Annotated in this window: 109 protein-coding genes (1 of these 109 cut by a window edge); 48 read left to right on the top strand and 61 right to left on the bottom strand. The window is 66.1% G+C overall.

Features of this window, described 5'->3' with window-relative positions; genetic code table 11:
• From LPC04_RS27375 to LPC04_RS27365, 3 genes are all read right to left on the bottom strand, one after another.
• Nucleotides 1–102, bottom strand: the 5' portion of a protein-coding gene (locus LPC04_RS27375) for a response regulator transcription factor (protein WP_275685504.1). 585 nt of this gene lie to the left of the window's left edge; 102 of the gene's 687 nt are visible here — the first part of the coding sequence; its start codon is at nt 100–102; its stop codon lies off the left edge, out of view.
• A 185-nt stretch (nt 103–287) separates the two neighbouring features.
• A complete protein-coding gene (locus LPC04_RS27370; RefSeq protein ID WP_275685503.1) occupies nt 288–977 on the bottom strand; it encodes a nuclear transport factor 2 family protein in 690 nt (229 codons plus the stop codon).
• A 127-nt stretch (nt 978–1104) separates the two neighbouring features.
• Nucleotides 1105–4260, bottom strand: coding sequence for an ATP-binding protein (locus tag LPC04_RS27365; protein WP_275685502.1), 3156 nt, complete (start codon nt 4258–4260; stop codon nt 1105–1107).
• Nucleotides 4261–4482: 222 nt separating this feature from the next.
• On the opposite strand from LPC04_RS27365, the gene LPC04_RS27360 reads away from it, so the two are divergent.
• On the top strand, nt 4483–5262 hold the full coding sequence (locus tag LPC04_RS27360; protein WP_420854778.1) for an alpha/beta fold hydrolase: 780 nt from the start codon (nt 4483–4485) through the stop codon (nt 5260–5262).
• Nucleotides 5263–5411: 149 nt separating this feature from the next.
• Here LPC04_RS27360 and LPC04_RS27355 read toward each other — a convergent pair whose 3' ends face one another.
• Complete coding sequence (locus tag LPC04_RS27355) at nt 5412–6449, bottom strand: enoyl-CoA hydratase/isomerase family protein (RefSeq protein WP_275685501.1); 1038 nt, start codon at nt 6447–6449, stop codon at nt 5412–5414.
• 246 nt (nt 6450–6695) lie between these two features.
• Here LPC04_RS27355 and LPC04_RS27350 point away from each other — a divergent pair, with 246 nt between their 5' ends.
• From LPC04_RS27350 to LPC04_RS27320, 7 genes are all read left to right on the top strand, one after another.
• Complete coding sequence (locus LPC04_RS27350) at nt 6696–7388, top strand: response regulator transcription factor (protein WP_275685500.1); 693 nt, start codon at nt 6696–6698, stop codon at nt 7386–7388.
• A 26-nt stretch (nt 7389–7414) separates the two neighbouring features.
• Nucleotides 7415–7906 (top strand): RidA family protein, encoded by a 492-nt coding sequence (locus LPC04_RS27345; protein WP_275685499.1) that lies wholly within the window; start codon nt 7415–7417, stop codon nt 7904–7906.
• A gap of 293 nt (nt 7907–8199) precedes the next feature.
• The gene (locus tag LPC04_RS27340) at nt 8200–9042 is read left to right on the top strand and encodes an oxidoreductase (protein ID WP_275685498.1); all 843 of its coding nucleotides are present in this window, start codon (nt 8200–8202) and stop codon (nt 9040–9042) included.
• Nucleotides 9043–9163: 121 nt separating this feature from the next.
• Nucleotides 9164–10663: a CoA-acylating methylmalonate-semialdehyde dehydrogenase gene (locus LPC04_RS27335; protein WP_275685497.1), complete on the top strand. Its 1500-nt coding sequence runs from the start codon at nt 9164–9166 to the stop codon at nt 10661–10663.
• The gene (locus LPC04_RS27330) at nt 10660–12330 is read left to right on the top strand and encodes a GMC family oxidoreductase (RefSeq protein ID WP_275685496.1); all 1671 of its coding nucleotides are present in this window, start codon (nt 10660–10662) and stop codon (nt 12328–12330) included. The genes LPC04_RS27335 and LPC04_RS27330 overlap by 4 nt, the downstream gene beginning before the upstream one ends.
• Nucleotides 12331–12352: 22 nt before the next feature.
• The gene (locus LPC04_RS27325; protein ID WP_275685495.1) at nt 12353–13630 is read left to right on the top strand and encodes a CaiB/BaiF CoA transferase family protein; all 1278 of its coding nucleotides are present in this window, start codon (nt 12353–12355) and stop codon (nt 13628–13630) included.
• A gap of 33 nt (nt 13631–13663) precedes the next feature.
• The gene (locus LPC04_RS27320; RefSeq protein WP_275685494.1) at nt 13664–14533 is read left to right on the top strand and encodes an enoyl-CoA hydratase-related protein; all 870 of its coding nucleotides are present in this window, start codon (nt 13664–13666) and stop codon (nt 14531–14533) included.
• A gap of 72 nt (nt 14534–14605) precedes the next feature.
• On the opposite strand, the gene mdeB is transcribed toward LPC04_RS27320, so the two are convergent.
• The 8 genes from mdeB to LPC04_RS27280 all read right to left on the bottom strand — a co-directional run bounded on the left by mdeB (nt 14606) and on the right by LPC04_RS27280 (nt 21640).
• Entirely contained in the window at nt 14606–17305 is a 2700-nt protein-coding gene (mdeB, locus tag LPC04_RS27315; RefSeq protein WP_275685493.1) for an alpha-ketoglutarate dehydrogenase, read from the bottom strand.
• Between the two features lie 193 nt (nt 17306–17498).
• The gene (locus LPC04_RS27310; RefSeq protein WP_275685492.1) at nt 17499–18290 is read right to left on the bottom strand and encodes a molybdopterin-dependent oxidoreductase; all 792 of its coding nucleotides are present in this window, start codon (nt 18288–18290) and stop codon (nt 17499–17501) included.
• Between the two features lie 2 nt (nt 18291–18292).
• Complete coding sequence (locus LPC04_RS27305) at nt 18293–18886, bottom strand: cytochrome b/b6 domain-containing protein (protein WP_275685491.1); 594 nt, start codon at nt 18884–18886, stop codon at nt 18293–18295.
• On the bottom strand, nt 18874–19062 hold the full coding sequence (locus LPC04_RS27300; protein WP_275685490.1) for a hypothetical protein: 189 nt from the start codon (nt 19060–19062) through the stop codon (nt 18874–18876). Before LPC04_RS27300 ends, LPC04_RS27305 begins: the two co-directional genes overlap by 13 nt.
• Nucleotides 19063–19091: 29 nt before the next feature.
• Entirely contained in the window at nt 19092–19706 is a 615-nt protein-coding gene (locus LPC04_RS27295; RefSeq protein ID WP_275685489.1) for a hypothetical protein, read from the bottom strand.
• Nucleotides 19707–19888: 182 nt separating this feature from the next.
• Nucleotides 19889–20704: an N-acyl homoserine lactonase family protein gene (locus LPC04_RS27290; RefSeq protein WP_275685488.1), complete on the bottom strand. Its 816-nt coding sequence runs from the start codon at nt 20702–20704 to the stop codon at nt 19889–19891.
• 115 nt (nt 20705–20819) lie between these two features.
• Entirely contained in the window at nt 20820–21284 is a 465-nt protein-coding gene (locus LPC04_RS27285) for a VOC family protein (protein WP_275685487.1), read from the bottom strand.
• Between the two features lie 53 nt (nt 21285–21337).
• Nucleotides 21338–21640, bottom strand: a complete 303-nt coding sequence (locus tag LPC04_RS27280) for a putative quinol monooxygenase (RefSeq protein ID WP_275685486.1) — start codon at nt 21638–21640, stop codon at nt 21338–21340.
• 98 nt (nt 21641–21738) lie between these two features.
• Between LPC04_RS27280 and LPC04_RS27275 the strand changes: the two genes are divergently transcribed.
• Both LPC04_RS27275 and LPC04_RS27270 read left to right on the top strand, forming a co-directional pair.
• Complete coding sequence (locus tag LPC04_RS27275) at nt 21739–22701, top strand: GlxA family transcriptional regulator (RefSeq protein WP_275685485.1); 963 nt, start codon at nt 21739–21741, stop codon at nt 22699–22701.
• A gap of 355 nt (nt 22702–23056) precedes the next feature.
• Complete coding sequence (locus LPC04_RS27270) at nt 23057–23764, top strand: response regulator transcription factor (RefSeq protein WP_275685484.1); 708 nt, start codon at nt 23057–23059, stop codon at nt 23762–23764.
• A gap of 10 nt (nt 23765–23774) precedes the next feature.
• Here LPC04_RS27270 and LPC04_RS27265 read toward each other — a convergent pair whose 3' ends face one another.
• The gene (locus LPC04_RS27265) at nt 23775–24821 is read right to left on the bottom strand and encodes a D-cysteine desulfhydrase family protein (RefSeq protein WP_275685483.1); all 1047 of its coding nucleotides are present in this window, start codon (nt 24819–24821) and stop codon (nt 23775–23777) included.
• A 12-nt stretch (nt 24822–24833) separates the two neighbouring features.
• Complete coding sequence (locus LPC04_RS27260; RefSeq protein WP_275685482.1) at nt 24834–25496, bottom strand: ferritin-like domain-containing protein; 663 nt, start codon at nt 25494–25496, stop codon at nt 24834–24836.
• A gap of 175 nt (nt 25497–25671) precedes the next feature.
• On the opposite strand from LPC04_RS27260, the gene LPC04_RS27255 reads away from it, so the two are divergent.
• Together LPC04_RS27255 and LPC04_RS27250 are read left to right on the top strand one after the other, a co-directional pair.
• Nucleotides 25672–26595 (top strand): LysR family transcriptional regulator, encoded by a 924-nt coding sequence (locus LPC04_RS27255; RefSeq protein ID WP_275685481.1) that lies wholly within the window; start codon nt 25672–25674, stop codon nt 26593–26595.
• Between the two features lie 152 nt (nt 26596–26747).
• Nucleotides 26748–27458, top strand: coding sequence for an SDR family NAD(P)-dependent oxidoreductase (locus tag LPC04_RS27250; RefSeq protein WP_275685480.1), 711 nt, complete (start codon nt 26748–26750; stop codon nt 27456–27458).
• Between the two features lie 170 nt (nt 27459–27628).
• On the opposite strand, the gene LPC04_RS27245 is transcribed toward LPC04_RS27250, so the two are convergent.
• Nucleotides 27629–28642 carry a D-cysteine desulfhydrase family protein gene (locus LPC04_RS27245; protein WP_275685479.1) on the bottom strand — a complete coding sequence of 338 codons (1014 nt, stop codon included), beginning with the start codon at nt 28640–28642 and terminating at the stop codon, nt 27629–27631.
• A 158-nt stretch (nt 28643–28800) separates the two neighbouring features.
• Complete coding sequence (locus LPC04_RS27240; RefSeq protein ID WP_275685524.1) at nt 28801–29016, bottom strand: tautomerase family protein; 216 nt, start codon at nt 29014–29016, stop codon at nt 28801–28803.
• A 624-nt stretch (nt 29017–29640) separates the two neighbouring features.
• Here LPC04_RS27240 and LPC04_RS27235 point away from each other — a divergent pair.
• The gene (locus tag LPC04_RS27235; RefSeq protein WP_275685478.1) at nt 29641–30318 is read left to right on the top strand and encodes a type 1 glutamine amidotransferase domain-containing protein; all 678 of its coding nucleotides are present in this window, start codon (nt 29641–29643) and stop codon (nt 30316–30318) included.
• A gap of 122 nt (nt 30319–30440) precedes the next feature.
• Complete coding sequence (locus LPC04_RS27230; RefSeq protein WP_275685477.1) at nt 30441–31349, top strand: LysR family transcriptional regulator; 909 nt, start codon at nt 30441–30443, stop codon at nt 31347–31349.
• Nucleotides 31350–31434: 85 nt separating this feature from the next.
• On the opposite strand, the gene LPC04_RS27225 is transcribed toward LPC04_RS27230, so the two are convergent.
• Both LPC04_RS27225 and LPC04_RS27220 read right to left on the bottom strand, forming a co-directional pair.
• A complete protein-coding gene (locus LPC04_RS27225) occupies nt 31435–32472 on the bottom strand; it encodes an NAD(P)H-dependent flavin oxidoreductase (RefSeq protein ID WP_275685476.1) in 1038 nt (345 codons plus the stop codon).
• Nucleotides 32473–32475: 3 nt separating this feature from the next.
• Nucleotides 32476–33030: a cytochrome b gene (locus LPC04_RS27220; protein WP_275685475.1), complete on the bottom strand. Its 555-nt coding sequence runs from the start codon at nt 33028–33030 to the stop codon at nt 32476–32478.
• 277 nt (nt 33031–33307) lie between these two features.
• Here LPC04_RS27220 and LPC04_RS27215 point away from each other — a divergent pair, with 277 nt between their 5' ends.
• On the top strand, nt 33308–34195 hold the full coding sequence (locus tag LPC04_RS27215) for a LysR family transcriptional regulator (RefSeq protein WP_275685474.1): 888 nt from the start codon (nt 33308–33310) through the stop codon (nt 34193–34195).
• On the opposite strand, the gene LPC04_RS27210 is transcribed toward LPC04_RS27215, so the two are convergent.
• From LPC04_RS27210 to LPC04_RS27185, 6 genes are all read right to left on the bottom strand, one after another.
• A complete protein-coding gene (locus tag LPC04_RS27210; protein WP_275685473.1) occupies nt 34196–34957 on the bottom strand; it encodes a carboxymuconolactone decarboxylase family protein in 762 nt (253 codons plus the stop codon).
• Between the two features lie 27 nt (nt 34958–34984).
• The gene (locus LPC04_RS27205; protein ID WP_275685472.1) at nt 34985–36526 is read right to left on the bottom strand and encodes a sodium:solute symporter family transporter; all 1542 of its coding nucleotides are present in this window, start codon (nt 36524–36526) and stop codon (nt 34985–34987) included.
• Between the two features lie 140 nt (nt 36527–36666).
• Nucleotides 36667–36924, bottom strand: coding sequence for a DUF485 domain-containing protein (locus tag LPC04_RS27200; protein ID WP_275685471.1), 258 nt, complete (start codon nt 36922–36924; stop codon nt 36667–36669).
• Between the two features lie 58 nt (nt 36925–36982).
• On the bottom strand, nt 36983–37189 hold the full coding sequence (locus LPC04_RS27195; protein WP_275685470.1) for a tautomerase family protein: 207 nt from the start codon (nt 37187–37189) through the stop codon (nt 36983–36985).
• Nucleotides 37190–37202: 13 nt separating this feature from the next.
• Nucleotides 37203–37433 (bottom strand): tautomerase family protein, encoded by a 231-nt coding sequence (locus LPC04_RS27190; RefSeq protein WP_275685469.1) that lies wholly within the window; start codon nt 37431–37433, stop codon nt 37203–37205.
• 24 nt (nt 37434–37457) lie between these two features.
• Entirely contained in the window at nt 37458–38867 is a 1410-nt protein-coding gene (locus LPC04_RS27185; RefSeq protein ID WP_275685468.1) for an MmgE/PrpD family protein, read from the bottom strand.
• A 257-nt stretch (nt 38868–39124) separates the two neighbouring features.
• On the opposite strand from LPC04_RS27185, the gene LPC04_RS27180 reads away from it, so the two are divergent.
• The 3 genes from LPC04_RS27180 to LPC04_RS27170 all read left to right on the top strand — a co-directional run bounded on the left by LPC04_RS27180 (nt 39125) and on the right by LPC04_RS27170 (nt 41514).
• Nucleotides 39125–40075 carry an enoyl-CoA hydratase/isomerase family protein gene (locus LPC04_RS27180; protein WP_275685467.1) on the top strand — a complete coding sequence of 317 codons (951 nt, stop codon included), beginning with the start codon at nt 39125–39127 and terminating at the stop codon, nt 40073–40075.
• A 288-nt stretch (nt 40076–40363) separates the two neighbouring features.
• On the top strand, nt 40364–40684 hold the full coding sequence (locus tag LPC04_RS27175; protein ID WP_275685466.1) for a hypothetical protein: 321 nt from the start codon (nt 40364–40366) through the stop codon (nt 40682–40684).
• A 113-nt stretch (nt 40685–40797) separates the two neighbouring features.
• Complete coding sequence (locus LPC04_RS27170; protein WP_275685465.1) at nt 40798–41514, top strand: winged helix-turn-helix domain-containing protein; 717 nt, start codon at nt 40798–40800, stop codon at nt 41512–41514.
• Here the strand turns inward: LPC04_RS27170 and LPC04_RS27165 are convergent.
• Nucleotides 41479–44136 (bottom strand): hypothetical protein, encoded by a 2658-nt coding sequence (locus LPC04_RS27165; protein WP_275685464.1) that lies wholly within the window; start codon nt 44134–44136, stop codon nt 41479–41481. The two genes, LPC04_RS27170 and LPC04_RS27165, sit on opposite strands and share 36 nt — an antisense overlap.
• Nucleotides 44137–44528: 392 nt before the next feature.
• Here LPC04_RS27165 and LPC04_RS27160 point away from each other — a divergent pair, with 392 nt between their 5' ends.
• The 5 genes from LPC04_RS27160 to LPC04_RS27140 all read left to right on the top strand — a co-directional run bounded on the left by LPC04_RS27160 (nt 44529) and on the right by LPC04_RS27140 (nt 49308).
• A complete protein-coding gene (locus tag LPC04_RS27160; protein WP_275685463.1) occupies nt 44529–45068 on the top strand; it encodes a TetR/AcrR family transcriptional regulator in 540 nt (179 codons plus the stop codon).
• A gap of 378 nt (nt 45069–45446) precedes the next feature.
• Nucleotides 45447–46229 (top strand): alpha/beta fold hydrolase, encoded by a 783-nt coding sequence (locus LPC04_RS27155; protein WP_275685462.1) that lies wholly within the window; start codon nt 45447–45449, stop codon nt 46227–46229.
• 4 nt (nt 46230–46233) lie between these two features.
• Nucleotides 46234–46866 carry an FMN-dependent NADH-azoreductase gene (locus LPC04_RS27150; protein ID WP_275685461.1) on the top strand — a complete coding sequence of 211 codons (633 nt, stop codon included), beginning with the start codon at nt 46234–46236 and terminating at the stop codon, nt 46864–46866.
• A 14-nt stretch (nt 46867–46880) separates the two neighbouring features.
• Complete coding sequence (locus LPC04_RS27145; RefSeq protein ID WP_275685460.1) at nt 46881–47885, top strand: SLAC1 anion channel family protein; 1005 nt, start codon at nt 46881–46883, stop codon at nt 47883–47885.
• Nucleotides 47886–48018: 133 nt separating this feature from the next.
• The gene (locus tag LPC04_RS27140; protein ID WP_275685459.1) at nt 48019–49308 is read left to right on the top strand and encodes an acetyl-CoA C-acyltransferase; all 1290 of its coding nucleotides are present in this window, start codon (nt 48019–48021) and stop codon (nt 49306–49308) included.
• A gap of 71 nt (nt 49309–49379) precedes the next feature.
• Here LPC04_RS27140 and LPC04_RS27135 read toward each other — a convergent pair whose 3' ends face one another.
• Together LPC04_RS27135 and LPC04_RS27130 are read right to left on the bottom strand one after the other, a co-directional pair.
• The gene (locus tag LPC04_RS27135; protein ID WP_275685458.1) at nt 49380–50039 is read right to left on the bottom strand and encodes a DsbA family oxidoreductase; all 660 of its coding nucleotides are present in this window, start codon (nt 50037–50039) and stop codon (nt 49380–49382) included.
• A 71-nt stretch (nt 50040–50110) separates the two neighbouring features.
• Entirely contained in the window at nt 50111–50821 is a 711-nt protein-coding gene (locus LPC04_RS27130) for an SDR family NAD(P)-dependent oxidoreductase (RefSeq protein WP_275685457.1), read from the bottom strand.
• A 109-nt stretch (nt 50822–50930) separates the two neighbouring features.
• On the opposite strand from LPC04_RS27130, the gene LPC04_RS27125 reads away from it, so the two are divergent.
• Complete coding sequence (locus LPC04_RS27125) at nt 50931–51824, top strand: LysR family transcriptional regulator (protein WP_275685456.1); 894 nt, start codon at nt 50931–50933, stop codon at nt 51822–51824.
• A gap of 33 nt (nt 51825–51857) precedes the next feature.
• Here the strand turns inward: LPC04_RS27125 and LPC04_RS27120 are convergent, their stop codons facing one another.
• The 8 genes from LPC04_RS27120 to LPC04_RS27085 all read right to left on the bottom strand — a co-directional run bounded on the left by LPC04_RS27120 (nt 51858) and on the right by LPC04_RS27085 (nt 57914).
• Nucleotides 51858–52328 carry a VOC family protein gene (locus tag LPC04_RS27120; protein ID WP_275685455.1) on the bottom strand — a complete coding sequence of 157 codons (471 nt, stop codon included), beginning with the start codon at nt 52326–52328 and terminating at the stop codon, nt 51858–51860.
• Nucleotides 52325–53161, bottom strand: a complete 837-nt coding sequence (locus LPC04_RS27115; protein WP_275685454.1) for an oxidoreductase — start codon at nt 53159–53161, stop codon at nt 52325–52327. The genes LPC04_RS27120 and LPC04_RS27115 overlap by 4 nt, the downstream gene beginning before the upstream one ends.
• A gap of 37 nt (nt 53162–53198) precedes the next feature.
• Nucleotides 53199–53684, bottom strand: coding sequence for a DUF3237 domain-containing protein (locus LPC04_RS27110; RefSeq protein WP_275685453.1), 486 nt, complete (start codon nt 53682–53684; stop codon nt 53199–53201).
• A gap of 70 nt (nt 53685–53754) precedes the next feature.
• The gene (locus LPC04_RS27105; protein WP_275685452.1) at nt 53755–54969 is read right to left on the bottom strand and encodes an MFS transporter; all 1215 of its coding nucleotides are present in this window, start codon (nt 54967–54969) and stop codon (nt 53755–53757) included.
• Between the two features lie 161 nt (nt 54970–55130).
• On the bottom strand, nt 55131–56105 hold the full coding sequence (locus LPC04_RS27100) for an alpha/beta fold hydrolase (protein WP_275685451.1): 975 nt from the start codon (nt 56103–56105) through the stop codon (nt 55131–55133).
• Between the two features lie 162 nt (nt 56106–56267).
• The gene (locus LPC04_RS27095; RefSeq protein ID WP_275685450.1) at nt 56268–56771 is read right to left on the bottom strand and encodes a GlcG/HbpS family heme-binding protein; all 504 of its coding nucleotides are present in this window, start codon (nt 56769–56771) and stop codon (nt 56268–56270) included.
• A complete protein-coding gene (locus tag LPC04_RS27090; protein WP_275685449.1) occupies nt 56768–57715 on the bottom strand; it encodes a pyridoxamine 5'-phosphate oxidase family protein in 948 nt (315 codons plus the stop codon). Before LPC04_RS27090 ends, LPC04_RS27095 begins: the two co-directional genes overlap by 4 nt.
• 1 nt (nt 57716) lies before the next feature.
• Nucleotides 57717–57914 (bottom strand): hypothetical protein, encoded by a 198-nt coding sequence (locus LPC04_RS27085; RefSeq protein WP_275685448.1) that lies wholly within the window; start codon nt 57912–57914, stop codon nt 57717–57719.
• Nucleotides 57915–58012: 98 nt separating this feature from the next.
• Here LPC04_RS27085 and gcvA point away from each other — a divergent pair, with 98 nt between their 5' ends.
• Complete coding sequence (gene gcvA, locus LPC04_RS27080; protein ID WP_275685447.1) at nt 58013–58888, top strand: transcriptional regulator GcvA; 876 nt, start codon at nt 58013–58015, stop codon at nt 58886–58888.
• 371 nt (nt 58889–59259) lie between these two features.
• Here the strand turns inward: gcvA and LPC04_RS27075 are convergent, their stop codons facing one another.
• The gene (locus LPC04_RS27075; protein WP_275685446.1) at nt 59260–60183 is read right to left on the bottom strand and encodes a LysR family transcriptional regulator; all 924 of its coding nucleotides are present in this window, start codon (nt 60181–60183) and stop codon (nt 59260–59262) included.
• Between the two features lie 170 nt (nt 60184–60353).
• Here LPC04_RS27075 and wrbA point away from each other — a divergent pair, with 170 nt between their 5' ends.
• Nucleotides 60354–60962, top strand: a complete 609-nt coding sequence (wrbA, locus tag LPC04_RS27070) for an NAD(P)H:quinone oxidoreductase (protein WP_275685445.1) — start codon at nt 60354–60356, stop codon at nt 60960–60962.
• 93 nt (nt 60963–61055) lie between these two features.
• Here the strand turns inward: wrbA and LPC04_RS27065 are convergent, their stop codons facing one another.
• Nucleotides 61056–62807 carry an FAD-dependent oxidoreductase gene (locus tag LPC04_RS27065; RefSeq protein ID WP_275685444.1) on the bottom strand — a complete coding sequence of 584 codons (1752 nt, stop codon included), beginning with the start codon at nt 62805–62807 and terminating at the stop codon, nt 61056–61058.
• Nucleotides 62808–63169: 362 nt separating this feature from the next.
• Between LPC04_RS27065 and LPC04_RS27060 the strand changes: the two genes are divergently transcribed.
• Complete coding sequence (locus LPC04_RS27060; protein WP_275685443.1) at nt 63170–64024, top strand: zinc-binding dehydrogenase; 855 nt, start codon at nt 63170–63172, stop codon at nt 64022–64024.
• 566 nt (nt 64025–64590) lie between these two features.
• Here the strand turns inward: LPC04_RS27060 and LPC04_RS27055 are convergent.
• A complete protein-coding gene (locus tag LPC04_RS27055) occupies nt 64591–64896 on the bottom strand; it encodes a hypothetical protein (RefSeq protein ID WP_275685442.1) in 306 nt (101 codons plus the stop codon).
• A gap of 538 nt (nt 64897–65434) precedes the next feature.
• On the opposite strand from LPC04_RS27055, the gene LPC04_RS27050 reads away from it, so the two are divergent.
• Nucleotides 65435–65596, top strand: a complete 162-nt coding sequence (locus tag LPC04_RS27050; protein ID WP_275685441.1) for a hypothetical protein — start codon at nt 65435–65437, stop codon at nt 65594–65596.
• Between the two features lie 681 nt (nt 65597–66277).
• Here the strand turns inward: LPC04_RS27050 and LPC04_RS27045 are convergent.
• Nucleotides 66278–66964, bottom strand: a complete 687-nt coding sequence (locus LPC04_RS27045; RefSeq protein WP_275685440.1) for a helix-turn-helix transcriptional regulator — start codon at nt 66962–66964, stop codon at nt 66278–66280.
• A 199-nt stretch (nt 66965–67163) separates the two neighbouring features.
• Between LPC04_RS27045 and LPC04_RS27040 the strand changes: the two genes are divergently transcribed.
• Nucleotides 67164–69713 carry an ATP-binding protein gene (locus tag LPC04_RS27040; protein ID WP_275685439.1) on the top strand — a complete coding sequence of 850 codons (2550 nt, stop codon included), beginning with the start codon at nt 67164–67166 and terminating at the stop codon, nt 69711–69713.
• A gap of 1 nt (nt 69714) precedes the next feature.
• Here the strand turns inward: LPC04_RS27040 and LPC04_RS27035 are convergent, their stop codons facing one another.
• Both LPC04_RS27035 and LPC04_RS27030 read right to left on the bottom strand, forming a co-directional pair.
• Complete coding sequence (locus tag LPC04_RS27035) at nt 69715–71946, bottom strand: c-type cytochrome (protein ID WP_275685438.1); 2232 nt, start codon at nt 71944–71946, stop codon at nt 69715–69717.
• Nucleotides 71947–72015: 69 nt separating this feature from the next.
• Complete coding sequence (locus LPC04_RS27030; RefSeq protein WP_275685437.1) at nt 72016–72687, bottom strand: hypothetical protein; 672 nt, start codon at nt 72685–72687, stop codon at nt 72016–72018.
• Between the two features lie 181 nt (nt 72688–72868).
• Here LPC04_RS27030 and LPC04_RS27025 point away from each other — a divergent pair, with 181 nt between their 5' ends.
• The 3 genes from LPC04_RS27025 (at nt 72869) to LPC04_RS27015 (ending at nt 75966) form a co-directional block, all read left to right on the top strand.
• A complete protein-coding gene (locus LPC04_RS27025; protein ID WP_275685436.1) occupies nt 72869–74497 on the top strand; it encodes a S53 family peptidase in 1629 nt (542 codons plus the stop codon).
• Nucleotides 74498–74558: 61 nt separating this feature from the next.
• Nucleotides 74559–75488, top strand: a complete 930-nt coding sequence (locus LPC04_RS27020; protein ID WP_275685435.1) for a hypothetical protein — start codon at nt 74559–74561, stop codon at nt 75486–75488.
• A 184-nt stretch (nt 75489–75672) separates the two neighbouring features.
• Nucleotides 75673–75966: a lipid A-modifier LpxR family protein gene (locus tag LPC04_RS27015; RefSeq protein WP_338055488.1), complete on the top strand. Its 294-nt coding sequence runs from the start codon at nt 75673–75675 to the stop codon at nt 75964–75966.
• A gap of 362 nt (nt 75967–76328) precedes the next feature.
• Here LPC04_RS27015 and LPC04_RS27005 read toward each other — a convergent pair whose 3' ends face one another.
• On the bottom strand, nt 76329–77828 hold the full coding sequence (locus LPC04_RS27005) for an ATP-binding protein (protein WP_275685433.1): 1500 nt from the start codon (nt 77826–77828) through the stop codon (nt 76329–76331).
• A gap of 57 nt (nt 77829–77885) precedes the next feature.
• Nucleotides 77886–78785: a PDC sensor domain-containing protein gene (locus LPC04_RS27000; protein ID WP_275685432.1), complete on the bottom strand. Its 900-nt coding sequence runs from the start codon at nt 78783–78785 to the stop codon at nt 77886–77888.
• Between the two features lie 366 nt (nt 78786–79151).
• Here LPC04_RS27000 and LPC04_RS26995 point away from each other — a divergent pair, with 366 nt between their 5' ends.
• The 5 genes from LPC04_RS26995 (at nt 79152) to LPC04_RS26975 (ending at nt 82876) form a co-directional block, all read left to right on the top strand.
• Nucleotides 79152–79709 (top strand): sigma-70 family RNA polymerase sigma factor, encoded by a 558-nt coding sequence (locus tag LPC04_RS26995; protein ID WP_275685431.1) that lies wholly within the window; start codon nt 79152–79154, stop codon nt 79707–79709.
• Nucleotides 79706–80356: a ChrR family anti-sigma-E factor gene (locus LPC04_RS26990; RefSeq protein WP_275685430.1), complete on the top strand. Its 651-nt coding sequence runs from the start codon at nt 79706–79708 to the stop codon at nt 80354–80356. Before LPC04_RS26995 ends, LPC04_RS26990 begins: the two co-directional genes overlap by 4 nt.
• Nucleotides 80357–80371: 15 nt before the next feature.
• Entirely contained in the window at nt 80372–81898 is a 1527-nt protein-coding gene (locus LPC04_RS26985) for a S41 family peptidase (RefSeq protein ID WP_275685523.1), read from the top strand.
• A 65-nt stretch (nt 81899–81963) separates the two neighbouring features.
• Entirely contained in the window at nt 81964–82233 is a 270-nt protein-coding gene (locus tag LPC04_RS26980; protein WP_275685429.1) for a hypothetical protein, read from the top strand.
• A 7-nt stretch (nt 82234–82240) separates the two neighbouring features.
• On the top strand, nt 82241–82876 hold the full coding sequence (locus LPC04_RS26975; protein WP_275685428.1) for a lipocalin family protein: 636 nt from the start codon (nt 82241–82243) through the stop codon (nt 82874–82876).
• 7 nt (nt 82877–82883) lie between these two features.
• Here LPC04_RS26975 and LPC04_RS26970 read toward each other — a convergent pair whose 3' ends face one another.
• Together LPC04_RS26970 and LPC04_RS26965 are read right to left on the bottom strand one after the other, a co-directional pair.
• On the bottom strand, nt 82884–83174 hold the full coding sequence (locus tag LPC04_RS26970) for a hypothetical protein (RefSeq protein WP_275685427.1): 291 nt from the start codon (nt 83172–83174) through the stop codon (nt 82884–82886).
• 319 nt (nt 83175–83493) lie between these two features.
• Nucleotides 83494–84390 (bottom strand): LysR family transcriptional regulator, encoded by an 897-nt coding sequence (locus LPC04_RS26965; RefSeq protein ID WP_275685522.1) that lies wholly within the window; start codon nt 84388–84390, stop codon nt 83494–83496.
• Nucleotides 84391–84500: 110 nt separating this feature from the next.
• On the opposite strand from LPC04_RS26965, the gene LPC04_RS26960 reads away from it, so the two are divergent.
• Nucleotides 84501–85919: an aldehyde dehydrogenase family protein gene (locus tag LPC04_RS26960; RefSeq protein ID WP_275685426.1), complete on the top strand. Its 1419-nt coding sequence runs from the start codon at nt 84501–84503 to the stop codon at nt 85917–85919.
• A 49-nt stretch (nt 85920–85968) separates the two neighbouring features.
• Nucleotides 85969–86364, top strand: coding sequence for a hypothetical protein (locus LPC04_RS26955; RefSeq protein ID WP_275685425.1), 396 nt, complete (start codon nt 85969–85971; stop codon nt 86362–86364).
• Nucleotides 86365–86377: 13 nt separating this feature from the next.
• Here LPC04_RS26955 and LPC04_RS26950 read toward each other — a convergent pair whose 3' ends face one another.
• Nucleotides 86378–87748 (bottom strand): DUF3999 family protein, encoded by a 1371-nt coding sequence (locus tag LPC04_RS26950; RefSeq protein WP_275685424.1) that lies wholly within the window; start codon nt 87746–87748, stop codon nt 86378–86380.
• A 204-nt stretch (nt 87749–87952) separates the two neighbouring features.
• Here LPC04_RS26950 and LPC04_RS26945 point away from each other — a divergent pair, with 204 nt between their 5' ends.
• Nucleotides 87953–88372, top strand: coding sequence for a cupin domain-containing protein (locus tag LPC04_RS26945; protein ID WP_275685423.1), 420 nt, complete (start codon nt 87953–87955; stop codon nt 88370–88372).
• A gap of 3 nt (nt 88373–88375) precedes the next feature.
• Here the strand turns inward: LPC04_RS26945 and LPC04_RS26940 are convergent, their stop codons facing one another.
• The gene (locus LPC04_RS26940; RefSeq protein ID WP_275685422.1) at nt 88376–89089 is read right to left on the bottom strand and encodes a glutathione S-transferase family protein; all 714 of its coding nucleotides are present in this window, start codon (nt 89087–89089) and stop codon (nt 88376–88378) included.
• A gap of 101 nt (nt 89090–89190) precedes the next feature.
• Here LPC04_RS26940 and LPC04_RS26935 point away from each other — a divergent pair, with 101 nt between their 5' ends.
• Nucleotides 89191–90408, top strand: a complete 1218-nt coding sequence (locus LPC04_RS26935) for a polyhydroxyalkanoate depolymerase (RefSeq protein WP_275685421.1) — start codon at nt 89191–89193, stop codon at nt 90406–90408.
• 1 nt (nt 90409) lies between these two features.
• Here LPC04_RS26935 and rbsD read toward each other — a convergent pair whose 3' ends face one another.
• The 6 genes from rbsD to LPC04_RS26905 all read right to left on the bottom strand — a co-directional run bounded on the left by rbsD (nt 90410) and on the right by LPC04_RS26905 (nt 96412).
• Complete coding sequence (gene rbsD, locus LPC04_RS26930) at nt 90410–90805, bottom strand: D-ribose pyranase (protein ID WP_275685420.1); 396 nt, start codon at nt 90803–90805, stop codon at nt 90410–90412.
• On the bottom strand, nt 90802–91734 hold the full coding sequence (rbsK, locus tag LPC04_RS26925) for a ribokinase (RefSeq protein ID WP_275685419.1): 933 nt from the start codon (nt 91732–91734) through the stop codon (nt 90802–90804). The genes rbsD and rbsK overlap by 4 nt, the downstream gene beginning before the upstream one ends.
• A gap of 44 nt (nt 91735–91778) precedes the next feature.
• On the bottom strand, nt 91779–92828 hold the full coding sequence (locus LPC04_RS26920; protein ID WP_275685418.1) for a LacI family DNA-binding transcriptional regulator: 1050 nt from the start codon (nt 92826–92828) through the stop codon (nt 91779–91781).
• 85 nt (nt 92829–92913) lie between these two features.
• Complete coding sequence (locus LPC04_RS26915) at nt 92914–93891, bottom strand: ABC transporter permease (protein ID WP_275685417.1); 978 nt, start codon at nt 93889–93891, stop codon at nt 92914–92916.
• Entirely contained in the window at nt 93888–95453 is a 1566-nt protein-coding gene (locus tag LPC04_RS26910) for a sugar ABC transporter ATP-binding protein (protein ID WP_275685521.1), read from the bottom strand. The genes LPC04_RS26915 and LPC04_RS26910 overlap by 4 nt, the downstream gene beginning before the upstream one ends.
• A gap of 8 nt (nt 95454–95461) precedes the next feature.
• A complete protein-coding gene (locus LPC04_RS26905) occupies nt 95462–96412 on the bottom strand; it encodes a sugar ABC transporter substrate-binding protein (protein ID WP_275685416.1) in 951 nt (316 codons plus the stop codon).
• Between the two features lie 492 nt (nt 96413–96904).
• Here LPC04_RS26905 and LPC04_RS26900 point away from each other — a divergent pair, with 492 nt between their 5' ends.
• Complete coding sequence (locus tag LPC04_RS26900; RefSeq protein WP_275685415.1) at nt 96905–98029, top strand: porin; 1125 nt, start codon at nt 96905–96907, stop codon at nt 98027–98029.
• Nucleotides 98030–98108: 79 nt separating this feature from the next.
• On the opposite strand, the gene LPC04_RS26895 is transcribed toward LPC04_RS26900, so the two are convergent.
• The 4 genes from LPC04_RS26895 to LPC04_RS26880 form a co-directional block, all read right to left on the bottom strand.
• The gene (locus LPC04_RS26895) at nt 98109–98963 is read right to left on the bottom strand and encodes a PEP-CTERM sorting domain-containing protein (protein ID WP_275685414.1); all 855 of its coding nucleotides are present in this window, start codon (nt 98961–98963) and stop codon (nt 98109–98111) included.
• Nucleotides 98964–99101: 138 nt separating this feature from the next.
• Entirely contained in the window at nt 99102–99905 is an 804-nt protein-coding gene (locus LPC04_RS26890) for a P-loop NTPase family protein (protein WP_275685413.1), read from the bottom strand.
• An 87-nt stretch (nt 99906–99992) separates the two neighbouring features.
• Nucleotides 99993–100820 carry a transglutaminase family protein gene (locus LPC04_RS26885; RefSeq protein ID WP_275685412.1) on the bottom strand — a complete coding sequence of 276 codons (828 nt, stop codon included), beginning with the start codon at nt 100818–100820 and terminating at the stop codon, nt 99993–99995.
• A gap of 150 nt (nt 100821–100970) precedes the next feature.
• Nucleotides 100971–101429 (bottom strand): heme-binding protein, encoded by a 459-nt coding sequence (locus LPC04_RS26880; RefSeq protein WP_275685411.1) that lies wholly within the window; start codon nt 101427–101429, stop codon nt 100971–100973.
• A gap of 142 nt (nt 101430–101571) precedes the next feature.
• Here LPC04_RS26880 and LPC04_RS26875 point away from each other — a divergent pair, with 142 nt between their 5' ends.
• Nucleotides 101572–102465, top strand: coding sequence for a UDP-2,3-diacylglucosamine diphosphatase (locus tag LPC04_RS26875; protein ID WP_338055487.1), 894 nt, complete (start codon nt 101572–101574; stop codon nt 102463–102465).
• A 20-nt stretch (nt 102466–102485) separates the two neighbouring features.
• Here LPC04_RS26875 and LPC04_RS26870 read toward each other — a convergent pair whose 3' ends face one another.
• Nucleotides 102486–103523, bottom strand: a complete 1038-nt coding sequence (locus LPC04_RS26870; RefSeq protein ID WP_275685410.1) for a glycosyltransferase family 4 protein — start codon at nt 103521–103523, stop codon at nt 102486–102488.
• Between the two features lie 136 nt (nt 103524–103659).
• Between LPC04_RS26870 and LPC04_RS26865 the strand changes: the two genes are divergently transcribed.
• Nucleotides 103660–103965, top strand: coding sequence for a UBP-type zinc finger domain-containing protein (locus LPC04_RS26865; RefSeq protein WP_275685409.1), 306 nt, complete (start codon nt 103660–103662; stop codon nt 103963–103965).
• On the opposite strand, the gene LPC04_RS26860 is transcribed toward LPC04_RS26865, so the two are convergent.
• Nucleotides 103962–104729 carry a DeoR/GlpR family DNA-binding transcription regulator gene (locus tag LPC04_RS26860; protein ID WP_275685408.1) on the bottom strand — a complete coding sequence of 256 codons (768 nt, stop codon included), beginning with the start codon at nt 104727–104729 and terminating at the stop codon, nt 103962–103964. The genes LPC04_RS26865 and LPC04_RS26860 overlap by 4 nt on opposite strands.
• Before the next feature lie 90 nt (nt 104730–104819).
• Here LPC04_RS26860 and LPC04_RS26855 point away from each other — a divergent pair, with 90 nt between their 5' ends.
• Complete coding sequence (locus tag LPC04_RS26855; protein WP_275685407.1) at nt 104820–106091, top strand: MFS transporter; 1272 nt, start codon at nt 104820–104822, stop codon at nt 106089–106091.
• Between the two features lie 3 nt (nt 106092–106094).
• Here LPC04_RS26855 and LPC04_RS26850 read toward each other — a convergent pair whose 3' ends face one another.
• On the bottom strand, nt 106095–107924 hold the full coding sequence (locus LPC04_RS26850; protein ID WP_275685406.1) for an AsmA family protein: 1830 nt from the start codon (nt 107922–107924) through the stop codon (nt 106095–106097).
• A 124-nt stretch (nt 107925–108048) separates the two neighbouring features.
• Here LPC04_RS26850 and hemP point away from each other — a divergent pair, with 124 nt between their 5' ends.
• The 3 genes from hemP (at nt 108049) to LPC04_RS26835 (ending at nt 111242) form a co-directional block, all read left to right on the top strand.
• On the top strand, nt 108049–108261 hold the full coding sequence (hemP, locus tag LPC04_RS26845; protein WP_275685405.1) for a hemin uptake protein HemP: 213 nt from the start codon (nt 108049–108051) through the stop codon (nt 108259–108261).
• 370 nt (nt 108262–108631) lie between these two features.
• Complete coding sequence (locus tag LPC04_RS26840) at nt 108632–109936, top strand: carbohydrate porin (protein WP_275685404.1); 1305 nt, start codon at nt 108632–108634, stop codon at nt 109934–109936.
• A gap of 1 nt (nt 109937) precedes the next feature.
• Nucleotides 109938–111242, top strand: a complete 1305-nt coding sequence (locus LPC04_RS26835) for an NRAMP family divalent metal transporter (RefSeq protein WP_275685403.1) — start codon at nt 109938–109940, stop codon at nt 111240–111242.
• Between the two features lie 3 nt (nt 111243–111245).
• Here the strand turns inward: LPC04_RS26835 and LPC04_RS26830 are convergent, their stop codons facing one another.
• Nucleotides 111246–112340, bottom strand: coding sequence for a GGDEF domain-containing protein (locus LPC04_RS26830; protein ID WP_275685402.1), 1095 nt, complete (start codon nt 112338–112340; stop codon nt 111246–111248).
• Nucleotides 112341–112618: the final 278 nt, after the last annotated feature.

The raw sequence follows: 112618 nt of genomic DNA, 5'->3' as shown, positions 1-112618 counted from the left end.
CAGATCGGGTTGTTGGCGCAACGCAGCTGCCATGCCGAGAGCAAGCAGAGGCTCGCCATGCTTGACGAGCACGTTGGAGCCGCGCAAAGGTACCTGATCCATGGTTGTCTCCTGTGAGAAGTGCGCCTCGAGGTCCGGGCGGGTGTCCATCAAATATGCGACGACACCTCGTCATCGAGCCAGTGAACAGTCGTGAAACGTTGTTCGGTGCGCCGATGCTCCGCAACCCGGCTTCAGCCGGTTGTTGCGGACCAGGCGGCGACACAAGTTCTCGCTATCGCTCGTGTTTACGTCCCGGATTGGTTTCGCAGGATGATCAGCTGAACGATCTTGTCGCCACGGGCCGCGAAATAGAACGCCATCGCTAGAGGATCGGGAAGGCCTCGCTTGTCGAACGTTCCATCGATGTGCGCCGTGACTATCACGTGATCGTAGTGATACACGCAGTCGACGACATGCATCGTCAGTTGCTCGCCGATGATGTCGCGTGCCGCCCAGGACTCGATCTCGCGCCTGCCCCAGTAGTCCCGCAACTGATCGTTGACCAACGCGTCGTTGGCGAACGCGGAGACCAGGGACACCAGGTCTCCACGGTTTGTCGCCCGGATGTAGTCATCGACGGGCGGCGGCATTCGAGGGCGAGGTGTGGGGCCGACGCTGATCTGCGCGAGCCTGCCGGAATCCATCCTGAAATGGAAGTCCAGCAGGGTATCGGCTTGCCGGCGCTCCTCCTCGAGCTCGAGCCACAGCGTGACCACGATGTCTCCGTGTTGCTGCCGCGCCCCGATCGGGCGTAGCGCGATTGATCCGCTGCCGAGCCTTTCACCCCATGCATGGATGTCCGCTCCGCGATGCTCGCACTGGCCTTCGGTGACGACGTCGACAGCGTGCAGCGCGGAGAGAAGCGATCCGCCCTCCCCGGCGCGTGCAGCACTTACGAAGGCCGCGATCGGTGACGGAAGATCGGAGAGGAACATCGGGGCTCCCGGCGACAAGGGGCAGCCAATCGCTGCCCCGCCATCGTGGCCGCGACCGCCGTCGATGTCGTGTAGATTGTTGTGAATCGCCGCGAATCGGCATCGCCGGAGAGCGCGGTGACCCGCGTCAGGCAAGCGATCCCGCATGCTGATCCAGCAGGGCGCGGGCGGCCCTCAAGTCTCCGGTTGCGTATCCCTCAGAGAAGCGCTCGACGAGGGCAGCGAGCATCTCGATGGCTTCGTCGCCTCGTCCGCTGCGTTGCCACACCGGCACGAGCGACAGCATCGCACGCAGTTCGAAGCCGAGTGCTCCGCTTCGACGCGCCTCGGCGATGCACTCGAGCAGCACTTCTGCCGCCCCGGCACCTGGCGGTGACGCCGCCAGCAGCGCGTCGGCCCGCACGCGCAAGAGATCACACAGGTACAGCGTCTCTCCCCGCAGTCGCACGTGCGCGATGGCGTCGTCGATCGTGCTGGTCGCGAGGCCGATGTCGCCGCACAGGAGCAGGCCTTCGGCCAACGCCCGGGAGAACGACGTGGTGAGGACATGATGCTGCTCGGTCTTCAGTGCCGCCAGCGCTCGTCGCAGCAGTGCGACGCCGCTTGCATGCTCGCCGCGCAAGATGGATAGCTCGCCTTTCAGTGCGACGCCCACTGCGTGGTAGGGCCCGAGCGAATGGCGGTCGGCATGGGCGAGCAGGTGCTCGATGTCCAGTGCGGCCTCCTGGATATCACGGTTCCAAAGCTGGATCGTGATGGCGTAGACCATGGCGATGCAGAGGTTGACAGGGTGCTCACGCTCCTGCGCTTCTTCCACCGCCTTGCACGCCAGGCTCGTGGCCCGATCGGGGAAGCCGCGTATCCACAAGGCCCGGGCCAGCGCGACGAGCGCGCGCACGCGATGGTCGTAGCCGAAGAAGTCGATGTGTGCAGGGCCCGAGGCCTGCGCACGCTTGAAGCCCCGCTCGCAATGGTGGAGCGCAGCCTCCTGATCGCCGGCGAGGTGATGGGCGACACCCAGCATCCAGTCGGTCATTGCCTCCACGCCAGCGTCCTTGGCGTCCTTCGTGAGGGCAGCGGCCTCTTCTGCGATGCGAACGGCCGCCTTGAAGTCGCCGACCCGCGTCAGGAAGATGTGAAGTCCGGCCAGGAGATGCAACCGGTGCTGACGCTCGCCCAAGGTCTCCGCAAGGCGCAGGCCTCGTTCGATCGCCGTATGCACCTCGCTGCCATTGCCGCGCGTGAACATCGCGGAGATGGCCAAGGCGCTCTGCAGGGCAAGCTCCGTCCTCGTGCCGCGAGCGCTCTCCGGCATGGCGACAAGTGCGAGCTCGCACCATCGATGACACTCCCGCAGGAGCGACGCGCCGAGAAAGATCGCCGAGGTGCGTGCAGCAATCTCCACGCCGACCGCCGGATCGCCAGCGTCCGCCAACGTCCACGCGAGCGCCGCACGAATGTCGCCGAGATGCCCCAATGAGAGCGACAGGGCACGGGCGTCGGCGATCGGCGCATGGATTTCACGGCGCCTCAGATGGTCGCGCCAATGGAGTGCGTGGCGGTCCGCGACGACCTTGTTGTCCTCGGACTCGGTGAGCTTTGCAAGGGCGTAGGCGCGCGTCGTATAGAGCAGCCGATGGCACACCGCACCTTCCACGACCGAAGCCGAGAGCAGGGAGCGGTCGCTCAGGCTTGCCATCGCGTCAGCGACATCCTGGTCGGAGCACGTCTCGTCTCGCGCGACCGCCAGCGCCGCCTCGTGAGTGAACGGTCCCATGAAGACCGAGAGTCGGCGCAGCACGCGGCGGTCGCGCTCGGGCAGCAGATTGAAGCTCCAATCGAGCATGGCCTGCAGCGTCTGGTGGCGGGGCAAGGCGCTGCGCCGTCCTTGCCACAGCAGGCGGAATCGGTACTCGAGAACACCAGCCGTTCCGCGAATGCCATAGGAGCCGACCCGGCTGGCGGCAAGTTCGATGGCCAGGGCAATGCCGTCCATCCGGCGGCAGATGTCCACCACGATGGCTGCATCGGCATCGTCGAGTTCCTCGACATGGCCGCTCGCCGCGGCGCGCTCGACGAACAACTGGACGGCCGGTGACGCCATGGCGCTTGCAGCGGTGAGCTCCAGGCCTTCCGGCGGAACCTCCAAGGGACGCAACAGATGGACATGCTCGCCTTCGACGCGTAGCGACTCCCGGCTGGTGGTGAGCATGTGCACCTGAGGCGCATCGCGATGGACCTGTTCGGCGAGGGACGCCACGGTAGCGACGACATGTTCGCAGTTGTCGAGCAGGAGCAACAAACGACGAGCGGCGAGGAAGGCGAGTAGTCCCGACAGCGCATCCCGCCCCGGGCTGCGAAAGCGCAACGTCGCTGCAACCGCGTCGGGAACGAGCGCCGGATCAGTCAACGACGCCAGGTCGACGAAGAACACCGCGCCGTGGAAGTCGTCGAGCAGCGCATGCGCGGCAGCGACGGCGACCGTCGTCTTGCCCATGCCGCCCGGTCCGACGATGCTGACGAAGCGGTGCTCATGGACCAGTCTTGACAGGGTTTCGATGGTTTCCCGCCGGCCCACGATGCGTGCGAGCCGTGGCGGCAACTCATGCGCCGGGTCGGCATTGGCGGCCAGCTCGCCGCCGACGGGGGACGTTGGCGACCCTGTCGAGCGCAGCACCGGTGCAACAAAGGAATAGCCCTGGCCCGGCACGTTGATGACATAGCGCGCACCCGATTGACCGTCCTCGATCACCTTGCGTAGACGCATGAGGTGTACGCGGAGATTCGATTCGTCGACGACCAATTCGCGCCAGACAATCGCCATCAACTCGCGCTGCGACACGACACTGCCGGCACGCCTCACCAGGGCGATGAGGATGTCCAGGGCGCGACTCCCTATCTCGACCGGCTCGCCGGCACGAGCTAGCCTTCGTGCGGCAGGGTCAAGGCGGTAGGAGCCGAACATGTAGGCCTCGGCGGCTTCGTCGCTGTACGGCATGCAGTTCACGCTCCAGATGTCGACACCGCGGATCGGTCGCGCTTGCGCGATCGCGGGGTGCCCAGACACGGGTCGTGCCTGGGCAGCGCCGTGAACACCAGCATGGCACCGACTGCTTGCCGGCGGCAATGCGACATGAGCGATCTCCTCTCGAATGGCGAACGCCGACAGCGGAGCGCGCCATACGCCGATGCGGTGCTTGATCTCACCACGGACGTCTCGTCGAATCCATTGGACGAAGGTATCGGCAGGCGGCGGTGCGCCGGGAAACTCTCGAAGGTTCAAGTCCCGTCCGGGCCATTCGAGATACCTGCGCCCGGCCACTGTGAGCGGTGCGACCCGGCGTCGATTCGGGCATCGTTCATACCTCTGAGGACAGGCCGCTTCGAGCAAACAGCCGATGTGCCGTCCGACATTCCATCCGAGGCGACTTGTGCTTCAGCGCCACGCCTGCGACAGCCTGGCTCATGAGCCGGGCGCAGCCTTCATTCTCTGAGAGGAAACCTCGTGAAGTCGTTCATCAAGACCACCGTCCTTGCAGCAGCCTTCTGCTTCGGGATTTCCGTCGCCAACGCGGCGTCGACAGCCGCGGAGGAGGTCCAGAAAACCACGGTCGTACTCGTGCACGGTGCGTTCGCCGACGGGTCTGCGTGGGACAAGGTCATTCCCCTTCTCCAGGCGAAGGGACTGCATGTCGTGTCCGTCCAGAATCCGCTGACATCGTTGGCCGACGACGTGGCCGCCACGCGCCGCGTGCTCGACATGCAGACGGGGCCCATCGTGCTCGTGGGGCATTCCTGGGGCGGCATGGTCATCACCGAGGCCGGCCAGGACGAGCACGTCAAGGCGCTGGTCTATGTCGCGGCATTTGCGCCCTCCGAAGGCGAATCCGCGACGGACCTGACCAAGGACTACCCGACGCCCGAGGGCCTCCAATCGCTCATTGCCGACAAGGAAGGCTTCGTGAGCATGAGCCCCGAGAGAATGGCGAAGTATTTCGCTCAGGACGTTCCCGCTGCCCAGACCAAGGTCATGGCGGTGACTCAAGGCTCCATCCGCGGGCAGAACTTCGGTGAAAAGGTCACCGTCGCCGCCTGGAAGACCAAGCCGTCATGGTATGTGCTGGGCGAGCAGGATCACATGATCCAGCCCGCTCTGCAGAAGGCAATGGCAGCGAAGATCTCCGCGCACGTCGTCAGCTTGCCGACCAGCCACGTGCCGCAGCTGTCGCGGCCGACACAGGTTGCAGACGCCATCCTCGCCGCCGCGGCAGAGCAGTCCAAGTAACTGCATCGGCATCGAGAATGTTCCCGGATCGCAGATTCAACGACTTCGCCGCGGCCAGGCGCGCGGCCCTGCGGTGCGCGCCGTTGCAAGGCGATCCGGGCACGTGGATCCCCCGAGCAGGTCGCGCGGCCGCGCGCAGGACCGCAACATCAGTTCGGGTACTCCGCTGCGTGCCTGCCCAGATGCACTTCGATGTCACCCGGCTTCTGGAGTCCCTTGCCCACCAGGACTTTCAGCCTCGCCTGCGGACCGGGTCGTTGGACCGAGATGAGGAAGGCGTCCCAGCTCGCCTTGATATCGGCCTCGGGCGGCAGGCTCTCGACGTCCACGAGCTTCTTGGTATCGATGATGGCCTGGCGATCGAACGACGCGATACGCAGCGCCAGGTTGTCGACGAATCGATCCAGCTGCGCGTCCGGCAGCGACCGGTTCACGTAGCCGTAGCGCTCGGCGATGTCGCCGTCGATGTCGTCGGAGCCGACCATGATCTCCATCGCTCGACCGCGTCCGACGAGCCGGGCCAGGTTGACCATCGGACCGCCTCCGGCCACGAATCCCGCGCTGACCTCGAATTGGGACAGCACCGCCTTCTCGCGGCTGGCATATCGCATGTCGCAGGCCAGGATGAGCTCGCTGCCGATGCCGGTCGCGCGTCCGCGGATCGATGCGATTGTGACAATCGGCAGCCGACTCAGCCTCACCATCAGGTCCGTGACCGCTGGCAGCCCGGTGGGCCCCGGTGCCATGCCAGTGGTGTCGGTCAGGGGCGAGAGCAGGTCGTAGTGGGCCGAGAAGTAGCCGGGCACGGCGCTGTCGAAGACGACTACCTGGACTTGCGGATCCGCTTCGATCTGGTCGACGACCGCGGCGAGTTCCTTCACCTCGCCCGCGCCGATGATGTTCAGTGGCGGGTTGTCCAGAGTCACACGCCAGTAGGTCGGGCTGCGCTTCGTGATGCGAACCTTCGCTCCGGAAGTCGCCTTGGTGGTGGCCAATGCAGCCAGCTTCTCGCCGGGCAGTACCTCGGTCGTCTGCGCGCTGGACACGCTGCAGGCGACGATGGGCCCGGCGAGTGCCAGCGCCTTCATCGTCCAGGCCGCGGTGCGCAGGTTATGCATCCAGCGATTGCTGCTTGGCGGTGCCGAATCCGCGTGTGCCTGCGCGGCTGTCCTGTCAGGTCGGGTCATGAGTCGTTCCTCGTTCGGGTGAATGGAGGAGCCGACTGTGGCAACTGGAGCGTGAGACAGCATCTCACATTTGTCAGAGGTGCTCCTGGGTCTTATTGGATGCGGCCTCGCGATGGCCGGGCTTCGGGCGATACCAATGTGCAATGGATCGGCTCGCTGGATTGGAGTCATATCGAGTCCCACTGCAGACGCTCACCGAGAGTGCCGGCAGGCTCGTCCCACCCCAGCCCGAATGTAGAGAACCCGATGAACCATGTCTTGCCAGATCGCTCGACCATTCTGGTCATGCACCATGACCAGCTGTTGTGCGCCGGCCTCGTGGCGGCCCTGCGTCAGCACGCTGCCTTCGAGATCGTCGAGTGCGCAGTCGACGAAGTGCGCATGGACGATGTTCGCATCGATGTCGTCATCGCCGACTACGGTCAAGCGATGCGTCTCGCCGATCCGGCCTTTCGTACGTTGCACAGGCCGCTCGCGACGGCACGGATCCTGGCCCTGACCTCCACCGATCGCGAAGTGGACATCCGACGAGCCATCGAAGCGGGTATCCATGGCTACGTATTGCGAGGTTGCTCCCTGAGCGAGCTCATCGAGGGCGTGAGGACGGTGGCCAGCGGCGTTCGATACCTGTGCCAGCCGGTCGCGCAACGCATGGCCGACAGCCTGGCCGGCGCGTCGCTGACCTCGCGCGAGACCGAGGTGCTGCGGCTCGTCGCGATCGGTGAGTCCAACAAGGCGATCGCCCGGCAGCTCCAGATCGAGCTGGGCACGGTCAAGTCGCACGTGAGCGCCATCATGAGCAAGCTCGGCGCGTCGTCGCGCACACATGCCGTCGGTATTGCGACCACGCGTGGGCTGGTGCAAGAACCCGCTTCGGCACAACCGGTGGGGGCTGCTGCGCCAGCGCACCGGATCGAAGCCCCGACGCAAGTCGTCTGAGAACACCCACTGAATTGGAGAAGCCCATGTCGAACAACGAGGCACAACGATTTCCAACGGCCGAACAGCGGCTGGCCGCGCTTGACATCCGGTTGCCGGCACCGCCCCAGCCGTTCGGTGCCTATGTCGAGTCCGTTCAGGTGAACAACGTGCTCTATCTCACCGGCATGCTGCCAACGGCGGGACGCGAAGTCCAATTCTTCGGGCGTGTCGGTGCGGAGCTGGACGTGCAGACGGGGCGCCAGGCGGCGCACCTCGCTGCGATGAACGGGATCGCCCTGGTCCGCGAGCACCTCGGCTCGCTCGACAGGGTGAAACGTATTGTTCGCCTGGGCGTATCCATCGTCACTGCCGGCGACTTCCGAGAACACCCGAAGGTAGCGGATGGCGCCTCGGAACTGCTCCAGGCCGTGTTCGGTGCCGAAAGGAATCCGTGTCGCGTCGTCGTCGGGGTAGCCAGCCTGCCGCTTGGCGCGGCGGTCGAATTGGAGTTGATCTTCGAGGTGGAGCCTTCCTGATCGGATCAGCCTTGTGCAGCAAGCCACCACACGGACCGCGACGGTCGGGGCTCGCCCAGCCCGCGCCGTGCCGCGGCGAACGTCTGCATCGGATCGACACGATCCATCACTCTTCCCTTTGGCGAAACACTGACTCCCGTACCACGTGCGTTCCCTTGAAGGTCAGTCGTCCATAGGATCGAACAACCGCGATCGGATGCGGACGATCCTGCGCTGCACAGGCCTTCCATTGATCACGACACGCACGCCACGATCGAATCCAGCGCAGGACACCTTCAATTGGAGCAGCATCAATGAGCTCAACGAATCACAAGATCTTCCTGATCACGGGCGCCAGCTCGGGGCTCGGCCGCGCGCTCTCGGTGGCTGCGCTCGCCGACGGCCACACCGTCATCGGCACGGTACGAAATTCAGGGGATGCCAGGCGCTTCGAAGAACTCAACGCCGGTCGCGCGCATGCGGTGATGCTGGACGTGACCGACTTCGAAGCCATCGAACCCGCAATCAGTCGCATGGAGGCCGCGGTCGGTCCGATCGACGTGCTCGTCAACAGCGCGGGCTACGGTCACGAAGGCATCCTCGAGGAATCCCCGCTGTCGGCTCTGCAGCGCCAGTTCGATGTCAACGTCTTCGGCGCCGTCGCGGTGATGAAGGCCGTGCTGCCTTCGATGCGAGAACGGCGCACGGGACGCATCATCAACATCACGTCGATGGCCGGGCTCGTCGGCCTGGCCGGTGTGAGCTACTACGCCGGCAGCAAGTTCGCGCTCGAGGGAATCTCCGAGTCGTTGCACAAGGAGGTACACGGCTTCGGTATCCGAGTGACGGCCGTCGCGCCAGGTTCGTTCAGGACGGACTGGGCAGCCCGGTCGATGGTGCGCAGCGAGCGGGCAATCGCCGACTACGACGCCGTCTTCAACCCGATCCGCCAGCGCCGCCAGGACTACAGCGGTCGCCAGCTCGGCGACCCTGATCGCGCGGCGCAAGCCCTGCTGAAGCTCGTTGCATCGGAGGCCCCTCCGCAACATCTGCTGCTCGGCAACGATGCCCTCGCGCTGCTGAACATGAGTCTGGCCGATCGCGCCACCGAGCGCGCGAAGTGGGAAGGCACGACGCGATCGACCGACCATCAATAGTGACGATCCTGCGGGCGCGGACTGCTCGAGTCCGCGAGCGGATCGTCGTCCTCATCAATCGGCAAGCGCGCCGCGCGTCCCGAATTGATTCCTCTGTTCCCTTGCCAATCTGGAGCACCCCATGACACCAATCCGCATCGACAACTACATCGGAGGGCGTCGGATCGCCAGCTCCAGCACGAGAACCTCGGACGTGTACCGACCCGCTGCGGGCGAACGCACAGGCCAGGTCGGCTTGTCGAACGCCGCCGACGTACACGCTGCCGTGGCCGCGGCCAGCGCTGCGTTTCCCGTGTGGGCGGACACACCGCCGATCCGGCGCGCGCGTCTGATGAATCGGTTCCTCGGTCTGATGAACCAGCACAAGGACGAACTTGCGCGCACCATCACCGCCGAACACGGCAAGGTGTTTTCGGATGCGCTGGCCGAAGTCGAGCGCGGCATCGAAGTCGTGGAGTTCGCGTGCGGCATCCCTCAATTGCTCAAGGGCGACTTCACCGATCAGGTGTCCAGAGGGATCGACAACTGGACGCTCCGCCAGCCTCTCGGCGTCGTGGCAGGCATTACTCCGTTCAATTTCCCCGTCATGGTGCCCGCGTGGATGTACCCCGTGGCACTGGCTTGCGGCAATACCTTCGTCCTCAAGCCCAGTCCCATCGATCCCACGGCCAGCTTGCTGGCCGCTGATCTCATCCGCGAAGCCGGGTTTCCCGATGGCGTCTTCAACGTCATTCAGGGAGACAAGGAAGCCGTCGACGCGCTGCTTGAACACCGCGACGTCAGGGCGGTCTCGTTTGTCGGCAGCACGCCTGTCGCCAACCACATCTACGAAACCGGAGCGCGGCACGGCAAGCGGGTGCAGGCCCTGGGCGGCGCAAAGAACCACCTTGTGGTGATGCCGGATGCGGACATCGAGAAGGCCGTGGACGGCCTGATCGGTGCTGCCTACGGCTCCGCGGGCGAACGTTGTATGGCCATCTCTGTCGCCGTGCTGGTGGGCAGTGCCGCCGATCGCGTGATGCCGTTGCTCGCCAAGCGCACTCGCGAGCTGCGAATCGGCGACGGACGTGACGAGGCGAGCGAAATGGGACCGATCGTGACCGAAGCGGCACGCCAACGCATCGTCGGCTATATCGATGCCGGGGTCGAAGAAGGCGCGTCGCTGGTCGTCGACGGGCGATCGCATCGCGTCGCGGGCTCCGAAGGCGGCTTCTTCCTGGGCGGAACGCTGTTCGACCACGTCACGCCGGACATGAGGATCTACAAGGAAGAGATCTTCGGGCCGGTACTCGTGTGTGTCCGCGTATCGAACTTCGACGAAGCCATGCGCCTCATCAACACGCACGAGTTCGGCAACGGCGTGAGTTGCTACACGCAGGACGGCAATGTGGCACGCGAGTTCGCACGCCGCGTTCAGGTCGGCATGGTGGGCATCAACCTGTCGATTCCCATCCCGATGGCGTGGCACGGGTTCGGCGGATGGAAGAAGAGCCTGTTTGGTGACATGTACGCCTACGGAGAAGAAGGGGTCCGGTTCTACACCAAGCAGAAGAGCGTGATGCAGCGTTGGCCCGCGAGCGTCGAGAAAGGCGCGGAGTTCTCGATGCCGGTGGCGAAATGAGCGACGCGCTGACGTTCGACTACGTCATCGTCGGCGCCGGCACCGCCGGCTGCCTGCTGGCGAATCGACTGAGCGCGGACAAGGGCCGGAGTGTCCTGTTGCTGGAAGCCGGCGGGCCGGACAACTATGTCTGGATCCACATCCCGGTGGGCTACCTGTACTGCATCGACAACCCACGCACGGACTGGCGGTTTCGCACCGAGGCCGCACCGGGCCTCAATGGGCGAAGCTTGCTGTACCCGCGCGGCAGGACGCTGGGTGGGAGCTCGAGCATCAACGGCATGATCTACATGCGCGGGCAACGGCGCGACTACGAGCACTGGGCTGAACTGACCGGCACCTCCGAATGGAACTGGGAGCATTGCCTGGCGGACTTCCGGGAGCACGAGGATCACTACCGGCTGGACGCCGGCAAGCGCATGAATTCGGACACCGACTCGTCGGCGTTCGCCTCACTGCATGGTTCCGGGGGCGAGTGGCGGGTGGACAAGCAACGCTTGCGCTGGGACATCCTGGACGCCTTCTCAAAGGCGGCGCAGGAAGCCGGCATTCCCGCAACGGACGATTTCAACGGGGGTGACAACTTCGGCGTCAGCTACTTCGAAGTGAACCAGCGCAAAGGCTGGCGCTGGAACACGTCGAAGGCCTTCCTGCATCCCATTCGCAAGCAGCGAAGCAACCTGACGGTGTGGACAGGCGCGAGCGTCCAGCGACTGCTCATCGAGCGCAATGCGGACGGCCAAGGCGTCTGCACCGGGGCGGTGATCATTCGCGACGGGCAGCGGGTGACGGTTCGGGCCGCGCGCGAGGTCGTTCTCAGCGCAGGCGCCATCGGCTCTCCTCAGCTACTCCAGCTCTCGGGCGTCGGGCCACGGGAACTGCTGCAGCGGCGCGGCGTTCCCACGACGCATCATCTGCGCGGCGTCGGCGCCAACCTGCAGGACCATTTGCAGATTCGGTCGGTGTACAAGGTCGCCGGCGTCCAGACCTTGAATACTCAAGTGGCAAGTCTGTGGGGCAAGGCCAGGATCGCGCTCGAATACGCCTTCAGGCGCAATGGTCCGATGAGCATGGCGCCCTCTCAGCTGGGCATCTTCGCTCGCAGCGATCCGTCGCGTCCTCACGCCAACATCCAGTACCACGTGCAGCCCCTGAGCCTGGAGGCGTTCGGTCAACCTCTGCACGCCTTTCCGGCGATCACCGCGAGCGTTTGCAACATCAACCCGACCAGTCGCGGAACGGTGCAGATCCGCAGTTCCCGGCCGGAGGATCCGCCGGTGATTCAGCCGAACTATCTGAGCACCGACGAAGATCGCCGCGTTGCCGCCGATTCATTGCGAATGACACGACATATCGCGAGTCAGGCCGCGCTCTCGCGCTACCAGCTCTTCGAATACAAGCCCGGCACCCAGTTCCAGACCGATGACGAGCTCGCGCGCCTGGCCGGCGATATCGGCACCACGATCTTCCATCCTGTGGGCACCGCACGCATGGGTCTGGCCAGCGACCCCGATGCCGTGGTCGACAGCCACTTGCGCGTCCACGGCATCAGAGGCCTGCGGGTCGTCGATGCGAGTGTCATGCCGACGATCACGAGCGGCAACACGAACAGTCCGACCTTGATGATCGCCGAGAAGGCCGCACGCTGGATCGCCGCGGGCATTTGAGACAACAAGGAGAAGTTCGACGATGACCACGACCCCGGAACTGCGGCCCAAGCGCGGGCCGCTGGACGGCATCACGGTGCTGGACTTTTCCCGCGTGCTGGCTGGTCCCTATTGCACGATGATCCTGGCCGACCTGGGGGCCCGCGTCATCAAGATCGAAAAGCTCGGCACGGGCGACGACACTCGCGTCTGGGGCCCGCTCGTCGACCATGAGGGGGTGAAGGAATCGGCCTACTTCATGTGCTTCAACCGCGGCAAGGAGAGCATCGCCCTCGACATCAAGAGCCCGCGCGATCGCGAACTCCTCGAGCGCATGTTCGCCAAGGCGGATGTGGTGGTCGAGAACTTCCGGCCCGGCGTGATGGAACGACTGGGCTATGGCGCCGAGCACCTGGCGCGCACGCACCCGCACCTCGTCTATGCGTCCATTTCGGGGTTCGGCCACACCGGTCCCTATAGCGACCTGCCCGGCTACGACATGGTGGTGCAGGCCATGGGCGGCATCATGAGTCTGACCGGTTGGCCGGATTCGCCACCGGCACGTGTCGGGACGAGCTTCGGCGACCTGGGCGCGGCGCTCTTCGCCGCGGTCGGCATCATTGCATCGCTCTACAAGCGAACGGGAGACGCGCAAGGCTCGCGCGTCGACATCGGCATGCTCGATTGCCAGGCCGCGCTGATGGAGACGGCACTCGCCCGGTTCGATGTGGAAGGAGAGGTTCCGACCCGCACGGGCGACAGCCATCCTTCGCTGGCGCCGTTCGAAACCTTTGCTGCCAGTGATGGCCGTTTCGTGATCGCCGCCGGCAACGACCAGCTGTTCATGCTGCTGGCCGAGGCGCTCGGCTCGCCCGAGCTCGCGCTCGACACGCGCTTCCTCAGCAACGATCTCCGTTGCCGCCATCGATCCGAGCTGGTCAAGGCCATCGAGACCATCGTGAGCACCGCGCCGATGGCGCATTGGATCGATCTGCTCAACGTCGCCGGCGTTCCCTGTGCGCCCATCAATACGATCGACAAGCTGTTCACCCATCCCCAGCTGCGGGCGCGCAACATGATCGTGCAGGTCGAGGGCGAGGCCGGGCGTGCGGTTCGCACGGCGGGCAACCCGATCAAGCTCGGTGCTTTCGTCGAGAGCGATCCGCGCGTACCCATCAAGTCCCCGGCGCTCAACGAGCACCGCGAGGCCATCCTGGCCGAGTTGATGGCCGGCACAGGCGATTACGCAGCCGCCGAATCCGAGGACACGCCGACCGCCCCCTCGACCCTGGGCGGGCCGGCGGTGCCCGCGACCCCCTGAACGCCAGCGACCGATCCAACCAGAGACACCTCCATGACCACTGCCTCGACCGACTCCAGCAACCCGCCGCCGACTCCGGCCCGCACAGAAGACGCCGCCGGCGCGAGCAAGCCGGCCGCGCTCACCAACAGGCGCTTCGAAACCATCCTCGTCGAGCGCCGCGAACGCGTGGGGCTCATCACGCTCAATCGTCCGAAGAGCCTCAATGCGCTGAATGCGCGGATGGCCATGGAGGTGCTGAGCGCGCTCAAGTCGTTCGACGCCGACGACAACGTGGGCGCCATCGTCATCGCCGGCAGCCCGAGGGCGTTCGCGGCTGGCGCGGACATCGCCGAGCTGGCGGAGCAATCGCTGGTCGACCTGCAGGGCAAGGATCCATTCGCGCCGTGGGACGAGGTCCGCACGATCGCGAAGCCCATCATCGCGGCGGTCAACGGCTATGCGCTGGGCGGGGGATGCGAGCTGGCCCTGCTGTGCGACTTCATCCTCGCCTCCGAGGACGCTCAATTCGGCCTGCCCGAGATCAAGCTGGGCATCCTGCCGGGCGTCGGCGGCTCGCAGCGCCTGACGCGCGCGGTGGGCAAGGCGCTCGCGATGGATCTCATCCTCACCGGCCGCACACTGGGCGCGGCGGAGGCCAAGGCCAGCGGCCTTGTCGCGCGCGTGGTGCCTGGCGTGGAACTGCTGCAGACAGCCCTGGAGGCGGCGCACACGATCGCAGGCTACAACGCGCCGGCGGTGCGCATGGCCAAGGAAGCGGTGAATCGCGCGCAGGAGGTCTCGCTGACCGAGGGCGTCCTGCACGAACGCCGCCTGTTCCAGTCCGCGTTCGCCACGGAAGGCCAGAAGGAAGGCATGCACGCGTTCCTGGCGAAGCGCGCTCCGGTGTTCCGGCATCGGTGACATCGCGGTCCGCGGCTGCGTCGGCCAAGTCTTGCAGCCGGCCCACCCGCGGGAAGTGCCGCGGAATAGACGTCAGGCGTACCAGGACGCCGGCGTGTCGACCTCGATCCCATAGCGCACGATGGCCTGCGCGCAGAGTGCTGCGTCGACGCGCCCCTGCTCACGCAATGCCGACAGGGCTGCCAGCACGATGTGGTGCCGGTCGACCTCGAAGAAGCGCCGCAGCGCCGACCGCGTGTCGCTGCGGCCGAAGCCGTCCGTGCCGAGCGCGACGAACGGCGCTCGAACGTAGCTGCTGACCAGCTGAGGCCAGGCGCGCACGTAGTCGCTCGCCGCGACGACCGGATCCGTGCCGTGCAGGCATCCGGCCACGTGGCTGATACGCCGTGGCTCGGTCGGATGCAGGCGGTTCCAGCGCTCGCAGTCGCGTGCGTCGCGGGCCAGCTCGGAGAAACTGGTCGCGCTCCAGACCTCGGAGGGCACGCCCCAGTCGTCGGCAAGCAGCTGTGCCGCGGCCAGCACCTCGCGCAGGATGGTGCCGCTGCCGACGAGGCGGACCTGTGCCTTGGACGACCCAAGCGCGTGCGTCGCGAACCGGTACAGTCCCTTGACGATGTCCTCCTCCACATCGTCGGGCAACGACGGCTGCGCGTAGTTTTCGTTCATCAGCGTGACGTAGTAGAAGACGTCTTCCTGGCGTTCGAGCATCTGCCGCATGCCGTGATCGAGGATGACCGCGAACTCGCTGGCGAAGCACGGGTCGTAGGCGCGGCAATTGGGCACGGTCGAGGCCTGCAGGAGGCTGGAGCCGTCCTGGTGCTGCAGGCCTTCGCCGCCCAGCGTCGTGCGGCCGGCGGTCGCACCCAGCAGGAAACCGCGGGCACGTTGGTCGGCCGCGGCCCAGATCAGGTCACCGATGCGCTGGAAGCCGAACATCGAGTAGTAGATGTAGAAGGGCAGCATGGCCTGGCCGTGCACGGAGTAGCTGGTCGCGGCCGCCGTCCAGCTGCTGATCGCGCCCGCCTCGCTGATGCCCTCCTCGAGGATCTGGCCGTCGGTCGCCTCGCGGTAGCTCAGCACCGAGCCGATATCCTCGGGTTCGTAGGTCTGCCCGGAGAACGCGTAGATGCCCACCTGCTTGAACAGGTTGGCCATGCCGAACGTGCGCGCCTCGTCGGCGACGATGGGCACGATGCGCGGGCCGAGCTGCGGATCTTTCAGCAGTGACGTCAGCATGCGCACGAAAGCCATCGTCGTGCTCATCTCCTTGCCGTCGGCCTGCGTGGCGAACGATGCGTACTGGTTGCGCGATGGCACCGCCAGCGAAGGCGCGGCCGACGCGCGCTTCGGCATCGGGCCGCCGAGCGCCTCGCGCCGGGCATGGAGGTAGCGAATCTCCGCACTGTCGGCCTCGGGTCGGAAGAACTCGAGCCCGGCCGCCTGTTCGTCGCTCAGCGGCAGCGCGAAGCGATCCCGGAACGCGATCAGGTCGTCGCGCTCCAGCTTCTTCTGCTGGTGCGTCGTCATGCGACCTTGTCCCGCCGCACCCATGCCATAGCCCTTCTTTGTCTGCGCGAGGATGACCGTCGGCTGCCCTTGCGTATGGACGGCGGCGTCGTAGGCGGCATGGATCTTCGCGATGTCGTGGCCGCCGCGCTTGAGGCGGTCGATCTGCTCGTCGGTGAGACCCTGCACGAGCTGTGCGAGCTGCGGATCCTGGCCGAAGAAGTGCTCGCGGTTGTAGCGGCCATCCTTCGCCGCGAAGGTCTGGAACTGGCCATCGACCGTGCGCGAGAACGCTCGCGCGAGCGCTCCGTGCACGTCCTGCGCGAAGAGCCGATCCCAGTCGGAGCCCCACACCAGCTTGATGACGCGCCAGCCCGCACCGGAGAACAGCGCCTCGAGCTCGTCGATGATGCGTCCGTTGCCGCGCACCGGGCCGTCGAGGCGCTGCAGGTTGCAGTTCACGACCCAGATCAGGTTGTCGAGCCGCTCGCGCGCGGCCAACGTCAGCGCGCTCATGCTCTCTGGCTCGTCCATCTCGCCGTCGCCGAACACGCCCCACACCCTGCGCCGCGAGGTATCCAGCAGGTTGCGATGCTCCAGGTAGCGCATGAAGCGTGCGTGGTAGATCGAGCTGATCGGCCCCAGCCCCATCGAGCCGGTCGGGAACTGCCAGAACTCGGGCATCAACCATGGATGCGGATAGCTCGACAGGCCACGCGTGCCATCGCGCTTGGCCGTGATCTCCTGCCGGTAGTGCGCGAGGTCGTGCTCGTCGAGGCGGCCTTCCAGAAATGCCCGCGCGTACACGCCTGGCGCCGAGTGCGGCTGGAAGAAGACGAGGTCGCCGTCGCCGGGATCGCCGCCGCGGAAGAAGTGGTTGTAGCCGACCTCGAACAGGTCGGCGGCGCTCGCGTAGCTGGCGATATGGCCGCCGAGTTCGCCGTAGGCCTTGTTCGCACGCGCGACCATCGCCAGCGCATTCCAGCGCATCAGCGACGCGAGGCGCTCCTCGATCGCCAGGTCGCCCGGGAAGGGCGGTTGTTGGTCGGGCGAGATGGTGTTGACGTAGGGCGTGCCGCGCGCGGGCTGCCAGCCAATGCCGGGGCCGCTGGCTTCGGCGACGAGCATGTCGAGGATCTCCCGCACGCGCCGCGGGCCGGCGGACGCGGCCAGGGAGCGCAGCGAAGCGCGCCACTCCGCGGTCTCCAGCGGGTCGCTGTCGGTCTCCGCGTGCGTCATGTGGTTCTGGAAAGAGGAATCGCTCATGGTGCTTCCTGAGGAGTCGCCGTGTTGCCGGTGCACGACCCCACGGGATGCGAGCGCAGCGATGAAAGCCTACAGGCTTCGATGTCGGGGCGCGCGCCGAAGGGCTACTCGAACGAACGAGCAATCCTTCGTCATGGCGCCGACAGGAAACGGAGGCTTCGCCTCGTCCGTGCAGCTCGGTGCGACGCTGGCTTCAGGAGCCACCGAACCAGTTGTAGCCTTGGTTCTCCCAGTAGCCGCCCGGGTATTCGTTCGTCACGGTGATCGCGACGATGTGCTTCGCGTTCTTGTAGCCGAGCTTGGTGGGCATGCGTAGCTTCATCGGGAATCCGTACTTCGGCGGAAGCACCTGGCCGTCGTAGGTCAGCGTCAGCAGCGTCTGCGCATGCAATGCAGTGGGCATGTCGATGCTGGTCCAATACTTGTCCGCGCAGTGCAGCGCCACGTACTTCGCCGTGAGGTCGGCGCCCGATTGCCGCAGGAAACTGGAGAAGCGCACGCCACCCCATCGGCCGATCGCGCTCCATCCTTCGATGCAGATATGGCGCGTGATCTGGCTTTCCTGTGGCAATGCCCGCAGTTCCTCGAGAGCCCAGGCACGCTTGCCCTTCGCGAGGCCGCCCACCTGAAGCCGGAAGCTGGCGGCGTCCACGTCGGGCACGTCGTCGATGTCGTAGAACGCGTTGAACGGGAATGGCTTCGTGATCATCGACTCGGGATACGTCGGCGCCATCTCGTTCGGATCGAACAGCAGGCCTTGCACGTGGTCGTTGAAGAACGACATCTTGCGCAGCATGGTGTCGACGGACTTGTCATTGGACAAGTCGCACCCCGACAGCATCGCGAGGCCGCCGACCGTGAGAATCTTCTTGCCGAGCAGCCGGCGAGCCGGGCTCCTCAATTCGTTGCGCGCATCCTTGATGATGGAATCCGCGTGAGACGAAAGAAACGCATTGGGCCGCTGGGATCTGTTGCGAATAGGCATGGCTATCGTCCACGAATCATCAGAAGGAGCGACCGCGGCACCAGTGCGACCATGACGACGTGCACGACGAAGAACGCGACCAGCACGCTCATTGCGCAGAAGTGCACGATGCGCGCGTTGTCGTAGCCGCCCATCAGCGTGCGAATCAGCGGGAACTGCACCGACTTCCAGACCGCCAGTCCCGACAGGATCACGAGCATGATGTCGGCGATGACGACGAGGTAGGCGAACTTCTGTACGGCGTTGTAGTGTGCGAGGTCGTCGTGCCCGAGCCTGCCGCGCAGCGCGGCGACCAGATCCACCGCCAGCGACTTGAAGCTGATCGGCAGCAACTTCCGACGCAGGCGCCCGGACGCCAGGTTCAGTCCCAGGTAGACGATGAAATTCGCGATCAGCACCCACATGATCGCGAAGTGCCACAGCAGGGCGCCACCGAGCCACCGACCCAGTGTGATGGCGGGGGGGAAATGCACGGCACGAAAGATCGGCGAGGCGTCGTAGACCTGCCAGCCGCTCATCACCATCAGGACGACGGCGATCGCGTTGATCCAGTGCGTGATGCGGAGCCAGGCGGGTTGAATCGTTACAGGGCGCATGACGACCTCGCGACCGGCGATGCTTTCAAATTGAACGGATGAAAAAGGAGGATCGCAACGTCACAGGCAACAAGCGGCCCGTCGCCGCCGTCGCCATCGTCTGCGATCCTCAAGCCGACACCTCGTCGGGACCGCTTCCAATTCCGCTTGCCGCCAATGGAGTTGATCAGGGCCATGAGCAACTCCATTGGAGCGGCATCGCCCGTCAGAACGCCGGAACCATGCCGTCCTTCTCGACGAACAGCACGTGCGCGTCGTAGACGCCACCGGCACCCGGCGTCACCACGAGGAACACCTTCTTGCCCGGCACCAGATCCGCTCGGCTCGCCGGAACCGGCGTCACGACGGGCACGTTTTCCGGCACGATCACCGAGGTGGTTCCGCCCTTGAACGACATGCTCAGTTCACGGCCCTTGGTGCCGGTGACCACCGCGTCCACGTTCGCATTCGTCATCGTGCTGGCAGGCCCGAAGTCGTAGGGAAAGTGGCCCTCGGCCGTGCCGCGCGCGGCCTCGGGAAAGACGATCAACGCGGTTGCGACCTGCTTGCCGTCGCTGCCCGTGATCGCGGGCGTCCCGACGTACGTCCCGACCTTGGCGTCGGCGAGCTTGGCAGGCTTGAACGCCGACACACCGACATCCGCCTTCACATTGATCTTCGCGTTGTCGCCGCTCTTCCGGTGCACGACCAGCGTCTCGCCGCTGAACGACACGACATCGCCGCGAATGCGCTCGGGCTTGACGTCTGCGCCCTGCGAGAAGGACGCGCTCGAGAATGCGACCGCGGCGAAAAGGATGCCTAGCTTGTGTTGAATCGACATGAGTTACTCCATTTATGTGAACAAAATCTGAGCGAGGCGCCAGCCGCTGGCCGACACCATGGTTGCCGGAGGCCAGTCTCCGACGGCAGGATTTGTGCGCTGCCGGGGCGCAGGCGGTTCACGCCGTTTGGTTGCGAGGTCTTGTCATCGCGCCGGAAGGTGTTCGAGACACCCTGCACCGCTCAGTCATAGAACGCCGGCGAATGCTTCTGCGAGAGACTTTGCGACTCGTCGTGGTTGATCCAGAGTTCAGCGTGCTTGTCGGCCAGGACTTGCGCGAGACGTTGCATGGAGGCCTGCGTCTGTTCCGCGTTGGCATTGACCGACGGAACACGGCGTTGCTCCCAGTTGTCGCGGAAGTGAACGGCATCGCCGCTCAGCACGATCCACCCCGTCGTCGGCAGATGCACCAGCAGCGACTGGTGGCCCGGCGTGTGCCCCGGCGTCGACAGGAGCGTCACGCTGCCGTCGCCGAACACGTCCAGGTCGCCCTCGATCGCGCGGATGGGGCGATCGCGTTGGAACGGCGCCGGCTTGCCGGGCGCGAAGGCCCAGTCGAGTTCGGTCTTCTGGATCAGCAGCGTTGCATTCGGGAACATGCCGACGTTGCCCACGTGGTCGGGGTGCGTGTGCGACACGGCGACCCACTGGATGTCGGCCGGCTTCACGCCGATCTCGGCGAGCTGGGATGCGAGCGTCTTGCTGCGCGTGGCCGTGCCGACCGGCGAGGTCAAGGGCTTGTCGGCGATGGCGTCGGGGTAGCCCGTGTCCCACAGCAGCCACTGCCCATCGTGCCGGATGAGATAGCAGTTGTCGGACAGGTCGATCGGCTTGCCGACGTTGATGCCCGGCGTCCAGCGTGACTCGTCGAGAGCCGCGTTGTGGCCGCAGTCCATCACGTACAGGCGGTCTGCCGCCGTGCTGCGCGAGGTCGGCGCCGCGCAGGCCACGACTACGCCCGCGAGAAACACAGCGAAGATGGCTTTTGAAAATTGCATGACGAACTCCAATGGGAAGGAAATCAAACTTCCGGGAAGTGCTGCGACGACTTGCCACGCTTCGCCTTGGCGGCGTCGACGACATTCGGAGGCATGTCGTCGAAGCGGAGCCGCATCAGCCGCGGCCAGGGTGCCGCGTCGTGACTTCCTGGACCAGCCACGCGTTGCCATCGGGATCGGCGAACGCGCAGAACGATCCGTAGCTCGTGTGCATGGGATCGGGGCCGGGGAGCCGCGCCTCCAGCGGAAACGGCGCCCCGTGCCACATGTCACTCACGCCGATGCCTCGACGGACCAGCTCGGCATGAGCCGATTCGATGTTGGAGACAACCAGCGCCGAGACCGCCGAACCGGGTGCTGCTCCCGTGATGCCGCTGCCGAAGCTGACCGAGCAGCCCGAGCCGGGGGGCGTGAACTGGACGATGCGAATGTCGGCTGCCGGCGCGTCATCTGCGTCGAGCCTCCAACCAAGGAGTTGGTAGAACTGCTTGGATCGCTCGATGTCGGACACGGCGATGACGCTGACCTCGACATTCATGGCGACGCTCGTCGCGCCAGCGTCAGACTTCTGTTTTTGCATGGGGTACCTGTTTGATTTACGTCGTTCGACTTTTGCAGTCCTCGTGCGGACTTTCAGGAAGGCAGCTTGGCGCCGAGCACATCGATGCGTTCGATCGACGGCGGTTGGGACAACAACTTGGGTGCGTTCGCGCCCAGTGCCTGCGCGATCGCCCCATTGAGGTGGGCTTGGCGTCCCGCTTCGTCAGCGAACGCATCGAAGACGCCGAATGTGGAGGGCCCGAGTTGCAGCGCGAACCACACTGGGGTGGCGGGTTCCTGCTCCGCCATGCCGAGGCCGGCCTGCAGGAACTGGGCGACGTCCTGCTCCTTGCCGGGCTTGGCTTCGAGGCGGACAAACAGTGCGTTCTTGATCATGGATGACTCCGGTCAGGTGAATCGGGGAGTCCACAGTAGGCCTGGAGCGGTTGCTGATGTACATTGGCAAGATTGCCAACATTGATACCTAGATTGCCATGCGCATCCATATCCTCGCGCTCAACGGCGTGTTCGATACCGGCCTGACGGCGGTTCTCGACGCCTTCGGCATGGCCAATGCGTTGGCGGAGATGACCGGCATCTCCTCGCTGCGCTTCGAGACCAAGCTGGTGGGTCTGCGCAAGACAGTCACCACGGCACACGGCCTGAGCGTGCCGGTGGTATCGGCGACCCGCGCACGCACACCCGACGCGGTCGTGATGCCCGCAATCATGCAGATGAGGCCCGAGCCGCTGGTGCAGGCGCTCGCCGGCAGCGAGGTGCGCGAGGCCGGTGTCGTGCTGCGCAAATGGGCCGAGCGCGGCGCGGTGACGGCGACGGCCTGCATCGGCACCTTCGTCCTGGCGGAGGCGTCTCTGCTCGACGACGAGGAGGCCACCACCACCTGGTGGTTGTCGCCGCTGTTCCGGCAGCGCTACCCGCGGGTGCGACTGGACGAATCGCGCCTCGTCGTGCAATCCAACGCCGTGCTGACCGCTGGCGCGGCACTGAGTCACCTCGACCTGGCATTGGCGCTGATCCGGCGCGCCAGTCCGGAATTGGCCAGCCTCACGGCGAAGTACCTGGTGGTGGACGAGCGCGCTTCGCAGTCGATCTACTCGATCCCGGACCACCTGGCCCATGCCGATCCGTTGATACGGCAGTTCGAACGCTGGGCGCGCGGACGCCTGGCCGAAGGGTTTTCGCTCGATCAGGCCGTGGAGGAGCTCGCGACCAGCAAGCGCACCCTGGCACGCCGGATGGAAGGCGTGCTGGGCAAGACGCCGCTCGCCTACTTCCAGGACCTCCGGATCGAGCGCGCGGTGCACCTTCTCAGCACCAGCGATGCCAGTGTGGACCAGATTGCCAATGAAGTCGGCTACGCCGAAGGCGTGACCCTGAGAACGCTGCTGCGCCGGAAGCTCGGCCGCGGCGTGCGCGAGATCCGTGGGGGTCTTTGAGCTGTGCCGCCGACACGAGAATCTCGGCGACACCTTCGTCCAATGGCCTCGCGGTGATGTCTTTGCTGTAATTGCTGCCCGTGCTACCTGACGTGGCGTCCAGCTTGTCAGGCCGCCGGAGTGATGGGGGCAGCATTCCCGGCGAGATGACGGTTCACCTGCGCGCTGGCCGACAATGGCGAGTCGAGTCGATCTCGTCAACCACACCGTGATCGAGGCGCCCTGTTCGACGCAGTGCGCGCCGCGTTCCGCAAGACAAGGCACTGACATCGATGCACACTTGGCGCATGGTCCGAGATCCACACACTTTTGCGCGAACACAGGAAGTGGCGTGCGCCCCGCTCCGAGGGGGAGCATGACTTCACGAGTTCCATCCAAAACCGGGTCACCGCTCGCGACGAGCGAGGTGCCGGTTGTTTTCGTTGTTGACGACGATGTCTCGGTACGTGAGTCGTTGGAACTGTTGATCGCTTCTGCCGGCTGGCAGGCACAGACATTCGAGTCCGCGCTGAAATTCATCGACTGCCCGCGCGTCCATGCCCCGAGTTGCCTGCTCCTCGACGTCTCGATGCCGGACTTGAACGGTCTGGAGTTGCAGAAGCGAGTGGCGACCGAACGCTCCGACATGCCCATCATCTTCATCACGGGGCATGGCGATGTGCCGACGACCGTGCAGGCGATGAAGGCGGGCGCGGTGGAATTCCTGACCAAGCCGCTGCGAACCGAAGTGCTCATCGGCGCCATCGCGAGTGCTCTCGAGCGCAGCCGGATCTCGTTGGAACACGAAGAGGAGATGCAGTCGTTGCGCGATCGATATGCGTCACTGACCAAGCGCGAACGCGAAGTCATGGCACTGGTCGTGATCGGCTTGCTGAACAAGCAGGTCGGCAGCGAGCTGGGCATCAGCGAGATCACGGTCAAGGCACACCGGGGCAGGTTGATGCAGAAGATGAATGCCGCGTCCCTGCCCGATCTGGTCATCATGTCGGCGCACCTGGGAATCCAGGGCGGCACGGTGGGGCGCGTCGGGCGCGGATCCATCAAGTTCGGCATGGCTCGTTGAACTGGCGCGCTCATCGCGATCCGACGGCCGCCGGCGATCCGGACAGCGATTCACGGTAGGCGAAAAGCGCAGGCGCTCCACCCGTCATGATGAAGAGGATGTTTTCCCCGCGATCGAACTCGCGGCGCTTGGCCTGGTCGAGCAATCCGGCGAAGGCCTTGGCCGAATAGACGGGATCGAGCAGCAACCCCTCGCTTCGGGCAAAGAAATTCAGGGCATCGACTGCTTGCCGCGTCAGGTGGCCGTAGCCTGGCCCGCGGTGCGAGTCATCCACGATGACGTCGTCCGCGCGTACTTCTTCCTCGCCCGCCAGCAGCGCAGTGCAATCGCGCGCCATCGCGAGGGTGTTCGCGCGCGAGGCCTGTTTGTCGGCGAGCACGGAGAAGCCGTGGACGATTGCGCGCCGCCGGAGCAGCGTGAAGCCTGCGACGAGTCCGGCCTGGGTGCCCGCGCTGCCGTTGGCAACGACGACACGATCGAATTGCAGTCCCATCGCCTGCTCCTGGTCGGCGATCTCCAGCGCGCACTGGGCGTAGCCGAGACTGGCGCGGGGCGAACTTGCGCCCGGCGGGAGGACGTATCCGAGGCGACCGTCACTGTCGAGCGCAGACCTGCGTTCCTCCGCGAATGCAGTAGCCGCGACGGCATCCTGTAGCGCCATGACCGTTGCTCCGAACAGCGTGTCGAGGAACGCGTTGCCGCCATCCTGGTAGTCGATGCTGTCATTGGTGGTCAGCGGACGCAGGCCGACCTCGCAGCGCAAACCGAGGCTGGCTGCCGCCGCGGCTGCCAAGCGGACGCTGTTCGACTGACGAGGGCCGGTGGCGATGATCGTGTCGGCACCCGATGCCATGGCCTCGCCAAGCAGGAACTCGAGCTTGCGCAGCTTGCTTCCGCCGCCGCCGAGGCCCATTACGTCGTCGCGTTTCACGAACAAGCGAGCGCCGTTCAGCACAGGCGCCAATGCGGCCTCGACGCGGAGCATGCGTTGAATGGAGGTCGGTCGCTCGAACAGACGCGCACGGGGATGGGGCTCGAACCGGGAGGCCGGCAGCATCGCGTCGACTCCTCAGTACAGACTCGTCGCCGCGCCGTCGTCGCTCGGCGGGCTCAAGAGCCGCGTCACGAACCAGATCTGGCGCGCGTTCGTGCGCACGACCTCTCGGAGGATCATGTCGTGCGTCCCAAGGTCATTCGGCGATTCCGCTTCGCGCCCCAACGGTTGTGCTTCCACGAGGAGACGCTCGTGCGCCTCCGCCAGGCGCTGAAGCTTGTCCAAGGGCGTCTCGATCACGCTCGGGACTCCCGTCTGCAGCGCTTCTTCGTCCATGTTGCGCACCAGCACGAAGGCGACGCCTCCAAGTGCCTGGACCCGCTCCGAGAGCAAGGTCGCGATCCGTTCTTGCTCGTTGTGGTGCTTGTCGAAGAGCAGGTGAAGCTCATAGCAACTCGCGCCAGACGCCTGCAGATTCGCCTTTCTGTATAGCTCGCGAAGATCCGCCGTCTGTGCCAGCAGGCTATTGAGCACCGCGATGCTCCGATGCGGGATGTCCGCGGCGGCCGCCTGTCGATCGGACTCGAGGTCGGTCATCGACTGTGCAATCAAAGCAAGTGCTGGCGGCGGAAGGACGTTGAATTCCATATCGATGCGATGCTGAGAAGGACTGGTTGCACCATTGTTTGCAGACACCTGACCGACCGCATCCACCGGGGGCACCAGCGTCAAACCCAACCTAAGCACCATGGCCGTCGGGCACCGGAGCCGGATGCCGGGAGGCTGATTCGAGGACAAAGTGACGTCACCGGGCTGCCCTGGTTCAGGCGTCGCCCTGGCTAGTCCTTTGGACTGCGATGCTTCGGATGAGCGCCTATGCTGTGCCATTCAATGTTGCGCCAAAGGGAAGTCCATGGATCGGATCGATGCGATGAAACTGTTCGTCGCTGCGTTGAATGAAGGCAGCCTCGCCGGCGCGGGGCGAAAGCTTGGCAAGTCTCCGGCCGCGGTGACGCGTGCGATCGCCTTCCTTGAAGCTCATGTCGGTGTCGAACTGCTTCATCGGACGACGCGATCGCTCAAGCTGAGCGAGGCTGGAGAACGCTATGCCGTGGCCTGTCGGCGCATCCTCGTCGACCTGGAGGAAGCGCGCATGGGCGCGGCGAGCGAGCGCTCGGCTCCGCGCGGCACGCTGACAGTCACGGCTCCCGTCGCCGCCGGCGAAGACCTGGTGCGACCGCTCCTTGATGCATTCATGGACAAGTACCCTGCCGTGTCCGTACGCCTGCATCTTCTCGACCGACCGGCCAACTTGATCGACGAGGGGATCGACATTGCATTGCGCTTGGCGCACCTCGCCGACTCGACGCTCGTCGCCATTCGCGTGGGAGAGGTGAGACGAGTGGTGGTCGCGGCGCCGCAATACCTGGCACAGCATCCGAAGATCGCGAAGCCATCGGATCTGACGCTGCATCAGGTCATCGCAATGACGCACTTCGGCCTGGACTCGTGGACTTTCCCTCCGCTTGCAGGGACGGCGATGCCGCGCTCCGTTTCATTGGCGCCGCGCCTGATCGTCAACAGCATCCGCGCTGCGGTTGCGTCGACGGTCGAGGGTCGTGGCGTCACACGATTGTTCTCGTATCACGTGGCGCACGAGGTGGCCAGCGGCCAATTGGAGATCCTGCTTGCCGGCGACGAATATCCGGCGCTACCGGTGCATCTCGTGGCGCCGCACGGTCGGCTGTCAGTACCGAAGGTGCGTGCGTTCGTCGACTTCGCCGTGCCGCTCCTGAGGCCTGCTTTCGCGCAGCTCTGTGGACAAGCATCGCCGTGATCGCGGCGATCGAATCGTGCGCGGAGCGAAAGAGAGTCTGCCGAATTGCGGCTATTCGCTAACCGTCCTTGGGTCCATAGACTGAAGACATCGGCCACAACCAAGCGCCGACGATTCGTTTCAAGTCTTCACTCACGCACTCAAGGATCATCATGGCCAGCAACCAGAAAGTCGCCGTCATCACCGGCGCATCACAAGGCATCGGCGCGGCGCTCGTCAAGGCGTATCGCGATCGAAATTTCTTCGTCGTCGCCAACTCGCGTTCGATCAAGCCGTCCGCGGACGAAGGCGTGTTCGCCGTGGCGGGCGACGTCGGCGAGCGCGAGGTCGCGCAACGCGTCATCTCGCAAGGCCTCGCGCGCTTTGGCCGGATCGACACGCTCATCAACAATGCCGGCATCTTCATCGCCAAGCCGTTCACGCAGTACACCGAACAGGACTTTCGATCGCTTCTGAGCACGAATCTGGCCGGCTTCTTCTACCTCTCGCAGCTCGCCATCGCCGACATGGAGAAGCGCAGTTCCGGGCACGTCGTGAACATCACGACCAGCTTGATCGCCAATGCGAACTCCAACGTGCCGTCGGTTCTGGCCTCGCTCACGAAGGGCGGCCTGGATGCAGCGACGCGGTCGCTCGCGATGGAGTATGCGAAGCGCGGGATCCGCTTCAACAACGTTGCGCCAGGCATCATCAAGACGCCCATGCACCCCGCAGAAACCCATGCGACGCTGGCGAGCCTGCACCCTGTCGGCCGCATGGGGGAGATCGCGGACATCGTCGAGGGCATCATGTACCTCGAGCGAGCGGGCTTCGTGACCGGCGAGACCTTGCACGTTGACGGCGGTCAGGCCGCTGGCCACTGACAGCATCTTGCTGACGCAGCCACCTGGACGAGTTCATGGAGTCATGCTTCGATGCGATCGCTGCGTCGTCTGCGGAGGCCCCAGAGAATTCTGATCCAGGGGCTCATGGACGAAACCCCGTTCCCATCGATGGCGAGGATCGTGACTTTGGCCGAGACCGCTTGAAGCAGTCAGAACGCTCGCCGATACGCGAACAGTCCAGGCAGGCCGCCCGTCATGACGAAAAGCAGCTTGGCGGCCTGAGGAAACTTTCCTTCCCGAACATCCTTGAGCAGTCCGGCAAACGCCTTTCCGCCGTAGACAGGGTCGATCAACAGTCCTTCGAGCGAGGCGACGGTACGCACGGCTTCGCGCATCGCGTCCGTCGGCAGGCCGTAGCCCTCCCCGATCTGTCCGTCGACCACGACGACGGCGTCGTCGGCGATCGTACGTCCGGGCGACAAGCGAGCGAGCGTGTCCTGCGCCAATCCGCGAGTCGCGGTCTTTGCCTTTTCGACAGGCCAGAGTACCGTGTAGCTCTGAACGAGCCGGGCGTCGCGGCCCATGGCCAGCAGGCCTGCAACCAGGCCGGCCTGTGTGCCACCGCTGCCGTTCGGTACGACGATGCGGTCGAAGTCGATCTGCATCTCCTCTGACTGCAGCACGATCTCGCTCGCACAGCTCGCGTAACCCAGACATCCCGCCGCCGATGATCCTCCGAATGGCGCCATGTAGACACCGCGCCCGGCTGCGCGAAGTTCGGCTATCCGCGTTTGAATGAACGCGGGCGCGTCGGCAGGGTCTGCGATGTGGTGCACCGTGGCGCCAAGCAGCGAGTCGAGCAGCACATTGCCATTCCGCAAGAAATCCTCGTCATCTCTCGGTACGGATCGGGTCAGGACGAGTTCGCATGCCAGGCCGGCCTTGGCTGCGGCTGCAGCCGTCAAACGGGCGTGGTTTGATTGAAGGGCGCCCACGGTGACGATCGTGTCGGCCCCGGCCGCTTGAGCTTCTCCAATCAGGAACTCGAGTTTGCGCAGCTTGTTGCCGCCGCCGCCAAGACCCATCACATCGTCTCGCTTCACGAAGATGTCCACGTTGCCAAGCTTTTTGCTCAGCCTTGGCAGATGCTGGATTGGAGTGGTGCCATCCAGGAGCTGGCGGCGGGGGAAGGCAGTCAAGTCGAGCTTGGCGGGCGTTGGCATGAGAAGTCCTCCAAAAGTGTTTGTGTGTGGCGCTGACTGCGTGGTGGTTCGCACAATCAGTTCACATCCTCAAGAGCGCCGCCTCGGCGGCCTGGTCGAGAGCTTACGCACTCCTTCGGGCTCTCGTTGGCCCTCGGCAACGACGCGCGTGAGGCGACCTACTCGGCCTGCGTTGATTTGCGCGCGCGGATGACGGTGGTCGTCTCGCCGGCCCAGCCCCAGTTGTCGGTGTCCACCTCATCGATGACGATATGGGTAAGGTGCGGCTTCTTGCCGAGGACACGCTCCAGCGTCTCGGTAATTTCGGCGATGACCTGCGCCTTCTGCTCGCGGGTTGCACCGTCGCGGGTGATGAGGACGTTGACGAATGGCATGGGGGACTTTCTGGTTGTTGGACGAGGGCGGGCGGGATACGGGTGTTGCCTGGGAACGAGCCAGCGGCGTCGGAGCTCCTGGACGATCGAGCAGGCGAAGATCGCGTCGACGTCGACAGAGCTCCCAACCGCGCAGGCGATGCTGAGCGCGATCGCGTCGACCGGCATCTGAATGACGTCAGAGAACACCATGGCTCCAGCGAGAGTAGCGGGAGCCGACGTGTTGTGCTTGAGCGCCCCGCGGACTGCTTCGGGACACACCGCGCCGTGGATGTCTTCCCTTGGGTGGCGTGAACGTTCTCGAAGCCCTCAGCACCACTCCTTTCCAGGATTGACCCAGCAGCGAACGCATCGTTGGCAGCTGCCAATTTAGGAGGAAGAACGCCGCAAGTGAATACCTGTTGTTCGGCAGACAGTCTTTCGGTTAGCGGAAAAGTCTGGACGTCCTCGACGTCTTCCGTGCCCGAATCTCCGAGGTGCCTTCGCGCTGCTCCGTCTATCGTTCATCGTGCCGACTCCGCCAGCGCAATCTCCACTCTGTCGATAGCACCCGAATGCCTGAGCTATCGTCTTATGTCGTTATGGCAGCTTCACGTTCCATCCACTGAAATACAAAGTCAAAGCATGAGCAAAGTACTGATTGTTCTCACGTCCCATGACACGCTCGGCAACACCGGCAAGCCCACCGGGTTCTGGCTCGAGGAGTTCACCGCGCCTTATTACGTCTTCCTCGACGCAGGCGTGGAGGTCACCGTGGCATCTCCCCTGGGCGGTCAGCCGCCCATCGATCCGAAGAGCGATGATCCGTTGGGTCAAACCGAGTCGATGGCGCGCTTCAAGGGCGACAAGGCTGCGCAGGCGATTCTTGCCAACACTGTCAGGCTCTCCGACGTGAGGGCAAAGGACTTCGACACGGTCTTCTTTCCTGGCGGACACGGCCCGCTGTGGGACCTCGCAGAGGATCGCGCCTCGATCTCCCTGATCGAATCCTTCTACAACGCCAACAAGCCAGTGGCGGCTGTCTGCCACGGCCCTGCGGTGCTGCGCAAGGTGAAGTACAAGGGTGAATCCCTCGTCAAGGGCAAGCGCGTCACCGGCTTCAGCAACAGCGAAGAACAAGCCGTGCAGCTGACTGAGATCGTGCCATTCCTTGTCGAGGATGAGCTCGAACGTCTGGGCGGGCACTACGAGAAAGCCGCCGATTGGCAAAGCTTCGTCGTCACCGACGGTCGCCTGGTCACTGGGCAGAACCCGGCGTCCTCGGTCGCCGCGGCGCAAGCTCTGCTCGCGCTGCTGAAGTGACGCCTTCTCGTCGAGGCAAGGCAAGGTACTGAGACGCGAAGACGCATTCCGCGCGTTGCCTTCCATCCCGGAAGATGATTCCGTATCATCACATTCATCTTCACCCGTGATGAGGTGCCTCCATGGAAATGCGACAGCTCAAGATCTTCTGTGCGGTCGCGGAAGAGGGCAGCTTCACTGGAGCGGCACGAACCGTCCACACGGTTCAATCGAACGTGACCATGCGGGTCAAGGAGTTGGAGGAGGAACTCGGCCACCCACTGTTCATCCGCCAGAAGAGCGGGGTGTTGCTGACATCGGCAGGCGAAACGTTTCTCGGCTACGCCAGGCGCATCCTTCAATTGACCGAGGAAGGCAGACACGCGCTGCTGGATGACACGACGCCCTCGGGAACGTTGAAGCTCGGTTCTATGGAGACGACCGCAGCCATCCGGTTGCCTGGCATCCTGATCAAGTACCGCAAGATGTATCCCCGGGTGCAGTTGTCGTTGTCCACCGGTACGACCTCGGAACTCATCAAGGCGGTGGAGTGCCGCAGGTTGGACGGGGCATTCATCGGCGGGCATCACCAGAACCAGGCCGTCGTCCAGCAGGACGTCTTCAAGGAGGAACTGGTGCTGGTCAGCAGCAGCGAATACAGGTCGCTGCGGGAGCTGACGCGGCAGATGCCGCAGCAGACCGTGCTCGTGTTCCGTGCGGGATGCTTCTATCGTTCCACCCTCGAGAACTGGTTCTACCAGATCGGCCTGATCCCAAACCAGATCCTGGAGCTCGGCACACTCGACGGCATCTTGTCGTGCGTCGCCGCGGGCATGGGCGTGACCATGCTGCCCCGTTCGGTCGTCGAGCGGTACGCCTCCAAGGACTTGCTGCGCTGCCACTCCGTACCTGCGGAATTCGGGCGAATCACGACAGTGTTCATCACGCACGCCGATTCGGTGCCGACTGCGGCAGTACGGGCGCTGGTCGATCTGGCCCTGCACCCCGATCCGGCTCGGGCCACCGCGCCGGTGGAGGCCGCGATCGCTTGAACAGGCGTACCTGCTTGATCGTCCCGCCGGCCGGTCGTACGTCAACCGAGCCACTCGATCGCCACTGCCGTCGTTATCGTGTCCGTCATGAGGACGCGATGTCCGGCGCGGCTTGCCGGAGTCCAGTCAACATCTCCATGGCGCGAGCCCGTGCCATCTGGAAGTCCACCTGCTGGGCAGCGGACGCGGCGACGTTCGGCAGGCCGGCGGCGAGTTCGGCGAATCGATTCGCCGCCGACACGACGCTGGTGATCTTGCCCACACCCTGGCCGGCGTAGAGCGAGAGCTTGCGCGCAAGGCGCGGCGCGTCGATCACCCGCGCGCCACCGCCGATGTACTTCAACGCGTTCCAGCGGTCCTTGTTGGGGATGACGCGATGCGGTGTGCCATAGGTCCAGCCGAAAGAGTAGCCAACGCGACGCTCGGTGTCGTCCGCAGTGGCGTCAATGATCTTCTGCTTGTACAAGTCGTGCGCATTGGACTCATGGGTGGCGACGAACGCGGTGCCGACCAGGACACCTGCCGCCCCCATGGCGAAAGCGATGCGGACGTCGTCCCGGTTTGCGATGCCGCCCGCGGCGATCACTGGACGGTGCCCCGCGATCTCCAGGATCGCCGGCACGAGTGCGCTCAGAGCGATCGTGCCCGGATTCATGTGGCCGCCGGCCTCGCTGCCCTGAGCGACGATGATGTCCGCGCCGCGAGCCACCGCCTCCTTCGCAAGTCCGACCGTGCCGACCTGCACCATCACCTGCAGCCCGGCGTCCTTGGCTCGACTGATCATCTCGGGATAGGCCTCCGCGTAGAACAGCGACAGCAGCTGCGGCCGTTCCTTCAGGATCACCTGGAACTGGGCCTCGAACACATCGGGGCCGCCGAACTGGGGCACGAGATTGACTCCGAAGGGCTTGTCCGTCTGGTCTCGTGTCTCAGTGATCCATCGACGCAGCAACTTGGGCGCCGCGCGCAGGCCGCCAACGATCCCCATGCCGCCGGCGTTCGACACCGCAGACACCAGCTTCGGGCCCGAGATCGCCGCCATGCCAGCCAGGAAGATCGGATACTTGATCCCGCAGAGCTCGGTCAGCGCGCTGTGGAAGACAACAGGTTCGGTGGCGGACATGACTTACAGCTCCACGTGTTTGCCCAGCATGCGCCGCAGGGAATCGTTCTTCAGGATGAAATGGGACTTGCAGGCGCCGAACACATGCAGCGCCAATCCGCCAAGGAAGGGCACAAGGCCGATGACGAAGAGGCTGTCGAGCACCCTTCGGACGCCCGCGTCTTCGGCCAATGGCGCGGGGAGCACGTAGCCGCCAACCAGCTCGACCGCCTCGCCGCTCGCAGACATCGATAGCCAGGCGTCGATCGGCAGCAGGACGCAGGCCAGCGTCAGCGAAATCGCTACGACGCGGCTCACGATCAACTCCACTGGATTGGGTGTGCCGAGGGGCAGCGGGTGGAACGACGACAGGCGCGCCCAGAAGCGGTAGCAGGACATGAGTCCCAGCAGCAAGCCGAGCGTGTTTCTCAACTGCTTGAATTCAACGAGCGACAAGGCGTCGTCGGCATTCACGATCACCAGTTGGAGAAGCACCAAGCTGACGACCACGAACGCGGCGACCCAGTGCAAGACGATGGTGATGGGCGAGAAGCCCAGGCCGTTGTCCCTTGCTTGCATGACGTGCTCCCGTATGAGAAGGACATGGTGCCCGCCGCTTTGCTGCGGCGAGGTGGTCTCGCATGGGCGTCCATGTCGATCGAAGCGAGTGATTGGAAGTTAAGCGTCAATAAGCATCATGTCGAATGATGAATGATGATGCGTTGCATCGCTTGAACTGATGGCGATGCCGAACCTCCAACTTCTCTGGAACTGATGGCTGGCATCACGACGAATCGTTTTACTTAATGACGCCGATGGCGCATCTTCATGCCCGACATCGGGCTCGGAGCAAACCATGGACGTCGTCGACCTGCGGGTCTTTGAAGCGGTAGCCCGCCACGGAAGCATGAACCGGGCTGCAGTCGAACTGCATACCGTCCAGTCCAACGTCACGGTGCGGATCCGGTCGCTGGAGCGGGATGTGGGCGTGACGCTATTCCAGAGGCACGCGCATGGCGTCAGCATGACCGCGGCGGGCCAACGAATGCTGCCCTTTGCGGCGCGGATCGCCAAGATGGTGTCTGACGCGAAGCTCGCGGCACGTGACGACGGTACGCCAGGCGGGATGTTGAGCTTGGGGACGCTCGAGACAACGGCCGCGCTGCGGTTGCCGCCGATCTTGCGCAACTTTGCAGATGCCAATCCGCAGGTCAAGCTGTCACTGACCACGGGCACGTCCTGCAGCCTCGCATCGGACGTGGCCGAGTACCGCCTGGACGGCGCATTCGTCGCCGGCCCAATCAGCCATCCCGACCTGGAAGCCGAATCCATCTTCCGCGAGGAGCTCGTTCTCGTGACGCCACGGTGCATGCGCTCCCTCGATCACGTCGAGTCGATTCCCGACCTCAAGATCATCGTGTTCCGGCTTGGCTGCTCGTATCGACGGCGGCTGGAGAACCTGCTGGTCGAGATGGGGATGCAGACCGCGACCCCGCTGGAGTTCGGATCGATCGACGCCATCGTCGCGTGCGTCGCCGCCGGCATCGGAGTGACGCTTCTTCCGCGCGGCATCGTATCGGTCGCGGCCAAGAGCGGACAAGTGAGACTCCACACGCTCTCCCCTGACAAGGCGCTGGTCGATACGCTGTTCATCCGGAGGCGGGATGCCTTCATGACCAGCGCGATGCGTGCATTCCAGGCGGCAGCGCGATGCCAGTTCGCGCCCGTGATGGCGGCCGCCTGATCAATGCCGTGCTCGTGCTCCGAGCGCTTCTTCCAGCATGGAGCCACCAATCAGCGCGCCGTGAATTCCGACGACGCTCACGATTTCGAGCATCTCCATGATCTCGACTTGTGTCGCTCCGTATCGAATTGCACTGCGCATGTGAGCCTTGATGCCCGGCTCGTAGAGATGGGTCGCGGCGGCGTCGATGGCGCAAAGGACTAGCTCCTTGACCTTGGGCTCCAGCGGGCCCTTCTTCCATGGCACCTCCGCGAACCGAACGTAGCGTTCGAAGAAGTCCGGATCCAACGCCACGAGCGTGTCCCATGACAAGTCCCAGTGTCCCTGGAAGGCCATGAAGGCTGCCTTCAATCGCGCACACCGCTGATCATCCTGGTCCCGATTGACGGTCACGCCTTGTTCGGTGAGAACTTCGGTCAGAACGCGGCCCCCGACGTTCGCGCCATGGATACCTACGCTGCTCGCCAGTTGCAGCACCTCCATCAACTCATCGCCGGTCGCCCCAAAATCCAGTGCCAGCTTCAGGTGCAGCGAGACGCCGGGCGCGAACATGTGTGTCGATGACACGTTCATCGCGAGGTAGATGAATTCCTTGACCTTGTCTTCGAGGTAGTTGTGCTTGAAAGGGACTGCGGAAAGCTGGAGATACGAATTCAAGTACTCGCAGTCCATTCGAAGAATGCTTTCCCACTGAGGGGCCCATGTCTTCCGGATCCGGATGAATTCGTCCTTGATCTCCTGCTGCCTGGCGGTGAGCGTCATGTTCGTTCTCGATTGATCGACGCACGGTCAGCGAGCTGTCGCGCCGGACATCCCGCCCAGGTTAGCCCGATCCACGGCCGCATGCTCGCCCTGACCGAAGATCGAGACGAGCCAGCATGTGATGAACGCCAGCGGCATCGTGATGATGGCGGGAGGATCAATGGAGATCAGCGGCGCGGCGTGCCCCAGTATGCTCACCCAGACGGCGGGCCCGGCGGCGGTGAGCAAGATGGCCGAGACCAAGCCAACGGAACCTCCCGCCACCGCTCCCGCTGTCGTCAGACGATTCCAATACAGGGCGAGAAGCAATACCGGGAATGTCGAGCTGCACGCGACGGAAAACGTCAGTGAGATCATGTAGGCCACGTTCAGTGTCTGGAACGCGATGCCAAGCGCAATGGCGATCACACCGAGCGCGAAGGCGGAGATGCGCGACACACGCGCCTCCTTGACCGGGTCTGCCGCACCCTTGCAGAAGACGCGGGCGTACAGATCGTGGGAGAAGGCAGACGAACCCGCGAGTGTCAGTCCTGACACGACGGCGAGGATCGTGGCGAACGCGACCGCCGAGATGAACCCCAGCAGCACGTCGCCGCCGACCGCGTTGGCCAGATGAAGGGCCACCATGTTGCCGCCGCCGATGGGCTTGCCGGTGGCGTCGAGGAAGATCGGGTTCGACGCAACGAGCGCGATCGAACCGAAGCCGATGATGAATACGAGACCGAAGAAGGTGCTCATCACGGTCGCTGCCCAGAACACCGAACCGCGTGCGGCCCGCGCGTCAGGTACGGTGAAGAAACGCATCAGGATGTGCGGAAGGCCGCAGGTGCCGAACATCACCGCCAGTCCAAGTGACAGGGCCGACAGCGGGTCTTTCACCATTCCCTGTGGCGCGAGGATCGCGGCGCCCCTCGCGTGGTTCTTCACGGCGGCAGCGAGCATGGCGCCGAAACTGAACCCGAAGGCCTTCAGCACCAGGAAGCTCATCAGCAGCGTCCCGGTCAGCAGCATGACCGCCTTGATGATCTGCACCCACGTCGTCGCCACCATGCCGCCATAGGCGACGTAGAGGATCATGAGAAAGCCGACCAGGAACTCCGCGTAGATGTAGTCGATGCCGAACAGCAGCTTGATGAGCTGGCCGGCGCCGACCATCTGGGTGATCAGGTACAGCGACACGATGCAAAGCGACGCGCAGGCGGCGAAGATCCGGATCGGCCTTTCGGAGAGGCGTGTCGAGACCACGTCCGCGAACGTGTACTTGCCCAGCTTGCGAAGGCGGGTCGCCAGCAGGAACACCACCACGGGCATGCCGGTGGCATAGCCGACGGCATACACCAGGCCGTCGAAGCCCTTGCTGTAGACGAGCGCCGTCAGCCCGAGCAACGCTCCGGCCGACATGAAGTCGCCGGCGATCGCCAGACCGTTCTGAACGGCCGTGACCTTGCCTCCGGCAGCGTAGAAATCGTGCTTCGACTTCGTGCGCGCCGCAGCCCAGTAGGTGATGCAGAGCGTCATGAGGACGAAGATGAAGAAGAACGCGATGGCGATGGCGTGGTCGGAGCTCACAGTGCCACCTGGTGCCGCCAGGCAAGGTGCAGCGGCCCCGCTCAGGGCGAGAACGAGCGCCGTCATGAAGCCGTTTCGAATGGTTGTCATCTTCCGACCCAAGAGGTGAAATGTGGATGCGACGCCGGTTGATGGGTCGTTCAATCGGACCCGTTCTCGGCCAGGACATAGAGCCCGGTCAGCAGCACGCTGATGATCAGCACGGCCAGGCCAAGCACGAATGCGGTGGTCACGACCGAACCCTCGCTGACCGGTGTCGCCATCGTCGCTGGCGACAGGATTCCGACCAGCAGAAATCCGAAGAACACGGCGGCCTGAAGAAAGGTCAGCAGCGTTGCCAACCCCATCCTCTCTCGCCCGGACGCGATCCGGTTGTCGTCGTCGAATACGCCAATCATCTTGTCTCCTTGGTTCGTTCACCCACGCGCCTCATTGCTCGGCCATCGAGCGGCGACGTCATCCGGCTTTCTTCAGCTTGAAGTCCCTCCCGTTGATTCGGCTGGAGACGCTGATGTTGCTCGCCGGGTGTTCGTGGATGATCACGTTGATGATCTTCGGATCCGAACCGATGGAGTCATGCGTGACCTGGATGATGTCGCGCATGAGATCCTCGCGACGCTCCGGGCTCAGGCCGGCCTTGATGTGGCATTCGATGAAGGGCATGTCTGTCTCCCGGCTATTTGAGGCGCTGAATCAAAGCCTGGTCGTTCGCAGCACCTTCCACATACTCGGGAAGATGCTCGCCGTGCTCGACGAAATTGATGCCGCGTCCCTCGCGAATCACGAAGAAGATGTCGTCCTTCGTCTCGCCGGTGGCGGCGCTTACCACCCGAAGCAGTCCGGCAGCAAGTTGCCGCTTTTGCTCGTCGCTCCTTCCGAAGCGCATGTCGCATGAAATCAGGGCCATCTCCATATCTCCTTGATGAACGGGCTATTGAATCCCGGGGTGGGTTGCGGGGTATCGCGCGTCCGGGCTGACCATCGACAGCAGCTCGGTGAGTTCGCTGATCCGGTGTCTTTCGAGATGCGCGACCAGATCCACGATCCGCGACCGGAGCTCCTGGTTCGCGTGGCGCTCGCTCAACCAGTGGAATTTCTCCACGACCCGATCCCAGGAGAACGGATGTTCGCGACCACCCTCGAAGCCGATGTGGTCCTTCGTGAACACGCGACCATCCCTGCAGGTGATCGTGATTCGGGTATTGAGCGCGGCCGGATAGCTCGCCGTGAAGGCGGGATCCGGGCGCACGGTGACGCGCGCGAGCAGCGATTGCGCGTCCTCGGCCTGGATGCGTTCCGCCTCGAGCTGGGCCGGCCCGACCTGGTCGTCCAGGATCGCCGCGGTGATGAGGTACTTGAGGTTGTAGTCCGCCTGTTCCTTCGTCGTCGGGTGATCCTTGGGGCCGAATCCTCCGCCGCCTGCGATGTCATACCCCGTCTGGAAGATGTCGCAGACGACGCTCTCGACGTCCTCAGAGGTCAGGCTGTTCTCGCGCTTGAGCGCCAGCGTCGCCTCGAGTACCGGTTGCCCGTGGATGAGAGAGCAGTACTTCTTCATCACGGTCTGCTGGACGACATCCAGGCGGGAATCCCTCCAGTCGACCTCCAGGGGCTGGTCGAACATCCGCACGAGGCCGTTCGGCCCTTCGAACAATCGCTGGGGCCCGGTGAATCCGCGCTTGGCCAGCGACGCCGCGTAGATCGCGCGCATGCCAGTCATGCCGGGCGAGAAGCCCTTCCATTGGGACACCGGCTCGGAATGGACGCAGGTCAGCGAAATGTTGTCGACCGTGGCGATCGCGATCGCGTTGCCGAGTTGATCGACGTTCAGATCAAGCAATTTCCCCGACCCCGCCGCCGCGGACATCGCCAGTTGGATGGCGTGGTTGAAGCCCTTGGACATCACGGGAACGATCGCCGTGATCCGGCAACCGATCTCGTAGGAAACCGCCAGGGCCAGGATGAAATCTTCGCCGCTTGCCGACGCGTGTTCCGCGGCCGCGAGGATGGGGCCGAAGTTGTCGCTCGGATGGCAGAGACCGCCAGGCGACATGTAGCTGTCCAGCAGGTCGACGTAGCGAACCAGGCCGGAGTTGTACAGGGCGGCCTGGTCGGGTGACGTGGTGCCGCCGCCAATCAGCGTGCAGGCACTGCTTCCGCCGTACTCGATGAATTGCTCGCGCAACGCGTGAAATGGATGTCCCGGCAGGGCCGCTATCGCGCAGCCGAGGCTGTCGAGAATATTTCGCTTGTACAGCGCCAGCGACTTGTTCGAGATATCGCTGGGACGAGCGTCATGCGCAAATCGCGCGATGCGCTGAACCGTGGTGGGTGCAATCATCTGTCGACGTCTCCAAGGCAATCCGACCCTTCCGCAACGCTGTGGAATGAAGTCGATGATTCATGGTCACTCTGACTCGATATGGATTCAAGCGAAGCTATTTCATAGGGCTATCTACGTTCGAGATACCCCACCGGAACAGGTCCGGTCCTGTCCACGTTCTTGCGAAGAGTGGAAGAGCAACTGTCGAACGACGGCTATTCACCGCGCGAGGGCCCGCCACCACACTTGAATCACACCAACTTCGGATTCTCATCATGAATTCACGTCTCCTCCTTACTGCGATCGTTGCCGCCGGCATCGCCTTCACGGCTCCGGCGAACGCTCAGAAAACACCGTCGACTGCGCAGGCCGCCAAGCCCCATTCGGTCACAGAATCCAATGACCAGATTCGGCTGGTTCGCGTCACGCCCGAATACTGGCGCGTAACGTTCCACAATCCGCCCTTCAACATCTACGGCCCGAACACGATGCCGCAGTTGAACAAGGTCGTGACTGCGATCGAGACCGACCCGAAGGTGAGGGTCGTGGTGTTCGACAGCGATGTGCCGGGCTTCTTCCTGACCCACTACGACTTCGTGCCGCCCCTGACCGACACGACCAGCCTGCCTGCCGGCCCGACCGGATTGCCGCCACTGCCGGACATGCTGGTGAGACTGAGCAAGGCACCGGTCGTGTCGATCGCCATGATCCGCGGGCGTGCCACCGGTGTCGGCAGCGAGTTGGCCCTGGCCAGCGACATGCGATTCGCCAGCCGCGAAAAGGCCGAGCTCTCGCAGTTCGAGATCGGCGCCGGGTTCACTCCGGGCGGTGGGCCGATGGCCCGCCTGCCACGACTGATGGGCCGCGGCCGCGCGTTGGAAGTGCTGATGACCGGAAGCTACATCGATGGTGATATTGCCGAGCGCTACGGCTACGTCAACCGTGCGCTGCCCGATGCGGATCTCGACGCGTTCGTCGACACGATGGCGCGTCGCATCGCCAGCTTCGACAAGCAGACGATTGCCGACATCAAGCGTCGGGTCGATGCCAACAGCCTGCCATCGGACGAGCAATTCGGCGCCGAGTGGGACGCCTTCCTTACCTCGGTGCAGCGTCCTGATGCACAACGGCGCGTCGGTGCGCTGATGGGACTTGGCCTGGGGACCAGCGCGGATCTCGAGAGCCGTCTCGACGACTACACAGGCAAGCTCAGCCCGTCGAAGTGACCATGGAGCGGGAGCATGGGAGTTCCGGAACGTCCGGCCCCGCCTCCCGCAAGCACGGAGTGCGGGGCCATCACGGATCGATGCCGCATCGAGGCGCCTCCCCGTCCGTGTCAAGGCACTGCCGGGCGGGGTCTCATCACTTCGGTGGTGCGCAGGGAGTTCCAGAACTCGCAATTGCGGTGGGGGCGCGACTAGCGTCGCCTTCTCCTGCGCGCAATGGAGCATTGGTCATAGCCGCGTAGGGGGCCGGCGTGGGGGTGTCCGTCGCAACTGAAGGCGGATGCTGAGGTGTGCAAGCTCCCGAACAATGACGAGACCCTGCTTTCCATGGAGCGGCTCATCATCGAACCGGACGACCTCCCAGCGTCTCACGGCGATCGTCATCTGAATTCGCAGGGCTTCGTTGCCGGCCTTCCCGGATGGGAGCTCTTTGCGGTGAGCGCCGACACTCGACCGAACTCTGACTTGCGCAGTCGCTACGGCAGCGGGTTCGTTGTGCCTTGGGGTCGGCGGGAAGTCGGCCCGCCGCGATTCATGCGTCGCCGGAAGTCGAAATTCTCGGAAGCCTGCAGCTTGTTGCTCATCGGCCCCGACACCTCGTCCGATTGACCGATCCGCCGCTTGGCGATTTGCGGTTTCGAGCGATTCGACCGCACGAACAGGTCTTCGTCAGGCCCTCCCGTCACTACGCACCACATCTACAGGCCAACTGGCCTCTGCACATGAACACTCATGTCCTGCTCTTGAGCGACGACGAGTTGCTCTCGGAATTCCTTCGAATCGACTTGGCAGGGCTTTCGATCGGCCTTGAAACAGCGGGCTCGTGGGACGACGCTGCGGTTCGATTGCTTCGACACGATATCCGAGCGCTCGTCGTCGATGTCGCAATTCCCTTGCTGCAATCGCTTCAGCGGATACGCACGGTCCGCATGCTGAATCGCTCGCTCGTCATCGTTGTCATAGCGTCCGAGACCGAGGAGGCGAGCGGAGTGGCGGCCGTTCGGGCCGGTGCGAATTCCTACCTTGTCAAGTCCGCTGTACCGCGTGAGCTGGTAAGACATCTCACCGATGTCCCGGTTGCGGCGACCCCATCCACGGGCGCGACATCGTTGGGCCGGGTGATCTTCGAGCGCCATGCCTTCAGGATCGTGATCGATGGCACACCCGTCGCACTGTCGCCGAGGGAAGTGAGCTTGCTCGGACTGCTGATCCTCCTTCACGGCCGACCCGTGTCAAAGCAGCAGATCCAGGACGCCTGGATGCTCGCCCCCTCCGGCTGGGCTGGCGATCGGAGGCGGGGCAACTCCGTCCAGGTCTATGTGCATCGCTTGCGCAGCAAGCTCGCCGGCACCCAGCTCACGATCCGGACGCTCAGAGCTCGCGGCTACTGCCTCGAGCTGAACTCAGTTCGGCCACATGAGGTTGTCCCAATCCGATAGCACCTTCAGGCGCGCGGGCTCGGCACCGTGGTTTCTCGCGGACATGATGCCCCACGTGGTGAACTGCTCCGTCGTCCATGCGTTCCAGCTTCCGACAAGGTGCGGTTGGCCGCTGCTGTTCAGAGGTAGCGGCGTTCGCTTCGGGTCCAAGCAGAAGCGGAAACCGGACTCGGCTTCGGGATCGTGCACCGGGTCACCACTGAAGCTCGCATTGGGATCGCAGCGCCGCCACTGTCCGTACGTCGTGGTCGAGTAGAGCTTGTTGTACAGCGAGATCGAGCCATTGATGAACAACAGGTGAGTGCCCGGCGCAACCGAGTCAAGAAGGCGGAACCTCGTTCGTTCGGACGAACTCGGGCCACGGTCAACCACCTCACCCACGCCTAGTTTGTGGTCGACGAGAGCCGCCTTGCTCTGTAGGCCGGAGTTCTTGAACAGGTTCGTCGGGTCGGCAGGGTCCGGTTGGTTGAACGGAATGTCGGTGTTGGCCAGCTGCGCGAGCTTCGTACGGATGACGAAGAATCTCGCCAGGTGCGTCGCCGTGATCTGCGGTGGTGCATTCGCAGCGATCAGGTCGTCAGCGAGGGACTCCGTGAGCACCATGTGGTACGGCCAGTCCATCGCGCCGTTCGACGCACCCGCCCATCCGGGATTCAGTGTCATCTGCAACTGGTACCACTGGTTCGTCCTGTAGAACGATGTCAATTCAGGCTCCCAGGAGAAGTAGGATTGACGACCGCCCTGGGGCACGTAGAGCATGTGCGGGGCCACGTAGAAGACGCTTGGCCAGCTGTACGTCCAACCCCGTTGCTCTCCACTACCGACCCAGTTTCCGTTGCTGTCGCGTGTGCCGTGAAGCACTGACTGCGGCCCTTCCAGCCCGTAGGTCTGGGAGAGTTCCCACTGCTTGACGCCCATCCAGTGAATCATGCCGAACAGCGCACGCTCCATGAACGCCTCCTTGGTAAAGGAGGCCGGCATCGACGCGGCGGCGGCGGTCGCGGGCGACATCAGTACCTGGAGTTTCGCGCCGCCGATCTCGCCGCCGTAAGGCTTAGTCGGATCGGGCGAGACACGAGATCCACGCCCCCCGCCGATGAAGGCAATGGAACTCGCGCCCAGGGCCTGCATCCAGTTCTGCACCTGGTTGCGAAGAGCAGGACTCAGATGTGTCCAGTCCCCATAGACGCCATTCGGATTCTTGTTGGCCGCCAGGAAGTCGCTGATTCGCTGCAACGCCTTGGCGGGGTTTGAATTGCTGTCGCCTTGCATTTCAAACAGGCCGGCCGCCTGGCCCGCGTCCGGCGTCCAGATATCCAGCGGATGCTCGATGGGCAGCCAGGAGTTCCAATCCGGGAACTGGAGAGCCACAGGCAGTTCGCGGGTGTTGAGCACCTTGCCAAGACCGGGATCCATGGCCGCATCGACGTCGACCTGCGTCACCGCATCGGTGCTGTTCAGGGCCTTGCCGACAAAAGCGTTGATGAAGGACTTCGCGTCGGGCAACACCGCGTCGATCCCGGCGCCTGCGGCCCATTCGACGACCGGCTTGCCGTCCATGCCCGGGCCGGGCTGATAGGGTGGATTCCAGGGCGTCGCCTGCGCGACGTACGGCACCGTGTTGTAGAGCGCGGCGCGCAGGTAGGCAACGATCTGCTTGCCCTGTGCCTCCGACAACCCGTGGAAGCGCGAGCGCTGCACGATGGCGTTGTCGGAGTAGTTGAAGTACTGCAGATCCCGCCCATCGGAGGCGTGGCATGAACTGCAAGACGCTCGGAGCTTCATGGGCACGATGGATGATTTCAACAAGACGTTCTGTGCCGTCCACAGCGCCTTGCCTTGATCGGCGTCCGGAGTCCAGGTCTTCCCTGCTGTCTTCTGAGCGCCTATGTCTGCCCATTGATGCGCGTTCTCGATCAGGTCCTTCCCGGTCGCGTCCTGCAGTTGCAGGTCGAGGACACGGTAGCCGTTCGAATTTCCGTCCGTACCGTTGAAGCGGAACTCGATTCGATTGGTTGCGGGAAATCCCACCAGGCGGCCGCGGGTGGCCGCGTCGAGCTGCACTCGAAAGCGGATCGTGACCAGTGCACCGTTGACGCCGCCGTGGACCCGCTCGACGTCGTTGAGTTGCACGTTTGCGTCGGTGATGTCGATCCAGGGCACAGCGGCACTGCTTGAGCCACCGACCACTCGCATGCTGCCGCCCACCTTGGTGATCGGCTTGCCGAGGGCTTGGAACTCGGGAGAGTTGTAGAAGCCGACACGATGCGTCCGCACTACCAACTGTGTCGCAGAGGCAATCGAGCCAGGATCGAGCGCGACATCTGCGGAGGCCACGACTGGATTGCCGGGATCCCCGTCCCCCAACACTTCGATGGGAAAGGTCAACGCCGCTGGACCCGTCGTACTTGGTGCCGGCGCGGACGCAGGCGCGCCGGGGGCCGGGCCAGGTGCGGGCGACGACACCGGCGTCGAGAGCGGCGGCGGCGCAGACGCTGGGGTGGATGTCGGTGGGTCACCTCCATCACCCTTTCCCCCGCCACAGGCCGCGAGCGCAAAACACACGGCCAGCACGAACAGCCGCCGCTCCCGACGCTGGACGAATCCCATCGACTTCTTCACGTTCTTCCTCGCCTGTCTACGACGCTTGTCCGGAGCCGTGAGTGGAATCCGTCTCGGTTTTAAGCGTTGTTATCGATTCTTCGACAGACGTAACAGAGTCGACCGGCTGTAAAGCCAGATCTTTCGCCGAGCGAAAGATAGTCTGCCGGATCGCGGCTGTTCACTCGCGGGCATCACGTCCGTAGACTGACTCCCAATGGCGACGACGCGCAGTCATCGAGGCCGGTCTGAATTGCATTCAATATGCGCAACTTGGGCCCGTCGTTGGAAGCCGCCAACCGGGGAGCACCATCATCGTGGATAGCGGAGAAGGCATCGAGAGAAGCCTCCCTGAGCGAAGGACTCGAGGGCGGCCGTCCTCGTTCGACCGCGACATCGCGCTCGAGGCGGCGATGCACGTCTTCTGGGAGCGCGGCTACGAAGCATCGTCGATTTCCGATCTGATCTCGGCGATGGGAATCACCTCCCCCAGCCTGTACCACGCTTTCCGCGCCAAGGAACAACTCTTCCTCGAAGCCGTTGAGCGCTACGCACTGAGCTACGGCAGCATCAGTACCCGCGCCGTGAGAGAGGAACCGAGCGCGCGCCAGGCGATCGAGCGCTGGCTGAGCGAGGCGGCGAATGAGTTTGTTCAATCGAACCACCCCAAAGGTTGCATGATCGTCATGTCAGCCACTAACTGCGCAGGCGCCGCGCAGAGCGTGTGTGATGCGTTGCAACGACGGCGTGCCGACGAGGCCGCCGACGTGGAAGACCGGATCCGGAACGCGATCGACGCAGGCGAGCTTCCGTCCGACACCGATGCCGGGGAGCTTGCACGCTTCTACGCCACCATCTACCAGGGCATGTCCATTCAAGCGAAGGACGGTGCGGGGCATGCGGCGTTGGTGGCTACGGTGCGCAGAGCGATGAGGGTGTGGCCGGTCGTGTGACGGGTGAATCACGCCGAGGGCCAGCCGGGCCTTGGCACTTCGGCGTCCGTCCTCCATCGCACCCCCTGCCTCACTCCGGTGCAGGACGCGTGTATGACCAATGCCCCACCAATCGCACGTGCTTGAGTCCGTGGCGCGCCAGCGAGGTGCAGGCCATAGTCATCACGACGTACCAAGCGAAGTTCCCTGCCGATCCCATCGTGCTGCGCAAGACTGTTTGCCGCCGAACGGCCATTCACTCATCGTGTTCAACGCCCTAAATTCATCTACCTGCGCGGCGCGCGCCGTGACCGGCGCGACACCGGCTCAATTCGGAGCAGGCCCTGGCATTGCGCGACGGCCGGCGATCACTTCCTTCATTCATCAACAGGATCCCTCGTGAAATCTCTCGTCAAGACCGTCATTTACGGTGCCGCACTCGGCCTCACGCTCGCAGCGGGCGCCGCCTCCGCGGCATCCGCTGCGCAGACCCCCACGACCGTCGTGCTGGTGCACGGCGCCTTTGCGGATGGCTCTGCCTGGGACAAGGTGGTGCCTCTTCTGCAGGCCAAGGGCCTGAAGGTCGTGTCCGTTCAGAACCCGCTGTCGTCCCTGGCCGACGACGTGGCGGCGACGCGGCGCGTGCTCGATGCGCAGACCGGGCCGGTCGTGCTGGTCGGTCACTCCTGGGCCGGCATGGTGATCACCGAAGCCGGCGAGGACGAGCACGTGAAGGCGCTGGTCTACGTCGCGGCCTTTGCGCCTGGCGAAGGCCAGTCCGCCGTCGATCTGTCCAAGGACTATCCGAAGTCCGAGGGCTCGAACTACTTCGTGGCCGACAAGCAAGGCTTCGTCACCATGACGCCGGAAGGCATTGCCAAGCAGCTGGCCCAGGACGTTCCGGCCGCACAGACCAACCTGATGGCGGTCTCCCAGGGCGCTGTGCGCGGCGCCAACTTCGAGGAGAAGGCGACCCACGCGGCGTGGAAGACCCGCCCGTCGTGGTTCATCGTCAGCACGCAGGATCACATGATCCAGCCGGCGCTGGAACAGGCCATGGCCAAGAACATCGGAGCGACAGTCGTGAGCTTGCCTGCCAGCCATGTGCCGCAGATTTCGCATCCGAAGGCAGTCGCCGACGCCATCATCGCTGCTGCTGCTGCTGCCGCCGCTGGGCGTTAAGACCATGGCACGACTCCTCTATATCGAATGCTCGCCGCGCAAGCAGGACTCCGCTTCCATCGAGGTCTGCCGCGCTTTTCTCGACGCCTACCGGGAGGCCCATCCGGCGGACACCATCGAGACACTCGACATCTGGAACGCGGCGATCCCGGAATTCGACGGCGATGCGATGGCCGCGAAGTACGCAATGCTCAGTGGCCAGGCGCTGACGCCGACTCAGGAGTCGGCATGGCGACGTGTCGAGGAACTCGCGGCACCGTTTCGCGCTGCCGACAAGTTGCTGCTCGGGATCCCGCTGTGGAATTTCGGCATCCCGTACAAGTTCAAGCAGCTGATCGACGTCATCACGCATGACAAGGTGATGTTCGATTTCGACGGCACGAGCTTCACCGGCAAGCTCGCGGGCAAGAAGGCGGCTGTTGTCTTCGCCCGAGGGCTCGACTATTCGTCGCCGGGATCGTTCACTCCGGCGCGCGAATTCGACCTGCAACGGCCCTATGTCGAGATGTGGCTGAAATTCATCGGGATCATGGACGTGAAAGGCATCCTGGTGGAAAGGACGCTGCTGGACTCGCAAGGCCCGTTCGGACGGGTGAAGGCGGCGGAAGAAGCCCGCGCGATCGCACGCTCCTTCTGATCTCAGGCTCGCCGATGCTCCGCGATTTGATGGACGTCGCTCCTCCTGTCACGTCTGGTGTCGGCAGCCAACGACGTTCTGTCAGGTACCTGCCGGTCAACCTGTTCGGCGCAGTCATGGGCCTTGCGGGTCTCTCGCTTGCGTGGCGCAGCGCGCATCGGGTGTTCGGCGTGCCCGCGGCGATCGGCGACGCGATCGGCGTTGTTGCCCTCGCCACGTTTCTGGTGCTCGCGACAGGATATCTCGCGAAGTGCTTGTGCTACCCGGCGGCCGTGAAGGCGGAATTCGAGCATCCCGTCGGGGGCAATTTCTTCGGCACGATCACCATCGCTATCATGCTGCTGTCGGTGGTCGTGAGCAGGTATGCCGAGGTATTCGGTGAGGTGCTGTGGACCTGCGGGACGGCGCTCACGTTCGTGCTGACCTTTGTCGTGGTCGGCCGCTTGCTGCATGGCAAGGTCGACCCGGTCCATGCAACCCCGCCCTGGCTGATCTCCGGCGTCGGCACACTCGACGTCGCCGTGACCGGCAGCACCATGCCGATGGAGTGGGCCCGCGAGGTCGATCTTTTCGGGCTGTCGGTGGGCACGATGATGGCGGTAGTGTTCTTCATGATGGTCTTCTCCCGCGTCGTCCACCAGGAACCGCTGCCCGCCACGATGGTGCCTTCGCTGATCGTCATGATCGCGCCCCTCGAGGTGGGATTCCTCGCGTATGTCGGCATGACGCACGCAGTGGACATGTTCGCAGGCCTGCTGTTCCATGCCGGTCTGTTCCTCTTCATCACGCTGTCGCCGCAAGTCTTTCGCCTCAATGTGCCGTTCGCGACGTCGTGGTGGGCTGTCAGCTTTCCGATGGCGGCGCTGTCCATCGCCGCGCTGCAGTACGCCGCTTACGCCGGCACCTGGGTATTGAGCGGCATCGCCGGCCTGGCGCTGCTTCTCGTCAGCGTGGTCGTCGCCGTGCTGTCCGTGCAGACGCTGCATCGGTTGTTCACGCGTCGCCTGTTGGTGGCGTGAAGCATTCGGTTGGTTCTCTTCGTCCTTGAGCGTGGTTCTTCGCATCGTCGCCGGATGCGCGCGACGGCCGGGCCTCCGACAGGGAAGGCGGTAGGAAATAATGCAGGCGGCTCACTTCGAACAAGGACCGTTCATGAGTTCCACCGCCACCCCGATCTACCTCGCCGCCGGCGTTCGTACGCCCTTCCTCAAGGCTGGGGGAGCGTTCTCGCATCTCGACGCGATCGGGCTCTCGGTGCCTGTTGCTCAAGCAATGATGGCCAAGCTCTCCGGGGCGCGACCGGATCTTTTCATTTGGGGGACGGTCATTCCGAACCTGACTTGGTCAAGCATAGGCCGAGAGGTGCTCCTGGATGCCAAGCTCGATGCGACGATCCCGGCCTATTCCACCGTGATGGCCTGCTCCACGTCGATGGTCGGCGCCTTTCAGGCCGCGGGCATGATCGATGGAAAGGCACGCCAGCTTGCCGTGGTGGGCGGCGCCGAGAGCATGAGTCGCGTCCAGATCGGCTTCAGCCAGAACTTCTCCGACTGGCTGCGAGAGTTCCAGGGAGCAAGAACTCTCGGCGCGAAATTTCACCAGCTGACCGAGTTGAACCCCAAGGATGTCCGCCTATGGATTCCTAAGGTGGTGAACCGGACGTCCGGCATGAGCATGGGCGAGCACACGGAGATCACCGCGAAGCAGTGGCACATCTCGCGCGAGACTCAGGATGCGCTGGCGCTCGAGAGCCACCAACGGGCCGTCGCTGGCTGGCAGGCGGGATTTTTCGATGACCTGGTGATGTCGGTCGAGACACCAAGCGGAAACGTCCACCAGGACGGCCTGCCGCGCCAGGACACATCAGCTGATCGCCTGGCGGCACTGAAACCGGCATTCGACAGGACCTCCGGGCTTGGAACGCTCACCGCGGGCAATTCCTCCGCCCTCACCGACGGGGCGGCGGCTCTGTGGGTCGGATCGGAGGAAGGGATCGCGAAGCTGCCGCCCGGCATTCCGACCGCGCGCCTGGTCGACTGGGAAGTGGCCTCAGTCGACTTCCACGTCGACGGACTTCTCATGGCGCCGGCGTTCGCCGTTCCGCGCCTCCTGGCGCGCAACGGTCTTCGCTTCCACGACGTCGGGCTGTGGGAGATCCACGAGGCCTTCTCGGCCCAGGTGGCGTTCCACATCAAGGCTTGGGAAGATGCGTCGTTCCTGCGGGACAAAGTCGGCCTCGAGCCAATCTTTGGAGCTTTTCCCCGGGAACGCATGAACCCCAACGGCGGTTCCGTGGCTCTGGGCCATCCCTTCGCAGCAACAGGGGCTCGCATTCTCAGCCAGGCAGTCAAGGAACTGGCGAGCCATCCGAAGGGAACCAGGGCGATCGTCAGCATCTGCGCAGACGGCGGCGGCGGCACCGTGGCGCTGCTTCAGTCGTAGTTGCCGTCATCGACGCGTTTCTGGCCAGGGCCGCAAGCGAGACAGTCCCGTTCGTCAGCACCTGGGCGGAACTAGATCGGACGAGCTACAGCCGTCAACATCCGGACGTATCCCGCCACGTCCTGTGCACCGCTGGACAGCAGCCGGCCATCGACGATGTAGCTCGGTACTCCTTCGAGACCGGCGGAGCGAATGGCCGCCTCGGTTGCGGCCACGTCCTTGCGTGTCGCGCGAGAGCGCAGGACCGCGCCAGGTTCCATGCCGCTGGAGGTCGCGATCTGCTCCAGGATGGCCTCATCGCCCACGTCTTTTCCGTCCGTGAAATAAGCGACGAACAACGCCTCGACGACGCGTTCCTGCAAGCTTGCGCCACCCTCCACGCCTGCCAGACGCACGAGCGCGTGCCCCGCCAGGGTGTTGGACGTCTTCTTCTGTCGGTCATAGCGAAACTGCGCACCGACCCCGGCACCCGCCTTGATGGCGCGATCATCCATCGCAAGCGCGGCCTCCCAACTGCCGAATCGGGCGGTGCGAAATTTCTTGCGATCCATGCCCTCGGCGGGCAGGGTCGGGTTGAGCTGGAAGGGTAGCCACTCGATGGTCACGTCGACACCCCGATCCTTCAAGATCGGCAGAGCTTGATCGATGGCTCGCTTGCCGATGAAGCACCAGGGACAGACGACGTCGGATGCAATTTGAAGTCGAACTTCACTCTTGATTTGCGCGCTCATGGAAATCCTGCAGGAATTGAAAATGACGCGATGCACGCGTCTGGAACGTCACTTGTTGACGCGAACTTCGCTTACCAGCGGCCGGAATGCTGACCGCCATCGACGTTGATGGTCTGGCCGGTGACGAACGCGGCGTCCTCGAGGTACAGGATGGCGTCGACCACTTCCGATACTTCGCCCATGCGGCCGACCGGGTGCATGCTTCCGAGCATTCCGTGCGTCTCTGGCGGATGCATCGGCGTCTTGATGATGCCGGGCGCCACCGCGTTGACTCGAACCCCAGTCTTCGCATACTCGATCGCGAGACCGCCCGTAACGGCATACAGGCCACCCTTGCTCAGCAGAGCGAGCGCGGCGGGTACGCCGGCGATGGCTTGATGCACGAGCGTCGTGGTGATCTGCACGATGTGACCGGTGCCTTGCTTGACCATCTGGCTCAACGTCGGCTGGGTGATGTTGAAGAAGCCTTCGACGTTGACTGCCATCACGTCCCTGAATTCTTCCGTCGTGTACTCGGTGAACGGCTTGCCGATGAAGATCCCGGCGTTGTTGATCAGCGTGTCGATGCGGCCGAAGCGGTCGAGTGCGGTTTGAACGACCCGGTCCGCAACCTTGCGATCGCGAATGTCGCCCGCGACAGCGACCACGTCATCGTCCTGCCCTTGGCGGATGTTGCGCGAGTTCGCGACGACCACGAAGCCTTTCTTGCGATACGCGGCGACGACGCCTGCGCCGATGCCTTGAGAGGCTCCCGTGACGATGGCAACTTTCTTTTGACTCATGAATTTCTCCTTGCAGGAATGGATTGCTTGCAACTGCAGCCGATAAGCCTCAGCCTGGTCGGTAGCCTATCGATCCACCAAGCAAAGCGGGAGCCGCTATCCTTGCGCAATGACTGATCGAAAACGCACAGAGCTCGATTGGCAGGACGTCCGCGTCTTCCTGGCCCTCGGGCGATACCGGAGCTTGTCGGCCGCGGCTCGCGCGCTCCAGGTCAATCACGCGACGGTCGCCAGGCGCATCCAGTCGCTCGAGGAGAGCGTTGGCGAGAAGCTGGTCGATCGCCGGCCCGATGGCTACGTGCTGACGCCTGCCGGCGAGAGCGCTCTCGAAGCGGCAGCGGAGATGGAGGCTGCCGCTCAGACCTTGTCGCGTCCGAGCGTGACGGAAGACCTTGCCTTGCGTGGATTGGTTCGCATCAACGCACCGCCCGCCCTTGCGCAAGGCTTCCTGTTGCCGCGACTCGCCGAGTTCACCTCGAGGCACCCCGGACTGGATATCGACCTGGCCACCGATCTGCGCTCGATCAGTCTCGAGCGACACAAGGCGGACATCGCGGTGCGCGTTGGCAGACCCGTCGATGTCGACCTGATCGCCAAGCAGGTCGGCAGCATGGCATTCGGCTTCTACGGAACGTCGGAGATGTGCGAGGCGGTGGAGCGCGGCGAGACGCCCACGTTCGTCAGCTTCAACGAAGAGAGCGCCAACATGCCGGAGTCGACCTGGCTCTCGCAACAGTTTCCCCGCGCACGCATCGCGGTTCGCGCGGAGAATCAGGTGCTGCAGGCAATCGCCGCTCAGAGCAGCGCGGGGCTGGCTCTCCTGCCGCACTACATCGGGCGACGCGTGCCGGACCTCCGGCTTTGTGCGTTGGGGCCGTTGCCTTCGCATCGCGAGATCTGGTTGCTCATTCGCAAGCAGGATCGCAACTCGAGTGCCATCCGAGCGGTGATGCAGCACCTGGTGGACGCGTTCAAGGATGGCGCGGCGATGTTCGCAGCTTGAAGCGACTCGTTGATCAGCTCGCGTCGCCTGCGCTCACGGGGTGTCGCGCCGCGGGTCGTAGCAGAATTCGAGACGCAGTCCGCCAGGTTCCCTCGTCATGAAATGGGTCTTGGGACCGCGCCCCGAGATCTCGGGCGAGAACTCGGCGCGAGCGCCCGGCCATCTCAGGACGCGCTCGTGAAGGCGATGCAATTGTTCGAGACTCCCGACGCGGAGTGCGAGATGGTGCAAGCCCACGTTGGCGCGACGATCGAATTCGACCCGGCGATCTCGCTCCACCTGCCACAGCGTGATGATGGCGTGCTGGTCCGTCACGAATGCGGCCGGATATTCTTCCCTGCGCCCCACGAGACTCCAGCCTAGGCATTCCTGAAAAAATTGGAGTGTCTGCTCCAGGTCTGCGACGCTCAAGCCCAGGTGATCGATGCCGAGCGTCAGGCAGTCGGGCTCAGGACGGGCGCCATCTGATGTGACGGGCGCGGAGTTGGGTGCTGAAGTCGTCATTCGTCGTGCTCCGTGGACAGTGAGACCGCCTCCCAGGCGTCGAGCTCGTCAAGCAAGGCCTTGAGGCGACCGCGAACTTGCCGTAGCGCATCCCTGCCCAGGACAAGATGGACGGGGGGCGTCTCCGATCCGATGATCGCCATGACCGCTCGTGCAGCCTTCGCAGGATCACCGACTTGACGGCCGCTCTTTCGGCTGCGCGCTTCACGCACGGGATCGAACAGTCCGTCGTAGTCGGGAATCGAGCGTTCGGTGCGAACGAGCGACGAGCCCGCCCAGTTCGTGCGGAATGAGCCCGGGGCCACCGCCGTGACGCGCACTCCGAAGTCGCGCACCTCGAGCGACAGGACTTCGGAGATCGCCTCGACGGCGAATTTCGACGCCGTGTAGTAGGCGATGCCGGGAAACGCGACAAGCCCGGCCATCGACGAGAGGTTGATGATGTGGCCTCGCCGGCGCACGCGCATGCCCGGCAGGACGGCCTTGATGACCGCCACCAGGCCGAACACGTTCACGTCGAACTGGCGACGCATGGCGTCGAGCGGGCTTTCCTCGAGGACGCCTTCGTGGCCGTAGCCTGCGTTGTTGATGAGTACATCGATCCCGCCGGATTCCTGCTCGATCGCCGCAACCACTTGCGTCACGGCCGCATGATCGGACACGTCGAGGATGAAGGCCTTCGCGAGGCCGGGCGCGAGCGTATCGAAGCGCGCGCGATCTTCCTGGCTTCGGATGGTGCCGAACACGCGATGGCCTGCAGCGAGCGCAGCCTCTGCGAATGCGCGGCCAAGACCCTGGCCGACACCTGTGATCAGAAAAGTTCGTCCTGTCATGATCGTTCGCCTTCGTTTCTGGTGTCCATGGCGGAGTTCACTTCAGTTCGAAGACGTTGTAGACCGGGCCACTGGGGAGTCGTTGCCCCAAGCCGAACGCGACGATGCGGTTGAGCCAGTCGTAACGAGGATCGCTTGTGAAGAACGTCGGGTTGATCCGGAAGTGATATTCCCGAGGATCGACCTCCTCGCCGGCCGTCATGCGCGCGAGCACCTCCGGCGAGGCGGCACGTACACCTCGGTAGTTCATGATGATCTGCGCCCCGTCGTCCGTGCGCAGGGGAAGCTTCGCGTCGAGAAGGATCGTCCCGTCCGAGAGAACGGTCTGCCAGTCGCTGCCGCCTGGCAGGACCTCCCCTCGCAGTCGGTCGCCCTGGAACCGCCCCAAGCTCACCATGCCGGCTTGATGGCTCGTGCCGATGCCGCCGAACTTGTAGATCCGGTCGACCTTCATCTCGATGGCGAGCAAAGGCTGGAAGGCGATGCTCTGAAGTGCCGGGTGCACTGTGATTGGTTCAGTCATTTGAATCTCTGTTTGTTAGCGCTTGGTCCAGGTGGCGCGTGTGACTGGAGCGTGCGTTGCTGTCGGCGCCCTAATGGCGCGGCCGACATGCCCAGACCGCTGCTGCGCTGAAGATCAACATGGTGGCCGTGACATAGAACACCTGGCCCATGCCCACGCGCGCACCCACCTGTCCCCCGATCAACGGCCCGACAACCTGGCCGACGAATTGGGCGGATTGCAGCGTTCCCAAGAGGCTTCCGGACGAACCTTCGGTCGCCAACCCGCGAATCAGTTTTCCGATGGCGGGCAGCAGACCTGCGATCGTCAAGCCCATCAAGAAGCGAAGGCCGCAGAGCTGCCACCAATTGACGACCCAGGCCTGCGGTACCAGGACGAGTGCCGTAGCGATCAGGCAGACGGTGATCACGCGCCATCCGCCGATGCGATCGGCGAGCGCACCGATCTTCGGTGCTGCCAGCATGCTGGCGAAGGCGGTTGCCGACATGATGAATCCGGCGTAGCGCGGCAACTTTGCCTTGTCGACGCCCAGCTGTTGGATGTAGATGGTGATGATCGGCTCGACGGACATGCTTGCCAGAAGGACCATGCTCGATGCCAGCAGCAACGCCAATATCGCCAGCCACTCCGACTTCGGACGACGCTTCGGCACGGTTGCGAGGTGACTCTTCGAGACCGGACTGAAGTCCTCCTTGACCAGCAGGATCGTCGCGACGGCAGCGATCGCGATCAGTCCTCCGCCGAGGAAGAAGCTGCCCCGGATTCCAACCAATTCGGGAAGAAATCCGCCGACCAGAGGGCCGATCAGGTTGCCGCAGAGGGCGCCTGTTGAAAGCACCCCAAGCGCCCAGCCGGCCTTGGCCTGCGGAACCTGCGAGCCGATCATCACGATGGACGCGGCGCCGTAGCCGCCGACGAGACCGGCGAGGAAGCGCAGCATGACGAGCTGCGGCGCCGAGTTGGCCGTGCCGATGAGCGACATGAGGATGGCCATGCCGACAGCGGCGCGCACGAGCATGATCTTGCGCCCGTAGCTGTCCGAGAGTCGACCCCAGATCGGCGAGGTGACGGCTGTTCCTATGAACGTCGCGCTGTATGCAAACGACGACCATTGCACGATGTCAGCCGCGCCATGGACGCCGAGTTGCTCGACGTAGATCGGCAGGAACGGCAGCAACATGCTGAGGCTGACAAGCGTCGTGAACGAGCCGAATACGCAGACGAGCAGGTTGCGCTGCCAATAGGGCTCGTTGCGTTCTGCGTAGGTCGGAAGGACTGCGGACATCGTTTGTGGGAGAACCTCGAAAGGCTCTGCATGTAGGCGGCAGCGACGCTGCGGCATCGCAATCGATGCTATCGATGCGTGCCGCCTGGCGGGAGCCAGGATCTCTGCACAGTGGCTGAGAGAAAACGCACAGGGGCGCGCCGAGGGAACGGCAACCGGCCTCAGTGCGCGAGGAAGTCCTTCACCGCGGCGATCGTCGGCGCGGGCGCTTCCTCCATCAGCCAGTGGCCGACGTTCGGTATGACGACTTCCTGGACGTTCGTCGCCGCGTTGCGCATGACGATCGCGACGTTGGCTCCGAAGGCCTTCTCGGCGCCGATGGCGAGCACCGGCATCGTCAGCTTCGTCTCCATCGCCTTGAGGTTGTCGGCGTCGTCCTTCTGGTCGATCGCGAGGAACTGGGCGAATGCGGAATGCATCGCGCCCGGCTTGGCGTAGAGCGCGGTGTAGTGGCGACGGGTGGCCTCGTCGATCTTCGACGGGTCGCCGGCGAACTCGTCCCAGAAGCGGTCGAGGTAGATGCGCTCGCGGCCGGCGACCAGGCGCTCGGCGTCCCGGCCGCCGAAGTTGAAATGCCACAACGCGGGCAGGCGCACGATCTTGTCCCACGGCGGGATGCCGGGAATCGGCGAGTCCATGATGACCAGGCGGGTGGTCTTGTCCGGATAGCGCGCCGCGTAGGCATACGCGACCATCGTGCCGATGTCGTGGGCCACGATGTCGGCGCTGTCGACGCCGAGCTTGTCCAGGACGGCGCGGATGTCACCGGCCTGCGTCCACTTGTCATAGCCGCCCGCGGGGTGCGAGGACAGGCCCATGCCGCGCAGGTCGGGCACGATGACCGTGTGGTCCTTCGCGAGTTCGGCGGCCATCGGCGACCACATGTCGCCGGTCTCGCCGAAGCCGTGGATCAGCACGACCGCGGGCCCGTGGCCGCCGACGCGAACGTTGATCGTCGCGTCGGCGTTCACGACCTGCGAACTATGGAAGCTTGCCGGGAAGGGCGTTGGCGCGGCATGCGCCGACAGCGCGCCCAGTGCCAGGCTGGCGGCGAGGCCTGCGACGACTCGGCGGAGGCGGCGCGAGATCGCGGCGTCCCCGGAGATGGACAAATGGTGGTCAAGTACTTTCGCCATGATGATGGTTCCTTGCCATGAGGCAATGTGTGTCGACTGGAAGTTGCTGCAGTTCAGCAGTCGGGGCCCCTGCGAGAACAGATGCCGAGTTGGGTACGCGCCTTTGCGACGCGATCGAGCCGCAGCGCGGCCCGACCGGCCGGCGTTCGGCGCGCAGCGCGGCTACTTCAGCGACGACGCAATCTTCTCGAGACCCGCCTTGGCACAGCTCTCGTCGACCATGCCGCTGGGCGAGCCGCCGACGCCGATGCTGCCGATCACCTCGTCACCGGACTTGATCAACACGGCGCCGGGAAGCAGCAGGATTCCCGGCACGTTGGCCAGCGCTGCGGCGGCGGGATTGGCGGCGAGTTGCGCCACCAGTTCGCTCTGCAGATCCTTCTTGAAGATCGGCCCGAGCGTGACGATGGTGTAGGCCTTGCCGCGGCTCGAGTCCAGCGTGTGCGGCGTGGCACGTTCGTGCTTGAGCGCGGCACGCGTGAGACCATTGCGATCGAGCACGGTCACGCTGACCTTGTGGCCGAGCTTGTCGCAGGTCGTCAGGGCCTCGGCCGCTGCCTGCGATGCCAACAAGGCGCTGAGTTCCTTGGGGGCAGCCGATTGAGCCTGTGCGAACGTTGCAAAGAACGCGAGTGCGACCAGAGAGGTAAGACGAAGGACATTCATGTGGATTCCTGGGTGGATGGATGGGGCACGGGGGGCAGCGCTTCCGGCGAGCTTTCGCCGGCGGCGCAGGACGAACAAGGCGAGGCCGGCGCCACCAGCGGCCAACGCAGTTCGGGAATCTCGGAGATGAGCGTGGTGTGCAGCACACGCACACGCACTTGAACGGGCCTGGAGGCTGACGGTGCGACGAGGGCCGCTTCGCCGGAAATGCGCAGTTGGCGGCCGTTGTCGAAGTCGACGAACAGCAGACCCACTCGGGGATCGCTGACGATATTTCCGAGGGTGTTGAAGAAGTTGTTCCCAGCCACGTCGTCGAAGACCACGGTATCGGCGTCGGCCCAACGGACAAAGCCTGGCGCGCCGCCGCGGTGGGAGATGTCCACACCGCCGCCGCGCGAGGGATCGAGTTCGGCGCTGCGCGAGGCAATGAAGAAGGTCGCGGCACCCTCGACCAGCGTGCGCGGATCGAGTGTCGCGGCGGACGTCGCCGCGACCGGGTCGGGACGACGGACATGGATATGACGTGGGCAATTTCCGAAGCTATGGGTGATGCGCAGCACGAGGCCGTTGCCGTCGTCTCGTTCAATCACGCCGTTGGCACGGTTGCGCCGGCCGTTGGTGAAGTCGATGCCGAGCAGGCCCATCGGCACGCCGGGCCGCAAGGAGAGCAGCACGTGCTCCTTGGACATGTCGTGCACCGCGAGCAACGCAGGAGTGACCGCGCGCAGCATTCCGGGGCGCCCTGCAAGCGCATCAGCTTGCGGATGCCCGAAGTGATCCAGGGTCGCAACGAAGGCCAACGGCAGGGACTCGAAGAAGCGTTGATGCTGCTCGGGCATGAACGGACGGATCGACGTTGCCCCGCGCTGCCGCGCCTGCTCACGCACGCCCATCAATTCCTGCAGCGCGCGTTCGTCAGCGTGGAAGGGGTCGTCGGTACGCATCTCAATGTGGCGCGGTGGCCTGCATTGCGTCACCCTGCGCGAATGTCGCGTACCGCCGCGCCAGGTGAGGCTGCAATTCGACCGGAGAATCCCAGGATGCGACGGCAATCTCATTGATGCGGCTCAACAGTCCGCGCTCGCGCAACAACACTCGAACACGGCGAGCGAACAGGGGCGGAGTCGCGTAGTAGAGGTTCATGTCAGATTGCGAAAGGCTGAGCGGTGCAGCGAGTGTCGGCGCCGGTTGGTTTGCGTAGGTCGTAGACTGCTCACTCGATTCATGAGTGACACTCACCTATGCAACTGCCACCGCTGCAGACCGTTCGTGCCTTCGAGGCGGCCGCGCGGCTGGCCAGCTTCGCGCGCGCGGCCGATGAACTGGGTTTGACCGCCAGCGCGGTCAGCCATCACATGAGGGGTTTGGAGTCGCGCCTGCAGGCCAAGCTGTTCGTGCGCGCGGGACGCGGCGTTGCGCTGACCGAGACCGGCCACGCGCTGCACGCCAAGCTCGCGCTGGGCCTGGCGCTGATCGAACAGGCGTTCGCCGAGGCCCACCAGCGCAAGCGCTGGCGCACGTTGACGGTCAGCGTGCTGCCGGCGTTCGCGGCGCGCTGGCTGATCCCGCGGCTGGACGACTTTCAGCGCCACCATCCGGGCGTCGACCTGAATCTGCGCGCCACGCAGGACGTGGTCGACCTCGAGCGCGACGGCGTCGACGTCGCCATCCGCTACGGCCTCGGCGGCTGGCCCGGCCTGTCGCAGGTGAAGCTGCGTGACGAACAGCTTTTCCCCGTGTGCAGCCCAACCTTCAACGGCGGCCGTCTGCCGCCTGCTCCCCGTGATCTGGCCAAGGCGCCGCTGCTGCGCCACAGTCGCCAACCCTGGACGCCCTGGTTCCGCGCCGCCGGACTCAAGGTCGCCGAGCCGTCGCGCGGCTTGAGCTTCAACGAGGCGGGCGGTCTGCTGCAAGCCGCCGCACAAGGCCATGGCATCGCGTTGGCGCGAGCTACGATGGTGGAGGACGATCTGCGAGAACGGCGATTGGTACGACTCTTCGATGTCGCGGTCACCGACCGCTACGCGTGGTACGCCGTGTGGCGCGAATCGGGTGAAAAGCCGGTCGAGGTCGCGGCGCTCGTCGATTGGCTTCGAACTTCCCTCAACCGATCGTGAGCCTTCGCGGCCGCCAGGCGTCGCCGCATTGCAGAGCGCTGGTGCCGAGCCCCGCCAAGCCAGCGGTGCCCTCGAGGCTGAGGCCAGAAGCGTGGCGGTTGATGGCATGCGGTCCCTGGAGCGGGCATCGGGCCCGTCGATGCGCCACTGTCCCGCTTTGCGCTCCGAACGTCATCGCGCGCAAGTTGCCATGCAGGGTGGCTCTTTTGCGAGATGCGAGCATCTCCATTGAGTGACACCCCATTCGCTGGAAGGAGTCCTCAGCCGCCGTCCGCGCCGAGCGTGGCCGAGCGCGACGAGGCGGGCCTGTCGCCCGTGACCTCGGCCTTGGAGTCCTGCTCGACGCTTGCCACCGCGCCGGCGTACTGGTTCTACGGGTGTCGCTCGCCGGCCAGCTCCGCCACCAGGAAATCGATCAGGGCACGCACACGCAGCGCCGCATGGTGGCGGCTCGGATAGATCAGCGAGAACGGACGCGAGCGCCCGCCGGATTCCGGCAACAACTCCAGCAAACGGCCTTGTGCCAAGTCTTCCTGGACGACGTAGCGATAGGTCTGCAGCAGCCCTGCACCTTGGCGGGCCAAGGTCACTGTTCCGAGATAGTCATCGGTACAGCGGAAGGTGGCGGGCGGGTTGAGTTCGATGTCACGTCCTTCGTGGCGGAACAGCCAGGGCACCGATTGCCCCGTGCTTGGCAACACAAAATGAACGCAGTCGTGCGCGTCCAGCGAAGGGAGCGTGTCGGGCCTGCCGGCGCGTGCGATGTACGAAGGTGCGGCTACCAGCACGAGCTCGGCATCTTCGAGCTTGCGTGCGATCAGGCTCGAGTCCGGCGGGGTGCGGCCCCGAATCGCAACATCGAAGTCTTCGCCGGCGAAATCGATGTTGCGATTGCTCAGGTGAACGTCGATCTGCACGCGCGGATACCGCTCCCGAAAGCGCGGCAGCAGCGGCAACACGCGGTAGTGGCCGTACGGCGAGGCCACGCTGATGCGGAGCAGCCCGCTTGGGGCCCGGTGTTCGCCGGTGAGCTGGCTTTCCGCGTCGCGCATCAGGCCGAGCGCCTGGCGACAATGCTCGAAGTACGTGCGCCCGCTGTCGGTCAAATGGATCTGCCGCGTGGTGCGCACGAACAGGTTTACGCCGAGCCGTGACTCGAGCCGAGCGATCGAACGGCTCACCGCCGGCGGGCTCAGGCCCGTGGCTCGTGCGGCCGCCGTGAAGCTTTCGAGCTCCGCTGCCAGGCAGAACAACTCCAGGCTGCCGAGCATGACGTCGTCGAATTGCCGTCTCATGCGAACTTCACCGTCTGACAGTGGGGGTAGCGAGTCTACGTGGAGGGCCCGACCCATGCATTACACGGTGTACTAACTGAATTCTCCGCAGGCCCATTTATCGCAGCAAGTGCCGTCGCTACATTCGTTCTGACCGATCAACGTTTGCCCCAGGGCAAGGAAAATTCATCATGGCGAAGGTACTGGTTCTCTACTATTCCACCTATGGACACACCGAACAGCTGGCCCGAGCGGTGGCCGACGGTGCGCGTTCGGCGGGTGCAGACGTGGCGCTGAAGCGTGTCCCTGAATTGATGTCGCCCGAAGTCGCTCGCAGCGCCGGCGCCAAGCTCGATCAGGCCGCGGACGTGGCCACGCCCGGCGAACTGGCGCAATACGACGCCATCATCATCGGAACGCCGACCCGGTTTGGCCGGGTCTCGTCGCAGATGGCCAACTTCCTCGACCAGACCGGCGACCTGTGGGGCAAGGGCGCGCTGGTCGGCAAGGTCGGCGGCGCCTTCGTCTCTACCGCCAGCCAGCATGGCGGCATGGAGACGACGCTGTTCTCGGTTCTGACGTCGCTGATGCATCACGGGATGATCACTGTGGGCCTGCCCTACGCCTATGCGGGCCTCACGAAGATGGACGAAGTGACTGGTGGCACCCCCTACGGCGCCTCCACGATCGCGTCTGTCGACGGATCGCGCCAGCCGAGCGAGAACGAGCTGGCCGGTGGGCGCTTCCAGGGTCGTCACATCGCCGAAGTTGCAGCCGCTTTGCTGCGCGGCAAGGCCTGAGGGTTTCGGGTCTTCGGCGCGGTAGTGACTCTGGGGGCTGGTCTCTCACCCAGCCGTCATCGTCAAAGTCGCGTCGAAGGCGCTTGTGTCTGATCAGCCAGCCACAAGCGTCGCTGCCGAACGGCTGCGCCCTATCGTGGCCGATATCTGCGCATCGCGTTCAAGGACGGTGTGGATCTGCGCCACCACTGCCGCGCCCTCTCCGACAGCAGAGGCGACTCGCTTGGTCGACCCGGCGCGCACATCGCCGATCGCAAAGACCCGCGCCATGCTGGTCTGCAAATGGTGACGGAAGTCCGTTGATGGCGAGACGCCCGACTCCGGGCCGGTGAGTATGTAGCCATTCCCATCCAGCTTCAGGCACTCTCGCAGCCACGCGGTGTTCGGTTCGGCACCGATGAACATGAACGCGTGCCGGATCGGCAACGTCCACACCGTGGAGGTACCACGATCTCGCACTCTGGCGGTTTGCAGGCCACCGTGTCGATCTCCTTGCAGTTCCACGATCTCGGAACAGTACTGGACACTGACGTTGTCGAGGGCGTTGATCTGGTCGACAAGATAGCGGGACATCGACGCGGCCAGCGTGCTACCGCGAACCACGAGGGTGAGATGCTTCACGAAAGCGGCAAGGAAGACCGTCGCCTGGCCAGCGGAGTTGCCGGCACCCACCAGGGCGATCTCGATGCCCGCGCAGAGCTTTGCTTCCGCAAGCGAAGCTCCGTAATGGACCGAGTCGCCCTCGAACGCCTTGAGGTTGATGATGTCGGGTCGACGATATCGCGCGCCGGAAGCGACGACGACCGTTCGAGCCTTCACGGAACCCTGATCCGACAAGGTCAGATCGACCGCATCTCCGCCTTCGCCGCCGTTCACGCAGTCGAGCCCGGTCGCAAACAGCGGTATGGCGATCTCGGCACCGAATTTCTGGGCTTGGTTGAGCGCCCGAGCGGTCAAGGCCAGGCCCGAGATGCCGGTCGGAAAGCCGAAGTAGTTCTCGATGCGAGCCGACGCTCCGGCTTGCCCGCCCACGACGGCACCGTCCAGGACGAGGACTGAAAGTCCTTCGGACGCGGCGTACACCGCGGTCGCCAGGCCCGCCGGTCCCGCCCCTATGATCGCGACGTCATAGACCGCATCCTTGTCCAGCTGAGGCGTGATGCCCAGCCAGGCTCCCGCCTCTTCGTTGGTTGGGCGCTTCAACAGGTGCCCGCATGGACAGACCATGATGGGCATGTCGCACGCCGGGATCGACAGGTCGTCGATCAACTGTCGACCGCGATCGCTTGCACAGTCCAACACCATGTGAGGGTATGCGCTGCGCGTCAGAAACGCCTGGAGACGAAGCATGTCCGCCGATCCGGTTCGCCCAAGCAGAACCGGGCCGACTCCACGCTCGAGCAGCCCGATTCGCCGGAGGATGAGCGCACGCATGATGAGTTCGCCCAGTTCGGCCGAGCCAACGATCAGCGCACGCAGGCGGTTCGAGTTCAACGGGATCGCCCGGCAGCCGTCCGGACCGGCCCTGCCCGACGACAGCGAACGCCGGCCTTCGACGATCTCTTGCAGCTCGCCCGTGAACTGCCCCGGACACAGGTCGCGCAGAACGGTTTCCTGGTTCAGACCATCTCGCCCGACCAGCGTGATCGCGCCATCGACGATGAACCATGCCGGGACGCTGTGGTCGCCGACGTCGAACATCAGGTCACCCGGTGAAAATTCGACCGGCTCGCTGTCGGAGAAGCGCTTCACGACGTCGAACTGGCTCTCGCGCAGTTTGGGAAACCTCTGTTCGCTGCGATCCGAAAGCGGAACGATGATCTCGATCTCTTCTGCTGTCCTCATCATGGATCCTCTTGCACGGCACGCACACGAACGGCGGTGCACACCCCAAACGGTTGTTCGAACTGGACAGCGTCCGATCACGGCCGTCGGAATCGCCGATTTCGGAATTGTCCAGGCTGGTGCTCCATGCGTCATCGCGTGAGAGGTGCCGTTCGGAGTGGTTCCACCGAGAGATGCGTGCATGTCAATTGAGTGGTAGGCCACTCGCTGGACGCTGAGATTCACGAAGAGTGCGTCGCGGAGATCGCGTTGAAGGCCGCTGAGGCTATCGGCCGGTATGCATCTATGACCAATGAAGGATGAGTCTGGCGCGTGGCTGTCGAACACTGGAGGCAACTGCTTCCTGACGCATCGGATCTGCCATGACCTCCACCGTAATCGCGACGCACGATCGCTTCCCCTCGAACACGGCGGCTGTGCTCTCCCGTCTGCGCGCCACGCTCGATTCTTCGACGATCGATCGCAGCACGGCCGGCATTGGCCGTGCGACGCCACTACGCGCTGGCGAGCTTCTGCTTCGACTGCAGCCTGGCATGCGCGTGCCGTCGCCAAGCAGCAGTCCGTTGTTCGATGTTGCGGGCGTCGTCGCGGAGACCGCCCTCGACGCTGGTGGATTCGCAGTCGGCGATCGGGTCTTCGGCGTTGCTCGTGACCCTCACTGGCGCGACGATGTCGGCTACGTTCTGACCACTGTTGGGCATGTGGCGAAGCTCCGGAGAACCCTTGCGCCGGTGCAAGCGGCGACCCTCGCCTCGAGCGCGACGACGGCGTGGCGCATGCTGTTCCGTCGGGGTCGGCTGGAGCCCGGTGAGATTGTCACCGTCATTGCCGCCCGCAGCCCCGTTGGCGCATTGGCGTTGCAGCTTGCGCGAGCGCACGACGTGCAGGCCATCGCCGTTTCGCCCTCCGACGGCAACCACCGATGGCGCGCGCTCGGCGCCCACCGCGTTGCAGACATCCGCACCGACGCACTCGAATCGGCCTGCCGGGTTGCCGCGGTCGTCGTGGACACCGTGGGAGGATTCATCCAGCGACGCGCGCTCTCCGCAATGCAGGAAGGCGGCGTGCTGTTGTCATGCGCGTCCCGGCCGGACATGTCGAGAGCGCCGCCAGGCGCCAGCGCCGAATTCGTCGAGACGCGCGTCACATCGCGCGATCTCGCACGGATCGCCGACCTGATCGATGTGGGACGCCTGGTGCCGGCGCTGGACGACTGAGTGCTGTGGTCGGCGAGCTTCAAGGCCGGCGTTTCCCAACATGGACCGCGGTTCAGTTGATTTCTGGTCAGCGCGAGGGGGAATGAACCCGGCTTTTCCCGCGCGTAGCCCACGCCCTCGAGGCTAGCGGCCTCCACCTAGAGAGACGACCTGCGAACTGAGAGGCTGAGGACTCCCTTCGGCGGTTGGCTCGTCACTGAATGTGGATGCACGCAGCCACCGATTTCCGGTCGCGATGGCAGCGGTGGTCACGGCACTTCAGGCACTCTCGGACCGTTCTCTGTTCCCGTCCGCATTCGAAGACGGCACGACTCCCGGGCGACGCCCCGGGGAAGGCCGGGGACACTTGGATCGACGATGGCTAGCGGTGCCGTTCCGGATCACAACTTGTTCCGGGGTGAATCCCGTCAGCATTCCGGTTCTCCCTATTTTTGATCCGGGCAGGATGCCAGATGTGTCGACAACAGCAAGTGTTGCCGCCTCATCTGGGTTGAACTCAGGGCTGCGCCCCGAGACCCGCTGTCAACGAAATCAGAAGCGCCCCGTGGCGCATCGCATCGCGAAACCTAGGCCAATTCCGTCTGCACTTCAGCGTACGCAAGCACTTCCGAGTCCGGGACAGAGTTTCCCACGCTCGGTGACAGTTCAAGCAGTATCGCGACCTCGCGTTCTTGCTGGTCCAGAACGCGAGCGCGAAACGCATCCAAACCCTGCGCTTCAAGCGCTTGCAGTGCAGCGGGCGAGTTGAACGCCCAGCGGTCCAGAACGGACCAGCCAAATCGGTTGAACGGCTGCGTCGCGACTGCGCGCAAGGTCTCGATCTTCAGGACTTTCGACGCGAGGGCCAGGGGCGGGCTGTCTTTCGTGAGCATGAGAACTCCAAGGAGGTGGGAATTGGGCGGGCAACGACGGTGCCGAGCCGCCACTAATGGAAGTATGTGCTTGCCCACAATGATAGCCATACAGATCGAAGCGGTCCAGTCCGAAGGTCGCCTGCGGCGCCATGCCCCGGCGCGCTTCCTGCCTGGCGAGCCGCCCGCCAGCGCTGCGCACTGTCATGCGACTCGCGCGGCCGGCATCGGCCTTCAACAACCCGTGCCTTCGGCGCGTGCCCTCTCGTTGCTGTTCATTCAACGCATTCCTAGCTGAGAGTCGAAAGCCCCGCCCGCTCCATGAGCGGGGCCTTCGACCCTCAGCCAAACGGCAGAAGCCGCCTGGTTGAAAAGGGAGGAAGAACCCGGTCAAACCCCAAAACTTGACTGGAGAACTGAATGAAAAGATCGATCGATTCAACGAGCTCGACGCCCGCATCGAGGGCATGCAACGCACTTCGCGAAGCCAATCTGGCCGAACTGATCGTCGCGCTCGCTGGCACGACACTGCAGCCGGCGTTCGGCTGAGGAGGTCGCCATGTTTGCATTCCTCACCTTCCTGGGCGTGTGCTTCTCGGCACTCGGAGCATGGGTCGGCTTGGCGGCCGTGATCGTGGGTGCAGTGATCGGGCTCCTGCTGGCGCCGATCGCCCTGGTCGTCGGCTTCCGCCAATACCGCAAGGCCCGTCGGCCACGCTAGCACCGGACCGCGGGCGAAGCCGATGGACCCGGTACAGTAGCGGTACACCCATCAGCTTCGCCCGATTTCGACCAACTTCGCTAAGTGCTTGTCAGGCAACAACTTTCAGGTTTCCAAGCTTCGGAAGACTTCGCTATCATTGCCTCGACAGCCCCCGTTGCTCGCAAACTCATAATCCTTTGGTCGTTGGTTCAAGTCCAACACGGCCTACCATCGATACCGCTTTGTCGGTGAGCTTCTACTAACCAATTCTCGGCGACTTGAATCGTGTTGTCGTTGCTCCTTGGCTCGCGGTCGGTTTGACTCGATTCGAGTCTGGACTTGAAGTCGTGGGCGGCATGCAGATGGAATCACCGGAAGATCAGTTCGAGTCTGCACGCAACCTGCTTAAGTCCTACGATCTGCTCGCATCGAATCCGCCCCCAGAGCTTTGGCCTCCCTCCGCCCTCTGAATGAGGCCTCGATACTGTGGTTGCTTGATCGAACTGCCGATGCCACGCGCTTCGAGCTGTCTCGCAGCGTTTCCACACGGTCTCCAGCGACAGCGGAATTCGCACGGGCTGCATTGGACGTCCGGTAGTGAGCTCAATGCCGACGTCCAGTCGCGACGCGCTCAGAAAGCCGGGCCACGCGCGAACGGTCATCGAGAAGCGCGAGATATTGGAAGACGCTCGCTCACGTTCAAGGTACCTCGTGCCGAAAGCCAGCGACGACGCATGGCGTGACCGGCGGAAGCCGTGCCAGGTCACGCAGGAGTGCGACGATGCTGGGAACGCCTCGCTTGGAGCGGATGCTCGCGATCTGCGTTCGCACGGTCGACAGCGCGACACCGCATTGGGACGCGATCTCCGAAGGCTCCAGGCCTTCGTTGAGCGCGTCGAGCACGCAACGTTCGGCGCTTGTCAATCCATGCGCCACGCCGTACCAGTGAATTGCCAAGGGCGGGCAAGGATGGGGCTGTTCGAGCAGCAGCGCAATGCAGTCGCTCTGCCTGGCTCCGCCCATAGGGCCGGATAGCGGCACGAGCGAGATATGGGTCAACTCGCGCCCAGCCGCGATCGAGACGAGGCGCGGGACGCGTTCCCTCGCGACGAGGGCGATCGCGGCGAGCAGGCGCGCGGTCTCGTGGCGATCAGCGCACACGAGGACACCGGCCTCGATTCGCAAGGGAACGCCCAGCGCTACGGCGTCCCGCGCCAATGCATTGCAATAGCGTACCGCCGCTGCCGGCGAGACACAGACGATGCCGTAGCCGACCTGGTCGAGCAGCAGTTCCAGCAAGGCGGACCCGAGCGCCATGCCTGGCGGGTCGGAGCCGCGCGCGCCGACCGGAGGTGGAGACAGGGTGGAGCAAGCGACGTCGGACATGGCGAGCCTCGCGAGGTTGTCTGGAGCGCGTTGGCAGGCGCTCCGGGTCAGCGGTTATGACGTGCCTCACTGTGCCCGGCGTGCCCTGGACAAGTCCTTCAGGCGTCTAAAGAGATGTGAATCACCACCGCCCCACGCGACATTGCCTGCGGCCGGCGATCGACTTACAGTCGCGCCTTGAGCTGGGAGGCTTGCGGGCATGGAGAGCACCGAATGGGGCGCCTATCGTTTTGCGGAGTTCGAGCTGCGTCCCCAGGAGCGCGTCCTGACCGTCCGCGACGCGCCCACACCGATCGGCAGCCGTGCCTTCGACGTGCTGCTCACGCTCGTCCAGCACGCCGGCCGGGTCGTTTCCCGCAACACGCTCATGGATACCGCTTGGCCCGGGCTGGTCGTCGAGGAGAACAACCTGTCGGTGCAGATCTCCAATCTGCGCGGGGTGCTCGGGCATGAGGCGATCACGACGATACCCGGCATCGGCTATCGATTCAGCGCGGCGCTCGCACGCGGCTCCCCTGCCGCCATCGCGCAGGCGCAGCCGGAAGCGACCCCTCGGCGTGGGGGCAATATCCTGCCGTTCCAGTCCGAGCTCATCGGCCGCGAGGCGGAGCTGGACGAGGTCGTGGCCCTCGTCGGACAACACCGCCTGGTCACCCTCAGCGGGCCGGGAGGCATCGGTAAGACGCGTCTTGCGCAGGCGGTCGGGCGCCAGCTCGCCGATCGCTTCAAGGCAGGCGCGTGGGTCGTGGAGTTCGCGCCCTTGGCTGACGCCTCGCTGCTGGCGGCAACGGTCGCGCGCGCGCTAGGCCTGCGGCTTCCGGGCGAGCGGCCGGTCTTCGAGGAACTCGCGGACGCCCTGGGCGAGACGCCCCGCTTGCTGGTCCTGGACAACTGCGAACACGTCATCGACGAGGCGGGCGCGCTCGCCGCGGCACTGCTCGAACGAACGCGCGGTGTGCGCCTGCTGGCAACCAGCCAGGAACTGCTCAAGGTGCGCGACGAGCACGTCTACCGCCTGCCGCCGTTGTCGGTGCCGCCACCCGATGATCCGAGCGTCGCCGGCCACGGTGCGGTGCGGCTGCTGGTGGCGCGCGTGGAGGCCCGGGCGCCGCGGTTCGCGCTCGACGAGGCCGGAATGCAGGACGCGGCCGAGATCTGTCGTCGTCTCGACGGGCTGCCGCTGGCCATCGAGCTGGCCGCCGCTCGCGTGCCGCTCCTCGGGCTGTCAACGGTGCGCGCGCGCCTGGACGATCGCCTGCAGGTGCTGACTGACGGCGCGCGCAGCGGGTTGCCGCGGCATCGCGCGCTGCGTGCCACCCTGGACTGGAGCCTGCGGCTGCTCAACGAGGCCGAGCGCAAGGCATTCGCGCGCGCGGGCGTCTTCGCGGGAACGTTCGGGCTCGAGCAGGCGGAGCGATTGCTGGGCGCTGAGCCCGCCGGTACCGACGGGCACGGCGATCCTTGGGCGATAGAGCACATTGGCAGCCTCGTCGACAAGTCGCTGATCATGGTGGACAGCACCGATCCACCGCGCTACCGGTTGCTCGAGAGCGCGCGCCTCTACACGCGCGCGATGCGACGGGCGTCGGGCGAGACGGAACTCGCCCAACGCCGACATGCCTGCGTGTTCCGGGACCTGTTCCGGGAATCGCTGGCCCTCGAATGGGATCAGCCCTCGCAGGAGCGGCGCAGGCGCTTCCTGCCTGACCTGGACAACGGGCGGGCCGCGCTGGACTGGGCCGCGGACGCCGATCCGGTCCTGCATGCGGACCTGGCCTTGTCCCTGGCGTGGCTGTTCGGCAGCAGTGGCCATGGCACGGAGGGCTTGCGCCACTGCTGGCGCGCGCTGGACCAGATTGCCGAGATGGCGCGCGATGGAGATTCGCGGGTACCGCCCTGCATCGAGGCGCGGCTGCTGGTCGAGACGTGCCGCTTGAACCATGGCGCGCCCAGCGAGCAGAACCTGCCGTTGTCCGCGCGTGCGGTCGACCTGCTGCGTGAGCAAGGCGACGCGGCGTTGCTCTACACCGCGCTGGGAAGGCTGGCCATCGACGCGACGAGATGTGGCGACCGCGCACAAGGCGAGCTCGCGATCCAGCAGATGGCGGCCCTCCACGCGCCCTCGTGGCCTCCCATGTCGCGCTGGGAGCTTCTCAATGCCCGCGACTATCTGGCCAACGAGCTCGGGTTGTACGCCGAGGGCGAGAACATCGCCCGGGAGGAACTCGCGTTGGCGCGCGCCCAGGGGGACATCGCCAAGATCCTGTTCTCGTTGATGGCGACGGAGCAGTGCGCCGCCTCGCTCGAGCGCTATGAGGAGGCCGTGGAGCGCGGCCGCGAACTGGTCGACCTGGCCGAGCGGGAAGGCGAGGTGGAACACACCCACGTGTTCGTGTTCAACCTGGCGATGGCACTTGCCATGTGCGGCCGGGTGGAAGAGGCCTTGCCTCTGGCGCGCCGATCGGCCGAGCTCGACCGGCGCCATGGCTCGTTGTGGAAGGGCCTGGACCTGATGGCCCTGCTGGCGCTTCGACAACAACGGGTCGAACTGGCTGCGCAGATCATCGGCCGCTCCGATGCAATGATGGATTCACGCCAGGGTCAGCGCGAGCCCGTGGAAAGCAATGTCTATCGCGCGGTGGTCGCGGCTCTCGAGCAAACCATGGGCACGAACGCGCTCGCGGACTGGAAGGCCCGGGGCGCCACGCTCTCGGACGACGAGGCAACCGCCCGGGCACTCGCCGACTGAATCAGTGCAGCGTCGCAAGGTACGCCGCGAAGGCCGCGCGCATGCCGCTGTCCGGAAATCGCAGGTTCATGGCCGATTGCGCGGGTTGCTTGCCGTACTTCGTGACGAACGCGTCCTGGTCGGCCAGGAACTCGATGATCAGCGCCTGGTTCCACACCATGCCCTGATCGCGGCCGAGGCTCTGCAGGGCCGTCGAGTAGCCGGTGAAGTCCGTGCTGCCGATCTTGCGGCCGACGACGCCGAACAATGAAGGCCCGTCCCATTGCTCCCCCGCCTTGGTCGAATGGCAGTCCGAGCAATGCTTGTCGAACAACGTCGCCGGATTGCCCGGGGGCTGCGCAGGCCCGGGCGTGGTCGCGAGCCGCAGCGTCCTCGGCACGACGATCGACGCCGGCACGCCGGCGGTCTTCACCGCGTGGGCATCGAAGACGTGGGCCGCAGCGGGCACGGCCGGCACATCCGGCATGAATCCGTCGACGAAAAGCCCCGTCATCGTCGTCAAGTCCAGGTATTCCTTCGACAAGCAACGGTACAGCGCCTCGCGCGCCTCGATGGGCAAGGGGGGCGGTGGATTGGGTTTAAGCCCCGCGCGAGGCATCACGCCCGACAAGATGTGCGCCTGTATCAAGTTCCGGTTGGAAAGGGCGTTCGGCCCCGAGACGATGGGCACGAAGGGCTTCTTCGTGGTGGCCTGCGGATAGTTCAGCATGCCGTAGCCTTTGTCGCGCCCCGAATGGCACTCGGCGCAATTCATTGCCTTGCCGAACTGATCGATGATCTCCGGCGGGATCACGTAAGGCGCGGCGCAGGCGCGCAGATAGTCGGGATTGCGGTTGTCGAGGCCGTAGGTGCCGGGAACGGGGCCGAAAGGGATGCTGCCGTAATCGAGCGGATCGCCAAAGCGGTCCTTGTTGCTCGTGCGCCAGCGTGGCGGCCTCCTGTAGGCCACGCCCGCGATTCGATCGTTGAGCGCCTTGACCGTGGGATCGAGCTCGGGGTCGCCGGAGCGCCGGAGCACGCCGTGCTCAAGGTGGTAGACGGCCTGGGGGTGGATGCTGAGCGGCGCCATCTTGTGGCACTGCTGACAGTCCTCCGCCTGGCCGGTGACAGCGAGGCGATAGTGCAGGTGGATCGGGGCCGACGCGGCAGGTTCGGCGCCCGGCACAGGCTCGAGGTCCTCGCCGTGGGCGAGCGTCGCTGCATCGGGGGCCCGCTGGTCGGTGCACTCGCCATCCGGGCAATGGAACCAGTCGATCATCGCGTCGAACGGCGTCTCCGGCCGGGTGGCGAACGCCACAATGGAGGCGTTGTTGGGCGCCACCTTCGCGACGGTCGGGCCGTCGTCGGGCGTCCAGATCCCGAACTGGATCCACCTGTCGTAGCTGGCCGTCGCGGCAGGCGATGACTTGGGTGCGGAGGCATAGGCCGGCGGCGAAGGCGCCAGGACGAAGAAGCGGCCAAGGGTGCCGGCGTTGTCGGGCGTCGTCAGGAACTTCGACCGATAGATCAGCACCGTCCACGGCGCATCAGGACTCACGCTGGGATCGCCCTTGCAGACGACGGGATTGCCGGCGTTCTGCGCCTGGATCAGATCCCAGGCGCGCTGGTAGCCGTCTGGGCTGGAGATCGCGGAAAGGAATTCCTGGCTCTTCAACAGGCAAGGCAACTCCAGCGCTCCGCTCGCGAGCCGCAGGTATTCGTCGTCGGTCACGCCGTGTCCCAACTGGTGCTGCGGATTGGGGACGTTGAAGTTCGCGTTGGCCTGCGCCGCCGCGAAGCGGTGCAGGTCGTCCATCAGGCCGACCGGCGGCACCTGGTTCGCGTCGGCACAGGCATCGAGGGCGACGAGGATCTGGCTCGATCGCGTCGCCACGTCGGTCGGATCCAGCACGGGTTCGTCCCATTTGGCCTCGCCATCGCCTGCCACGTGTGGCTGGAGCAGGAACGCGACGGCGCGTTCGCGCCAATGCGTCCAGCTCTCCTTGCTGCCATCGCCGCATCCGTTGGGCAGCGGCCTGTTCGCTAGCGCCAGGAGTTCGGGATGAGGCTTCAGCGCCTCGCCGGTCGTCGCTCCGGATGCCACGGCTAGTGCGGCGCGCGCCTGCACGAGCGCTGCCTTCGTCCTGGCGAGTTCGTCCTGCTTCGACGGGCGATTCGAGCCCTCGCCGTAGACGGAAGCCACGATCGGCAGCGCGAGCACTGCGACTGCGGCAAGGAATGCCTTGTTGGCCATGGCCTCACTCCCTGTTCTCGTTGGCGCGAATTCTGCGCGTTGCGGTGTTGTCCTGACAAGCGCCAGGACTCAGGATTCGATCCAGCTGATGTGGTCGTCCAGGCGCGCCCGGAAGTCGCCACCGAGTTCCATCTGGAGTTGCTCGAGAAGCGTCGACGCAGTGCGCCACGTCGCCCCGCCGCCCAGCGGATATTCGGTCACGAGCCGTGCGGCCTCGGCCGAACAGGCGAAGTCGGCGAGGACGCGCCGGATCGGCAGCTCGATGGGACCGGACAGCGTCAGGACCAGCTCGTGGCGCTGCCGCCGACAGGTGGAGCGGTCCAGCGACTGGAAGTTGTCCTCGTACGCGGCGACCGGCTGCGTCACGCGTACTTCACGCTTGCGCGCCTCCGCGTCGCCGCAGTCGACATGCAGGAGCACCGCGGCCGCGAACGTCGCGGTCGTCTCTGCATTCGTGGCGGCATAGACCCGCACGCCTCGGCACCAGTCGGGCCGGCCGACGGTCAGCGTCGCGCCCGTCCACTGGGGGACATCCACAACCAGGCCCGAAGGCGCGCGAGCGACGAAATCGAACTCCCACAAGCCATCGACCGGCTCGCGCGCTCCGAACCGCGGGACCAGCCGCGCCTGCGACCAGCCGGACGTGGGCACCATGCCCGTCACGTCCAGGAGCAGCTTGGTGCCTCCGGGCGCGTCGAAGCGGAAGAGCCTCAGCGTACGAACCTCATGGACGTGATGCATGTGTCACCCATCTTGCGAATCGGCTACATGCGGGATCATCTCGCCACTTGGCCGCGCTGACCTTTAACGGTGTGAAATCGACGCCAGGGCCGCCGGTGCCTCGTCGCGTCATCAGGGCTGAGGATGTGGCCCTGGCGACGCGCCCCGACGATGAGGGCATGATGGAAAGAGGAGAGCCGATATGACCAGATTCGTGGCGCTGAAGGAGAGTCACCGCAATCTCCTGCGCGATTCGCGTCCGGCAGGGCCTGTCGACCCCAAGGAGATCGCGAGGCTGACCGTCCGCCTCCGCTCCCGGGGCGATCCGGCCGAACTGGCTAGCCATGCCTATGCGCTGGCAGCACTGCCCTTGGCGCAACGCAACTACGCGACCCACGAGGACATCACCGCACGTTATGGCGCCCATGCGGACGATCTCGACCAGCTCGAGTCGTACGCGCAGAAGCACAACTTGCTCGTCGCCCATCGCAGCACGCTGGCGAGGACGATTGTCCTTGCAGGAGCCCTGGGCGACCTCCTGCGGGCCTTCCCGGCCAACCTCAGGCGCTACCACCACGTGTCGGGCGACTACCGCGGCAGGCAGGGCGAGATCCTCGTTCCCGTCGAGCTCGAGCGGATCATCACGGGCATCTTCGGATTCGACACCCGGCAACGTCGCAAGACGCCACCCCACCTGCGCTCGCTCGCCTTCGCGTCGCCGAACGCGAACCTGCCCGCCGACGGGGTTGCCGCGACCTTCTTCGCGAAGACCTACGATTTCCCGGAGCAGCAGGCCGCCCAGGCGCTGGACGGCTCGGGGCAGACGATCGGCATCATCGAACTGGGAGGCGGCTACCGCACCACCGACCTGCAGGCCTACTTCGCCCGCGTCGGCCTGCCGATGCCGACCATCGTCACCGCCTCGGGCACGCCGGGCGGCAACCCCGCTTCCGCTGATGACCTCGGGGACCTCGAGTCGATGCTCGACCTCGAAGTCGCCGGTGCGGTGGCCCCGGGCGCGCGGATCGTGGTGTATTTTGGGTCGACATCGACGGACCAGAGCCTGTTCGACACCATCAGCGCCGCGGTGAACGACACCGAGCGCCGGCCATCCGTCCTGTCCATCAGCTGGGGCAAGCCGGAAGACATGCTCACCGGAAGCCTGCTCGCGTCGCTGCAGGAGTTGTTCGCGCAGGCCGCCACCATGGGCATCACCGTCTGCGCGTCGTCGGGCGACCACGGCACCGCCGACCTGCCTGCGCAGGAATGGGATAACCACGTCCACGTCGACTATCCGGCCAGCGACCCGTTCGTGCTGGGATGCGGCGGCACGCAGATCGATCCGGCGTCGGGGTCGGATGTCGTCTGGAACGACCAAAGCCCATTCAGCATCCTGCAGCCTGACGGGGGCGGGTGGGCGAGCGGCGGCGGGATCAGCCAGGTCGTCGCTGTGCCGTCCTACCAAGCCGGGATGAAGATGCCGCCCTCCCTGGCGACTGGCGGAACAGGCCGGGGCGTCCCCGACATCGCGATGTGCGCGACGAACTATGCCGTGCGAGTCGACGGGGTCGACACGGTGTCAGGCGGAACCAGCGCCGTCGCGCCGCTCATGGCCGCCCTGGTCGCGCGCCTCGGCCAGGCGAAGCAGAAGCGCCTGGGCTTCCTGAATCCGTTCCTCTACGCGAACGCGGGAAACGGCGCCTTCCGCAGTGTTGTCTCGGGTGACAACGGGATCGACCAGACGTTGAACGGCTATACCGCCGGCGCGCCATGGAATCCGTGTACCGGGCTCGGCACCCCTGTCGGCACGCAGATCCTGCGCCTGCTTTGACACCAGCCATGGACGCCCACGCGTTCGACACCATCACGATATGCCACTACAAGGAGCAGCGATGCGGACATTCAAGATGACGACGATTGGTGCCTGTCTTTGCACGGCGATGTGCGGATGTTCGACGCTGCCCAGGTTCAGCAGCATCGCGGATTCCCACGACCTCCGGCCCAAGGTAAGCGATGTTGTGGACGAAGTGCAGTGCGAAGTGCTGACGGCCGTCAAGGCGGCGCACGACAGCTTCGAGGCTCAAGCCGGCGCCGGCACGACGCAACCCGACTACACGAACGCCCTGAACATCCTGACGACCGGAGACTTTGTCATGAGCGTCGACCTGACGCTGGAAGTGACGAACGACCAGGGCGTCAACCCCAGCCTGAGCTTCATCCGGCCCTTCGCAAACTCGCTCAGCTACAACTCAGTTCTCGGGGCCCAGTGGTCCGAGGAGCAGCACCGGCTGTTCGATGTCGCCTTTACGCTGATCTTCAGCCACAACACGCCGGTTCCGGCGCAATGCAGCACCCTGCTGTCGGAGCCCGATCGACACGGGCTGCGGGGAACCCTGGGCATCGGCGAGGCGCTCGTCGCGGGGCTGCCCTACACGATGAACGACGACAAGCATCCCGCATGGCACGCCTACATGATGCCCGTCATCGGCGTGACGGAGACGCTGGCGAACGATCCGCTGTCGGACGCGCCCGACGTCCCGAACTTCTCGTCGACGATCGACTTCACGGTTGCCTACGGCCTGGACGGCGGCCCGAACTGGACACTCAATCGCTTTGCCGGCCCCAGCTCGGACGGTCTCGTGACCGCCAAGCGCACCAACAAGGACACGATGACGTTCGCGGTCGCGCGAGTGCCGCCGGCAAGCGCTGCGGCCACCGCGGCATCCGCCGCTGCCGCCGTCGCGAGAGCCACGGCGACCACCGCCAAGTCGACACAGAACAGCGTGACCCGCCTTCGTCTTCAGCAATTGCTGACGCGCTGACGGAGCCTGCCTGTCGCGTCCCGTCGATTTCAAACCCGTAGCGGCCAAGAGGAGGGCTCGATCTGATTGACCTTGTTCCGTTCGTGGGCCGTCGAAAACGATGCCTGGGGCAGGGTTGGGCACCCGAGCGACCGCGGCTACACGATGGGGGTGCCGGTCAGCGAGTCCTACCGCGGGACACCCAATGGCCTGGCAATGGCTGCGCGAGGGCGCATCGCTGATCACCTCCCGCTTGCCGATGGAGCAGCCCGCCCTGGAGTCCGATGACGGGCATTGGGTCTTCGGAAACGCGACCTACATTCCGAAGGACCTGCGCATCGCGCGGCCGCAACACACCGATCGGCCCTATGCGTCGTACATGTACGCCGGGGCGGGGTACTCGAGCGACCTCGACGCGCAGCCGGGCAAAGCGCCCGTCGCGTACGCGCCCGTTGCGGTCTTCTCAATGATCTCCTTAGCCGAACCGTCCCCTGCGTAGGACTTGCCGTTCTGGTCAAGCATAGGGCTGATCGTGTATCGCGCAGTTCGCAACCAGACTTCCACGAGGTTGTCTGCGGCGGCGCCGACGAGTCGATGCGCCGCGGTTCGGAAGCCTTCGGTGCCTCGCCCTGCTCTGGCACAGGCCGCGACGGCATTGCCAATTTAACTTTGACGGGCTTGATGACGGGCGTCGCATTCGGTGAGCCATTTGCCTTGGCCTTGGGGCCGGCGACCGTCGCGATGTGCTGGTCGCGATAGATGAACAGCCACTTCCCGTCCAGCGACCCAACGTCGATCGTGATCGGCTTGACGCTGGATTCGAGCGTCTTGAACGGATCCGAGCTCGCGCGTCGTCTTCCGTCAGGCCCCGTTCGAGACGTCGCGCAGGCACTCCTGGATTTCCGCGAGCAGGAGTTCCGGCGGCACCGGCTTTTGAAAGACTCGCATTCCCTTGGCGGTGCCTTCTTCCAGTTGATCGGCGTAGCCGGTATTCAGGATCACTGGAAGCCCGGGATAAAGGCGGCTCAGCGCGGACGCCAGGCCGATGCCATTCATCCTGCCCGGCATCGCGATGTCGCTCAACACGATCTGGGGAAACGGGTTTGCCGATGCGAGGTAGGCCAGCGCGGCGTCCGCGCTCGTGACCCGCACGACCTCGACGCCCGAGCTCTGGAGCATCTGCTCCGTGGTCTTCCCGACGTCTTCGTTGTCTTCGACCAGCAGGAGACGCGCGCTGATCTTCGTGACGATCTGCAAGGCCGGAGAGTCGCCCACCTCTGCATTCAAGAGGCCGGGCAGGTGCAGACACAAGGTCGTGCCTTCGCCGACGACGCTCTGGATGGTGACCTTGCCGCCCGCCTGCCTGCAGAAGCCCTGGACCTGCGTCAGGCCGAGGCCCGAGCCGACGCCGCGCTGGCGCGTCGTGAAGAACGGTTCGAACACGTTCGGCAGCACCTCCGCGGGGATACCTTCCCCGTCGTCGATCACGCAGACGATGACCATGGGCGCATCCGCAGGGGATGACTCGTCGTTGGAGATATGGAGCTTCAATTCGCCGGGGGACTTCATCGCGTGCTTCGCATTGAGCACGATGTTGACGAGCGCCAACTCCAGCTCACCTGCATCGACGCTCACCGGAAGGGTGTCGTCATCGACGGACGCGATCCACCGCGCGCTGGCGCCCAGGGTGGCCCGCATGAGTGCGTCCGCTGCGGGAAGCCAGGACTGGAAGCGGATGACCTCCGGCCTCAGGGCCTGCTTCTTCGAGAAAGAGAGCAACTGTCGGGTCAGCCGGACACCCGCCTGCACGGAACGCGAGATGGCTCCGATCGACTTTTCGTCCGCGAGCTCCGGCTTGCGAAGCTTGAGGACGTGGATGCTGGACGTGATGATGGCCAGCATGTTGTTGAAGTCATGCGCGACGGTTCCCGTGACCACCGCCAACGTCTCGAGGCGCTGGGATTCCAGGATGCGGCGCTCCGCGTCGGCACGCGCATGCACCTCCTCGCGAAGTTGCCGGGAAATCGCGGCCTCGACCCGTGTCTTGCGAAGCGCGACCCAGGTCACGTACACCAGCCCCGCCGTGATGGGCAGCATGATCACCGCGAGCATCCCGACCGTCTTCGCCCATCCGCCGAGCATGGCTGACCGGCTGACGCCCGCGACGACGTAGACCGGCAGGTCACCGACGCGTCGGAAGCTGGCCGACTGCACGCCGCGTCCTGCGTCGCCCGCCACCGTCAACGCACCCGACGCCGCGCCCGTTCCGATCAGCTTCAGCAGTTGCGCATCGCTCGCCAGGTCGCCCGCTCTTGCATCGACAGGCCATCGCGCAAGCACAGCTCCGTCGGTACGCAGCAAGGCGAACGTCGCCAGTGTCGGCTCCTCGTGCGCGAGGGACCCGTAGTAGTCGCTGAATTAGGACGGTGCGAGGGTCACGCTCACGACGCCGGCGAAGGCTGCCAACTCCGACTGCCGCCGGATCGCGACGCTCAGTACATTCTTTCCGGACTGCCGCCCGACCATGACCTGGCTGACCGCCACCGGCAGCCTCGCATCGCGCAGCACCTGGAAGTACTGACGGTCGGCAATCGAGAAAGACCGATCGACCGGAAAGGCGTCGCTTCGTGCGAGAACCGATCCGCTGCTGCTCCAGACGCTGGCATTCACGACGGCGCTCACGCCAGCCGTCATGTCCGCCAGCCGAACGTGGATAGCAGGTTCCAGCGCACGCGCCTCTGCGTCCGACAGGCGGGTGGCGCCTTCGACGCGGCGCGCGATCTCCTCGGCCACCGTGAAGGTTCTCTCTGCGTGGCGGAAGGCGAGATCACTGGCGTGGACCAGGCTCGCGTTGGAGGCCGCCTGCGCGCGATCGAGCGTCCACCATGAGACGCCTACCAGCGCCGCCAGGGGGACGAATACGGCGAACGCGAGAACCGCTCGCAGCCAGGTGGTCAACGGTGTCTCGGGTCTTGCGGGCGTCGTGATGTCTGCAGGCACCGGCAAGCGCCGGCCACACACCATTGCGGTCACGACAGACGCCAGCGCGAAACACGCAAACTGGATGGCCTCGTATTGCGGCGCGATCGCGGGCGGAATGGCCGGCATCCAGACAGCCAGGGCCGCCACGAGTGCGGCCGCCAGCCCCGCGGACGCGCCCCACAAGGAAGACGCGAGCGCGATGGCAGGAAAGGCGAAGACGAACGGCAGTGCGTCGCCCAGCAGGGGCTGCAGCAGCGCGCGTGCCAAGGCCGCGAGCGCACCGACGACCATCGCGAAGCAGAGGCTGCGTACAGGAATCGTGGCAACGCGCGGCATTTGTCCCGTTCCGGTTCGCAGTGCGAGTTGGGCATTCGATGGAGGGCCAGCCTCATGAACTGGGGTGCCGGATTCTCGTTTGAAAAGCATCCCCGGTCTGCGGAACTCGGCAGAAGGCGTGCCCAACGCCCGGATATCAGCGCGAGTTTTGTCCAGGACAAACGGCATCGCCATCCGAGTCAGCGACGCAGTTCATCGCTCGCGAGACGCGATGCCGGTCGACGCGTCAATCCAATTCGATGTCATGCTCGTATTCGCGACATGGCCCACAATCCGACCGGCTTGCCGTCGTCCAGCCCGCAGCGGCCCGCCCCCCGGCGGCGTCCGGAATTGCGCCTTGTCGAAAAGAGCCCGCGTGAAGGCGCTATGGATCAGGACCAACTCGACGCCTGCATGCTTGCGGTCGCCCGCCAACAGGATCGTGCCGCGTTCGAGCGGCTGTTCAGTCACTTCGCCCCTCGGCTGAAGTCCTGGCTCATTCGCACGGGGAGCGCGCCGGACTCGGTCGACGACCTGGTGCAGGACACCTTCGTGCTGGTATGGCGCAAGGCTGCGCAGTTCGACCCCGATCGCGCGCGCGTGGCCGCATGGCTGTTCACGATCGCGCGAAACCTGCGCATCGACCGCCATCGCGGCGCAGGGGCCGCCTGGCTCGCCCTCGAAAGCACGCATGTCGAAGACGTGGCAGATCCCGCTGAAGGCTCCGACACACGCCTGGCGCAAATGCGCATGAGCCGCGATGTCCGGTCGGCATTGGCCCAGCTGAGTTCGGAGCAGCGCACACTGGTTCAGCTCAGCTTCTACGAAGACAAGTCGCATTCGGCCATTGCAGCCGAGCTGACCTTGCCGCTTGGCACGGTCAAGACGAGGCTGCGCGCTGCGGCCGCCCGCCTGCGTCAGTTGCTGGAAGAGTACCCGCTGTGATTCGACACCATCCCGACGATTCGTTGCTCCTTCGTCATGCGGGCGGCAACTTGGCCGCCGGGCAGGCGCTGCTGGTCGCCACCCACCTCGAGCGGTGTGCGGCCTGCCGGCAAGCAACACGGCGCTTCGAGTCGATCGGCGGCTCGCTGGTTCTCGACGAGGTGCCTGCCGAACTCCCTCGCGGGACCTTCGAGGCAGTCATGGCCAGGATCGACGCACCGCGCCCGCCTCCCACGCAGCCCGCGGTCAGCCGGCATCCCTCGCTGCCGCCGGGCATGAACTGGCCGCGCAGCCTTCGGCACTGCAGGATTTCGCGCTGGCGACCGGTTGCACCGGGCATGCGCTGGAGCCGGGTCAAGCTGGCCGACGCGCCGCACGCCAACGTGTTCCTGCTCAGGATCGCGGCCGGCAGCTGCATGCCCGTCCACACCCATTCCGGCGAGGAACTCACCCAAGTGCTGTTCGGATCATTCGATGACGGGCGAGCGGTCTTCATGGCGGGCGACTTCGATTGCACCGATTCGACGGTGCGGCATCAACCGGTTGTCCGGGCTGACAGCGAGTGCATCTGCCTTGCCAGCGTGGACGGTCGCCTCGTCCATGACGGCGTGATCGCGCGGTGGATCGGCGCACTCATCGGCATCTGAGGAGCAGGCGTGAGCATGACACCCGCGATCTGGCCACGCTTGCCGGGCGAGCCAGCCCTGACGCGGCGGTCGTTCGCGGTGTTGGGCGCAGCGACGCTGGCTGCCGTGTCCGCCAACGCGGAACGCCCTTCCACGTCCGCGTCCCCCACGGCCGCCGCACTGTTGGCGGACTGCGACCTCGTCCAGCGTGCCTGCGAGGCGCTCCATCCCGGTCTTCATCGGTACAACACCCCTTCGCAGATGCGCCAGCACTTCGACACGCTGCGCGAGGAGTTCGTGGCCTCTGCGTCGTCTGGCGACTGGCAAGCTCGTTCCTACCTTGCCCTGGCGCGCCTGACGGCCGCCGTGCGCTGCGGCCACACCTATGCGAACTTCTACAACCAGTCAGACGCGGTACGTCGCAGTCTCTTCGAGGGCGCCAACCGAATCCCGTGCGAGTTTCGATGGCTCGACGGCCGAATGGTGGTCACGCGCGACCTGAGCGTCGAGCAGCGTCTGCCGCTTGGCACGCAAATCGTCGGCATTTCCGGCGTTCCCACGCGCGAGCTCCTGCAGCGACTCATGGCGCTGACGCGCGCTGACGGATCCAATGACGCCAAGCGCATCGCGCTGCTGGAGGTGAGGGGGTTGGAACGGTATGAGACCTTCGACATCCTGCTGGCGCTGACGACCGCCGCGCTCTCCCCGGCGATGTCCCTCGACATCGTCTCGGCCGACGGCCTGCCCCGCCAGGTGACCGTGGCGCCCCTCAGCGACGAACAGCGCTTGGCCGCCCGCCGCGTCGCTGTCGACGATGCCAGGGCGGGCTGGCGCTTCGAGCGATTGGACTCGAAGGTGACCGTGCTGAGCATGCCCGACTGGGCCTTGTACAGATCGAGATGGGACTGGAAGAAATTCATTGGTGAGTGTTTCGAGAAGCTCACGGCGGCTCCGCCGCGTGCGCTCGTGCTCGACTTGCGCGGCAACGAGGGTGGGCTGGACGTCGGCGACGAGATCCTGCCGTACCTGACCGCCGAGCCCATCGAGGTCGCCAGCCCGCCACGCCTGGTGCGCTACCGTGACGTCCCCTCGGACCTCGAGCCCTACCTCGACACCTGGGATCCGTCGTTTCGGCACTGGGGCCCGGATGCCCGGCGCGTCGACGATCGCTTCTTCAGTCTCAAAGGTGACGACGGGCCTGGCGGACGCGCACGTATCCTCCCGCGCAAGCCTCGGTTTGCGGGCAGGGTGTTCGTGCTGATCGGCCCTGACAACAGTTCCGCGACGTTCCAGTTCGCAGAGCGCGCTCGAGCCTCGGGTCTTGCAACGCTCGTCGGACGGACGACCGGCGGCAACCAGCGTGGCATCAACGGCGGTGCATTCTTCTTCTTGCGGCTGCCGGCCTGTGGCCTGGAGGTGGACGTGCCGCTCATCGCGCGCTTTGCGCCTGGCAATCCGCCGGACGCCGGGCTTGCACCCGATGTCGAAGTCCGGACGACCTTCGAGTCGCTGGTCGACTCCGAGGACCTGGAGATGGCGGCCGTTCACCGGCTCCTTGCCTGACGCGCCCATGAACCTGATCGCCGCGTTCCATTGACAGAACCCTTTTCGCCAATGCATTCACGATCATGCCCAACGCATTGACCCCAGCCCAGTTCGAGATCATGCGCCGCGTTCGCGACGACGGCACGCTTCTGGTGGGCGACCCGGTCGCCAACATGACTCGGGAGCTGGGCTTTCTTTTCGCCGTCGCGCTCCTCACCTACGACGCCTCGGGCAATCTGATTCTCAGCGAACTGGGAGCCGCCTACCTCACCGCCGCGGAAGAGGAGGCCGCAAGCGCGGGTGCGAGCCCGAGCGTCGGCGACCCGCCATGCGACCCCTGCGCCAGCAACTAGCCGCCAGGTGTCGCGCACCGCTCCCTCGCTGGCTTCTCATTCAATCTTCAACGTCCAGGAAAAACAGATGAGGTTTCGCCCAAGGGTGATTTTCAGCGCCTGTCTGGCGAGTGTGCTGGCCGGTTGTGCAAGCGCGCCTGCTCCGGCGAACCCGCTCGCACTCGTCCCCCATGTGGACTTGGCCCGGTTCATGGGCGACTGGTACGTCATTGCCAGCATTCCCACATGGCTCGAGAAAGGCGCGCACAACCCCAAGGAGAGCTACCGTCTCAATGCCGACGGCTCGGTGGCCACCACGTTCAGCTTCAACGCCGATTCGGCCGACGGGCCCGTCAAGACGTACACGTCCAAAGGCATCATCGTCGACCCGGCCACGAACGCCATCTGGGGCCAGCAGTACGTGTGGCCGTTCAAGGCTGATTACCGGATTTCCTACCTGTCAGCCGACTACGGCCAGGTCGTGATTGCGCGCGACAAGCGTGACTATGTGTGGATCATGTCGCGTTCTCCGACGATGTCGGAGACGGATCTGCAGGCTTTGACGGAGTTCGTGCGTGCCCAGGGTTATGACACCGCAAAGCTGCAGCGTGTCCCCCAGTCCCACGCCGACGTCCCCTCCGACCCGAGTGCAACCGGGCGATGATCGTTATCTAGCCCAGGGCCGTCCGACGCTTCGAGGCTTCCATCGACTCGGCGCTGAGCACGAACGGCAAGACCCATCGGACGCCTTCGCGCGTGGCCAAGAGGTGTTCAGCAACTTCCAGTTCCCGGATCGGCTTCCCGTCTGCCCGTTCACGCTCCAGATAGCGCTTCACGGTTGCAACCGCCATGACCAGCCCCGTTGGGCCAACGGGTGGGTCACGTCCTCCGAGGAAGAACTCATTCCATTGGTGGATGAGCTTGCAGGCTTCTTGAATTTCCGTGCTCTTCTGTCGCTCCATCTTGGGCTCCTTGGATCAGCCCTCCACTACAGGAATCCAGCAACGGGGATGCCGCTCAGCTCGACGGTGATGGAAATCTTGCAAGCGGTTGTACGCTCATTTCCCTTTCGCGGGTCACTATGGCCGTGCGTCCGACGGTGGCGATTCCAAGGCAATCGCGCCGGTCGGAGCGACAGTCAGGTCTCCATGAGATCAAACGCGTGCGCACCGCGGAGGATGGAGATGACTCGCTTCGCCACCTCGTGGAGGCCTGGGGTCATCAAGCGGAGGTCGTGCATGACTGGCCTTGACCGGGCGCGGCCGTGTCGCGGGCGGCAGCCTATCGAATTTCCAGCTCTCGAATCAAGTCGATGAACACGCGCAGCCCCGCAGGCATGTGCCGGCCCGCCGGGTAATACAGGGCAAGGCCCGGGAAAGGCGGTGTCCATTCCTGCAGCACGCGCACGAGGCGGCCGGCCTCGAGATCCTCGGCCACGTACCACTCGGCAAGGTGCGCCAGCCCCACGCCGGCGCGCACCGCATCGAGCATGAGCAGCGGCGCGTCGAGGACGAGGTTGCCCGGGACATCGGCGTGCAATGTCTCGCCTCGCCTTGCGAACTCCCACCGGTATGGCGCTCCGTTGGGCAGGCGCGCCCGGATGCATTGGTGTCGTGCCAGGTCTGACGGCGATTTCGGCTTCGGATGCCGCTCGAAGTATTCCGGCGTGGCCACGACCGCCATGCGCATGTCCCGGCCTATCGGCACGCGGATCATGTCGCGCGGCACCAGTTCGCTGGGCCGCAGGCCCGCGTCGTAGCCCTCGGCCACGATGTCGATCATGCGGCCCTCGGTCACGATGTCGATGGTCATGTCCGGGTAGCGCCGCAGGTACTCCACGACGAGCGGCGTGAACACCATGCGGGCCGCGCCGAGTGCGGCGTTGATGCGGAGCGTGCCCGCCGGCTTCTGCCGCTGGCTGGTCGCCGCCTCGGTCGCGCCCCGGATCTCGGACATGGCCGGCCCGACACGCGCGACGAACTGCTCGCCCGCTTCGGTCAGCGACACGCTGCGCGTCGTTCGATGGAACAGGCGCACGCCCAGCCGCGCCTCGAGGCCCGCCACGGCGCTGCTCAGCGCCGACGTGGACATTCCCAGCTCGACGGCCGCAGGGCGGAAGCCGCGGCGCCGAGCCACCGCCAGCACCGCCTCGAGCTCGACCAGACCTGATTTGTGCATTGTCCTGATTCCAAGCACGTCTCATCGATATTTGTCCATCTTATCAAATCAAACATTGGCGCCTAAATTCCTTCCGTACCCGATCGACAACCCCAGTCCAGGAGCCCTCCATGCGCAACATCGACCACATCTACATCGACGGTGCCTTCGTCAAGCCGCACGGCACCGAACGCTTCCCGCTGGTCAATCCGACCACCGAGGAAGTCATCGGCCATGTCGTCCTGGCCGACAAGGAAGACACCCAGCGGGCCATCGCGGCGGCCAAGGCCGCCCTGCCGGCGTTCTCGCGCACGTCCAAGGCGCAGCGCATCGGGATGCTCGAGCGCCTGCATGCCGCCGTGATCGCCCGAGCCGAGGCGCTGCGGGACGCGACGATCGAGGAGTACGGTGGCCCGGTGTCGCGCGCTTCGTGGGTGTCGCAGTACGCCGCCCAGGCCTTCCTCGACGCCGCCCGCACGCTCGAGACCTATGAGTTCGAGCGCCGCGTGGGCTCGGCCATCGTGGTCATGGAGCCCGTCGGCGTCTCCGTGCTGATCACGCCGTGGAACAGCAACGCCGGCTCCATCTGCAGCAAGCTCGCGATGGCGATCGCGGCCGGCTGCACGACGGTCATCAAGCCCAGCGAGATGAGCGCCATCCAGACCCGGATCGTGGCCGAGGCCTTCCACGAGGCGGACCTGCCCGCCGGTGTCGTCAACATCATCAACGGGCGCGGCGACGTCGTGGGCACCGAGCTGAGCACGAATCCCGACGTCGCCCGGATCTCGTTCACGGGCTCGACCGGCACCGGCAAGATCATCGCGCGCCAGGCGCTCGACACGATGAAGCGCGTGAGCCTGGCGCTGGGCGGCAAGTCGCCGACGATCCTGCTGGAGGACGCGGATTTCGAGAAGGCCGTCCCGGCAGCGCTGAACATCGCCTTCCAGAACAACGGCCAGGCGTGCATCGCGGGCTCGCGACTGCTCGTCCCGCACAGGCGCCTGGCGCAGGTCGTCGAACTGGCCCAGGCGGCGGTGGCCGCAATGAAGGTCGGCGACCCGGCCGACCCGGCCACGACCATCGGCCCGATGGCCAACCGCAACCAGTTCGACCGCGTGCAGGCTTACATCCGCCGCGGCCTCGAACAAGGCGCGACGCTCGTCGCCGGCGGCGAAGGTCGCCCGCGCGGGTTCGACCGCGGCTTCTTCGTCAAGCCGACCGTCTTCGCGAACGTCGGCAACGACATGACCATCGCGCAGGAAGAGATCTTCGGCCCCGTGCTGTCCATCATCACCTATCGCGACGAGGACGACGCGGTCGCCATCGCGAACGACTCGGCCTTCGGACTCCATGCGTACGTGTTCTCCGCCGACACCCGGCACGCCCAGGCCGTCGCGCGCCGACTCGAGGCCGGACGGGTCGCGATCAACGGCATGCAGCACGACCCGCTGGCGCCGTTCGGCGGCTACAAGCAGTCGGGCGTCGGTCGCGAGTTCGGCCTGTTCGGACTGGAGTCGTTCCTCGAAGCCAAGACGGTCATGACGGCGTGACTGCCGCGCCGCGACGATCGGGATCGACCGGAGGCTGCAGAATGCCCCCATGGCCGATCCCGCCCCTCTCACCGCCGCCGACCTCGTCGAGCTGGCACGGGCCCGCACGCGTTCGACATGCCCGGCCTGCGAGGCGCTCGTCTGCCCGGGTTGGGAGGCGTGGCCGGGCAGCGTCGCGCGCGACGCCCTCGAGCGCGTGGGCACGTTGCGCGACGCGTCGCTCGACGATCCGACGGTCGCCGAGTACCACCCCGCCGGCACGCACGCCTGGTCGCCGGACGCTCCGATTGCGCCCGCCTGGTTTCCGTACAACCGCTGCGACGCGTGGCGCTGCAAGGCCTGCGCGCGCGCGTTCCTGCGCTACACGGAATTCGGCGGCTACTACACCGAGGAACGCGTGCGCGAGATCGATGCGCGGCTGGTCGTGGACGTGCCGGCGAGCTGACGCCGGCTCCGGCTCACGCCTGTTTGCTGGCCATAGCCGCGTGCAGTCTTCGCCGCAACGTCCACGCGACGGCGCCGACCAGCACGAGGCCGGCGGGCAGTGCGATCCAGAGCCACGGCGCGTTCGACGCCGCCGCCGTCGACGGGTCGGGCGTCGGGGCTGCCGAGGCCACGACCGCCGGCGCGATCGCGGCCGAGGCCGCGGGCAGCGGGGCGTCCGCGCGGCGTTCCGGCATCAGCTCGGCCAGCGACATCGGCGCGCCGCGATCCGCGGGCGTCGCGCGCGCGAGCACGAACGGGCCGGCGCCGCGCGCCACGAACACCAGCTGGCGCTGGCGAACGCCGATGCGGATCGCCGGCGCGGCGCGGCCCAGCTGGCTGATCGGGCCGAAGGTCTCGACCCGCAAGGCCTGCCAGGTCTCGCCGTCCAGGCGCACCGGCGGCGAGTGCAGGTCGGGCGCACCCGAGGCCTGCGAGAGCCAGTAGACGCTCGCGATCGCGGCGCTTTCCCACACCAGGCCGGCCTTGCCGGCGTAACGCGTCGCCTTCAGCCGCAGCGCCTGCAACGAGCCACGCAGCAGCGAAGGGCGCGACGCCGCCTGGCGGCTCGCGTCGACCTGGCCCAGCACCATCACTTGCCCGATGGTGTCGACCTCCGCGGGCAGGACCTGCACCGCCGCGACGGGCGTGTTGGGCGGCAGCGGGTAGTCGCACGAGGTCTCCTCGCAGCCGGCGGCGGCGATGGCCGTGCTCCATTCGAGCGGCGCCGGCGCCGGCCGGTGCGGCGCGCGCGTGACCGACGCCGATACCAAGGGCGGTATGGCGGAGCGCGGCGCCGTCGTCAGGCGCAGGTAGCGCGCGGGCACGTTGTCCAGATCGATGCCATCGGCGCTCGGATGCGCGCGCCCGGCCAGCGTCGCGAGCGCCCCGGGGGCGCCCACCTGCGGCAGCGCCTGCAGCTGCACCAGCGGGGCGTCCTCCAGCAGCGTGCGCCAGTGCTGCAGGTCGTCGCTCGCCTCGATGCGCAGCGTGTAGACGCCCTGGGTGTCGCGTTCGAGCGCGAGGTCCAGGCGCAGCAGGTCGTCGTCGGCGCCGTGCGTGTCGACGATCCAGGCCTGGCGCGGCCCCGCGTCGCCGGGGGCCTTGTACAGATGCGCGGTCACGAGTTGCGGTGCGCTCGCCGGCGGCGACTCCGCCCACGCGAACGCCATCGTCTCGCCCGCGGCGTTGCGCACGCGCAGGTCGCCGAGCGTGGCCGAGGCCGACAGCTGGCGGGCCTGGGCGTCGACGTCCAGCGTGTAGACCGGGCCCTTGCCGGACAACACCAGCGGCAGCGTGGGCGCCGGGCCGGAAGGGGCCGCGAGCGCCCGCGCGCACGCGAGCATCGCCAGGCCGCATGCTGCGAATCCTTGCCTCGTCAGCCGATGCCGCAACCGTTCCAAGCGCGCTCTCCGCCGAATCGCCCTGGCGAATTATGGAGCGCCTCTCGCGGATGGCGCTTGCGAGCGGCGACGCTGCGGTGCAGCAAACTGGTACAGCTTATGCATGCCTCCCGCGCGGGCTTCAACTTCCGCGGGAGGGCTTGCCACATGACGGTTCAGACTGCCACCGAGTTCTCGCACGTCAAGCCGGGCGACACGCCCTGGCGCAGCGACGGCCTGCGCGACTTCTTCCTGTACCGCGATCTCGGCGTCGCGGCGGCCACGCACGGCAGGGTCATCGCGCACCTTGTGAAAGCCAACATGGCACCGGAAAAGGGCACCGGCTGGCACCGGCATGAGGCCCAGTTCCAGATCGTCCTGATGACCAAGGGCTGGGCGAAGTTCATGTACGGCGACCGGGAGACGCTGGTCGAGGCCGGCGACTGCGTCCACCAGCGGCCGGGCATCGTCCACTACCTGTTCGACTACTCGCCGGACATGGAGTACCTGGAGATCGTCGCGCCCGCCGACTTCGCGTCGATCGACATGCCCGCGCCGTGCGACGTGCCCGCACCGCACGCGTGGTGAGCCTCAGAAGTCCATGTCGAGCTCTTCGATGTCGTCGGGCTCGAGCCGGGCGGCGGCGATCCACTCGGCCATCTCGGGCATCGCCATGATCGTGCGCGTGTATTCGATGCAGGGCCGGTTGAGCTTGACGTCGTAGGTCAGGAAGCGCGTGACCACGGGTGCGTACATCGCATCCGCTGCACCGCGTTGTTCGCCGAACAGGAACGGGCCGCCGTAGGCCGCGATGCACTCGGTCCAGATCTCGACGATGCGGTCGATGTCGGGCTGCGCGCCGGCCCAGATCTTGTGGCCCGGCAGCCGCGCCTTCAGGTTCATCGGCAGCGACGAGCGCAGGTTCGCGAACCCGGAGTTCATCTCGCCGCAGATGGAGCGCGAGTGTGCGCGGGCGACGCGGTCGACGGGGAACAGGCCGGCATCCGGACACGCCTCGTCGAGGTAGTGCGCGATCGCCATCGTGTTCCAGACGCGCGCGCCGTCGTGCACGAGGCAGGGCACGCGGATCGACGGCGCGAGCAGCAGCAGCTCGCGGCGCGCGTCGGCGTCGTCGGGCGAGACCATCGTCTCGGTGAAGTCCAGCCCCGAGAACTTCGCGAGCAGCCAGCCGCGCAGCGACCACGACGAGTAGTTCCTGCTGCTGATCGTCAGCGTCGCGACGGATGTCTTCGCGGCGGCCTTGCGGGCAGCGGGCTTCGTCGGGCTCTTGGCGGATGCGGGCATGGGAACTCCGTGGCGTCGGCGTCTTGCCCGACGCAAGGCGCGTGCCACGGCCCGCGGCATGCTTGTTGCAACGCCTCTTCGGTGAAGCTGCTGGGGATTCCATGATGTACCACGCGTATCAGGCGCAGTCCGATCTGTTGCGGCCGCTGCGCCACCTGGCGAAGGTGCACGGAGCGATGCTGGGCAGCGAGCCGCCGCGGGCCGGCCTCGCGAACATCGCGCGACCCTCGATGGCTGCGAGCAAGGTGTTCGAGCTGTCGGAGGTGACGCATCGCCGGCCGCCGTGGCGCATCGGGAGCGTGATGGTCGAGGGCGAGGAGCAGCCCGTCGTGGAGGAAGTCGCCGCGCGCACGCCGTTCGCCGAACTGCTGCGCTTCCACAAGCCGGGCGTGACTGGCCAGCCCAGGCTGCTGGTGGTGGCGCCGATGTCGGGCCACTTCGCCACGCTGCTGCGCGACACGGTGCGCACCGCGCTGCCGGACCACGACGTCCACGTCACCGACTGGCTCAACGTGCGCGACGTGCCGCTCGCGGCGGGCCGCTTCGGCCTCGACGAATACATCGAGCACGTGATGCAGTTCATCGCGGCGCTCGGCCCGGGCGGGCATGTGCTGGCCGTGTGCCAGCCGACGGTCGCGGCGCTGGCGGCGGTGGCGTTGATGTCGGAGGACAGGCACGAGGCGACGCCGGCCAGCCTGACGCTGATGGCGGGCCCGATCGACTGCCGCATCAGCCCGACTGCCGTCAACAGGCTGGCGATGTCCAGGCCGATCGAGTGGTTCGAGCAGAACCTGATCAGCACCGTGCCGTGGCAGCACGCGGGCGGCGGCCGCCGCGTCTATCCGGGCTTCGTGCAGCTGTCGGCCTTCATCAGCATGAACCGCGAGCGCCACGAGAACGCGTTCCGCGACTACTACCGGCAACTGCTCGAGGGTGACTTCGACCGCGCCGACGTCACGCGCGTCTTCTACGAGGAATATCTGGCCGTGGCCGACCTGTCGGCGGAGTTCTACCTCGAGACCGTCTCGCAGGTGTTCCAGCAGTTCGCGTTGCCGCAGGGTCAGCTGACCTTCCGCGGCCGCAAGGTCGACCCCGCCGCGATCCGCCGGACGGCGCTGGTGACGATCGAAGGCGAACGCGACGACATCTGCGCGATCGGCCAGACGCTGGCCGCGCAGGATCTCGCGAGCAGCCTGCGGCCCTACCTGCGCACGCATTACGTGCAGCCCAACGTCGGCCACTACGGCGTGTTCAGCGGCAAGCGCTGGCAGAACCAGATCTATCCGATCGTGCGCGACGTGATCGGCATCTCGGGCTAGGTCAGAACACCACGCCCGCGCGCAGGATCACGTTGGCGTACGGCGAGAACTCGCCCGTGCGCACGACCGCGCGCGCGTTGCGCGTCATGGCCTTGAACTGCTCGTGCGAGACGCACGCGACGGGCGTGCGTCCGAGCTGGCGCATCAGCTCCGCGTGCACGCCGGCGCTGGCCGACGCGAGCTCGTCGGCGATCAGCGCGCTCTCGACCTGCATCTCGGCCAGCACGGCCGCGAGCACGTCATGGAAGCGCGGCACGTTGGCGCTGACCGCCAGGTCGATGCGGCGCGGGCCGTCGGGGATCGGCAGGCCGGCGTCGCCGATCACCAGCAGGTCGCCATGCCCGAGGCGCGCGATGACCTCGGACAGCTCGGCATGCAGCAGCGTCGTGCGTTTCATGAGTGGTCGTCCGCGGACACCGCCGTCGTCGCGAGCTGGCGGCGGTAGGGGATCGAGGTCTGCGCGCCGCGCCGCGTGACGCACAGCGCGCTGGCGGCCTGGCCCAGCGCGACGGCGTCGTCCAGCGACTGGCCCTCGCACAGCGCGGCCGCGAGCGCGCCGATGAAGGTGTCGCCGGCGGCGGTGGTGTCGACGGCCTTGACCTTCTTCGCCGGGAAGTGGCGCGCGCCGCCGCCGTCGACGACGACCACGCCCTGCGCCCCCAGCGTCACGAGCACGCGGTCGGGGCCGCGCGCGCGCAACTGGGCGCCGGCCTCGGCCGCGGAGTTGGGGTCGACGACGTCGAGGCTCGCGTACGCGGTCGCCTCGCTCTCGTTGAGCACGAGGATGTCGATCTTCTTCCACATCTCGTCCGGCAGCGGCGCGGCCGGTGCGGGGTTGAGCAGCACGGGCACGTGGGCGGCGAACGCGCGGTCGATGGCCGCCTGCACCGCGGGGATCGGCACCTCGAGCTGCAGGATCAGCATGCCGGCCATGTCGATCATCGTGTTGGCGCGCGCGACGCTCGCCGGGTCGAGCAGCCCGTTGGCGCCGGGCGCGAGCACGATGCGGTTCTGGCCGTCGTCCTCGACCCAGATCGACGCGACGCCGGTGTGCGTCGACGCCAGGCCCTTGACCTCGCGCGCGTCGACGCCGTCGGCGGCCAGGCCGGCCTTGAGCACGTCCCCGTTCGGGTCGATGCCCACGCGGCCGACCATGATCACGTTGGCGCCCATGCGCGCGCAGGCCACGGCCTGGTTGGCGCCCTTGCCGCCGGGCAGCATCGCGAAATCGAGACCCGGCACGGTCTCGCCGCCGATCGGCGCGCGCGACATGCGCATCACCAGGTCCATGTTGAGACTGCCGACAACGACGATGGAGGCGGTCATGTGCTGGCCCTCGGATTGAGCTCGGGATCGTTCATCATGGCACTTCAGGCTTGCGGGCGGGCGGTGGTCGCGCGCCGGTGGAGTTCGGGTTGGAGAATCGAGCGCCGCGGTTCGGTGCGGCCTTCGCGCAGGCGCTCCAGCAGCAGGCCGGCGGCGCCGGTGCCGATGGCTTCCTTGGGCTGCGCGACCGTCGTCAGCGGCGGCGACGTGTAGGCGGCCAGCTCGATGTCGTCGAAGCCGACGACCGACAGCTGGCGCGGCACGTCGATGCCGGCCTCGTGCGCCGCGTGCAGCGCGCCGATGGCCATCATGTCGTTGCAGACGAACACGGCCGACGGCGGCTGCGCCGACTGCAGCAGGCGGCGCATCGCGGCGGCGCCGCTCTCGGGGCTGAAGTCGCCGTGCACGAGTTCGTCCGCGCGTGGCGTGATGCCCGCGCGCTCGAGCGCGCGCCGCCAGCCGGCCTCGCGCTGCTGGCTCGGCCGCAGGTCCGCCGGGCCGACGATGCAGGCCACGCGCGCGTGGCCCAGCGACAGCAGGTGCGACGTCGCCAGCTCGCCGCCGGCCGCGTGGTCGACCTCGATCAGGTCGACGGCGATCGAGTCTATCTCGCGGTCGACCAGCACCAGCGGCAGCCGCAGGTCCTTGCAGGCGGCGACGATGGCGTCGTCGTCGCCCGACGCCACCAGCACGATGCCGTCGACGCGTCGCTCGGCGAGCACGCGCAGGTGGTCGGCCTGCTGCTGGGGGTCGTCGTTCGAGTTGCACAGCAGCAGGCTGTAGCCGGCGCCGTAGCAGTGGTGCTCGACGCCGCGGATGATCTCGGCGAAGTACGGGTTCGAGTTGTTGGGCACCAGCATGCCCAGCGTGCGCGTGGTGTTGTGCTTGAGCCCGCGCGCGACCTCGCTGGGCACGTAGCCGAGCGCGTGCGCGGCCTCGTGCACCTTGGCCTTGGCCGCGTCGCTGACGAAGCGCGTTCCGTTGAGCGTGTGCGACACGGTCGTGACGGACACGCCCGCGCGCGCCGCGACGTCGCGGATGCTGGCGCGCCCGGTGGGCGAGGCGGCGTGGCCGCGGGGGCTCGTGTTCGTCATCGGAAACCTCGGGAAGCGAGGATCACCATCCGAGCCGAACCGAGCTCCCCCTCGGGGGGCAGCGACGGGAGGAGCGAGGGGGCCATCATGATCCGCGCTTCTTCCGGCGTTCGCGCAAGGTGTCGAGCACGACCGCGATGATGATCACGAAGCCCGTGATGATGCGTTTCGTCGGCTCGCTGGCGCCGATCTGCGCGAGACCGGCTTCCAGTACCGAGATCACCAGCACGCCGAAGAAGGTGCTCGCCACCGAGCCGCGTCCGCCCATCAGGCTGGTGCCGCCGATGACCACCGACGCGATCACGACGAGCTCGGCGCCGGTGCCCGCGTTCGGGTCGGCGGCCTCCAGGCGCGAGGACAGGAACACGCCGCCGAGCCCCGCGAGTAGCCCGGCGAGCGCGAACACGATGACCTTCAGCGGCCGCGGATCGACGCCCGCCAGCCGCATCGCCTCCTCGTTGGTGCCGATGCCGATCAGGCTGCGGCCGAACACGGTGCGCGTCAGCACGATCTGCGCGACCACGACGATCACGATGGCGATGAAGAACTGCGGCGACAGGCCGAGGACGATGGGCTTGCCGAGCCAGTCGATCTTGCCGCCGATGTATTGCGTGCGCGAGTCCGTCGCCAGGTAGGCCGCGCCGCGCGCCATCTCCAGCATGCCCAGCGTGACGATGAACGACGGCAGCCGCCAGGCCACCGAGATCGCGCCGTTGATGGCGCCCACGACCACGCCGACGCCCATCGCCAGGAAGGTCGCGGGCAGCAGCGACCAGTGCCACTGCAGCATCGCGATGCCGGCCACGGCGGCGGCCAGCGCCATCGTCGAGCCCACCGAGAGGTCGATGCCCGCGATGATCAGCACGAAGGTCATGCCCACGGCGGTGACGGCGACGGCGGGGATGTCGTTGGCGATCGTGATGAAGGTGTCGGCGGTGAAGAAGTATTCGCTCTGCCAGCTGAAGAAGCCGACCATCAGCGCGAGCGCCACCAGCAGGCCGGCGACGGTGCCGACGGCACTGGTGAGCGCCGCGCGCGTCGTGAGGGGTTTGGACGAGGTCATGCGAGTTGTTCTTGGGGAGCCGATTTCTCGGCGGCGCTGTAGGCGCTGAACGCGGCCTCCAGCAGCAGTTGCTCGGTCCACTCGCCGCGCTCGAAGATGCGCACGAGCCTGCCGGCACTCATCACGCCTATGCGGTCGCACTGGGACATCAGCTCGCGCAGGTCCGACGACACCATCAGCAGCGCCTTGCCGGCTGCGGCCATCTTGTCGATCTGCGCGTAGATGTCGGCGCGGGCGCCGATGTCGACGCCGCGCGTGGGTTCGTCCAGCAGCAGCACGTCGCAGTCGCGGTGCAGCCAGCGCGCGAACACGACCTTCTGCTGGTTGCCGCCCGAGAGCTGGTCGACCGGTTGCTCGATCGAGTCGCTGCGCACGCGCAGCAAGTCGCGCAGGCGGTCGACCTCGTCGCGCTCGACGTCGCGCTGCAGCCAGCCCCCGCGCGACACCGCGCCGAGGTTGGCCAGCGTCGCGTTGACGCGGATCGACTGCGGCAGCAGCAGGCCCTGCGACTTGCGATCCTCGGTGACGAAGCCGATGCCCGCGCGCACGGCCTGCACCGGCGACGCGATCTTCGCGGGCGTGGCCGAGTCGCCCAGCAGCACCTCGCCGGCGTCCTTGCGATCGGCGCCGTCGATCAGGCGCAGCAGCTCGGTGCGGCCCGAGCCGACGAGTCCGGCCAGGCCCAGCACCTCGCCGTTGAAGAGCTCGAACGAGACGTCGCGCACGACGCTGCCGCGCGCGAGGCCGCGCACCGCGAGCGCGCGCCGCCCGCGCGGGCGCACGTCGCGGTCCAGGCCTTCGTGCACGTCGCGGCCGACCATGCGGCGCACGATGTCGGCCTGCGTCAGCTCGCGCATGGGCCGCGTGTCGATGTGGCGGCCGTCGCGCAGCACCATCACGCGGTCGGCCACCTGCTGCAGCTCGTCGAGCCGGTGCGAGATGTAGACGATCGCCACGCCGCGCGCCTTCAGCAGCTCGATCTGCTTGAACAGGTGCGCGATCTCGCGCGAGGTGAGGGTGGCGGTGGGCTCGTCGAGGATCAGCAGCCGGCATTCGCCGACCAGGCTGCGCGCGATCTCCACCATCTGCTGGTAGCCGACGCCCAGCGCGCTGACGGGCAGGCGCGGGTCGATGTCCTGCAGGCCGATCAGCGCCATCTGCCTGGCGGCCGCTTCGTTCAGAGCGTCGCCGCGGATGAAGCCAAGGCGATGGGGCAGGCGTCCGAGCAGCAGGTTCTCGGCGACGCTGAGCGTGGGCACGAGGCTCAGCTCCTGCATCACCATGCGCACGCCGAGCTTCTCGGCCTCCTTGCGCGAGGCGGGCGCAAAGGGTGCGCCTGCCAGCGTCAACGTGCCGTCCGTCGGCTGCACGAGCCCGGCGACGATCTTGGACAGCGTGCTCTTGCCCGCGCCGTTCTCGCCGGTGAGCGCGAGCACCTCGCCCGCGCGCAGCTCGAAGTCCACGCCGGCGAGCACCGGCGTGGCGTAGGTCTTGCCGATGCCGCGGCCCTGCAGCAGCACGGGCAGCGGCGCGGCGCCCAGGTTGCCCGGGCCCGGCGACATCGAAGCCGTCACTTGGTGATCAGCGTGACCTGCGTCTCGACGACCGGCGACAGGTCCTTCTGCGCCTTCTTCTCCTTGATCGCCTTCAGCGCGGTGTCGATGCCGAACACGGCCTGCTTGGCGCCGAACTGGTCGACGGTGGCGAGCACGCGGCCGTCGGCCAGCATCGGCTTGAGCGCGGAGATGTTGTCGTAGCCAACGACCAGCACCTTGCCCGTCTTGCCCGCGCTCTTGATCGCGGCGACGGCGCCGAGCGCCATGTTGTCGTTGCCGGCCAGCAGGGCGCGCAGGTCCGGGTGCTCGCGCAGCATCGCGGCGGCGACGGCGTTGGCCTTGTCCATCTCCCACTGGCCCGACTGCACGCTGACGATGTTGGCGCCGACCGCCTTCATCGCGTCGGTGAAGCCGGCGGTGCGCTGCTGCGCGTTGAAGGTCGTGGACACGCCTTCCAGGATGCCGACCTTGTCGCCTGACTTCAGCTGCTTGCCGAGGTAGTCGCCGGCCAGCTTGGCGCCCTTGCGGTTGTCCGGGCCGACGAACGGCACGACCAGGTTCTTTTCCTTCAGCGCGTCGGCGTCGAGCTTGTTGTCGATGTTGACGACGATGACGCCCTTGGCCGCGGCCTCGGCCAGCACCGGCACCAGCGCCTTCGAATCGGCCGGCGCGATGACGATCGCGTCGACGTGCTCGACCAGCATCTGCTGGACGATCTTGATCTGCGCGGCGGTGTCGGTCTCGTCCTTGATGCCGTTGGAGATCAGCGTGTACTCGCCCGAACGCGCCTTCTGGTCGGCCTTGGCGCCGTCCTGCATCGTCTGGAAGAACTCGTTGGCGAGCGACTTCATCACCAGCGCGACGCGCGGCTTGGCGTCGGCGGCGAGAGCGAACTGCGGCAGCAGCGCGAGGGCGGCGGCGCCCGCGAGGGCGTGCAGGGCCAGGCGACGGGTCGTACGGATCATGGTCTTGTCTCCAGAGTTGTGAAGGCCGCGCCGGCGTGGTTGCAGCCGTGTTTGTGAGGCCGGAAAGGCCCGTTGAACTCGTCACGCAAACGTTTGCGCAAACGATTGCGCGCACTTTACGTCGACCGTTGCGCACCTGACAAGGGCCCGGAACCAGGGTTTACGCTGAAAAGCGGTGCACAAAGTTGACCCTGGCGCCCTCAGGGAGTGCGTTTTTTCGTTGTGCTCGAGCTACAGAACGACGTCAAAAACCAACGATTGTCAATTGGGTGTCACACGGGGCCTGCACCATGCGGGTACTCGCAAAACGACGCAAAAGCTCAATAAATTCATAAGCTTAGTGCCGTCTTGATGGGACCGAACTCCCACTGAATTCGTCGAACTGTTACAGAATTCAGAACGGTCGAGCCTCCAGCCGACCCGGCAGATCGAGTTCAAATACCGGCCGAGCCCGGGTTTACCCTCTCTCACCCCAATTTTCGAAAGAACACTATGAAATTCACCCTCGGCGCAATCGCCCTCGCCCTGGCCGCTCCGGCCGCCTTCGCCCAGTCCAGCGTCACCATCTACGGCATCATCGACCTCGACGGCCAGTACCTGTCGGGCCACACGAAGGACGTGCTGGTCACCTCCGGCGGCCAGTCCGGCAGCCGCATTGGCTTCAAGGGCACCGAAGACCTCGGTTCCGGCTACTACACCGACTTCGTGCTCGAAGGCGGCCTGAACGTCGACACCGGCGGCTCCGCCCAGGGCGGCGCCTTGTTCGGCCGCCAGGCCTTCGGCGCCCTGCGCACGCCGTTCGGTACCGCCAGCGCGGGCCGCCAGTACAGCAGCATCTACTTCCAGACCGGCGACTTCAGCGAATTCAGCAACGTGAGTGTCGGCGCCACGACCGCCGTCATCGGCGGCTGGGCCGGCGGCTACGAGCCGATCCGCGGCAGCGCCAACAACACGACGACGTCGACGGCCACCGGTTCGGAACTGAACGGCAGCCCGGCCCGCGTGAACAACTCGTTCCGCTACACGACACCGACGTTCGAAGGCCTGAAGGCCAGCTTCCTGTACGGTGCCGGCGAAGTCACCGGCGGCACGACCAGCACGCGCCTGTTCGACTACTCGCTGCGCTACACCAACTACGGCGTGGATGCCTACGTCTCGTACGTCTCCGACAAGGCCCAGAACGGCACCAACGTGCTGAACTCGCGCACCGACGTCGGCATCATCACCGCCAGCGCGGCCTACACGATCGGCGCGTTCAAGGTCGAAGGCGGCTACCTGTCGGCCAACGACAAGCGCCCGGCGGACCAGGACGGCCACGGCTTCTGGCTCGGCGGCGACTACAAGTTCGGCCAGAACGTCGTGCGCACGCAATGGGTGCAGAACAACCCGAACCACAACAACACGGGCCTGGGCAAGACCAACGCCTTCGGCGTGGGCTACGAGTACGACTTCTCCAAGCGCACGAACCTGTACACCTCGCTCACGCGCTTCGACAACGACGCCAGCGCCGACGGCAAGTTCGTGGGCCGCATCGGCGGCGCGACGCCGGCCGGCCTGACGACCACGACCGATCGCTCGGTCAACGAGTTCGTCCTGGGCGTGCGCCACGCGTTCTAAGCAACAAGAAGAGGCGGCCTGCTCGGGCAGGCCGCCGAGAGCACTTTGCCCGCCCCGGCTCAGGCCGCGGCGGGCTTTTTCATGCCCGTGTGCCGGACACCTGCCGGCGCGCCGAACGCGCGGCCGCCGCCGCCGCGATGCCCAGGAGCATGAGCGTCGCGCTTGCCGGCTCGGGCACGGGCGATGGCGTGAACGTCAGGTTGTCGAGGGCCAGCACGGTCGGCGCCGTGCCTTCGGCGATCTCGCCGACGCCGAAGCCGATCGTGTACCAGCCGGCCTGCGGGACGTCCACCGACATCTGCGACCAACCCGTCTCGGCGTCGTAGAACGCGACCTGCGACGGGTCGGCGCAGCTGGTGTTGGTCTGGTGCGGGCAGAGATCGACGCCGCTGGGCGCGAAGGTCCCGGTGAACGAGCCGGCGTAGTAGATCCAGTCGTTCGTGCGGATCGAGCCGTCGTCCGACCAGAGCGACAGGAAGGCGCTGTCGGCGTCCCTGCCGATCCGGTCCCAGTCGAACGCGATCGCGCCGGACTGCGACGCGTAGAAACGGTAGGTCATTGCGCCGCCTTCGCCGACGATGGGCGGCTCGAGGATGGCGCCGCCCGGGCCGACCGGATCGACCGCGGGCATCTGCGCCATGAACTGCGGAATGCCGCCGGGCAGTCCGAGGAACTCGCGCGTGGCGCTGTCGTTGGGGCTGGGCGTGCCCGAGTACGGAATCTCCCCGCTGCCCAGTGTCGTGACGAACGCGAAGCCGGTGCCCTGCGTGGGCGCCAGGCCCACCGCGGCGGTCTGCACCGACACGTCGCCGAGCGTGTTCCAGCCGGCCAGCCCGCTCTCGAAGCCGCTGAGCAGCACGGACTGCGAATGCGCAAGCGCGTGCGCATCGAGAAGCAGCAGCGCCAATGAACACCTGATCAAACCGATTCGCATGATTCCTCCTGGTTGCCGGATGCCCGTACCGGCAGGGGTACCTGGGCCTCTCGGGTCGGGTTCGGACGAAGCGGTTGTCGCCGAGAGTCGGCGCGGCACAAATCCCTAGCTCCGGCGCTGCGGTGCCGGGCTTGCGGGTCAGACGTCCGCGGCCGCGATCTGTGCGGAGGCGTGCGCCAGCCACATCTTCAGTCGCTGGCGCTCCAGCAGGCCGAGCTTCGGGCCCTCGTTGCTGGCCATGGTGCGCGCGGCCCAGAAGCTGCTGTCGGCGGCGTCGATCTTGCGCAGCACCGCATCCTGCAGGTGGCGCAGGCGGACGACGCGCGCGCCGAGTGCCTTGGCGCGTTCGAACTGGCCCGAGCGCTCGAGGTTGCCGAAGTCGTCGCCGCGCAGCTCGTTGAGCACGAGCACGTACTGCAGCCTGTCCTCGAAGCGGTCGATCAGGCGCTCGAGCAGGTCGACGGAGTCGCGGCCGGCGTCCATCACGTGCCAGTAGTGGATCTGCACGCCGGACTCGGCGGCCAGCTCCAGCACGCCCGAATCGTCCATCCAGCGCACCAGCGGGTCGTGCGTCTGCGCGGCGAGATCCACCAGCACGCGCTGGCCCGGATGCTCGATCGCGCTCTCGACGATCGCGTCCAGCGCCTCGAAGCGGTCGACCAGCACCGGCGACGCGTAGTCCTTGTAGAAGCGCATCAGCGCGCCGTGCGAGCGGTCGGTGTCGAAGCCGGTGAACGCGAGGTTGTGGTCGATGAAGTGCTGGGCCAGCAGCCGCGCGACGACGGACTTGCCGACGCCGCCTTTCTCGCCGCCGATCAGGTGGATCCGCGAGGCCGGGGCCTCGGGCACGTCGGCGACCTCCACGGCCTGCGTGAGGACGGGAACGGAATCGAACGAATCGTTGGTGCTCACGGTGCGGCCGGCCGCGCGCGAGCGTGGCATCAGGTGGGTTCGGGCCAGTGTACGCACGCGGCGCACGGGGCGGGCGACAACCGCAGCGCGCCCAGGGGGCTTCGCGGCGGGCGAAGCTCAGGCGAAGGCGCGCGCAGCCTCGAAGGTCGTCACCTCGAAGCGCTTGAGCGTGTTCTGGCCGAAGGCCATCGTGATCGGCACGTCGCTGGCGTCCCGGCCGCGCGCCATGACGATGCGGCCGATGCGCGGCGTGTTGTGGCGCGCGTCGAAGGTGTGCCAGCGGTCGCCGAGGAAGACCTCGAACCAGGCGCTGAAGTCCATCGGATAGGGCACCGGCGGGATGCCGATGTCGCCGAGATAGCCGGTGCAGTAGCGCGCCGGGATGTTCATGCAGCGGCACAGCGTGATCGCCAGGTGCGTGAAGTCGCGGCAGACGCCGGTCCTCTCGCGAAATCCCTCGAGCGCGGTGCGCGTCGCGCGGGCAGCCTGGTAGTCGAACTTCAGGTGGTTGTGGACGAAGTCGCAGATCGCCTGCACGCGTCCCCAGCCCATCGGCGCGTTGCCGAACTGATTCCAGGCGAACTGCATCAGCTCGCTGTCGACCTCGCAATAGCGGCTTGCGAGCAGGAACTGCAGCGTGCTGACCGGCAGCTCGCAGGGGTCGTGCTGCCAGGCGTCCCAGGCGACGGGGTCGGGCAGGCCGGAGTCGGCGACGACGGCGTCGTTGGTGAAGCGCACCGACTCGATGCCGGCGGGCACGTTGATGCGGCCGCAGTGGTTGCCGAAGTAGTCGATGTAGTCCTCGACCTCCACCGGCGGCGAGACGCGGAAGTTCTCCGGCGTCTGCAGGTCGTCCTGGCGCGACGGGTGCACGTGCAGCAGGTAGATCAGCGCCATGGGGCTGCTGATGGTGAGTTCGATGTCGAAGCCGATGTTGATGAGCATGGTGTGCTGCCGTCCTGGGTTCACGGCAGTCACGTCACGGCCGGTGTGCAGACATGGTCGCCGTTCGGCGTTCGCCCGTCAGTCGGCAGCTGGCGCGAACCAGCGTCAGTCGTCGCTTACAGGCGCTTCAGGACGGTGCGCACATTGCACTCAGGGGCGAGGCGCCTGCGTGAACGAGGGGCGTTCGCCGAGGTCGGACGGGGTCGTCGACGACAGGCTGGCGATGCCGGCGCTGGCGACCTGGGCGTCCTGGTTGGACTTGACGCCGGACACGCCCACCGCGCCCACCACGTGGCCATCGACGACGATGGGCACGCCGCCTTCGAGCATCGCCGTCAGCGGTGCCGACAGGAACGACGTGCGTCCGCCGTTGATCATCTCCTCGTACGAGGCCGACGGCCGCCGCCCCATCGCCGCGGTGCGGGCCTTCTCGGTGGCGATGTAGGCCGACACCGGCGCCGCACCGTCGAGTCGCTCGAGGGCAAGCGGATGGCCGCCGTCGTCGACGATGGCGATCGTCACGGCCCACTGGTTGGTCACGGCCTCGGCGCGCGAATGCTCGAGGATGCGCGCGACGTCGTCGCGGGTCAGGACTGGCTTGTGCTTCATGAAAGGTTCTCCGGCGAAGCCCCGAGTTGTACACCAGCGACGCAAGGTTCGCGCCAGAAACGTGGGATGTGCGGCGCCGAGTCACGAAATCGTCACGGGCCTGTCGTCGCGGCATCATGCGGCCCGCGCACGATGGCGAGCCATGGATCGAGCCACCCACCCCTTCGCCCAGACCGACGACTACCGGCCGCGCGATGGCGCGACGATGCGCGTGCGCACGGTCTGGATCTCCGATCTCCACCTGGGCACGCCCGGCTGCCAGGCCGTCGCGCTGCTGGACTTCCTCAAGCAAGTCGACTGCGACGAGCTGTTCCTCGTCGGCGACATCATCGACGGCTGGCAGCTGCGCCGCTCGTGGTACTGGCCGCAGGCGCACAACGACGTCATCCAGAAGCTGCTGCGCAAGGCGCGCAAGGGCACGCGCGTGGTCTTCGTGCCGGGCAACCACGACGAGTTCGCGCGCAAGTACGTCGAGCACGAGTTCGGCGGCGTCGAGGTCGTCAGCGAATGGATGCACGTGACGGCCGACGGACGCCGCCTGTGGATCACCCACGGCGACCTGTTCGACGGCGTGATCCAGTGCGCCAAGTGGCTCGCCTACGTCGGCGACTCGCTGTACACGTTCATCCTCAAGCTCAACAAGCACTTCAATTCGATGCGCGCGCGCATGGGCCTGCCGTACTGGAGCCTGTCGAAGTACCTCAAGCACAAGGTCAAGCGCGCGGTCAGCTACATCGGCGAGTTCGAGGTCGCGGTGGCCAAGGAAGCGCGCAAGCGCGGCGCCGACGGCGTCGTCTGCGGCCACATCCATCACGCCGAGATGCGCGACATCGACGGCATCCTCTACTGCAACGACGGCGACTGGGTGGAGAGCCTGACGGCGCTGGTCGAGCATCCGGACGGCAGGCTCGAGATCCTCGACTGGTCGTCGCGCCACGAGCACGGCAAGCCCGTCCTGCCCGACGAAGAGGCCATGAGGCCCGGCGTGCGCGAACCGGAGCTGGCGGTGCTGTCCGAGGTCCTGGCCGGCAGCTGAGGCCGCCTTCGCGGCGCGCTTCAGGGCGCCGCGTGCCGGAGGTGTCCGGCGATCTCGCCGCGGCGGATCAGCGGCAGCGCGTCGAGAAACTGGCGCGTGGCCGCGGCCCAGCTGAACGTCATCGCATGCGCGCGAGCGCCTTCGCGCGACAGCTCGAGCGCCGCCAGGCAGGCACGGCGAAGGTCGGCGTCGAGCACGCCGCCCGCGGAGCCGCCGACGACGTCGATCGGCCCGGCCACCGGGAATGCCGCCACCGGCGTGCCGCTGGCCATCGCCTCGACCAGCACGAGGCCGAAGGTGTCGGTGACGCTGGTGAACACCTTCACGTCGGCACTGCGGAACACGCGCGCCAGCGACTCGCCCTGCAGCGCGCCGAACCAGCGCGCCCCGGGATACGCGGCCTGCAGGCGCGCCCGCTCGGGGCCGTCGCCGACGACCCACTTCTCGCCGGGCAGGTCGAGCTTGAGGAACTCGTCGACCTGCTTCTCGACGGCGATGCGGCCCACGTGCAGGAAGACGGGCCCGTCGCCGCGCGGCTCGCGCGGGCCGTCGGGCCTGAACAGCGCGGTGTCGACGCCGCGCGACCACACGCGCGGGGCCGCGAAGCCGTGCGCGCGCAGGTCGTCGACGATCGCCGGTGTCGCCGCCAGCGTGGCCGTGCCGGAATCGTGGAAGCGGCGCAGGAAGCGGTAGGTCATCGACAGCGGGATCGGGAGCCGCGCGCGCAGGTATTCGGGGAAGCGCGTGTGATACGCCGTCGTGAACGGCCAGCCGTGTTCGAGCGCGATCGAGCGCGCGTGCAGTCCGAGCGGGCCCTCGGTGGCCAGGTGCAGCGCATCGGGCCCCATCGCGAGCATGCGGCGCGCGATCGTGCGGCGGCTCACCAGCGCGAGACGGATCTCGGCGTAGCCGGGGCAGGGGATCGAGCGGAACAGGTCGGGCGACAGGATCTCGACCTCGTGCCCCAGCGCCTGCAGCTCGCGTACCGTCATCTGGATCGTGCGCACGACGCCGTTGATCTGCGGCGTCCAGGCGTCCGTGACGATGAGAATCTTCATGCAGGCAGTCTTCCGCTTCGACCTGGGCAGCGTAAGTCAGCCGCGTGAATCGACGGTGACAAGCCCGTGGCGTGGCACGCCCGGCGCGTCGCATGCAGAATGGATCGATCCGACGTCGTGAACTTCGAGGCCGCCCATGAGCAAGCACTGCACGCACCTGCACCTGATCGCCACCGTCACGCCGAGCGCGCTCGGCTGCGAGGAATGCCTGAAGACCGGCGACGAATGGGTGCACCTGCGGTTGTGCCGCGTCTGCGGCCACGTGGGCTGCTGCGACGATTCGCCCAACCGCCACGCCACGAAGCACTTCCACGCCACGCAGCATCCGGTCATCGAAGGCTACGACCCGCCCGAAGGCTGGGGCTGGTGCTTCGTGGACAAGCTGATGATCGAGCTGCCCGACCAGACGCCACAGGTCGGGCCGATCCCGAAGTTCTACTAGCCTGGCGCGACCACGATCGGCAGCCCCGCCGCCTCGCCCTCGGCCCACGGCTCGTCGATCAGCAGCGCATGCACCTGCGACCACTGCGCGACGTGGAAGGGCGCGGCGTTGCCCAGCTTGGAGCGGTCGCCGAGGATCAGCGTGCGGCGGGCGCAGGCGATCATCGCGCGCTTGAGCGCCGCGTCCGCCTCGTCGGGCGCGCTGACGCCCAGCTGCGCGTCGATCGCGCAGGCGCCCGGCACGGCCCAGTCGGCGCGGCAGTTCGCGAGCATCGCGACGGCCGCCGGCCCCCACAACGCGCGGTTCTCATGCTGCCAGGTGCCGCCGGTCAGCGCGATCTGCACCTGCGGGTCGCCGGCAAACAGGGCGGCGACGTCCAGCGAGCTCGTGATCACCGTCAACGGCCGCACGGTCAGCGCGCGCGCCATCGCCAGCGGCGTCGAGCCGGCGTCGAGCACCACCGTCTGGCCGGGCTCGACGAGCGCCGCCGCGGCGCGGCCCACTGCGGCCTTCGCGTCGGCCAGCACCGCGGCGCGCGCGCCCAGGCCGAGGCGCTGGGTGTCCAGCGTCACCGCGCCGCCGTGGGTCCGCTGCAGCAGGCCCTGGCCCTGCAGCGCGAGCAGGTCGCGCCGGACGGTGTGCTCGGAAACCTGCAGCAGTCGAGCAAGTTCGAGCACTTCCACGCGCCCTTGTTCGCGCAGCATCTCCTCGATGCGGCGCTGGCGTTCGGCGGTAAATCGCAGCGATTGAGAGTCGGTGTTCATGCGCGCATTGTAGGCGTCGTTGCCAATCTTATGTGCTCGAAAGTGCTCGATAGTGCTTGACTGTGGGGAAATCGACGCTAGTATTCGAGCATGGACGAATCCGCCGCGCCCCTGCTTTCACCGTCGTCGTCGACGATCGCCCGCGCGCGCTGGGGCGTCGGCCTGATCTTCTTCGTCAACGGCGCGGCCTTCGCGTCCTGGGTCTCGCGCATCCCCGCGCTGCGCGCCGGCCTGGGCCTGAGCGAGGGCGCGCTCGGCAGCGTTCTGTTCGCGATGTCGTGCGGCGTGCTGCTGTCGTTCCCGCTCGCTGGCAAGGGCGCGCAGCTGCTGGGCGCGCGGCAGCTCGCGCTGCTGGCCGGCGTCGCGCTGCTGCTGATGCTGCCGATGCCGTTCCTGATCGGCATCCTGCCGTCGCTGGTGCTCGTGATGCTCGAGGTCGGCGCGGCGCTCGGCACGATGCAGGTCGCGATGAACGTGCTGGCCGTCGACGTGCAGGCGCGCGTGCCGCGTCCCATCATGTCGTCGTTGCACGGCGCGTGGAGCGCGGGCGGGCTGGTGGGCGCCGGCGCCGGCAGTCTGGCCGCGCATGCGGGCCTGCGACCGTTGCTGCATCTCGCGGGCGCCGCCGTCGTGCTGGCGGGCGCGCTGCTGCTGGCGTGGATGCTGCTGCTGCGCGCTCGCCTGCCGGCGCGTTCGGCCACGATGCCGATGCGGCCGTCGATGAGCTTCAGGCAGCAGGGTCGGCGCGTCGACCGCGTGCTGCTGGGCCTGGGCGTGATCTGCTTCTGCGCCTTCCTCTCCGAGGGCGCGCTGGCCGACTGGAGCGCCGTCTGGCTGCACGACAAGGCCTCGGCCAGCGAGTCGCGCGCCGCGCTCGGCTACGCCATCTTCGCGGGCGCGATGACGACGATGCGCATGGTCGGCGACCGCGTGCTGGAGGTCTTCGGCACGGTGCGCGTTTTGCGCCTGCTGACGGCACTCGGCGCGCTCGCGCTGGGTGGCGCACTGCTGCTGGCGCGCGTCGACACCGCGATGATCGCCTTCGTGCTGCTGGGCCTGGGCATGGCGACGGTCGTGCCGACCGCGTTCGCCGCGGCCGGGCGGCGCGCGGATGCGGCCGCCGGCGGCACGGCGGGCGAGGCGTCGGCCGCGCGCGCCGTCGCGTTGCTGTCCGGCTTCGGCTACTCCGGCCTGCTGCTCGGGCCGCCCGTCATCGGCTGGCTGGCGCAGGCCACGACGCTGACCTGGGCGCTGGGTCTGCTCGTGCTGCTCGTCGCGGCCATCGTCGCGCTCGTGCCTCTGCTGGGCGAGCCCGCACGGGCCGATGGCAAGGGCGCGGTCGCGCGTCCTTCCGCGACGTAGGCATCAGCGCGGGCAGCGCTCGGGCGGATCGCCGCTCGCGGGCACCAGCGCGAACTTGACGCCATGCCACGCGCCCTCGGCGTGGACGGACTTGTCGAGTGCCAGCAGCGCGAGCTTCTTGTGCGCCGGCGTGAGCGTCGCGTCGATGGTCTCGTTGACGATGTCCAGCGAGCCGCGCACCGCCAGCGCGGTGTCGGGCGTCTCGAAGACGAAGCGGCGCGGCGTGGCGATGCCGTGCGCGAGCGCCAGCGTCACCGTGGCGCATTGCACGGGCACGCGGGCCGACTTGTCGAACAGCGTGCGCAGCCACTCGCCGCCGTTCAGGCCCAGCTTGGCGTCGACGCGCCTGGACACGGTCGCACCGTCGGCCAGCGAGAGCGTGACGTTGCCGTTGGCCGCGGCGACGAGCGCGCGAGTCGAGTCGCCGCGCGATTTCAGGACCGCGTGTCCGTCGATCGCGCCCGCCAGCGCGCCGTTGGCGGCGAGCGTCGTCGACAACTGCTCGACGTGCAGCCCACGCGCGTTCATGTCGAGCGAGAGATCGGCGGGCGAATGCGAAGCGTCGACCTGCAGCGCGCCGACGACGTGGCCGTCGGCGACGGTCGCATCGAGTGCCTGCAGCTTCAGCACGCCATTGGCGAGCGTCGCACGCGTGCGCACGCCCTGCACCAGGCCGCCTGCCGTGCCGGTGATGCGGACCGGGCGCAAGTCGATGTCGGCGTCGATGTCGCGCAGCCGCTCCAGCGGCAGCGGCTGCGTCGACAGCAGGTGGTCGTCGGAAGACGGCTTGGCGCGTGCGGCGGCGAGGTCGTCGAGATCGAAGACGGCGTCGCGCAGCGTCGCCTTCAGCGTGCGGCGCGGCGCCTCGTTCTTGAAGTTGCCGACGAAGGTGCCGTCGGCGATCGCGGTCGTGTGTCGCCCCGCGCGGATGCGAACGTCCGAGCCCGTCCAGCGATCGCCGCTCTTCTCGAGGTGCCCTCGCGCGGCCAGCGGGCGCCAGCGCGCCAGCGCCTCGGGCAAGGGCTTCGTGGGGCCGGTGCCCATCGCCGTGACCCTGATGTCGCAGTCGAAGTCGCCCAGCGCATGCACGTCGTTGCTGAGGCCGGAGGCGGCCAGCAGCAGCGCGCCGGAGGTGGCCTGGGCCTTGAACGTGAACGTTCGCGAGGTCGCACCGAAGGCCAGAACATCGCTGACGTGGGCCGAGCCTTCGAACTCGTCGTCGCGGAAGCGGCCCTTGAACGACAGCGACTTGGTCAGCGGCAGGTCCGCGTGTCCTTCGAACGGCTCGGAGGCGGGCAGTGGCGCGATGCCGGCATCGAGCTCGAGATCCAGGCCGCGATGGATCGTGTGCAGGCGGCTGTTGCGCGCGTCCAGCGCCAGCACGCGCACGCGCGGCGGCCCGCGGTCGTCGGGCCGCGTGATGCGCCAGTTGCGCAGGCCGTCGGCCAGGCGTTCCATGTCGACCTGGGCGTCGTCGAGCTGGATCAACGGAATGATGACCAGGTCGGAGCCGATGCTGCGCCACGAGATCGTCGCCGCGAGATGTCCGGCATGGATGAACGGCGCCTTGGACGCGGCCCACGGCGCGTTCTGGATCGTCAGGCCGCGGAACTCGATCGTCGGGTCGAGGCCGTCGCGGAAGTGCACCTTCATGTCGTCGAACTCGAAGCTGCGCCCCGAGCGCGACATCACGAAGTGCCGGATCAACGGCCGGCACCAGTTCCAGTCGAACGCCCAGCACAGCGCGACCAGCGCGAGCAGCACGACGAGCGCGATGCGCAGCGCTCGAAAGCGGCGCGGCGGGCGGGCGGGCGTGGGCGTCGATCCGGGCACGAGTCTCATTCCGCGGCAGAGCACGCAGCGTGCCGTCGATCGTCTGCTTGCTAATGGGAATCATTCGCATTAAAGTGGAGGCAACGATCTACCGCCAGCCACCCTCGAAGAGGAGAGACCCGACATGCCGACCCATCTCGACCCGACGCCTGCGGCCGCCGCCGTCCCGCCCGTCCTCGCGCCGCTGGCCGAGGCGCCGGTGCGCCGCGAAGTCGCGCGCCGCCAGCTCACCAGCGAACAGCTGTTCGCCGGCCTGGGCGAGATCGAGATCCAGCACGGCGACGCGATCTACCGCCTGCGCCGCACGTCGCTCGGCAAGTTGATCCTGACGAAGTGAATCGAGCGCGCCGGCCTGAACGGCGCCTGACGCGAGTCCGAGGTCAAGCCGTCGGCCGGCGGCCATCGTGCTTCGTGGGGACAAAGTCGCTTGACCCCATGTCGCGACGCTGCCGATAATCCGCGCTTCTTCAACGACCCGCACAAGGCCATGGACTCGCATCCTAGTCTCGTGCCTTCGTCGTCCAGAGCGCGAGCCTGACACCACGGCTTGCCACAGCGGGCGGAGAAGGCACCTCACCTGTCTCACGCCCGGCAAGCAAGCACGTTATCGGGGCCTTCCGGCCCGCAGCGCTTCTTTCCGGATCTCCCGAACCGACGCCTCGAGCGTCCATCCGCACGCGTCGCGACGACGCCCGGAGGAGTTCCGCATGCAATTCTTCTACACGCTCCTGCTGGCGGCCCTGCTGCTGCCCGCGCCCGCGCTCGCGCAGGACCAGGAATCCTGGAACGCGCATTTTCAGTCCACCTACATTCGCCAGGTCCAGCCGGCGTTCCACTCGCCCTACGAAGGGCCGCACAGCCTGCGCGGCGAGCGCGGCGCCAGCTATTCGCTCACGGCCACCGCGTCGCTGGGTGCGCGTCTCGGCAACGACACCGAGGTCTACGTCGACCCCGAGGCCGTGCAGGGCGTGCCGTTGTCGGGCCTCGGCGGCCTGGCCGCGTTTCCGAACGGCGAGCTTGCCAAGACCTCGGGCGCGAACCTGAAGCTCTATCGCGCGCGGCTGTTCGTGCGCCACACGTTCGAGCTCGGCGGCGACGACGTCGCGGTCGACAGCGACGCCAACCAGCTGAAGTCGACCTACCAGTCGCGCCGCCTCGTCGTGACGGCGGGCAACGTCTCGGTGCTGGACCTGTTCGACGCGAGCAGCCATGCACACGACCCGCGCACCCAGTTCATGAACTGGGCGCTGATGACCTACGGCGCCTACGACTACCCGGCCGACGCGCGCGGCTACACCAACGGCCTCGCGCTCGACTACGACGACGGCCCGTGGACGCTGCGCGCCGGTCGCTTCGCCGAACCGAAGCTGCCCAACGGCCTGCCGCTGGACAACGACCTGCTGCGCCACTACGGCGACCAGATCGAGCTCGTGCACACGCACGCGCTGGGCGCGTACGCGGGCGCGGTGCGCGTGCTCGCGTTCCGCAGCCGCGCGCGCATGTCCACCTACGAGGACGCGCTGGCCGCGGCGCCGATCGGCGAGGCCCCGAGCCTGAACGCGGTGCGCGCCGGCGACCACGTCAAGACGGGCATCGGCATCGATGCCGAACAGCAGGTCGCGAGCGACCTGGTCCTGTTCGTGCGCGCGATGAAGGCCGACGGCAAGACCGAGACCTACGCGTTCACCGAGTCCGACGCGTCGGTCACGGCGGGCCTGTCGCTCAAGGGCGCACGCTGGTCGCGCGACAAGGACGTGGTCGGACTCGCCGTCGGCGAGGACGCGATCTCCACGGTACATCGCGTCTACCTCGAACGCGGCGGGCTGACCTCCTTCCTCGGCGACGGCACGCTGCGCTACGGCCACGAGCGCATGGCCGAGGCCTACTACAGCGCCGAGCTCGGCGCCGGCTTCACGCTGACCGCCGACGTCCAGCGCGTCGCCAATCCCGGCTACAACAAGGACCGCGGCCCGGCGTCGTTCTACGCGCTGCGACTGCACTGGGAGGTGTGAGATGAACGGCAAGTTCAACAACGTCAACGACCAGATCAACGTCCTTGCCAGGCGGCTGGGGCCCGGCCTCATCACCGGCGCCGCGGACGACGATCCGAGCGGCATCGCCACCTACTCGCAGATCGGCTCGCAGTTCCGCTTCGGCCTCGTCTGGACGCTGCTGCTGACGACGCCGCTGATGATCGGCATCCAGATGCTGTCGGCGCGCATCGGCTGGGTCACCGGCGAGGGGCTGGGCGCCAACATCGCCAAGATGTGCCCGCGCTGGCTCACGTTCCTGCTCGTGAGCCTGCTCGTCGTGGCCAACACCATCAACATCGCCGCCGACATCGGCGCGATGGGCGAGGGCGTGCGCCTGCTCGCGGGCGGCCACCAGGCGCTCTACGTGGTCGGCTTCGGCGTGCTGTCCATCGTCTGCCAGGTGACGTTCTCGTACGAGCGCACGGTGCGCGTGCTCAAGTGGCTGACGTTGGGGCTGTTCGCCTACGTCGCGGTGATCCTGTCGGTGTCGGTGCCGTGGCGCCAGGTGGCGCTCGAAGGCCTCACGCCGTGGCGCTTCATCCCGCCGGGCACGTCGATGAACGACTACGCGGCCATGGTGGTCGCGGTGCTGGGCACGACCATCAGCCCGTACCTGTTCTTCTGGCAGGCGTCGCAGGAGGTCGAGGACAACGCGCGCCGGCCCGAGGCCGCGAAGCTGCGCGACAACCTCGAATACGCGGCGGAGCACTTGTCGCGCATCAAGCAGGACACGTCGTTCGGCATGATCTTCTCCAACGTGATCGCGCTGTGCATCGTGATCGCGACGGCCGTCACGCTCAACATGCACGGCGTCACGAACATCCAGACCTCGTCCCAGGCGGCCGAGGCGCTGCGGCCGGTGGCCGGCGAGTTCGCGTTCGCGATCTTCGCTCTCGGCATCATCGGCACCGGGCTGCTCGCGGTGCCGGTGCTGGCCGGCTCGGCGGCCTATGCGGTCAGCGAGGCCTTCGGCTGGAAGGCCGGGCTGTCGCGCGGCTTCCACGAGGCGCGCGGCTTCTACGTGATCATCATCGCGGCGACGGTCATCGGCACCCTGATGAGCACCGTCGAGGTCGATCCGATCAAGGCGCTGGTGTGGAGCGCGATCGTCAACGGCGTGATCTCGGTGCCCATCATGGTCGTGATGATGTGGATCGGCCAGTCGAAGCGGCTGATGGGCATCTTCACGATCAGCCCGCGCCACCGCTTCTTCGGCTGGGCCGCGACGGCGGTGATGGGCGTGGCCGTCGCCGGCCTGTTCATCACCAGCTTCGGCGGCAGCTGAGGGTCACGACGCCATGACGAAGCAATTGCGGCCGGCGTCCTTGGCCTGATAAAGCGCCGCGTCGGCGCGCGCCACCAGCGCCTCCACCGACTCGCCGGGGACGCACGTGGCCACGCCGGCCGACACGGTCACGCGCAGGTCGGACGGCAGCCCGGACGTGCAGCTCCAGTCGTGCGAGGCCACCGCGCTGCGGATGCGCTCGACGGCCAGCGACGCGCTCTCGACGGGCGTCGTCACCGGCATCAGCAGCACGAACTCCTCGCCGCCCCAGCGCGCGAAGCGGTCGGTCACGCGCATGTGGGCCTGCACCAGCGTGCAGAAGTCGCGCAGCACGGCGTCGCCCCCGCCGTGGCCGAAGCGGTCGTTGATCGTCTTGAAGTGGTCGAGGTCGAACAGCGCGACGGAATAGGGCTGCCGCGTGCGGTGCGAGCGTTCGCGCTCGTCCAGCAGCAGCTCCATGAAGTGGCGCCGGTTGAACGCGCCGGTCAGGTCGTCATGGCTCGCGAGTTCCTGGATGCGCGCGAGCGACAGCGTCAGTTGCTTGTTGCGCTGCGACAGCTCGGCCCGCAGCGTGCTGAACTGCATGCCGATCAGCGCCAGCCGGCGCACGGCCAGGAAGAAGAACAGCCACAGCAGCACGACGTTGACGTTGTTCAGCTCCGGATACCCGAAGCGGTCGCGGCCGATCCACAGCGCGAGCGCCGTGCTGGCGCCGAAGCCCAGCCACGTCCAGTGGAACTGGCGCGACGTGAAGCCCAGCATCGCGTAGTTGAACGAGACCAGGCTGGAGGCCAGGAAGATCATCCATAGCTTCGGCGCGGCGACGATGAAGATCAGCTGGATGACGTAGTTGGCCATCAGCTGCGCCCACAGCAGCCACCGATCCTGGAAGCGCAGGTTCCAGCCGCGATGCACCGCGAGCAGGAACAAGCTGGTGCTGCCGCCGCTCAGCACGAAGAAGCCGAGCGCGACCTGCCAGGTCGTGGAGCCCGTCCACGCGAATAGCCCGATCAGCAAGGACTGCAGCAACGAGCTCACCACCGTCATGGTGGTCGTCTTGATGCGTTGTGCCTGGAGCTGTTGCTGCTTGGGGTTCATGGGAGCGGAAGCCACTCCCGGGTGCAGAGAAGGCCCGGCGCGAGCATACGGGATGCGCCTGCGCTTGCCTCTGCTCGGAAACGCCCGTGGCCGCGCGACGACAGCGCGCCGCACGATCGTCTTGTAGTAATCGCTTACTGCCTCGCCTGTCGGCGAGAGCTGCTGGCCTAGTTGTGATGCTTCAATAGGTTGTATCCGGTGTTCATCCGGGTTGGGTTTGAGAGACTGGAAGTCGCCAAACACCCAATCTGCCAAGAACCGGAGCCCGGATGAACAGC

It is taken from the genome of Scleromatobacter humisilvae (assembly GCF_023231945.1).
GTDB lineage: Bacteria > Pseudomonadota > Gammaproteobacteria > Burkholderiales > Burkholderiaceae_C > Scleromatobacter > Scleromatobacter humisilvae.
This window is presented reverse-complemented; position numbering and strand designations above follow the sequence as displayed.

Bases quoted from the DNA above. Each gene is read 5' to 3' on its own strand.
- LPC04_RS26940 (WP_275685422.1), bottom strand. From the start codon at position 89,089: ATGCCCGCATCCGCCAAGAGCCCGACGAAGCCCGCTGCCCGCAAGGCC.
- LPC04_RS27135 (WP_275685458.1), bottom strand. From the start codon at position 50,039: ATGAGCGCGCAAATCAAGAGTGAAGTTCGACTTCAAATTGCATCCGAC.
- gcvA (WP_275685447.1), top strand. From the start codon at position 58,013: ATGCAACTGCCACCGCTGCAGACCGTTCGTGCCTTCGAGGCGGCCGCG.
- LPC04_RS27180 (WP_275685467.1), top strand. From the start codon at position 39,125: ATGAATTCACGTCTCCTCCTTACTGCGATCGTTGCCGCCGGCATCGCC.
- LPC04_RS27085 (WP_275685448.1), bottom strand. From the start codon at position 57,914: ATGAACCTCTACTACGCGACTCCGCCCCTGTTCGCTCGCCGTGTTCGA.
- rbsD (WP_275685420.1), bottom strand. From the start codon at position 90,805: ATGAAACGCACGACGCTGCTGCATGCCGAGCTGTCCGAGGTCATCGCG.
- LPC04_RS27305 (WP_275685491.1), bottom strand. From the start codon at position 18,886: ATGCGCCCTGTAACGATTCAACCCGCCTGGCTCCGCATCACGCACTGG.
- LPC04_RS26915 (WP_275685417.1), bottom strand. From the start codon at position 93,891: ATGACCTCGTCCAAACCCCTCACGACGCGCGCGGCGCTCACCAGTGCC.
- LPC04_RS26960 (WP_275685426.1), top strand. From the start codon at position 84,501: ATGCGCAACATCGACCACATCTACATCGACGGTGCCTTCGTCAAGCCG.
- LPC04_RS26870 (WP_275685410.1), bottom strand. From the start codon at position 103,523: ATGAAGATTCTCATCGTCACGGACGCCTGGACGCCGCAGATCAACGGC.
- LPC04_RS27230 (WP_275685477.1), top strand. From the start codon at position 30,441: ATGGAAATGCGACAGCTCAAGATCTTCTGTGCGGTCGCGGAAGAGGGC.
- LPC04_RS27210 (WP_275685473.1), bottom strand. From the start codon at position 34,957: ATGACGCTCACCGCCAGGCAGCAGGAGATCAAGGACGAATTCATCCGG.
- LPC04_RS27090 (WP_275685449.1), bottom strand. From the start codon at position 57,715: ATGCGTACCGACGACCCCTTCCACGCTGACGAACGCGCGCTGCAGGAA.
- LPC04_RS26945 (WP_275685423.1), top strand. From the start codon at position 87,953: ATGACGGTTCAGACTGCCACCGAGTTCTCGCACGTCAAGCCGGGCGAC.
- LPC04_RS27245 (WP_275685479.1), bottom strand. From the start codon at position 28,642: ATGCCAACGCCCGCCAAGCTCGACTTGACTGCCTTCCCCCGCCGCCAG.
- LPC04_RS27020 (WP_275685435.1), top strand. From the start codon at position 74,559: ATGCGGACATTCAAGATGACGACGATTGGTGCCTGTCTTTGCACGGCG.
- LPC04_RS26880 (WP_275685411.1), bottom strand. From the start codon at position 101,429: ATGAAGCACAAGCCAGTCCTGACCCGCGACGACGTCGCGCGCATCCTC.
- LPC04_RS26865 (WP_275685409.1), top strand. From the start codon at position 103,660: ATGAGCAAGCACTGCACGCACCTGCACCTGATCGCCACCGTCACGCCG.
- LPC04_RS27275 (WP_275685485.1), top strand. From the start codon at position 21,739: ATGCGCATCCATATCCTCGCGCTCAACGGCGTGTTCGATACCGGCCTG.
- LPC04_RS27345 (WP_275685499.1), top strand. From the start codon at position 7,415: ATGTCGAACAACGAGGCACAACGATTTCCAACGGCCGAACAGCGGCTG.
- LPC04_RS26955 (WP_275685425.1), top strand. From the start codon at position 85,969: ATGGCCGATCCCGCCCCTCTCACCGCCGCCGACCTCGTCGAGCTGGCA.
- LPC04_RS26890 (WP_275685413.1), bottom strand. From the start codon at position 99,905: ATGCCACGCTCGCGCGCGGCCGGCCGCACCGTGAGCACCAACGATTCG.
- LPC04_RS26885 (WP_275685412.1), bottom strand. From the start codon at position 100,820: ATGCTCATCAACATCGGCTTCGACATCGAACTCACCATCAGCAGCCCC.
- LPC04_RS26910 (WP_275685521.1), bottom strand. From the start codon at position 95,453: ATGTCGCCGGGCCCGGGCAACCTGGGCGCCGCGCCGCTGCCCGTGCTG.
- LPC04_RS27255 (WP_275685481.1), top strand. From the start codon at position 25,672: ATGGATCGGATCGATGCGATGAAACTGTTCGTCGCTGCGTTGAATGAA.
- LPC04_RS27370 (WP_275685503.1), bottom strand. From the start codon at position 977: ATGTTCCTCTCCGATCTTCCGTCACCGATCGCGGCCTTCGTAAGTGCT.
- LPC04_RS27320 (WP_275685494.1), top strand. From the start codon at position 13,664: ATGACCACTGCCTCGACCGACTCCAGCAACCCGCCGCCGACTCCGGCC.
- LPC04_RS27280 (WP_275685486.1), bottom strand. From the start codon at position 21,640: ATGATCAAGAACGCACTGTTTGTCCGCCTCGAAGCCAAGCCCGGCAAG.
- LPC04_RS27160 (WP_275685463.1), top strand. From the start codon at position 44,529: ATGCACGTCTTCTGGGAGCGCGGCTACGAAGCATCGTCGATTTCCGAT.
- LPC04_RS27295 (WP_275685489.1), bottom strand. From the start codon at position 19,706: ATGTCGATTCAACACAAGCTAGGCATCCTTTTCGCCGCGGTCGCATTC.
- LPC04_RS27265 (WP_275685483.1), bottom strand. From the start codon at position 24,821: ATGCTGCCGGCCTCCCGGTTCGAGCCCCATCCCCGTGCGCGTCTGTTC.
- LPC04_RS27125 (WP_275685456.1), top strand. From the start codon at position 50,931: ATGACTGATCGAAAACGCACAGAGCTCGATTGGCAGGACGTCCGCGTC.
- hemP (WP_275685405.1), top strand. From the start codon at position 108,049: ATGCCGACCCATCTCGACCCGACGCCTGCGGCCGCCGCCGTCCCGCCC.
- LPC04_RS27140 (WP_275685459.1), top strand. From the start codon at position 48,019: ATGAGTTCCACCGCCACCCCGATCTACCTCGCCGCCGGCGTTCGTACG.
- LPC04_RS27240 (WP_275685524.1), bottom strand. From the start codon at position 29,016: ATGCCATTCGTCAACGTCCTCATCACCCGCGACGGTGCAACCCGCGAG.
- mdeB (WP_275685493.1), bottom strand. From the start codon at position 17,305: ATGAGCGATTCCTCTTTCCAGAACCACATGACGCACGCGGAGACCGAC.
- LPC04_RS26860 (WP_275685408.1), bottom strand. From the start codon at position 104,729: ATGAACACCGACTCTCAATCGCTGCGATTTACCGCCGAACGCCAGCGC.
- LPC04_RS27340 (WP_275685498.1), top strand. From the start codon at position 8,200: ATGAGCTCAACGAATCACAAGATCTTCCTGATCACGGGCGCCAGCTCG.
- LPC04_RS26970 (WP_275685427.1), bottom strand. From the start codon at position 83,174: ATGGAGCGACAGAAGAGCACGGAAATTCAAGAAGCCTGCAAGCTCATC.
- LPC04_RS27055 (WP_275685442.1), bottom strand. From the start codon at position 64,896: ATGCTCACGAAAGACAGCCCGCCCCTGGCCCTCGCGTCGAAAGTCCTG.
- LPC04_RS27270 (WP_275685484.1), top strand. From the start codon at position 23,057: ATGACTTCACGAGTTCCATCCAAAACCGGGTCACCGCTCGCGACGAGC.
- LPC04_RS26835 (WP_275685403.1), top strand. From the start codon at position 109,938: ATGAACGGCAAGTTCAACAACGTCAACGACCAGATCAACGTCCTTGCC.
- LPC04_RS27115 (WP_275685454.1), bottom strand. From the start codon at position 53,161: ATGACAGGACGAACTTTTCTGATCACAGGTGTCGGCCAGGGTCTTGGC.
- LPC04_RS27145 (WP_275685460.1), top strand. From the start codon at position 46,881: ATGCTCCGCGATTTGATGGACGTCGCTCCTCCTGTCACGTCTGGTGTC.
- LPC04_RS26985 (WP_275685523.1), top strand. From the start codon at position 80,372: ATGACACCCGCGATCTGGCCACGCTTGCCGGGCGAGCCAGCCCTGACG.
- LPC04_RS27225 (WP_275685476.1), bottom strand. From the start codon at position 32,472: ATGTCCGCCACCGAACCTGTTGTCTTCCACAGCGCGCTGACCGAGCTC.
- LPC04_RS27110 (WP_275685453.1), bottom strand. From the start codon at position 53,684: ATGACTGAACCAATCACAGTGCACCCGGCACTTCAGAGCATCGCCTTC.
- LPC04_RS27030 (WP_275685437.1), bottom strand. From the start codon at position 72,687: ATGCATCACGTCCATGAGGTTCGTACGCTGAGGCTCTTCCGCTTCGAC.
- LPC04_RS27065 (WP_275685444.1), bottom strand. From the start codon at position 62,807: ATGAGGACAGCAGAAGAGATCGAGATCATCGTTCCGCTTTCGGATCGC.
- LPC04_RS27100 (WP_275685451.1), bottom strand. From the start codon at position 56,105: ATGGCGAAAGTACTTGACCACCATTTGTCCATCTCCGGGGACGCCGCG.
- LPC04_RS27120 (WP_275685455.1), bottom strand. From the start codon at position 52,328: ATGACGACTTCAGCACCCAACTCCGCGCCCGTCACATCAGATGGCGCC.
- LPC04_RS27325 (WP_275685495.1), top strand. From the start codon at position 12,353: ATGACCACGACCCCGGAACTGCGGCCCAAGCGCGGGCCGCTGGACGGC.
- LPC04_RS27130 (WP_275685457.1), bottom strand. From the start codon at position 50,821: ATGAGTCAAAAGAAAGTTGCCATCGTCACGGGAGCCTCTCAAGGCATC.
- LPC04_RS27335 (WP_275685497.1), top strand. From the start codon at position 9,164: ATGACACCAATCCGCATCGACAACTACATCGGAGGGCGTCGGATCGCC.
- LPC04_RS27310 (WP_275685492.1), bottom strand. From the start codon at position 18,290: ATGCCTATTCGCAACAGATCCCAGCGGCCCAATGCGTTTCTTTCGTCT.
- LPC04_RS27045 (WP_275685440.1), bottom strand. From the start codon at position 66,964: ATGTCCGACGTCGCTTGCTCCACCCTGTCTCCACCTCCGGTCGGCGCG.
- LPC04_RS26920 (WP_275685418.1), bottom strand. From the start codon at position 92,828: ATGACGAACACGAGCCCCCGCGGCCACGCCGCCTCGCCCACCGGGCGC.
- wrbA (WP_275685445.1), top strand. From the start codon at position 60,354: ATGGCGAAGGTACTGGTTCTCTACTATTCCACCTATGGACACACCGAA.
- LPC04_RS26855 (WP_275685407.1), top strand. From the start codon at position 104,820: ATGGACGAATCCGCCGCGCCCCTGCTTTCACCGTCGTCGTCGACGATC.
- LPC04_RS27050 (WP_275685441.1), top strand. From the start codon at position 65,435: ATGTTTGCATTCCTCACCTTCCTGGGCGTGTGCTTCTCGGCACTCGGA.
- LPC04_RS26950 (WP_275685424.1), bottom strand. From the start codon at position 87,748: ATGCTCGCGTGCGCGCGGGCGCTCGCGGCCCCTTCCGGCCCGGCGCCC.
- LPC04_RS27190 (WP_275685469.1), bottom strand. From the start codon at position 37,433: ATGGCCCTGATTTCATGCGACATGCGCTTCGGAAGGAGCGACGAGCAA.
- LPC04_RS27075 (WP_275685446.1), bottom strand. From the start codon at position 60,183: ATGAGACGGCAATTCGACGACGTCATGCTCGGCAGCCTGGAGTTGTTC.
- LPC04_RS26905 (WP_275685416.1), bottom strand. From the start codon at position 96,412: ATGATCCGTACGACCCGTCGCCTGGCCCTGCACGCCCTCGCGGGCGCC.
- LPC04_RS26830 (WP_275685402.1), bottom strand. From the start codon at position 112,340: ATGAACCCCAAGCAGCAACAGCTCCAGGCACAACGCATCAAGACGACC.
- rbsK (WP_275685419.1), bottom strand. From the start codon at position 91,734: ATGACCGCCTCCATCGTCGTTGTCGGCAGTCTCAACATGGACCTGGTG.
- LPC04_RS27290 (WP_275685488.1), bottom strand. From the start codon at position 20,704: ATGCAATTTTCAAAAGCCATCTTCGCTGTGTTTCTCGCGGGCGTAGTC.
- LPC04_RS27350 (WP_275685500.1), top strand. From the start codon at position 6,696: ATGAACCATGTCTTGCCAGATCGCTCGACCATTCTGGTCATGCACCAT.
- LPC04_RS26935 (WP_275685421.1), top strand. From the start codon at position 89,191: ATGATGTACCACGCGTATCAGGCGCAGTCCGATCTGTTGCGGCCGCTG.
- LPC04_RS27025 (WP_275685436.1), top strand. From the start codon at position 72,869: ATGACCAGATTCGTGGCGCTGAAGGAGAGTCACCGCAATCTCCTGCGC.
- LPC04_RS27095 (WP_275685450.1), bottom strand. From the start codon at position 56,771: ATGAATGTCCTTCGTCTTACCTCTCTGGTCGCACTCGCGTTCTTTGCA.
- LPC04_RS27060 (WP_275685443.1), top strand. From the start codon at position 63,170: ATGACCTCCACCGTAATCGCGACGCACGATCGCTTCCCCTCGAACACG.
- LPC04_RS27235 (WP_275685478.1), top strand. From the start codon at position 29,641: ATGAGCAAAGTACTGATTGTTCTCACGTCCCATGACACGCTCGGCAAC.
- LPC04_RS27200 (WP_275685471.1), bottom strand. From the start codon at position 36,924: ATGATTGGCGTATTCGACGACGACAACCGGATCGCGTCCGGGCGAGAG.
- LPC04_RS27220 (WP_275685475.1), bottom strand. From the start codon at position 33,030: ATGCAAGCAAGGGACAACGGCCTGGGCTTCTCGCCCATCACCATCGTC.
- LPC04_RS27300 (WP_275685490.1), bottom strand. From the start codon at position 19,062: ATGGCCCTGATCAACTCCATTGGCGGCAAGCGGAATTGGAAGCGGTCC.
- LPC04_RS27185 (WP_275685468.1), bottom strand. From the start codon at position 38,867: ATGATTGCACCCACCACGGTTCAGCGCATCGCGCGATTTGCGCATGAC.
- LPC04_RS26995 (WP_275685431.1), top strand. From the start codon at position 79,152: ATGGATCAGGACCAACTCGACGCCTGCATGCTTGCGGTCGCCCGCCAA.
- LPC04_RS26875 (WP_338055487.1), top strand. From the start codon at position 101,572: ATGGATCGAGCCACCCACCCCTTCGCCCAGACCGACGACTACCGGCCG.
- LPC04_RS27215 (WP_275685474.1), top strand. From the start codon at position 33,308: ATGGACGTCGTCGACCTGCGGGTCTTTGAAGCGGTAGCCCGCCACGGA.
- LPC04_RS27035 (WP_275685438.1), bottom strand. From the start codon at position 71,946: ATGGCCAACAAGGCATTCCTTGCCGCAGTCGCAGTGCTCGCGCTGCCG.
- LPC04_RS27170 (WP_275685465.1), top strand. From the start codon at position 40,798: ATGAACACTCATGTCCTGCTCTTGAGCGACGACGAGTTGCTCTCGGAA.
- LPC04_RS27285 (WP_275685487.1), bottom strand. From the start codon at position 21,284: ATGCAAAAACAGAAGTCTGACGCTGGCGCGACGAGCGTCGCCATGAAT.
- LPC04_RS27015 (WP_338055488.1), top strand. From the start codon at position 75,673: ATGGCCTGGCAATGGCTGCGCGAGGGCGCATCGCTGATCACCTCCCGC.
- LPC04_RS27040 (WP_275685439.1), top strand. From the start codon at position 67,164: ATGGAGAGCACCGAATGGGGCGCCTATCGTTTTGCGGAGTTCGAGCTG.
- LPC04_RS27330 (WP_275685496.1), top strand. From the start codon at position 10,660: ATGAGCGACGCGCTGACGTTCGACTACGTCATCGTCGGCGCCGGCACC.
- LPC04_RS27105 (WP_275685452.1), bottom strand. From the start codon at position 54,969: ATGTCCGCAGTCCTTCCGACCTACGCAGAACGCAACGAGCCCTATTGG.
- LPC04_RS27250 (WP_275685480.1), top strand. From the start codon at position 26,748: ATGGCCAGCAACCAGAAAGTCGCCGTCATCACCGGCGCATCACAAGGC.
- LPC04_RS26965 (WP_275685522.1), bottom strand. From the start codon at position 84,390: ATGCACAAATCAGGTCTGGTCGAGCTCGAGGCGGTGCTGGCGGTGGCT.
- LPC04_RS27150 (WP_275685461.1), top strand. From the start codon at position 46,234: ATGGCACGACTCCTCTATATCGAATGCTCGCCGCGCAAGCAGGACTCC.
- LPC04_RS27355 (WP_275685501.1), bottom strand. From the start codon at position 6,449: ATGACCCGACCTGACAGGACAGCCGCGCAGGCACACGCGGATTCGGCA.
- LPC04_RS27195 (WP_275685470.1), bottom strand. From the start codon at position 37,189: ATGCCCTTCATCGAATGCCACATCAAGGCCGGCCTGAGCCCGGAGCGT.
- LPC04_RS27000 (WP_275685432.1), bottom strand. From the start codon at position 78,785: ATGCCGCGCGTTGCCACGATTCCTGTACGCAGCCTCTGCTTCGCGATG.
- LPC04_RS26840 (WP_275685404.1), top strand. From the start codon at position 108,632: ATGCAATTCTTCTACACGCTCCTGCTGGCGGCCCTGCTGCTGCCCGCG.
- LPC04_RS26980 (WP_275685429.1), top strand. From the start codon at position 81,964: ATGCCCAACGCATTGACCCCAGCCCAGTTCGAGATCATGCGCCGCGTT.
- LPC04_RS26900 (WP_275685415.1), top strand. From the start codon at position 96,905: ATGAAATTCACCCTCGGCGCAATCGCCCTCGCCCTGGCCGCTCCGGCC.
- LPC04_RS26895 (WP_275685414.1), bottom strand. From the start codon at position 98,963: ATGCGAATCGGTTTGATCAGGTGTTCATTGGCGCTGCTGCTTCTCGAT.